The sequence below is a fragment of the Haliscomenobacter sp. genome, assembly GCF_041740695.1.
GTDB lineage: Bacteria > Bacteroidota > Bacteroidia > Chitinophagales > Saprospiraceae > Haliscomenobacter.
Genome location: NZ_JBGSLK010000036.1, coordinates 1 through 86,348, shown reverse-complemented (window position 1 = coordinate 86,348; position 86,348 = coordinate 1). Strand labels below are relative to the sequence as shown.

The window sequence follows — 86,348 nt, the reverse complement described above, 5'->3', positions numbered from 1 at the left end:
ATCATCACTACTTCTTGGAATGGTGAAGCGAAGCAAGGTGCATTGTTCACTTTGGTACTGCGTGCAAAAGCTGATGCTCAATTGAGCAATAGCTTGAGCCTGAACCGGGTAGTATCTGCTGAGGCATACAGCCAGAACAATGAGCAACTGAATGTTGCCCTGAAGTTCAACGGTGCTGCAGTAGCTGCTCAAGGTTTCGAACTGAAGCAAAACACGCCAAACCCATTCAATGCTGAAACAGTGATCAGCTTCAGTCTGCCAAAAGCTGCTGCTGCTACCCTGACCATCAGCGATGTGACTGGCCGTGTGTTGAAGAGCGTTCGTGCTGACTATGCTAAAGGTTTCAACCAAATCACTTTGAAAGCTGGCGATTTGAATGCTACTGGTGTGTTGTACTACACCCTGGAAGCTGACGAATTCACTGCTACCAAGAAGATGATTATTGTTGAATAATCGATCCATAACCCCTGAATTTATTCATGGAAAGACTATGAATTCATTCTTGGGCTGATCAAACGGAGAGGGCAGTGCTTTTGCACTGCCCTTTTCTGTTATAATTCTTATAATTTCTCTTTTTTTTTCAAATTTTCATTACCTTCGCAATGGTTTAAAGTTTCTCGTTTAGGAACTTATATAATCCCATGATATGAAACAAACTATTAAAGTACTCCTATGCTGGGCAGTGACATTCCTATGCTTAGCCCAGGGTAATGCTCAAACGCTTACCCGAATTTCTGCTAATAAAGATACCCTCCCAAGTGGCGCAAAAACCTATGTCGCCCACGTCAAAGTAGCGGGATTCAAAAAGATTATTGGCGCATCTTTTGCTGTGGCATGGGATTCGGCAGTGATCAGTTTTGACTCCATTGGCAATTTTGGTATTCCTTTAAGCAAAAACGACCATTTTGGTTACTTAAACACTGAAAATGGCGTGCTTCGTTTTTTGTGGCAGGAGGGAATTTCTGGCCTTACCTTAAAAGACAACACTACGCTGTTCTCAATTTATTTTAAAGTTATCGGGAAGCCTGGATCCAAAAGCCCAATCTCTTTTGTAAGTATTGCCGAATCCCCCACCTTGGAAAAAGAAATTATCGATACTACTTTTTCTACCGTAAATACAGAATATACAGATGGCGTTGTTGTTGTAAAATTGCAGACCAGTGCCACTGTCTTTGCTAGTGACCCAAATAAACTTCGCGTCAACAGGGCTTATCCTAACCCATTCAACACCAATCTTACTTTAGAATTTACCTTGCGTGATGCAGGTAAGATGAACATTGAAGTGGTAGACGTACTAGGAAAAATAGTCCACACCGAAAAACGCTCTTATTTAGCCGGTAAACAAGAGTTATTATTGCCAAAATCAGTCTTTCCATCCCCGGGCAATTACTTTGTCCGCATGTACCAGGGAACTTCATTTACTTTGCAACCAGTGATTTTTATGCAATAATCATTAACTCACTTTATCCCAAATTCCGACAAAGATGAAACCGATTATTACACACCTGCTCCGTGGGGTGAAGATAGGGTCAATAGCTTTTGTATTCCTGGCCATATTCACTCCATTTCAAGCATTTTCCAACAATTCGCCCGCTGTTACGGGTGATAAAAGTTTACCCATTGAGATCGTCCCCGCAGATGGATCACTCATGGGATTTTCCTTGTCTATTGCCAATGCGACAGTTCAAAAAGGAGGCGAGTTTTGCGCTCAAATTAAAGTCGCAGGTTTTGTGGACATCATTGGACTTGAGTTCTCACTCAAATTTGACTCTACCAAGCTCACTTTTAAAGAAGTTAAAAACTTCAACCTCGCGGGTTTATCCGCAGGCACAATGGGCTTGCCTGGTTCGGGCAATAACCCGACTGGAACATTAAAGGTATCCTGGCTTGACAACAACATTACTGGGGTAACCCTGGCCGATGGTACAGCTATTTTCGACATTTGTTTTACTGCGGTAAACCTGGACGCAACCACTAATCTTCGTTTTGTCTACAAAGAAGTCATCAACAAAGCCGAGCAAAATGTTGCTGTAGATAACACCGTAGCTCAGCCCGTGATCACCATTGGTGCCGGAGGTAGTGGTGGTGGAGGATCAGGTGGCATTCTGGCCTTAGACATTACCGATGCAACCGCTCCTGCTGTTAATCAGGAGGTTTGTTTAAAAGTCAATGCCGTTTCTGGGTTCACCAATTTGAAGAGTGCTCAATTATCTATTAACTACAATACAACCCAGCTCAGTTTCGCTTCCGTCAAGAACTTTAATTTGACCGGCCTGACTGCGGCTAATTTTAACTCGGCAACACCGGGTACGCTGGCCATGAACTGGACCAGTACAACCCCCGCTGCGGGAAATACTTTGACCAACGGTACCGCAGTTTTTGAGGTTTGTTTTACCACAAAATTAGCGGGCATTACTTCAACGGTTTCCTTCGCTGGTGGCTCACAAGTTCAAAACAAGGACAATCAAGCCGTAACGTTGAATGGTACCACGGGTACGATCACTGTTTCAGGAGGCACTGGTACAACTGGCCCTGCTACTTTTGACCTGACGGATGCAACTGGTACGGTGGGACAGGATGTATGCCAAAAGGTCAATGTTACCAACTTTACTAACCTGCTGAGTGTCGAATATACCATCACGTACAATTCAACTCAACTGGATTTTGTGTCTGTCAAAAACTTCAATTTGGCGGGTTTAGCTGATGCGAATTTTAGCAAGCCTGGCGTTGGTGGTACTCCATTGGGCTCAATTAAATTGTCCTGGAATGACCCCAATGTTAGTACAGGGGTAAGTGTACCCAATGGTACAGCTATTTTTGAAGTGTGCTTTAAGCCTAAAATAAACAACATCACTTCAACGGTTACTTTTGGCGGTACGTCTGAAGTTATCAATAAAGATCAACAACCAGTTACGTTTAGTGGCCAATCCGGCACCATCACAGTTGGTTCAGGGGGCGGCGGCTCAACAGGCTTTACTCTTGACCTCACCGATGCAACAGTTCCTGCAACCAATCAAGAGGTTTGTATTAAAGTGAATACAGCAGGTGGCTTCACCAACATGATTGGTTTGGAGTTTACCATCAACTACAATACAACCCAACTAGAGTTTTCCGCCATTAAGAATTTTAACCTCAATGGCCTGACCGAAGCATCTTTTGGCTTGCCAGGAGTAGGTACGAACCCTGCTGGTAGCATCAAGGTATCCTGGAGTGACCCAAACGTAACGGGGATTACCCTGGCTAACGGGGTTGCTATATTTGATGTCTGCTTTAAAGGTAAACTGACAAATGTTGCTTCAAACGTAACTTTTGCTACGACCCCTGCTCCTGAAGCCATCGATAAGGACAACACCCAATTGCCATTCACTGGCCAGCCAGGCACCATTACCATTGGCAGTGTCTCTAATCTACCCGATGTAAAGCTCAATGTGAGTAGCCAATCTGGAGTGTTGGCACAGGATGTATGTGTCAAAGTGAGTGTTGTAGACTTTACCAATATTTCAGCACTCGCAGGTACCATGACTTATGATGCTACCGCACTACAATTCAAAAGTGTTACCAACCTCAGCCTTGCTGGACTTACTCAAGCATCCTTTACTCCTCCGGGAACAGGTGGGGTAACCGCTGGATCCTTGAAGGTCAATTGGAGCACTGCAACGGTTGGAGGGGTTACCTTGGCCAGCACATCCAATATTTTTGATGTTTGTTTTACTCCACTAAAAACAGGTGCTTCACAAGTAAATTTTAGCACAACTGGCCTAACTGTTACCCGGTCAAACAACTTGCCTGCTGTTGTACAAACCGGCGCGGGTACGGTGACCATTGGTACGGTTACTACTTCGGATTTAACGCTAACAGTGGGTAGTGCTAGCGGTACTACGAATAGTGATGTATGCCTGGAGTTGACTACTACCAATTTCAAAAATGTGATTGGAATGCAGTATGCGATTAAATTTGATCCAGCATTCCTGACCCATAAATCTTTTGACAACCTGAATGCTGGCCTACGTGGATTTTCTACAGGCAGCATCAATGCCAATAATACGACTGGTTTTATCAACCTTTCTTGGGTCGATGACCAGATCGCCGGGGTGACCTTACCCGACAATGCAGTGATCATGCGGATGTGTTTCACCATCAAAGGAACTTCCGGATCTTCAACGGTAGGCATTGATAAAACCAAAACGGTTGAGTTAACGGATGTCAATGAAAAAGCCATTCCAACTCAAACCTTCAATGGTACCGTATCCATCGGAAATCCCAATGCACCTTCAATTGTTTCTCCAGCAGTGATTACAAACGTGCCCTGTTTTGGGGAAAGTAAAGGGGCCATCAACATCGAAGTAAGGAATGGGGTTGCTCCGTACACCTACAAATGGAGCAACAATGCGACGACTCAAGATTTGAGCAACCTCGCGGCTGGTTCCTATAGCGTGACGGTGACCGATGCCAGCAATGCAACCGCAGTTGGTACTTTCAATGTGACACAACCTACCGCTGCATTAGCAATAACTGGAATCACGAAAACTGATGCCAACTGTTTTGGACAGGCTAGCGGTTCACTTACCGCTGTGGTTACTGGTGGTACCACTCCCCTTACTTATGCCTGGGGTGGAAACGTGGCCGCTGTAGCCAATCCGACCAATGTACCTGTGGGTAATTATACCTTGACAGTAACCGATGCCAATGGCTGCCGGGCTGTATCTAGCCCTACTGCGGTAGGCCAACCTGCTGCTGCACTCAATGCAAGCACTGGCACTCAACCTGCTAAATGTGATGGAACACCAACTGGTTCCGCAACCATAACTGCTACAGGTGGCACTGCCCCTTACACGTATAAATGGGCAAATAATGCCACTACGAACCAATTGAGCAATGTTGCAGGAGGCAGTTATGCGTTTACAGTTACAGACGCTAAGAACTGTACCTTCACTGGTTCAGTAACTGTTCCTACGGAGCAGAGTGTACGCATCACTTCTATCGATCCGGTTAATTTTGATCAAAGTACTACCAATGGTGCGGTGAATATCGCCATTACTGGTGGTGTAGCTCCTTATAAGTTTAGCTGGGCAGGTCCTGGTAACTTTACTGCAACCACTGAAGACATCAGCAATCTGGGTACTGCCGGCCAATATTGTGTGACCGTAACCGACAATACCAACTGTACTGCAACCATGTGTGCTTCGATTGTACAACGTTTGAAAGTCAACCTAACGATTACTGAAGCTTGTTTTGGGCAAGCGAACGGAGGAGTAAATTTACTAGCCACGGGTGGTGTTGCTCCTTACACTTACAAATGGAGCAACAACAATGTGACAACTCAAAACATCAGCGCTATCGCAGCTGGCAATTATACGGTAACCGTAACTGACAGTCAGAACAATACCGTAACTGGAAGTGCATTGGTTCCGGCGCTGGCTGAAATCAAAATCGCCCGGACGATTACAGACGTTAATTTTCCTGGTGGTACAAATGGTGCAATTTCACTTACGGTAACAGGAGGAAAACCAGGTTATACCTACAAATGGAGCAACAACAGCACCGCCAGTAGTTTGTCGGCATTGGTTATCGGCGAATACTGTGTGACCATAACCGATTTGGTGGGTTGTACTGCAACGGGCTGTTTTAAAGTTGAACTGGTAACCATACCACTCTCCGTCACCAGCGACATTACGGGCAACAAATGTAATGGAGAAGCAACAGGCGCAGTTCGTTTACAAATATTGGGTGGGGTAGGGCCTTACGCTTTAGCCTTCAATAATGGGCAACCTGAAAATCTTTTGCTGGGCGCTTTTGAACGCAAAAACCTGGCTGCAGGTACTTATACTTACAAAGTAACCGATTCAAGAAACACTGTATTTGATGGTTCGCTTACAGTAGGCCAACCCGATCCTTTGGCAATTTCTTCCTTTGCTGTCCGTCACGATTCCGAAGATCCTGGCTGTACAGGGAGCATTGCCCTGTCGATTACCGGAGGTACTCCAGGCTACCAGGTTTCCTGGAATTCGCCAAACGTGGGTTTCCAAATCATCAACCTCTGCGAGGGCAATTTTGTGCCATCTGTTATTGATGCCAACGGTTGCCGGAGAACGTTTGAACCCATCGCTTTGACAACCTTCACCCTAAGTGCAGCGATTGTCAATACGAGCTGCCCTGATGATGACAATGGTGGCGTAAACATCACCGTTCTTGGAGGCTCGGCACCTTATCGTTATGCCTGGTTGAGTGCCAGAGGGGACACCCTTTCCAAAACGGAAGATTTGGGAGATGTTCCTGCGGGAGCATATCGATTTGTGATTAGAGAAAACTCGGGCTTGCGCCTTGAAAAACAATACACGGTTACGACTGCTTCGAAATTGACGGCTAACATTCAAATTCTGTCAAGCTTCAATGGTTTTGCAGTAAGTTGTGCCACTGCCAAAGATGGTTCAGCCCGTGCCACGGGTGCCAACGGTGGAGGTGCACCAACTTATGTGTATGAATGGTCCTTAGGCGGAAACCTGGTTGCCTCTGATCGACTGCTCAATAATGCAGGAGTAGGCATCTACAACGTACGGATTACCGATGGCTTGGGCTGTAGTGTAGAAGAAGAGGTAGAGTTTAAAGCCCCAGATACTTTGGATGTGAGTGCCTTTGTGACCGACGTTTCCTGCATTGGTAGCCGAGACGGTGAACTTGCCGCAGAAGTGGACGGTGGCTTGACTGGAAGCAAAACCTATGCCTGGAGCAATGGCCGCAGCACTCCTCGAATCACAGGATTGGCCAAGGGCGCATATGTTGTTACGATCACTGACCGCAATAATTGTAAAGTTACCAAGTCTTTTGAGATAAAAGAACCTGCCGCAATTACTGTACAGATACAGAGCATCAATGCAACGGAAGGTTGTAATGGTCAAGTGTTGGCTTTGGCAACAGGTGGGGTCAAGCCCTACACTTACCGCTGGAATGCACCTGTAACCAGTGGGGATTCGATTGTAAAAAGCCTTTGCCCTGGAGAGTACTTTGTACAGATTACCGATTCAAGAGGTTGTAAATCAACTCCTGATGTAAGCGCAATCGAAGTAAAAGACCGCCGTTTGCCCTGTATGGACATTCGTTCGATTATTTCTCCGGATGGAGATGGTTCGAACGAAACTTTCCTGATCAACTGCATTCAGGAGTTCCCTGGCAACAAAATTTTCATCTACAACCGTTGGGGCCAACTCGTCTACCAGGTTGAAAACTACAACAACGACTGGAACGGTACTACCCAAAGTGGTGAACCACTCCCAGAAGGTGCCTACTACTACATTCTGGACTATAAGAACGCCGATGGCAAAGATATACAGGCAAGAGGGTCAATTACGCTGCTAAGAGGAGAATAAGCAAGCTTTTTGTGTCGGGGCAGAACCCAATAACTGCCCCGACATCTCAACAATATTCCATGAACCATCAACCGATTTTGACCATGAAAAAATTGTTACATCTAATATTGTTGCTGTTGCCAACAGCTTTACTTTGGGCTCAGGATGAAGCCATTTTTACCCACTACAACCTGGCGCCAATTTTGATCAACCCGGCTGCTGCTGGTTTTGAAGAAACCCACCAAATTCAGTTCAACGCACGCGGCCAATGGATTGGATTCCCCGATGCACCTAAAAACGTGGGTGTGCAATACCACGGTCCAATGGGCAATACTTTTGGTTTTGGCCTTGCGGTCATGGGTGAAAGTGCTGCTCGCCTTTCCCGCGTACGCGCCCGCTTGAATTCAGGTTTCCGCTTCAAAGTCAATGAAAACGTCAAACTGGCCATCGGTTTTTCAACCGAGTTCAGCCAGGTATCAGTAGGCAATAATGTATTGGGAGAACCCGAACCAATTTATCAGCAAGGGGATAACATCATCGAAGAAGCGGTGAATGGCCGTCAACAATTCGATGCTTCATTGGGATTATTCGCCCGCTTTTATGAAAATACCTACGCCAGTTTGAGCTTTACCAACTTGATTGCAGAGCGACTGAACAATATTGGCACAGGTGAGGGATCGGGTAGCTTATTTCAGCACTATGTATTCCTGGTAGGACACAAGTTTGAATTGTCAAACAACCAACTTAGTCTGGAACCTTCAATAATGGTGCGCCAAATTAAAGACACCCCTTTCAATGTCGACATCAACCTCAAAGCTGGTATTCTGGACAACAAATTGATTGCGGGTTTGTCCTATCGCTCACTCAAAACCATCGGTGCCTTGATTGGTTCAGAAATTTCGGAGAGTTTCCGCTTTTTCTACACCTTTGATTTATCGATGCAAGATCTGCAACAATACTCTACTGGCTCTCATGAAGTAACTTTGGCCTTTGGATTCAAAGGACCTCAAAACAAGCCTGGTAGCCGTTACGGCAGAAGATAAATAAAAAAATTCCCGGATGAAACGCCTTATTAATCAAGGTTTAATTCATCCGGGAATCATTTTTTTTCAAAATACCAACAAGAGGGTATTGGGATTATCTAATAAAATTTTGATATTTGTTGCTCGTTAATATCTACTCAGCAGTTTGTTCCCTCCTCTAACTGTTTGAGTAACCTTAAAAGGCTACGTTCCTTTCCCACACACTTGTATTTTAATTTTCCAATTGAATCATACTGCTCATAGTGTACCTGTATGGTACCCTGAAAATGCATCAAGAATATACTTAAATCGGTTTTTGGGATGGCCTCCTTCAGTTGTGAAGGGGGCTTTTTTTTTGAAAAAAAATAAAAAAATACTTAGTAGTGGGGCAAAAATAAGTGTTCATTTTTCCTGAGCCAAAGGATTAGATAAGAAACTTAAAATGAACCGTTTACTCATCTAATCCTTTGGCAAAATGAAACACTTATTTTTTTATTGCCCCTAAAAAGGCACTTTGGCACGGTATTGGAATTGAATAATAAAAATTCTTAATTCGAAACCGTCAAAAACATAGTGCCATGAATGAGAGAACGCCGTACATTCCAATTTTAGAAGGATGGACGAGATGGATTCCGATCTTGATTCCGGTCCTGATGTTCTGGAGCCAAACGGTATCAGCCCAGTGTCAATTGGTGTGTAAAAGTATTTCTCCTACCGCCCCTGTTCGCATTAGTGTGGGGGCCTCTGGTGAAGTAAGCATCGGTAGTGACCTGATTGTTGATGCAACCTCTACCTGTGCAGGAGCGAAAACGATTACCGTAGTAGATGAAAATGGAGAGTTTATTGCCAATGGTCCAGATCCATTGACAATCAGTGTACGTGGAAGGATTGGAAAAGTTTTGACTATACTGGTACGTGAAAATGCCACGAGCTTCAATTGCTCTGGATACATACAAGTGTTTGATACGCAGGCACCCGAAATCTTTTGTCGCGATACTACCTTGTTTTGCGCAGCAGATACCAGTGCCAATGTACTTGGACGTCCGAGAGTGATTGACAACATCAACCGCACCGTACGCCTACGTTATGAGGATTTATTCCTACGGGGGCGTTGTGGCAGTGATACTGCTGTTTACATCCGTCGGAGTTGGATTGCCCGTGATTCTTCTGGAAATGCCGATACCTGTATTCAGAACATCCTCTTGAAAAAAATCGGAGTGGCGGACGTAAGCATCCCCGGTCTGGTGAACTTGCCTTGTGATCGACCCAGCGCGGATACGTCCATAACTGGGGTTCCAAGCTTTCAAGGCCGTAAACTCAAGAGCAATGGATTTTGCGATTTTGTGATTACGTTCCGCGATGATACCACTAAAATTTGTGAAGGATTGGGTCGACTGATTTCTCGCAAGTGGACAATATTGGATCGTTGTACTGGGGCTGTTCGGGAAGGAACCCAAGTCATCCAGGTAAGAGATGAGGTAGCCCCTACGGTGACTTGTCCGGCACCGATCCGCAAAGGCACCGATCCAGGTCAATGTACTGCTGTAGTTCAGTTGCCTAAACCAACTGCAAGTGACAACTGTGACCCAAATCCAGCTATTTCAGTTCGGGCTTCTTACGGAAGTTCTGGCTTTAACCCTCACTTTAATGTGCCACTAGGTACTCATACCCTTACGTATACTGCGATTGATTTGTGCGGAAACTCTTCAGTATGTACCACCACTCTTACCGTTGTGGATGAAGAAGTCCCTACTGTAGTTTGCCGCAAGAACAACATCATTTCACTACCCGAAGGTGGAGTCGCTTTCATTCAGGCCAAAAGTTTTGATGAAGGCAGCAACGACAATTGCAAAACGCGCTTGTACTACAAAGCCCGTCGTTGGGTAGCTGGTTCTTGCAACAAAATCAATGGGGACGACAGCCCTTCTACTCCTGATTACCAGGAATTCTTCGATGACTATGCAGTCTTCTGTTGCAATGACGTAGACAGCCAAAGTGTAAAAGTTACCCTCCGAGTGTATGAAGTTGATCCAGGCAATGGCCCGGTTGATCCAGCGCGTGAACGCCAGGGTGGCGACCTCTATGGCAAATTCAACGATTGTGACTTTACCGTAACCATCCGCGATGAATTGGGCCCACGCATCACTTGCCCCGCCAACAAAACGGTTGAATGTACGACGGATATTACCCAATTGCACAAATTTGGTAGCCCCATTGTACTCGAAAACTGTTCTTTCACCCTAGACTCTACCAGCAACTACGAGCGGGGCGAATGCAATCGGGGTAAAATCAACCGGACCTTCACCGCCAAAGATTGGAAAGGACGCACTTCTACTTGTAGCCAAACCATTACCATTGTCAACAACAACAAGTTGAGTGCGGAAATGATCAAATGGCCTAAGGACTATACCATCGTAGGATGTGGAGGGAAAACTGATCCTAAAGATTTGCCCCTTGAAAACCGCGAACCAGTAGTCACCTACCCAATTTGTGGAACCGTAGGCATTAGTTATGAAGACCGCAGGTTTGATTCCCAAAATGAAACTTGTTTCCAAATCTTCCGGAAATGGTCAGTCATCGACTGGTGCGGCCACGATCCTGCCGATCCACAAAAGTCGATCTTTTCCTTTACTCAAGTGATTAAAGTAGAAGACCGCACCGCACCAACCCTGGTGGTACCCAAGGACACGACTTTCTTTTTGACCGAACAGTGCAAAACGATTAAAGTAACTACGCTGGCAGCTACTGGTACCGATTGTGGTGGCAATGTGACCATCACCAATGATGGCAAGTACGCTGACCTCAAAGGTGCATTGGCCTCTGGTACTTATCCCGTAGGTAAGCACAAGATCAATTTCCGGGCCGTAGATCAGTGTGGCAACGCTACACTAGGCTCGATGACCATTACCGTGGTAGACAAAAAACCACCCGTACCACAGTGTCTCAATGGTTTGTCCACTACGCTGGACATCAAGGATGGCCAAACCGCAGCGATCATCGATGCAAAGTTGTTTGATGCCGGAAGTTATGACGATTGCGGGGGCAAACCCGCCCGTATTGCCATCCGTCGGGGTTCGGGGACCCTACTGACCAACCCCGCCGAACAGGTGACCTTTACTTGTGCCGACGTTGGCCGCCAACCCATCCAGCTTTGGGTGTACGATACACTGAACAATGGTGCTTTTTGTACCACATTTATTGACATCCAGGACAATGGAAAGTTGTGCGCGCCCGATGGCTCTAAAGTGGGTAAAATTTCAGGGATAATCAAAACAGAGGTAGGTGTCCAAATTGAATCGGTTGCCATCTCTGGTAGCAAGCAATTGGGCAAAACTTCAACCGGTGTGGATGGGAATTACCAGTTGCCAGAAGTACCCCTGGGTGGAGATTACACCATTGTACCACAAAAAAATGAAGACCCCATCAACGGGGTGACGACAATAGACCTGGTGATCATCCAAAAACATATCCTGGGCTTGAGCTTGCTCAAAACGCCTTATCAGCATATCGCTGCGGATGTTGACAAATCTGGGCATATTTCTACTGTAGACTTGATTCGCCTGCGTAAGTTGATCCTGAACATGGAAACCAGTTTCCCCAACGGGAACACTTCCTGGCGCTTTATTGATGCCAATTTCAAATTTCCCGAGGGTCAGGATCCACTCAAGGCACTTTACCCTGAAGCAAAAAGCCTCAATAACTTTTTGTCCAAGGAAGGCCGGGCCGACTTTGTGGGGATAAAAGTGGGCGACGTGAACATGAGCGCCAAACCCAACAGCCTGGCCAATACCGATGGCCGGACTACAAATGGCGAACTCATCGTTGAAACCAGCAATCAGGCTTTTGAAGCGGGAGAAGAAGTTACCGTAGAATTCAGCGCTGAAGCTGTGTCCAATGTACAAGGCTTCCAGTTTACCCTGGATTTTGACCACCACTTGCTGCAATTGCTGGATGCCAAAAATGGGGAACTACCCCAATGGAGTGAAGGCAACCTGGGCACCGCCGACCTGAAAGCAGGTTTGCTCAACACCAGCTGGGACAGCAAAGGTGAAAATGTACCCGATGGTCGCCGCCAATTGTTCTCCGTACGCTTCAAAGCCTTACGGGCAGCTGATTTGGCGACTGCACTGTCCATCAAAGAGGCACCCACTCCTTCCGAAGCCTACAACCAGGCGGGTGAACTGATGCAGGTATTGCTCAAAGTGAACGAATCTGCCGACCAGAAAGGAGAAGGGATTCATCTGTACCAAAACTACCCGAATCCATTCATCGGCGAAACAAACCTTGCTTTTTCCTTGCCAAAAGCGCAGGATGCACACATCCGCATCTTCGATGCAGCGGGCCGTTTGGTTTTCAAACATTCCGCGAAGTTTGAAAGGGGTTACAACGAACTGAAAGTACCGAAACAAACACTACCCGGCTTGGGTGTGTACTACTACCAGCTCTCGACCGATTCCTTTACGGCAAGCAAACGAATGATTTATACGGCTTATTGATAGTCTTAAGACCTATGTTTTTGAACGGTATTCTGAGGCAGGCTTCCAAAAGTCTGCCTCTTTTGTTTTTTAATAAAAAAAGTTTATATTGCGAAAAAAAACAACGAAGTAGTGAATTAAACAGGGTGCAATGACGGACAATATCATTTTGGGACAAAAAGGCGAGACCCTTGCTGAACAACACCTCGAAGCGCAAGGCCTGACCATTCGGTCCAAAAACTGGCGCACTGGCCGTGCCGAAGTAGACATCATTGCCCAGGAAGGCAACATTATTGTATTTGTAGAGGTCAAAACCCGCAGCTCCGATCGCTTCGGTCCACCCGAATTTTTCATTACCCCGCAGCAGAAACGTATGTTGGCCGGTGCTGCCTCGGTGTATTGCGAAAAGATAGAACACCCCGGCGAAATTCGGTTCGACGTCATCAGCATCATCCTGCGTGACGATGGCAAAACCAAGTTGGAGTATCTAAAAGATGCTTTTTGGCCGGGGCTGTAGTTAAGTGATGTTTCAGCACTTAGTTAAACAACCACTCCTCCCAACGCTTGTACATCACATTTTCTTTTTGTTGCGGCAACAAGGGCGCTAGCTGCCCCATGTACAAATTTCGCTTTTGGGTAAAACGATCGTTTTCCTGATCAAACCAGCGTTTCAAATCATTGTTGTTGTTGCTGGCAAAACCAAAAGTTTTGAGCAAGCTGTAAATCTGATCCAACTCATCTAGCCAGGTTTTCAGCGCCGCCAGTTGCGACATGATGAAATAGGTTTGAATATCCGCGCGGCCCGCAACCTCCAGTTTGGCATTGTCCAGGATGCTCAGCGCTTTTTCAATTTTTCCCGTTCCATTGCCATTGATGATGTCCGCTTCATATTGTTTGCGGATGTTGGCCATCAGGTTGAGCGCTTCTGAAGCATTGGGACTGGTACTGCGGGTTTGATTGTCCAGCTTGAATTTTTGCACTGCCACAAAAGCCTGATCCGCTTGGATGAGTCCTTCCAGAGCCGTCATCATCGCTGCTTCGCGGGGGAGCGGGACGTCAGAATCTTGCAGCGCGATTTTGGCCGCCAGGGCGCTTTCGGTAGCTTGAGTATACAGGCCCAGTTTCCAGGCACTCAATGCGCGTAGGGAGTGGGCATTGACCAACACGCCGTCGGCTTTGAGCTTACTGTCTTTGAGTAGCGCTTTATTGACCTGAGCGTAGGCCAGGCGGTAACACAAATCAGGTGTAGCCAAACTCATGGCCTGACTACCCGCTGCTGAAGGTTGCCCCAGCAAGGCAGGTTCGCCAAAACTGAGGTTGGTTTCCAAATTGGCACCCTGATTGAAGGCATTTTGCGCTTGATCCAGGTAATTGAGTTGGGCACAACTGCAACAGAACCAGAGAAGGAGTAGTAGGTTTAAATGGGTTTTCATGGTTTTAGGTTTTTATTTAGCTATCAGCTGTCAGCTATGAGCCATCAGCCGCCAGTGCTTATTTAATTCGTTTTACTGTTTCTACCGTTGCAGCAATGGTACCCAATGGCAATGCCACCAAAAATCCCACCACTGAGATCAACAACAACAAATATACTGCTCCATTTCCAATCGCCAGACCCCGATTTTGCCGCACAAAACGAATACTATCCCGCACCCGATAATGGCGCTCCAGCGCAAAATCAATGTTCCCAGCTCCGGCATAATAAGCCTGTACGATAAAAATCAGCGGCGTGGTAATTAGGGCCAAACCAGGAATCAAACCCAACAAAAACAAAAGGGTGGTGAAAAACAACTCCCGCACAATCAAGCGCAGGGCAATACGAATGCCTCTGGCCATATCACTCAAAAAAGCGCTCATTTTAAAGGCTGCGGAAGCCTGCCCGCGAAGCCGATTTTCCACCCGCTCCGAAAGTAAACTCATAAAAGGACCCGCGATAGCAAGGATCAGATTGCGGAAAATGATGAAGCCAAAAGCCCCCACGGCCAGGCCCCCGAACACCTGCGCGACATTGTCAACCCAGTTTTCCCCCCAATTGAAGGGCCAAAAACCAGCCATCCAATTGCCCAGGTCATCCGAAACGTTCCAGACGCCATAGATCATGCCCCCGCCCAAAAGGATACACAGCAAGGCGGGCACCAAAAAGTAGATCCACAAATTGTACTTGAGGCACAATTGAATCGCACGTCCATAAGCGCTAACCCCAGCTAGAAAGGATGCAAACATGTTTTTTTGTGATTAAAGATAAGGCTTGCCACTCGACTATGCTACCTTTCCTCTACCCATGCAGAAGATTTAACGCAATAAAGTAACAAATCCTCGATATTCGATCAACTGGTCTTTGGGATCAAGGTAGCTGGCCAAAACGGTGTATACGCCTACTGGCAATTCAGAACCTTGGTTAAATTTCAGCCCATTCCAGGTATCCTGCGGGTTGCTGGATTGGAACACCATTTCACCCCACCGATTCCACACGTTGATGCGGAAATTGCGCATGCCAGCAAAAATCCCTACCGCCCGCAGTTCATCGTTGACTGAATCACCATTGGGGGTGAAGGCATTGGGTAAAAAGTAGCGCACTTCCGGCAAAATGCGCAAGACTTGGGAAGTGCTGTCCTGGCAACCAAAATTGTTGTACGCAAACTGGGTGATGCGCAAAGCACCCAGCTCGCGGGCAGCAGCGCTGAGGTTGCGGTCGGTGTACTGACGACCATCACCAAACTGCCACAACCAGCGAACGGCATCGGTCGACTGATCCTGGAGCTGGAAATCGGGAAAAACATTGGTCACCTCCGGCGGTTCAATGGCAAAAGCGGCCTGGGGGGTAGGTTTGATGCGGATCAAATCGGGATAAATGGTGTCGGTTTCGCAGCCAATCGGCGAAATGACCTTGAGCGACACCGAATAAAGCCCGTCATGCTGATAGGTGTAGCTGGGGCTATGCTTGCGGGAAACGCCCCCGTCGCCAAATTTCCATTCAATCCGGTAAGTTGTATCCACCGGCGAAGATAGGTTTTGGAAATAAACCTGCCCCGGTTCACACAATTCTGCCGAACTTGGAGTGGTCAACAACAATTTAGGCACGGGGAAATAACGCACCTCTTTTTGGATGGTAGAAACACAGTTGTTGGCATCACGCACCGTCAAACGTGCTCTTTTTATTCCTGGGTATTCATATTGAAAGCTTGGGTTGGAGAGCGTACTCGTACCTCGTTCACCCGAAAACCAGCTCCATTCCTGGATGGATTTGGCATGGACAATGGAACGGTCGCGAAACTGTACAACACCAGCTTTACAGGTATCATAATCAAAACTAAAATCGGCCTGTAACAAGGGTAAAACGTGGACTATGACCTTTGCCGAGTCGGCGCATTCAAAGCCAGGATTGAGCAGCAACTTGCCCTGGTAACGCCCCGTATCGGGAAACTGAATCTGGGGATTCCATTGGTTGCTTTGGTAGGTCGGGCCTTTTTTGAGGTCAAAACTCCAGCTTATCAACTTAATGGCTTCGCGGGGTGTACTTTCATTGCTGATGTCCACCAGGGTTTTGCCACAGGAGCGGATCAAAAATTCCTTTTCGGCCAGCTTTACATCCTCCCGGACGTCGGCCAGCAGCTTGGGGTTACAACCATCCGTGACATTGAACTGGAAGTCGCGGGTAACTCGACTCAGCAGCAGCCCCTTGCGGTACTCGCGCACACAAACGCCCACGGCAAAACGCCCCAAGGCACTGGGACGCAGGGTGATGAGCCCGGTGTGAGGATCAATTTTTAGCAGCGGATCGCCCAGAATGGGTTCAGCGGCGGAATAGGGGTTGCGATAGAACAATTCGGTGTAAGGCGGCGGACAAGCTGGATTGGGAGTTGTACCATAACAAGTAAAAGTAAGTTGTTGCCCATTGGCATTGCCTGCGCCACCCAGCGGCGCACACAATTCATACACGAGGCTGTCGCCATCCATTTCTTCGGCGGAATGGTCGTACTTCAACAGTGCATTTGCACAAATCACCGTGGGTGGCACAATGGAAAACTGGGGGCTGTTGTTGCACAATTGCTGAGCTTCGGGCGTAACTTCTACGGTATAGGTGGCACCCGTCGATCCGGGTAGGGCAATGTTGCTCATGGTCTCATCCCGGCAGCAGCGCTGAAAGGAAATGTGGTAACTCATCGTGGACAAGGGCAGGGTGTAACGGAAGACATACACACCCTCTTCCACACACACATCGGGGGGTACCAAACAAGGGTATTCCGTGGGAGGAATGCTGCGCAAACTCTGCCGAAGTACATCCATACTGCCAAACGCATTGAACTGGTTGCCGCATTGAGCCGGAGTACTGCAACGGTAAATGCCAATGTGGGCCACCGCATCCAAAGGCGGGCACCCAAAGCAATAACAATCACGGTACAGACGCAGGGTAAACTCATATTCGTTGCGCCCCAGGCACTGATAGCTCATGGCCCCGCCAATGATGTGGCGGGCTTGCAGATGGGTCAACCCCATACAAAACAAGGCGATAAAAAGGAATTTTTGGGCCATAAGTTGCTGACTTGGTGACTGTAGGAGAGGACAATTTACGAAGTTTCGGGGATTTTTGGGAGGGAAGCAAAACTTGACGGGTGGAGGACAGAAAAGAGGCAATTGGAGGTTAATATGCTTGATTTTAAGTGAAAATGGCATTACAGTTGGAGTATAGTTTGATGAAAAGTCTTTGTATCAAGCGGGCGGAAACCAACTTAAAAACACACTTTCCGCTCAAAAGAAAAACACAAGTGAGCGGAATCGATCGTTTTTGTATGCTTACCGCTCACATGCGCTGTTTTTGTCTCAAACTCCGCCATTCCACCGCCAAAAACACCCCCAACACCCCATACTCCACTCCAATCAACCCATAATTTTCCGCAAAACCGCCCCCATCATAATGGCTATACGACAACACCACCAGCCCCGACCACAGCACCGGAAAACGCAGCGGCGTGAGCACGCACAGCGCAATCGGCACCGCCAGGTACCAGGGGTGAATAATCGTGGCCGAGAACAAATACAAACTAAAAGCCAGCAACATCAATCGCGGCAGTTTTTCCCAACGCAAATCCTGCTCCCGTTGCGCCATTTTGACGATGCTGTATACTACCAACAAACCCAAAACTGGCCCCAGGAAAAGGATCAAATTGTAGCCCGTCAGCACATAAAACACCCAACGCAGCAGGTAATAAACCCCGGCATTGAACTCAAAACGTTGGAAGTACAAGTCCAGGCTGGAGGCAAAACCCTGGATGAATGCCCAACTGAGCATCGGCGCAAAAAGCAACAATAACACCCCGCCCAGCAACGCAAAATACCGCATACTTCGCTGCGGCCAACCCCAACGCCGGATCAAAAAAGGCAGAAACATCAGCGGCAACAACTTACTCGCTATGGAGCCCGCCAGTGCTACACTTGCCCAGCCGTTTAGCTGTTTTTGCAGCAAGTACAAAGCCAGCAGCAGGAAAAAAATCATCAGCGCCTCCAGGTGGACATTGCCTACCAATTCCAGAATGATCAAGGGATTGAGGGCATAAATCAGGATGTGCTGTGGCGCGAGTTGATACCGTTGCAACAAAGCCCGCAAGAGCCACAAACTGCCCAGTTCCGCCAGCAGAATCCCCACTTTTATCGCCACAATACTCGCATAAAGATCCTCTGGAAACAAGGCACAACTCAACGTAAACAAACCTTGGGCAATGGGTGGATAAATGGTGTGGTAATCGGGTGAATTGAGTTCAGCGTAAAGCTCCATGCTAAGCCCTGCAGGCAGCATGCCTTGTTGCACATAGTGGGAGGGGGGATGCACAAAAGGGTTGATGCCATTGAGCCACAGTTTGCCGTCCCAGAGGTAGCGGTACACATCATCGGACAAGTTGGGCATGGAAAACAGGAGCAGCAGCCGCAGGCCAATCCCCAAAAGCAGATACCATTGAATGCTTACCTTTTGCATCGCCAGCTTGAGCACCAGGGCGTAGGCACCAAAAAATGCTGCGTAAGTCCCCAACAAGGGCCAAAAATCAGCTTGCTGGCAACGGTAGCCCAGTTGGTACATCGTGGCCACCATGATGCCAGACAGGAGCAGGTGCAAAGGAATTTTTGACATAATTAGGATTTTTGTTTTTATAACACACATCACACAGTTTTAAAACGCAGAGTTTCGCAGAGTGCACGCAGAGTTTCACGGAGTTTTTTTTAGTTTTAAGGAGTTTGCCACCTGCGGTGGCGAGCGGTCGGGCGCTACTGAAATTTGATTTTTTCATACCAACTGCTGTTCAGTGCGGCCTCTGAGTACTCTTTGCCATCGCAGATGGCCTAACTTAAAAACTCCGTGAAACTCTGCGTGCACTCTGCGAAACTCTGCGGTTAAACAACCTTAGGTTAAATAGAATAAAGCTATACACTTTAGCTGCACCTTTTCAGAACCAAACTTGCGTAATGTGAGTTACCAAGTAATGTGAGTTGTCAACAAGAAAATAGAGTAGGTGCCAAAATAAGCAAGGGGTTTTATATCTTCGTCAAATAAGTAATAAAACCAAATTCATGAAGTTCACTCAGCTCGCAATTTTGGCCTTTTTCTGCGCCGCCTGCAACAGCCGTCCCTCCGATCCTGGAGACGTCGACACCGCACTCTACAACGACCTGCAAACCCAATTGATCAACGCCAAACCGGGTGATGTGATCAACATTCCAGCGGGAATCCACCATTTTGACCGCCCCTTGTTGTTGGATGGCGTAAAGGGCGTGACCATCCAGGGCGCTGGCAAAGACAAAACCATTCTTTCTTTTTTGGGCCAAAAAGCTGGCGCTGAGGGCCTTAAAATCACCGCTGACTCGGTGACCATCCAGGACCTCACCGTAACCGATACCAAAGGGGACGCCATTCGGGTGCAAGACGCCAAAAACGTCACGATGCGCAACGTCAAAACTACCTGGAGCGGCGGTGCCAAAGCCAGCAACGGCGGTTATGGCCTTTATCCCGTGGGTTGCGACGGCGTGTTGATCGATCAGTGTGAAGCTTCCTTCGCCTCCGATGCGGGTATTTACGTCGGGCAATCTAAAAACGTAGTGGTTAAAAACTCCTACGCCCACGAAAATGTAGCGGGGATCGAGATTGAAAATTGCAGCAACGCCGAAGTGAAATACTGCCGTTCGGAAAAAAATACCGGCGGAATTCTGGTCTTTGACCTGCCTGGCTTACCCGCAGGCAATGGCAAAACCTGCAAAATCCACCACAACAAAATCATCAGCAACAACCACCGTAACTTTGCGCCCGAAGGCAACATCGTCGCTACCGTAGCGCCGGGCACGGGGATGATTTTCCTGGCCGCCAAAGACGTGGAAGCCCACCACAACGAAGTCATCGGCCACAAAACCATGGGCGCTGCCATTGCCAGCTATCACATCGTGCAACTAAAATGGGACGACAAAAACTACGACCCCTACACCTACGACATCAAGCTGCACAACAACCATTTTGAACGCAAAAAAGCCCTGCCCGACTTGAGCAAGGATTTTGGCAAAATGGTCAATGTGTACTTCAGCGGCAAACCCCAGGACATCCTCTACGATGGCATCCTGGACGACAAACGCCCCGGCAGCAGTAATCCGATGAACATCTGCATTGACCAGCCCCAGACTGGCCTGCGTTTTGCCAACATCGACGCCGCCAACGATTTTAAAAACATCAACCCTGACCTAAAACCGTACCAGTGCAAATGAAAAAGCAGTTCAGAAAAGGCCGGATTTTAGCCGCTGGTTTTTTGCTGGCATTAAGTTTTTGTTTCACTTGCCAGAGTCCTGCTGCCCAAAAAAAAGGCATGGAGGTGAGTAGCCCAGTGCGTTTTGACTCTGGCAAAGCGCCTTACCCCAAACTTTCGGACTACGGCTTTTTCACAGGAATCCAACGCGATTTGCAGCCCAATGCAGGTGTTTTGCCTTATGAATTGATCACGCCGCTGTTCACCGATTATGCCCACAAAGCCCGCTTTGTGTGGATGCCCCAAGGTACACAAGCTACTGTAGCTGCCGACGGTCGACTGGACTTCCCGGATCAGGCCGTTTTGATCAAAAACTTCTATTACCCGGCCGATTTTGCCAAACCAGAAGCGGATTGGGACGTGGTGGAAACGCGGCTTTTGATGAAAATAAAAGGCGAATGGCAGGCCTTCACCTACGTGTGGGATGAAGCCGAAAACGACGCCGAACTCAACATTGTTGGCGACATCAAACCGGTAAGCTGGCAGGATGAAAAAGGGCATAAACAAAACATTGAATACCTTGTTCCCAATAAGACGCAGTGCAAGAGCTGCCACAATCGGGATGCCATCATTCAGCCCATCGGCCCCAAAGTAGCGAACCTCAACAAGGACTTACGCTACCCCGATGGTAAAACCGAAAATCAGCTGAGCCGCTGGCAAAGGGCAGGGTATTTGGCGGCAGGAGATCATGGGCAAAAATTTGCCAAACTTGCCGCTTGGGACAAACCACAAAGCGGCTCCCTGCAAGATCGCGCCCTGGCCTACCTGGATGTGAATTGTGGGCATTGCCACCATCCGCAGGGGCCTGCGCACAGTTCGGGCCTGTACTTGCAGGCTGATGAGCAAGACCTTGCACACCTGGGCTTTTGCAAACCGCCAGTGGCGGCAGGGAAAGGTTCGGGCGGCCGTCAGTTCGGCATTGTACCGGGCCAACCTAAGGCATCGATTCTGCTCTACCGCATGGAAAATACCGACCCAGGGGTGATGATGCCGGAAATTGGCCGGGTGATGGTGCATACGGAGGCAGTGGAGTTGATCCGGGATTGGATCGCGGAGTTGAAGGGTGGGTGTAATTAATTTCTAGATGTAACGCTCTTGAATTGCCTCCAGCTTTAGCTGGTGGATGACAAGCAGTAGGTTTTATGGGCTTTAGCCCAAGAATTACCATGAAGGCTAAAGCCCATTATCAATCAATCTAACAATCCACCAGCTAAAGCTGGAGGCAATTCATCACATGATGGAACTAAAAGCACTCAAACTCTTCATCATCAATCAAGTCCTGCAAACCCAGGACTCGGTGGTACTGCAAACGGTGGCCAATGTACTGAGTGCAGCCCATACCCCCACGGCACCATCCGAGCATTTTACCCCCGAATGGGAAGTGGAAGAAGACTTCCGCTCCAACTACACCGAAGACCGAACCCGTGACTTACAAAAATCCATCGACGAATTGTTTAATCCTTGAACCATAACAAAACCATGTTTGAATACACATTTGTCAAATTGACCACAAACGTCTGGAACAACCTCCCCAAAGAGGATTACCAGACCATCATCGCCGAATACGCCGAAGAAGGCTGGCGGCTGGTGCAGATTTTTTCCAGCATGAGCTCAGCCATGCAAATGAATTATGAATTAATCTTTGAGCGGCCGAAGACAGACTACGTTTAGAGTGAAAAGTGAAAAGTGAAAAGTGAAAAGCGGGTACGGCATTCGATTTTCAGCGCGTAATTTTTTGTGATTGTTCATTTTGATATAGGATTTGGTATGAAAAAAATAGTATTGAGTTTGGTGTTGGGGGTGGTGTGTGCTGTGGTAAGTATGGCGCAGCAGGCAAAAGTATTGACCTTGAGGGAGCAGGCGGTAGTGCAGGATCGCTGGTTGAAGGAGCGTTGCCAGAGTTTGTTGCCGGAGTTGATGCGCAAGGAGGGGATCGACATGTGGTTGGTCATTGCGCGGGAGTACAACGAGGATCCAGTGCTGCGTACGATGTTGCCCGCTACCTGGCTATCGGCGCGGCGCACCACCATGTTGCTCATTTATGACCCTGGTAAGGACAAGCCACTGGAATTTCTGGCTTGTGCCCGCTACGACGTAGGTGAAGTATTCAAAAAAGCCTGGGACCCGGAAAAAGAACCCGATCAATGGAAACGCCTGGCGCAACTGGTCGCTGAACGAAACCCCCAGCGCATTGGCATCAACCTCAGTACCAACTTTGGGCATGCCGATGGCCTCTCCGCATTCCACCACCAAAAACTCCGCGAATCCCTCGACAACAAATATGAAAAACGGCTGGTCTCCGCCGAACGATTGGCGGTCAACTGGCTGGAAGTCCGTACCCCCGCAGAGCTGACCGTATACGAACAAATCTGCCGCATTGCCCATGACATCATCGCCGAAGGGCTTTCCGAAGTGGTCATTCAGCCGGGCATCACCACTACCGATGACGTTGTCTGGTTTTATCGGGAAAAAGTGCGGGGTTTGGGCCTCGAATCCTGGTTTCACCCCACCTGCGACGTGCAACGCGCTGACCCTAGTGGCAATGAGCAAAACCGCAGTTTTGCCCAACGCCCCGATGCCGCTGTCATTCAACCGGGGGACCTGGTACACATCGACTTTGGCATCAAATACCTGGGTTTGAACACCGATACCCAGCAAAATGCGTATGTATTGAAACCTGGTGAATCGGCTCCCCCGGCTTATTTGCTCCAGGCCTATCAAAAAGGACTTCGCTTGATGGACATCCTCACCAACGAATACAAAACCGGACGTACTGGCAATGACATCCTGGCCGCGACGATCAGCAAGGCCAAGGCCGAGGGTTTAAATCCCCAAATTTATTCCCATCCAATTGGGTACCACGGCCACGGGGCCGGACCCGCGATTGGCATGTGGGACATGCAGTCAGGAGTACCTGGCACTGGAGATTACCCCATTTTGCCCAATACAACTTATGCGATCGAACTGAACAACAAAGTCTTTTTACCCGAGTGGAACAAAGAAGTACGCATCATGTTGGAGCAAAACGCTGTGTTCGATGGTGAAAAAATACACTACGCAGACAATCGGCAGAAAATACTGTATTTGATCCCACGCCCCAAACCTAATGCCGGGCAGTGAGGTAATTTGCAAATGAGTGGGATTTCAAATGATCTTTTTCCCAAATTAGCAATTGTAATTAAGCCTTTTATCGCTTATTTTTCAGGAACTTATCTTTCAACCGGGCGGTTGTTGGGGTAGCCCTACGTGGCTACCCTTGGTTTGGGGCAGCGACGTAGGGCTGCCACGTAGGGCTGCCACGTAGGGCTGCGACGTAGGGCTGCGACGTAGGGCAGCCACATAGGGCAGCCACGTAGGGCAGCCCGTACGGGGTAGCCCCGTGGTTAGGGCAGCCACGTAGGGCAGCCCCAACGAAATTCAAACACCCATTCTCATGTTCACACGTGCACTCAACGCCTACCTCAGTTCTTTCGCTGGACTCAATCGCGATATCTGGATGCTTGGCCTGGTTTCGTTCATCAACCGCGCGGGTACCATGGTATTCCCGTTTTTGGCCGTTTACCTGACCCAGGAACTGGATTTTTCCAAGGGACAAGCGGCTTTGATTCTGACTTCTTTTGGCGCTGGTGCCGTAATTGGTACCATCATGGGCGGGCGTTTGAGTGACCTGATTGGTTCGTACAAGGTGATGTTTGGGTCTCTGTTTTTGACCGGATTGATGTTTTTTGCCCTTCAGCACATCCAGAGTTTATTGGGTTTGTGCATTACGGTATTCATTGTAGGTATCGTGGGCGATAGCTTCCGTCCGGCCAACATGGCCTCGATTTCAGCTTACAGCAAGCCGGAGGATTATACCCGTTCCTTGACTTTGGTGCGTTTGGCCATCAACCTGGGCTTTGGCATGGGGCCTGCCTTGGGTGGCATTTTGGCGCACAGTTTTGGCTACAAGTGGCTATTTTGGGTAGATGGGCTTACTTGTATTGCTGCGGCTTTTATTTTGCGTTATTTTTTAGTAGAAAAAAAATCGATGCGCAAGGAAAAGGCGGCGACCAAAGCCGAAGGGCGCGCTTTATCCCCTTACCGAGACAAGCAGTTTTTGCTCTTTTTTGTGCTGATTGCGATCAACGCTGTTGCCTTTTTGCAATTTTTCAGCATGGTTCCGGTCTTTTTGAAGGAGAGTTGGCACTGGGACGAAAATGTGATCGGCTTTTTGCTGGCGGGCAATGGCATCATTATCACCTTTATTGAGATGCCCCTCGTTTCTCGTCTCGAAGGGCGACATGCTAAGATGAGCCTGGTGATTTTAGGCGCAGCCATGATCGGGCTGGGTTTTATCCTGCTTAACGTTACGCCCCATCAAGCCACCGCCGCGATCCTGTGTTTGGTCGCCGTGACTTTTGGAGAGATTTTCCAATTGCCTTTTGCCAACAGCATCGTGGTGGATCGTGCCCCCGCGAATACCCAGGGGCAATACCTGGGCTTGTACTCCAGCGCCTGGGCCTTTGGGCACATCATTGCGCCAAATATTGGTATGAATGTGGCCGAGCAATGGGGTTTTAGGAGCCTGTGGTATGTGCTGAGTGGGTGTTGTTTGGTGGGGATGCTGGGGTTTTGGTGGTTGAAGGGGCAGGGCTTTGGGAGAAAAGTAGCCATATAATTGGTTAAATAGTATTAATCGACATTTTCAACTTGATCTTTTGAATTTCATCTTCCTTATTTTTTCATTACAATGCGCTGCATTGCGCTTCAAAAATAAGTTGCTGAAATCCAAAATCTCTGCGTCGAATTCTGTCGATTAATACTATTTAACCACTTAAAAAAGCCGAGGTGTTGCCCGCAATCAGCCGACAACACCTCTTCTCACAAAAACCTCTACTAGAATAAGCGTGAAAAATAGCTGGAGCAGTTTAACATTAGCAGTTAATTACAGCCCATTTCCTTTCTGGACAGGGGGTCATTATTCGGGAAGCAATTCCCCGACATGGTCCGACTTGGCGCGTAACGCTCCAATTTTGGATCGAACAAGCCATTTTCCAAAAACTCGGTTAGGTTATCTACTTCGTCTTTACTCAGGTTAAGTGGACGTAACAAGCTGGAGATTTGGGAAGCTGGTACTTCTGGATTTTCGGGAATCCCCGCATTGAAGTACTCTACTACCTCCCGCAGAGAGGTTTTGCTGGAACCGTGGAAATAGAAACCAACATCTTTCAAGTTGTACAACTGCGGTACTTTGTACTTGTGCATGTCTTCCGCTTTACCAGTGAAACCACCGCGGCCAATGTTGCGTTTGTCGCTGGGGCCAGTGGCAAATACGTTGTATTTACTTTGGTAGAGGTTGTTCACCCCCAGTGCAAAGAAGCGATGCGGAAAGGCGTTGAGCGAAGGTGTATTGTGGCAATTGAAACAACCCGCCTTGCCAAAGAACACTACGGCACCTTTTTTCTGTTGCGTGCTCATCGCATCTTTTTCTCCTTTCAGCCAGCGTTGGAATGGGGCCTGATTGGTCAGAATGGTGCGGAAATAGGCAGCGATGGCAAATGCTCCCGTTTTGCGGTTGTACCGGGAACCTTGTGGAATATCCGGGAAAGCCGCATCGAACATGGCCGTATACCCCAAAGAGTCAGTCACGGCTCTGTTGATTACCTGGCGGTGTACAACTAGGGCGCGAGCGTTATTGGCCTCCAAACCCATCAATTGCTCGTGGTTGATGGCGATCAAGGTGTCCTGATTCCAGACACTTTCGGTACCTTCATTCACGTTGAAGGAACCGAAAGTTCCCGCCCAAAGGGCATTGGTCACATAGGTGGTATTGATCGTTGGTAATGGACGAGCGCCTTGTGCGTCGACTTCATGCCCAAAATATACAGGATTCTTGGAGCGACCTTCGCCACTCTGCCCAAAACCAATGGCCCCATCGGCGATACCCTGAAAACGACCTGCCGTAAACCCCCGATTGGGAATGTGGCAACTCGCACAAGAATACGCCTGTTTAGAAGCGGGGTATTTGTTTTCGAGGCCTAGCCCAGTCTCAAAAAACAACATTCTCCCCAATTCAACCTTCGCCTCTGTGACGGGGTTTTTAGGGTCTTGATTGGGTAGGTTGGCATAATCCGTGCTTTCCGGCATGATGTAACCCGTATAAGATCCAGTCACCGATCTTTGATCCAAAATTGCTTCCAAAGGACTGTCGAGGTCCAAATCACTAGCGACCTCCCGCTCACAAGAAATCACGTAAGCAAGTGCAGCCAAAAAAAGAACAGCTACCAATAGCTTTTTCATTACAGTTTTTTTTGATCATGAGTTAAATAGAGTACCCCAGGGGCGATAAAAAAATAAATATTCATTTTGCCCCATTATCGATGTTGTTGAAAAGCAACAACCGAAATAGACAGTGCGACACACTGAAACCTCACCATAGCCCAAGTATGGTGTGATTCTAGAGTGATAAAACCAAGATAAAGCGGTATGAAGATGTAGACAGCAAAAATGAGGCGAGTATAATGGAGGGGAGGAATACTCAAACTCAACAAATGTTCCCAAAGATAGCCTTTAAATGTCGCAAAAGCGATAGTTCTACAAAAGTAATGCACATTTGTGAAAAAACCAATACAAATATCAATTTTTAATACTTCTAAATTTAAGAAGAGTCCAGCAAAATACGCTTTTATTTCGCCTTCGTTCCTACGGGATATGGGGTTTCACCTTTGCTGGCAAACCACAAAATCCGGTTCATCAAATCATCTTCACCTTTATCCACGCCCCCGCTCATTTGCTCCAGCGATTTTTGGGCATAAAACAAAGCTTGCCCCTGCAACATCGATAAGGACTTGTTCATTTCATTTAGCGGTATCCGATTGGGCAGGTATTGGTAGGGTACTTTTTGCACGGTATCGCTAAAACACTCAAACATTGGGCGGGCCGTAGCGTCCATCGTCGTCATGGGCGGCAGTCCCAGTATCTGCTCGATGGTGCGCAACATCGAAAGTTGGTTGTAGTTGGTATGGATCGTTTTGCCCAAACGGGAGTAAGGACTGATCACCAAAGCGCCAGTGCGGTAAGCGGAGATATGATCCCAGCCATTTTGGGAATCATCTTCAGTAACAAATACCACAGTTGAATCCCAAAACCGACTTTTGCTCAAAGCCTCAACCATGCGACCAAGTGCTAAATCATTGTCAGCAACCTGTGCGCGCGGAGTGGGAAAACCAGGACTGGTCCCGGCAGTGTGGTCATTGGGCAGTGCCATCACCATGAGTTGAGGCAACTGATCGCCGGGCATTTTTTCGTATTCCTCCAGCTCTTTGATGAAGGCTTCGGCCCGCATTTGGTCATTGATTTTGGGATCATCATAACCCGGAAAATTTTGGGACAAAATGGGACGTACCCGCGAAATGGTACTGGTATTTTTAAATTCGAAGGGTTCTTTATTCATATACTTTTGATAAATCGCGCTCCAGTCCAGCTCGTGGTCAAACTCCATGTCACAAGCCTCGCCATAAATTCGTACCGTTTTGCCATGATCCAGGGCATGGTTCCAGATGAACCCTTCCCTGGTGTACACCATCGCGTCGTATTGGCGGTGTGGATAACTGCGGAACCAGGCGCGAACACTTTTTTCCACGTAGTCCGACACGATCCCCGCGTCGGTCCATTGGTGGCCTTCAGCAGAAGATTTTCCGGCGACGTGGTAATTGTCGAGCAGAGAATATTCCAAGGCTAGTTTGTGCTGGTTCGGGGTGATGGAGTCGCCAAAGATGCATAGCGAAGGCATGCCACGACCCTGCTTTAAATCGCCATACACTTGGTCGTAAGTCCGGTTTTCTTTGATGATGTACAAGACGTGTTTGAATACTGAAGGCTCACCGATGCGCTCTGGCACTGGGCGTGGAGCTACATTGGGGCGTGGAGCCTGGCGGGTAGCTTTCACCCGGAAACTCATGTTCATTGCCCTGACCTGTTTGCTGTATTTTTTTAGCTGAGATGTTTTGGGTACGGGAATGATGGAGAGAGAAGCCAACTGCTCATGGGCATTATAAGCCCCAATAAAAGAAGCATCACTTTTGGGGAAGCGTCTTTTTTGCTCTGGGGTATTGTTGAGTACTCGGGCGCCACGTGCTTCCAGGTTGCATACGTACAAGGTGTTTTGGCTGCACAACAAACCCGCCGGATAGGCTTCGGTCGGAATGTACCCGATCACTTTGGGCTTTTCATCAAGGCTTATTACCGCCAGCGCATGGTCCAAACCGTTGGCCACGTACAGTGTTTTCCCCAGGCTATCCAAGGCTAATCCATTTGGGCTACTGCCGAGCAATGCACCACCAATCTGGAATAAACCGACGGGGATTCGCTGCTTCTCTACGTCCGCTATCACATCGATCACCGATACATCATCACTGTTGCCATTGGCCACAAAAAGGGTTTTTTGGTCAGGGCTGAGGACCATTGCATTGGGGTGTAGTCCTACTTCTATCTCTTTGAGTTGTTGGCCCGTTTGGGGATCAAAAATGCTCACACTGCCCTTCAAGGTGGCACCTGTGCGAGGGTCTACATAAGCTTCGCCATAAGGTACTCCGGCCGTTTCTACACTCGGATCGGTGGGCACAGGCCCGGCCCAGTTGCTGACATAGACTTTGTTTTGGGCCAGTTTTACGCCAAAAGGAGCGACTCCGGTATTGGCTGTCCAGACGATCTGGCGGGTGGCAAAATTGATTTTGAGCAATTGATTGTTGCCGTTTAATACGAGGTATAAAAAGGGCTGACCAGCCTCAAAAGACACTTCTACTTCGTTGGGTAGTGCACCAGGCGCTGGCGCTTTGGGGGGGATCGGCAAAAGCTCGACCTGGGTGATTTTGTTGCCATCCCAGGAGGCAATCATCAGTCCTCCTTTGTCATTCTCCTGCCCGGCGGCACCCCAGAGGATATAGGTTTGGTTTTGAAAAACGAGGGCCTTAATCCCGGAATAGGTGTTTTTTAAGTTTGAAAAACGAGGGTCTTTGTTGATTTCCCAACGGGTAATGATCGTTTTAGAACGGCGATCCAGAATGGCTATGCCAAAGCGGTCTTCGATGACCAGGTGTGTATTTCCGGGAAGTAGCGCCACATCCAGGGTATGGTTTTCCAGTCGGGGCTCGCCATAAGTCAATACTTTTCCGGCGGAGGCAATCATGCGGTTGTAAGGCATCAGTTGCGGAGTACTCTCGTCAAGCTTGAGCTGATCTGACTCATGCTGGTAATGGTCTTTTTTTTGACCAAAAAACAAGGTAGGGGTGGTGCAAATGAATGAAGCCAGCAGGATTGAAAGTACTCTCATGGATAAGCCTGTTTAAATTCTAGGGTAATTATAGGTGTATTCCACAAAAAAACATTGTAGACTGAGCTTTTCAACCAAATGTTTACCATTATTTAATGCAAAGATTACATTGTAAGGGTTACTGATATTTTACGGTTAATTCTGATTTCGGGCACTCAAGACCAGTTTTGATTCCAATAAGCGTCACAAATTCGTAAAGCACAACGTTCTCCGAACCATCGGGAATAAAAATAAAAAGAGCAGGAATCAGAGCTTCCTATTTGTGCTTTAGGATTCTTTCGTACTTTCCATTCTCAAAAACGATTTTATAGTCTGAAAGGAAAAGGTTTGATGGCACATAGTAGTCTGTCGTAATGACTTGTGCTCCCGATTTTTTTGCCTTTTCGAAGCGAGTATAATCGCCTGTTCTTGCTTCTTTCGTATCTGAATCAGCACGAGTTCGAACCATATATCCTTTGTCGACCAATTCTTTGATTCGTTCAAAATTGTCGATAGGGTCATTTAGTATTAAAAAAGCTGCTTCTGGATGTCCTTCTTCCTTATTGACAAACATAGCTGCATTTTTTAAACCAGGAAATTTTCCCAAGTACAGATCACTTCGGGTGTTGCCTTCATCGAGAATAAACAGGAATCTGCCTTTCACTTTTTTCAGGGTCGGCCATCCGTCATTCAGGATTGCTCCTTGCAAAGTACGGTGCTTTCTTCGCACTAAATCCGGTGTGATCAACCTATCCGCTCCTACATTTTTCTTTATTTCATCATCCAGCGATTCCAACGCTTCCGCATCGAATGGAAGTGGATCTCGGAGATTTGGAATTTTTCCATCTTTTGTATTTATGGTAATGAAAACAGGTGTGTGATCAGGGTTTTTTAAAGACCATGAAACCAATTCCTGGAGGGCGTCTTTAAAAAGTAATTGGCTGCTTCTAAAATCAATGTCCTGGACATGAAATACTTTCATGCCGGGTTGCTTCAACTTGCCGGCTGCATCAAAGGGGGCAGGTGTTTGACCAGCCATTCTTACAATATTCAGACCAGCCGGATTGGAATAATATCCCCCTTCCGGATCGTGAAAAACGTCAAGTTCTAAATTCCTAAGCCCAAGGTCAAGTTGTTGAGTCAAAGGAATGTGTTCGTATTGAAGGGAGTTGGCTGAAGCAGAATCCCGTTTGTGAAGAAATGCCAATAAAGCAGGTTCAATGGCGATTTTATAGCTGTTGTGGCTACCAATCACCTGCACCTCATTTACACGAATTTTTCTTAGTTCTTTTTGCTGGCTAAAGGAAGGAAAACAGATAAGGAAAAGCACAAAGAAAAAAGATGTACGTCTTATGCTCTGGCGAATTTTGTATTGCATTTTGTGCTATTTAAATTGTTTTACCGCAAGTATAAGTAGTGGGGCAAAAATAAATGTTCATTTTTCCATAGGAAAAATGAACATTTATTTTTTTATCCTCCCTAAGAAGAGAGCCTGCTATCATATTTAGTAACAGGCTCTCCGTATTATTTTAGTATCCTTGATTTTGAACTAAGAAACCTTTTTCGCTGGATGCTCCATCAACTGCTTTTTGTGGAATAGGAAACAGGCGCTTGCTGACGTTGACATCTGTTTTACCAGTCCAGGTACCCTCGTATTTACCAAATCGGATTTGATAATTTCTTCTAAGACCCTCCCAATAAAGCTCAAAGCCACTTTCACGAAAAAGTATATCAAGATTTATTGAGGCCAAAGGTTTTGGCGTCTGACTTGGACGTGCGTTTCTGGAAGTTCGTAGGGTATTAATATCTGCCAATGCACCTGCCGCATCTCCCTTGCGCAACTTCGCTTCTGCTCTCATTAAATAAATCTCCCCTAACCGGATCAACACAATATCCACACTGCTACCAGAACAACAGTTAGGCGCAGTGCGACTGAACTGATATTTCGAAAATCTGTACCCCGTGTTGTGCAAACTTCCTGCGTCAGTAAAATCCACTTTCAACGTATGATCTACGTAAGCAAGGTTCGCGCCGCTTGTTCTTGCATTGATCACAGGATATATTTTGATCGAGCCGTCACTGCATGTCAGGATTTTACCACTAGCATCTTTTCTGGGCCCCCAAATGTTGTTTCGAAGAATACCTCTGTTGATTTCAAAATCTTGCGCTTTAACACAAAAGAAATGGTTTGCGTCATTCGCAGGAGTCACACCCGTTAGATCTTTAAGATTCGAAGGCACTTTTGTGTTTTCCTGAAAAAAACGAGCATCTGCATCTGCCGGATCGGTGCTGCCATAGGCATCTACCCAGGTTTGATAAAAATCAGTCGTTACTGCTGCTGCGTCAGTACCTCTCGTACTGGGAAATTCCGGTCTTGGCACGAGGTCTCCGGAAATAGACCAATAAGCCCAACGTTGGTGCTCTGTTTCCAGAACGCCTCTTTGGTCTAGTGAAAAAATGATTTCAGGATTCTTGTTGTTGTTATCGTTAAATAGTTCAAAATACTCCGGGGATAAAGAGTATTTTCCCGCTATGATTTCATTGGTGTACTGGATCACTTTATCCATGTCAGCTGCCTTGAAATCTGGTTTACCATATGGATCCCGATATACGGCAGCATTTAAATAAAGCCGAGCCAACAAAGCCTTTACGGCATCTTTTGTAAACCTGCCCGGGCCTTTATTGCTGTTAATTACATTGACCACAGACAGTAATTCACTTTCTAAATAACTCACAGCCTCCTGGCCACGCAGAATTTCAGAGAGTGCAATAGCCTGGTCTTTCTTGAAAACCAATCCCCAGTTATCAAGTGCCAGCATATTTAAGTAGGCTTTCATTGCAACCATCTCGTATAGCGCATCCTGAGCTACGGCGTTGCCTTTATCTGCCTCTATTTTCAAGCGATCTTGGGCGATGACAGCTCTGGACAATGTCAGGGTGATGTCCGTCCAGGAGTCTCCTACCAGGCTATTACCTGGCGTCATTAAGTGTTGGTGAACAGCAATGAATTTACCACCATCAAACCAGTCCCGGCCTCCTCTGTATGGCAGGATGGCTTCATCGGATGCAATTTCCTGAAGACCAAAATTTCTGGTGTGCAACCATACGTTTCGAAGAAAGCCATACACAGGTGCAATAGATCCAGTGACCGTTTCGGCCTGTCCGGTACCGGTAAGCGTCTCATCCAGAATTTCTTCTTCCAGATCGGTACAACTGTGCACCACACATAAAAAAGCAATGGTAAATAGCGTTTGAATGATTCTTTTATGTAACATAGTATTGTTGTTTTGGTAGTGTTAGAAAAGGTACTTTTTTAAAAGGTCACGTTAACCCCAAACAAGAAAGTTCTTGCGCTGGGGTATGTGAAACGGTCAATGCCAAATGTTTGAATACCACTAGAACTTGATCCTGTGTTTACTTCAGGATCAAACCCTGAATAATCAGTCAAAAGCAATAAATTCTGACCGGTTATTGAAATACGGATATTCTGGAAAGTATTTCCTAAGCCGATTTTAGAAGGCTTTAGGTTATATCCCAGCGTAGCGTTATTTAAGCGCATAAATGAACCATCTTCCAGATAGCGCGTAGAAACAGTATTGGAGTTACTTAACGACTCTTTTGGAAACTCAATGGCGAAGTCAGTACTGTTATTGGATCTGGCAAGCTGTGCCTTGCTGAACAGCGTCATCGTCGTGTGATTGTAGATTTTATTGCCAGAAACTCCATTGAAATTTAAACCAAGATCGAAGCCCTTGTAATTCAAATTCAAAAAGTAGGCATAAGTGAAATCAGGAATCGCACTCCCCACCACATACCGGTCGTTGTCCAATACTGCTCCATCTCCGTTGATGTCTTTGAATTGGTTTAGACCTTGTTCGCCAATGCCATTGAACTCAAGCATATAAAATGCACCGATTGGTTCATTATTAACGTAACCGTTAATAGTTGCACCAGTTTGCCCAGAGCCTTGAGCTGCTCCGGTCGTTAAGACAGAGTACGGTGAATCTTTAACCTGGTTTTGAATGAAAGTGATATTCCCCCCAATTTTATAGCTGAAATTCCGATTCTCTTTGCTATTGTATTGCAATGCCAACTCTACTCCATTGTTTTGGATAATCATGTCTTTGATATTCGTCCAAAATAAAGACGTTGGCTGAACCGGGTCAGCAGGCACAACTTCAAGCAATATATTGGAAGATTGTTTGTTGAAGTAATCGATAGAGCCAGTCAATTGGTTGTTAAGAATTGCAAAATCAACCCCTAAATCTATCTGCGTAGAAACCTCCCATTGAAGATTTGGATTTGCCAAACGTGTAAAAACAATTCCAAAAGGATAACCATTGATGGAAGTGGCATTTGGGTCTATCGGGTAAGTATTCGAACTTTGTCCGCCTGTGATTAATCTGTTTTCAGCAAAACTACCCTTTGTGATTTTTGATGGAATTTCCTGGTTACCCGTTTGTCCCCAGCTGGTTCGCAGTTTTAGGTTGTTGAAAAACGAGTTAGCCATGAAATCTTCATTGCTGATATTCCAACCAAAGCCTACAGATGGGAAGAGGCCGTATTTGTTGTTTTCGCCAAATTTTGAAGATCCATCAGCACGTAAAGTAGCAGTCAATAGATACTTATTCTTGAAACCGTAGTTCAATCTTCCAAAGAACGACTGCAATTCGTTTTTCACAGCTGTTGAGCCTACAGAAGTTGGATATACTGTCGAGCTGGTCTGATCCTGATATTTTGGCTCAATGTCATTGTTGGCAAAACCTCTATTTGAAAAAGTTCTATTGGCATCATTGAACTGTTGGTAAGAATGGCCTGCTAACAAGATTACCTTATGGATGTCATTATTCCAATTGTAGGTTAGGGTATTTTCTACCAATTGATTTGTGCTGGTTAGAATAGAACTTTGTAGTGAACCATCAGAAATATTGGATTCATTAATTACTTGTGGAAAGGGCTTATACTGAATATCCCTGTTTGTCGCTGAATAGTCCACACCAAGATTTAGTTTGTATACCAAACCTTTAAATAATCTCAATGAGGGAGAAATGGAGGCAAGAATACGATTGTTAACAGCCAAGTCGCTGTATAAGTCATATCTTTGCAGCGGGTTTAAAGCGTTGGTAGTGAGCAATGTAGGTTTCCCGTTGGTAAGTGCCGGTATCGTAGGGTTAAGACCAATCATGTCACTAATGGTAGAACCAATATCCGGTCTCAGGTTTTCTGTGTGAGAGGCAGTAAGGTTATAATCCAGGTTCAATCTGCCGTTGAATGCTTTTTGGTTCATATTCAATTTTCCAGCATACCTCTTGAGGTTGCTGTTTTTTAGAATACCTTCCTGCCCCTGATAACCAGCTGATGCGTAGTAAGAAAATTTGTCGCTGGCAGCGCCCCCGATAGAGAAATTGAGCTCTTGAGAAACCCCGGTTTGTGTCAATTCATCTTGCCAGTTGGTATTCCCACCAAGATCTTCTAAATTCCCTCCAATCGCTACCACTTGTTTGCGGAATTCATCAGCACTAAACACATCTATTTTGTTAAGTACTGATGACAAGGCGGTAGATGCGGAAAAATTCATTTCCGTTTTTCCCAGTTTACCTTTTTTTGTAGTGATTACTACAACGCCATTCGATGCTCTTGAACCATAAACAGCTGTGGCGCTGGCGTCTTTTAAAACGTCTATGCTTTCTATGTCGCTGGGGTTGATAAAATTCAATGGGTTTGTGCTGAAACCTTGAGAAGAATTATCCAACAAGAATCCATCTACCACGTAGAGCGGGTCTGTCCCCGAACGCAAACTGCCTGCTCCCCGGATGATAATATTTTGAGCTGCTCCAGGTTCACCACTGGTAGCTGTAACGTTAACACCAGCCATTTTACCTTGCAATAACTGGCCTGGGTTTGTTAAAACCCCCTGGTTGAAGTCTTCCCTTTTCAAAGATGCAATGGCACCGGTTACATCCGATTTTTTTTGAGACCCGTAACCGATAACAACAACTTCATTCAGTTGTTTCGCGTTGGATTTCATCACCACTTTCAAATTGTTTAGATTTTCTAAAGTGATGTCTTGATCCTCCATGCCTAAATATCTAAATTCGAGAACATCGCCGATTTTTGCGCCAATTGTAAAGCGACCGTCAACGTCTGTAACCTGACCTGTAACCGTACCTTTGACCGCTACGGTTACTCCAGGAAGCGATACCTCCGTTTCATCGACCACAAGACCAGAAACCTGGACTTGAGACCATGCAACAGACGTAATACTTAGGATAAATAAAGCGATTGTAAGAAGTTTTGATCCATTCATAATGCCTAGCGTGTAATTGATTAACAATTCCGCAAAGCTATAGGAAGACTATCGAAAGCGTGTTTCGGGTAAAACAAGTAATTATTAATTTTAGCTGCCGGTTGTAAAGAAAGTGTTTAGTAATCGACGGTGCTTCGAATATCCCCGGGTATTTGAAGCAGAATCAGAGCTATTGATTTTTAGTGAGTGTTAAATGATAGAGCAGGCTGCCTTCAGGAATGGAGGTAGCCTGTTTTTTAAAAATATAGCGTTTGTTTTTAGAATTTTTTGTAGATTTAGACTCATCGTCGTCAATAGCTACTCAATTATGACAGAAAATAAAAAATCAGGAAATGGTATTGGCATCGGGGCTGCTCTTGGCGTCGCATTCGGAGCAGCCTATGGCGCTTCTTCGGGAAAGACGGCTTTAAGCATAGCCATGGGATTGGCTATAGGGGTTGCGGTTGGTGCGATTTTTGACTTGGTGAAAACCAAGGGCATAATTTGAGGTAGAAAGTAAATTTCAACATCATGCGCAATCTACTCCACACATGCTGGCTTATTGTCCTGCTTTGCTCCTGCAATCAAACCGCCAAAAACGAAAAGGACTCAACTAAAACTGGAGCCATCTCCAGTCAATATGGCGTGCTTTGTACACCTGAAGTAATCGATAAATCCTGGTATGCATCAGGGAAAAAAGCCCCCTTGTTCAGCGGGCTTGGCGGAATTCATTTTCCAGTTTCCACCAAAAGTAAGGAGGCACAGCAGTACTTTGACCAGGGGCTGATGTTGTCTTTTGGTTTTAATCATGCCGAAGCGGGGCGTTCATTTTTTGAAGCGACCCGGCAAGATCCAAAGTGTGCCATGTCCTGGTGGGGCTTTGCGTACGTGTTGGGACCGAATTACAACGCTGGCATGGAGAAGGACAATTTCCAACGGGCTTTTGAAGCTACACAAAAAGCCAAATCGCTTGCGGCTTCCTGTACGCCGAAAGAAAGAGATTTGATTGAAGCATTAACGCAGCGATACTCAGCCGATACCAGCATTGCCCGTTCCTTCCTGGATTCTGCTTATGCTGCGGCCATGCGAAAAGTGTATAAAAAATATCCAGCTGATGCTACCATTGGCTCCCTTTATGCAGAGGCGTTAATGGATTTGCACCCCTGGAATTTGTGGAACAAAGATGGCAGCATTCAACCCTGGACACCAGAGATTATGGCCGTGCTCGAAAAATGTTTACAACTGGAACCCCGCCATGCTGGCGCCAACCACTTTTACATTCATGCCGCAGAAATGTCCGAACATGCGGAAAAAGCTATAGCAAGTGCTGATCTGCTGCGGGAACTGGTTCCAGGTTCAGGGCATTTGGTGCACATGCCTTCTCATACGTACATCCGAATCGGCCGGTATCATGATGGTGCCATTGCCAATCAAAAAGCAGTCTTGGTGGATAGCTTGTACACGGAAGCCTGTCATGCCCAAGGGGTGTATCCACTTGCCTATTACCCCCACAACTACCATTTCCTGGCTGCCTGTGCAACCCTTTCTGGGGAAAGTAAAGTTGCCATGGAAGGCGCCATTGCCACAGCAGACCATGCGCATAAAAGCTTATTGCGTGACCCGGCATGGGGAACCTTGCAGCATTACTACGCGATTCCCTGGTACGTGGAAGTAAAACTTGGCTTGTGGAAAGACATCCTTAACGCTCGTGCCCCTGAAAAAGACCTGAAATATCCATTGGTCGTTTGGCATTATGCAAAAGGTATGGCCAGGCTTTCCCAAAACAAGGTTTCAGAAGCAAAGCAGCACCTCGCTGAAATGAAATCCATCATGGTTGATACAACCATCAAGGATTTGACCATTTGGGGAATCAACAGTGTATATGATTTATGTCTAATTGCGGCTAAAACATTGGACGGAGAAATTCAGGCCAAAGAAAAAAAGTTCCCCGCTGCCATTTCGCTATTGACAGAAGCGGTTGAACAAGAGGATGCCTTAAATTACAATGAACCACCCGATTGGTTTTTTTCGGTTCGCCATCATTTAGGCGCAGTTTTGATCGATGCCGGAAAATACCAGGAAGCGCTAAAAGTGTATGCGCAGGATTTAAAGATTTATCCTGAAAATGGATGGGCCTTGAGGGGTATGATGAATGTTTTTGAAAAAATGGGGGATAAAGGGAATTTTGATAAAACGAAGGTCCGCTTTGAGAAGGCGTGGAAATATGCGGATGTTGAAATTGGGACTTCAAGGATTTTGTAGGCGATGAATTTAGGGTGATAGTGACCCCTCCCCTGCAATGAAAAAAGCATTAACTTTACAAAAAATTTAGCATGGTGACATTAACAGAGTTGCTGCCCAATATACACGAGTTGAGCTATCTTGATAAGGTCAGGCTTATTCGCATCTTAGCTGAAGACCTTGACGTGTCAAAAAATCAAGAGCAAACCTATTTTGAACCTTACAAGACTTATTATTTGCATACACCTCAATTTGAAGCAGGTGCTGCTGCAATACTGATGCAAGCACTTGCTGAAGCATCACAAGAAAACTAAAAGTCAGGAATAACAATTGAAATTTTAATAGAATATGAAAATAATTGAAAGCGCAGGATTAATAAAAAAATATCAAATCAAGCTAAAAGATATGCTGTTCTTTAAAGCTGATAAAAGACCTGAACCCATACTCACTTGGAAATCTCCAAATGGGAAACTTAAATACGGAGTAAACTATATTAGCAAACTAAACTTGTGGGGTTGTTATATTTCTAATCCTCACCAGTCATTTAGACATTGGAATGGATATGGAATTGGAGAACCAATATCAGACAAACCTCTTTCAACAGATTTAACAATTTCATTTCCAGTCGATGAAAGAGATAGAAATCAAGGCGGAGCATTTGTAGAATCAAAAAACGGAGATATATTAATATGTCATTCAGGGAACATTTATGGTGGTCAAGATTTGTTTTGGGATAACTATAAAGGGGATGAATTAATCTGCGAATATAGTGATGGAACGAATAAAAGGTTCGCGTATGTTGCAAATCTAGAGTCTGCTAATTGTTTTAGGGAAATTGCATTATTTGTAAAACAAGTTAATATGATAAAAAGAAATAAGTAAGATTCTGTGCACAAAATCGGCTATTCGTCCATGCCAGCAGAGCTTTCCCACGGCAAATTCGCTCCAAGCCAACGCTCATGGCAAATTTACTGGTGTCACTTAACCAACCGTTCAACGAGAAAAATACCAGGAATAGGGCGATTTTCATTCATCCATTCCAAGGCAAGAGGAGGAATGGTAAGTCCATCATGCGTAATCAAAATTCGATTTTCAGTCACTGCCCATTTAAGTACTTCAGGGTCAGGTTTTCCAGAAAGGCCTACATCCTGAACACGTACAATATCCAATCTAGGTCTTTGCAACAACAAACTGCGATAGATGTGATTGTTGAGGTTTTCGTCAGCCAAGAAGCGCATTAAGCAGTGATTTTAGGCAGTTGTGCTTGCCGATTGAGCAAGCGCTGGCGAAGATCCGTTGCAGGAAATTGTTGCTGTACGGTCGACTGGATGCTCTCCACTGCTACTTTGGAACTAAGCAAATAGTTTTCAACAGCGGTTTGATGCTTCAGATAAAACCCAATCACAGCATAAACATCCGCCAAGTCCAACACAGGATATTGGAAGACAATTTCTTCAGCCGTTGATCCATTTTTAAACTGATAAATCAGCGTTTCAAGCGTAACCCGAGTATTTCCAACCCGAATGACCCCATTTGGCTCAGAAAACAATGGAACGATAGTGTTTATTGAATCCAGTAAATTCATAATTAATCTTCAAGATGAATCATTGTAACAAAGTTAAGCTATGTTCTGGCAAAAATCAAGTTGCTCAGAACATAGCTTGTCAATAATGCTCCAAACCCTGGAACCCTGGATACCTACTCCCAACTCGGCCATCTCCCCGGCGTAGCCGGCGCACCCTTCACATCCAACTGCTTGCCCAATTCCGTCACTTCCGCAGCAATGGATTTTAATTCACTCAAGGCTGGCTTAAACTGTTTCGCAGCGATGTTGTAATTGTCAATCGCCGTCTGCGTAGGTGCCGAAGTAGTGCCCCACATCACCCCCTGCGCATAACCCACGCGATCATTGATCGAAGAGGGCGTTTCAAATTCCCGGCGCCCGCGAGTAGCGTCGCCATTGAGTTGTAACGTCACTGCATTCAGGCGGCGCTGCAAGGCGTAGGCTTTTTGCAACAAGTCTTGCGGTGGGGCAGGCATTTCCTGGATGGCGGTCTGAATCGCGTTCAGTTGGCCACTCAAATCCCCCCGGATGTTGTTCGTCGCACTGAGTGCTTTGGCTAGGCTGGCCACTTTTGCAACAAAATCGGCATAGGCAGGCAAGTCCGTGGCGGGCAAGGTGACATTGTTCAGCGCTTTGCAGTTGAATTTGACGGGTCCGGCGATGGTCGTCAATACCCCATCTTCGTATTTGCTGAGGCTGACGCTGTAGGTACCCGGCAAGGCCAACTGCCCCGTTTCTTCAGCACCGAACAACTGATCGGGCGCAGGCTTGTACCGACCCAAAACCGGAGCAATGGTATTGTAGCGGAAATCCCAAACGATGCGCTTCAGGCCCTTGCTTGCCGATGTTTTGAGGTGGCGCACTACGTCCCCATCCGCATCTGCGACGGTGAAGAGGAGGTAAGGTTCGGGCTGCTCATCTTCTTTGCGCAGTGCCTCGATATCGGGATAATACACGGGTTCCTTTTTATCGAATTTCGCCTTTTCAGCTTCTTGCCGCTTGGCCTTTAAGGTTTTGATGTCCTCTTTAAGCCAATAGGTGAATACTGCGCCAAGGGGTGGGTTAGGGGTAGCGTAATAACTGCTGCCCATGTGGCCTTTGTCGCGTAAACCGAGCGGCTTATTCGGGACAAACATCAGGGCATCCTTCACAGGGAAGATGGTCGCCGCCTGATCGAAAGTTTCCGTTTTGAGGTTGCGCAGTGGCGAGTAGTCATCCAGAATGTAGAAACCCCGGCCAAAAGTAGCCAGAACCAGGTCGTTCTCCCGGCGCTGAATGTCGAGATCGCGCACGGCAATAGTCGGTAGGCCGGACTTGAGTTGAATCCAGGTTTCGCCACCATTTTGGGTGAAAAAGAGGCCAAACTCGGTGCCACAAAACAACAAATTGGGATCGACATGATCTTCGGCAACGCTGTACACACTGCCCCGCTCGGGCAAAGTCGCGCTGATGGACTTCCAGGTTTTGCCCCCATCGCTGGTTTTGAGCAGGTAGGGTTTAAATTCGCCGTAGCGGTGGTGATTGAAGCAGACGTAAGCGCCGTTTTTGTCGTAGCGTGAAGCGATGACCTGGTGTACGTAGCTGTTGTCGGGTACGCCGGGCAGTTTGTCCATTTTTTCCCAATTGCTGCCGCCGTCGCGGGTGATCCACAGCAAACCATCATCCGTCCCGACCCAAAGGATTTTTTCATCAACGGCACTTTCGGCGATGCTGGTCGTTTGGCCGTAGATGTCGGTAGAGCCATTTTTGGCAATGGCATCCACACTCCACACCTTACCCATAATTTCCATTTTGTTGCGGTCGAGGCCACGCGTGAGGTCGGGACTAATGACCTTCCAGCTGTTGCCCCGGTCATCGGTGCGGAACACTTTATTGGCCCCAAAATACAGGCGGGTAGGAGAGAAGTTGCTGATGCTCAGCGGTGCATCCCAGTTCCAGCGCAGGGCGGGTTCGTTTTCCCCTTCGAGCGGTTTGATGAAGACGGATTGGCCACTCTTGCGATCGAAGCGGGAAAGCCCGCCGTATTGGCTTTGGGCGTAGATGATGTCGGGATTGGTTTGGTCTACCTGGGTTTCAAAGCCATCGCCGGTGCTGGTCACGTACCAGTCGGCGTTGGTGATGCCGTTGTCGCTGGTGGTACGGCTGGGGCCGCCGAGACTGAGGTTGTCCTGGGTTCCACCGTGCACGTGGTAAAAGGGCAGGCCATTGTCGGTGGCTACTTTGTAAAACTGGGTGACTGGTAGGTTGTGTTTGAATTCCCAAGTTTTGGCAAAATCCCAAGTTTCGTAAATTCCCCCATCACAACCCACGCGCAGGTGGTTGGTGTTGCTGGGGTCAATCCAGATGCAGTGGTTGTCGATGTGTTTGTTGATTTCACCCAGGTTGCGCACGGTTTTGCCGCCGTCGTCGCTCACCTTGTAGTAGGTATCGGTGATAAAAATGCGGTCTACATCGCGCGGATCGCAGGTGAGTTCCTGGTAGTAGTTGCCGCTGGTAAATACGCCGCTCATTTTTTCCCAACTGGCGCCCCGGTCGGTGGAGCGGTACACGCCGCCTTTGCCTTCCTGAGCCTCCACGACGGCGTATACATAATCGGGGTTAGCTGGCGAGAGGTCGATGCCAATGCGCCCAACATCACCGCTGGGTAGGCCATCCAGTTTTTTCCAGGTCGCACCGCCGTCAGTGGTTTTGTACAAAGCCGACTCGGGGCCACCGCCGATGTAAGTGTACACCTTGCGCTGGCGCTGGTGGAAGGCGGCATACAAGACCTGCGGATTGCGTGGATCCATGATCAGGTTGCTGCAACCCGTATAGGCGCTGACCGATTTGACGTTGGTCCAGGTCTCGCCACCATCGGTGCTTTTGTACACGCCACGGTCGCCGCCGTCGCTCCAGACCGGGCCGTAAGCGGCTACGTAGACGGTATTGGAATTGCTGGGATCAACGACGACATTGGCAATGTGTTCGGAGTTTTTTAGGCCCATGTTGCGCCAGGTTTTGCCGCCGTTTTCACTTTTGTACACACCGTCGCCGTAGGAGACCGCCCGTTGGTTGTTGTTTTCGCCGCTGCCAACCCATACTGTGGCTGGATTACTTGGATCAAGCGCGACACAACCGATGGAATAGGAGCCTTGGCCATCAAAAATGGGCAGCCAGGTAGTACCCGCATTGTTTGTTTTCCAGACGCCACCGGAGGAGGTCGCCACATAATACTCCGCGGGATTGCGCGGATTGACCGCAAAATCGCTGACCCGCCCGGAAGTGACCGCCGGGCCAATGCTGCGCAGGGACAAGCCACTGTAGGTGGAGGATTGGTGTACGGTTGGTTTTTCCGCTTTGGCTGGAACCGCCGCGGGGGGAGGCACTTTTTTGTCTTTTTGCGCCCAGAGGGCGAAATTGGTCAGGGTAATGAGTGCCAGAATGGAGAGAAACATGCGCATAACCTTGGATTGATGTTTGAAATTGATTTAAATGTAAGAGATTAGTCGGAAAAGTGGAAAAAATAAAGTCGGGGAAGGGCTGGGGGAGAGGAAAATGACCCTGTTGGGGGGATGAAATGTAAATGAGCCATTATTAACTCATCATCTCCTTTATCGCGCGTATTGTTCCTGTTTTCTGAATTTATCCAAGTAATTATGCAACTGTAGTTTCATTTTTACTTAGATAAAATGTACATAACATAATAATTTTGTCACCAACAAATTCCTAATTCAAATATGAAAACAATTGTAGCCATTGGCGGTGGAGAAACCTTTGAAGACAATACCCTCATCAATAAAAGGATTGTGGAGCTGTCTAAAAAAAGCAAGCCCAATTTATTGTTTTTGCCCACGGCGAGTGGAGACTCAATTTCCTATTTTGATCAATTGGGTGCACATTTTTCCCAGTTTGGTTGTAATTGTGATGTGTTGTATTTGATTAGCGAGAAGCCCACCCAAGAAACGATTGCTGAAAAAATATCAAATTCAGACATCATTTACGTCGGTGGTGGGAATACTTTTAGAATGATGAAAGTGTGGAAAAAAACGGGTGTGGATGTATTGCTGAGAGAAGCCTATGAACAAGGAAAGGTCTTGTGTGGGATTAGTGCCGGATCAATTTGTTGGTTCAAATATGGCAATTCAGATTCGAGAAAATTCAACAACCCTGAAGCTGGTTTAATCAAAGTAACAGGATTGAATTTGATTCAGGCCTTACATTGTCCCCATTACGATAGCGAAGCCGATAGAAGACCCGATTTGAAAAAAATGATGAGAAAAACTTACGGCGTAGTTGCCATAGCACTGGAAGATTGTTGTGCCATCGAAATCCTGGATGATCAATACAGAATCATCAGTGCTAGGGAAAATGCTCGTGCATACAAGGTATTTTGGAGGGGAGGAGTTTTTTTTGAAGAAGTGATTGAACAGATAGAAACTTACCAACTATTGAATGAACTAATGTCAAAAAAATGAAAACACTGATGAGGCGATTCCAATTCAGGGTTTAACAAAAAAGCTGAATTGTACAAAATGGGTGTATTTTAAGTTTTTCTTGTAACTTATAGCGAAATTGCCACTGCCAATTTACTAAAAGCCACATGAATTGCACATCGACAAGGCTTGGCCAAAGCTGTGACGAATCCTTTGGCGGCATAGGCATGTAAACTGCTTCACAGCATTAAAATCAATGGAAAATGAAAAAACTAATCTTTGTATGCTTTTCAATGATTGTTCTTTTTTCTTGTCAAGAAAAAACCAAAAAAACACTCGACACAACTGATTCATCAGCTATTGCCAACGAGGAAGCAATGGTGAATCAATTGGCCGCGTTTTACAATGGCACTGTACCGTGCCCGGATTGTGACGAGATTGTAACAATGCTCACTTTGAATGCAGATGAAAAAAGAACATTTACCCTGGAGGAAGAATACAAAGGAAAAGAGAGCCGGACGGTTGAATCAACCGGAACCTGGACAGCTGACGGCGATGTAGTCACATTGAACCAAAAATCCGGCATCAGTAAATATCAGGTCACCGACGATGGCTTGGTCAGCCTGAATGCTGACGGGAGTAAGCGGGACTCGGAATCTGCAAAAAAATACCTGCTTAAAAAAGTACTGGGGGAATAGTTAAAAGTATGTCTCAATATTTTGTCATGCACTCAAAAAATTGAGACATGCTCTAAGTTTTTTGCAGCAAGTAAATCACTTAAATGGAAAAATTTCATCAATACTTAAATCAGATTACTCCACTTTCGGACAAAACCTGGGCTTTATTGATGGACGTTTTTGTCCAAAAAGAATTGAAAAAACACGAATATTTCTGTAAAATTGACAAGGTAGCCACCAAAATTGCATTTTTGCAAGATGGCGTTGTTCGTTCATTTTATACCAATAAAGAAGGCGAGGAATTCAACAAAAACTTTTTCATAGCACCTGCTTTTATTGGCGCTTACTCCTCACTTATCACAAAAACACCCAATAAATTGGCGCAACAAGCATTGACAAATTGCACAATTTGGGAAACAGATTATGCCAATATTGAACAACTTTATGATACCTGCCCAGACCTTGAAAGATTGGGGAGAATTATGGCAGAATATTATTTTGTAGAAAAAGAACTACGCGAAGTCAACTTGCTGACATTGGAAGCAAAAGAATATTACAAAATATTTCAACAGCAATACCCTACACTCGAACAACAAATTCCACAATACCATATTGCCTCATTCTTGGGTATTACGCCTACCCAACTATCGCGTATCAGAGCAGAGAAGCCCTGATTTTGTTTCTTTACATATGTAAACAGATTTGAAAAATAGTGCTCATACCTTTGCAAAACATTCTAAAAAAAGGAAAATGAGCAATATCAAATCAGTTTATTTTGTCATCGGGGTTGTAATTTCGATGCTACTTACCCAATCTTGTGGCATTAAGCCTTTGGCTTGGAAACCTGAACCCAAACCTTTATTTGAAGGAACTACTCAACTCAACAATGAACTAAGCAAGGTTGAAAAAATAGATTTGGGCACTTGGGTCGGTGCAGAAGACATCATTTTTGATAGTCTTGGTAATCTTTATTGCGGTGTTCATAAGGCAGAAAACGATTTTTCAGACGGAAAGATATTAAAAATTAATCCCGAAGGAAAAATCGAAATATTTTACAATGCGGGTTCCTGGGTGGCTGGTTTGCATTTTGACGAGCAAAATAACTTGATTGCTTTGAGCCACAAACAAGGACTGATTAGTATCAGCCCGCAAAAAGTAGTGACCGTTCTGGCCAATAAAGATGATCAAGGCAGAAGTTTTTTAATCCCCAATGGCTTGGACATTGATAGCAAGCAAAATATTTATTTTACGAATACTTCTTTTGAAAGCCCTTATAACATAAAATATGGTAGAAAGCTTATTTTGGAAATGAGGCCTAATGGCGGGCTATACCAATACAACCCATCAACCAAAGCAATTAAAACACTCATTGACGGTACTTTTTTTGGAAATGGAGTGGTCGTCTCAAAAGACGAGACCTATTTATTGATGGTAGAAACCACCAAGTATCGCCTACTAAAATATTGGCTTAAAGGCGAAAAGGCGGGTAAAACAGAAATTTTTATGGACAATTTACACGGCTTTCCCAATGGTATTTCTATTTCTGAAGATGGTACATTTTGGCTTGGTTTTACGACCAAACGAAATGATGCACTTGATAAAATACACCCAAAAATAGGAATGAAGAAATTTGTTTATGCTTTGCCCACCTGGTTGCAACCCAAGCAAGACAAATTTGGAATGGTCATGCATATTGCTGAAAATGGAACAATATTGAACACTTACTTCGATCCCACAGGAACCGCAATGCCCGAAGCGGGTTCTGTAAAGGAACGAAATGGTTTTTTGTATATGGGAGGGGATAATTTGCCTTATATTGGAAAGTATGAATTGAATCTTCATGGGAAATAGCAAAGCAAACAATTATTCCGCCTTCAACACCCGCTCATACATCACCTTCACCTGCACATCCCCAAACCCATACACCCCGGCTTTTTGCCCAAAAGCCGTGAAAACCGCATTAAAATCATCCGGGTTGCCCTGCAAAATCTCGGTGATTAATCGCTCGGGGCGACCCAATTGCCCTTGTGGTGCAAAACGATCGATGTGCGCCTGAACAACTTCCGGCAGCCGATTGAAACAGGCCGAAGGCTGACGAGATAAAACTTGCAATTGCTTCAGGTCTTTGCTGCGGAATGCCTCCCACAATGCCAAACCCAGTTCGAGGTCGGTTTGGTGAAATTGCACTCGTTGCGCATAAGCTTGCTCCAAACTGGCCGCATCCGCATCTCCAAAACCGCGCCAGTGATCTTGGGCGGGTTCCACCGGAAAAACCCGGTATATTTTAAGCTGCGGACTGGCATTCACCAGCAGCGCCAGTATGAACCACAGGTTGCTTTGGCAAAACAAGTCGTCTTCAAACCACAGGTTGATTTCGGCCTCTTCGGGAAGGCGCTGAATTTGATCCAGTTCTTTCACCACCACATCGTAATACTTCTCGCGGGCTTCGCCGTAACCCTGGGCGATAAAATTGGCGCGGATGGACCAAAAATTGTCCAAATCAGCAGCCTGAGCGGGGCCATCGATCAGGCATTCGCGGCAAATGATGCGGTGTCCAGGGATATTGCTTTGGGCAAAGGTTTGGGCCAGACTATCGCCATTGAGAATATGGAAGCTCATATTTTTGTTTGGATTTTTTTCAAAAATAAAATAAAAATGGGAACTTTGTATGAATAATTTTCCCTGAAAACATAAACAAGCTCTAAATCCATCACCGATGCTCCAATTCCTAAAAAAGCTCCTTCAAAAATTCAAGCCCACTCCAACGCCCGAATTCATTGCCCAACAATTGCGCAAACCCCATGGAGCATTCGCCAAAATCATTGGCGAACGTATGAACGAAAGCAATCGCAGTTTGTACAAGCTGGTTTTGCAACACTTGCAACTAAGTACAGGCGATCAGGTACTCGAAATAGGTTTTGGCAATGGGCATTTTTTTAAGGAGGTCTCACAAAAAGCAGAAGAACTCAAACTCTACGGGATCGACTATTCCGCTGCCATGGTCAAAACAGCCCGCAAAAACAATATCGACTTGATTCGACAAGGGCTGCTTGAGGTGCAAATGGGCAACAGTGATCAATTGCCTTATGCTGCCAGCCTTTTTGATGCGGTATTTTGTATCAATGTGATTTATTTTTGGGACAAACCCTTTGCCCATTTGCAGGAAATTGGACGGGTGATGAAACCCGGGGCCAGGTTTTATGTAGGCATTCGACCCAAGGAAATCATGGAAAAACTGCCTTTCACCACGCCACTTTTTAAGCTAAGGGGTAAAGAAGAAATCCAACGTATTTTTGCAGAATGTGGGTTTGAATTGATCCAAACCCATCAGGAGACTGAGCCGCCCGTCATTATGTATGGCGCTACTTATGACATGGCAGGCATGTGTATGATTTTTGAAAAAAAGGTATAATACAGGGGCATTTTGCTCGGAGGACATCAATTGCCTCCAGCTTCAGCTGGTGGATAGGAAGAAGTTCCTTGTGTTGGGCTTTAGCCCGGGCTCAAAAATTAAGATTTGGGCTGAAGCCCATCAAGAAGAGCAGTCCACGTCCACGCGCTAAAGCACGTGGCAATTGATGTCCTTCGTTTTTGGAATACAAAATGGCCTGGAATATGAACCTATTGTTGTCTATTTCTGCTTTTTCTTCGCTGCCAAGCCTTCATTCTCCACCACGCGTTGCTGAATGATGCGTGCCAAAAGCTCCGTTGGCAGGGGCTTCCCATAAGGCAATTGGATGGCTGATGGGGAAAACTTGTAGTCTTTCAAATCCACCCGAAATTGCTCCAAAGTTGAGGCATTCGCCGTGATGAAACTGTAATGCTTCGCAAAGCAGGCAAAGCCCACCAAGATGCCCTGGTACTTGTACATCGGTATTTGGTAGCTGATCACTTCCTGTGCCGTTGGGGGAATTTGGCTGCGGATGAATTGGCGCAATTCCTCCAGTGCGGCTTGTTTGTCGGCAGCTTGCAGCGCAATGTATTCGTCGACGGATTGGTAGTCAGTTTTAGCCATTTTGATCGGTTGAAAAAGTGAAACAATTATAACGCGAAGTGTAGACCATGTTCAGCTATTGCTGTCTTAATTTTGGTAAGGGCATTGGGGCCTACACCGTGTAATTTGGCGAGCTCCGTTTCCCGAAATTGGCAGCAATCTTCCAGGGTTTTAATGCCAGCGCTTGCCAGGGCGCGTTCAGCAGGTTGGCCGAGTTTAGCGGGTAGCGGAATGGGCTCAGTTTTCAATTTAACCAAACATTGCACATCTTTGCCTGCATATATTTCCAGGCAATACCCTTCTGGATCGAGATCGGGGGTTTGTAAAAGCTGATGAAAAGTCCGACCAATTTCGCCCAGGTCTTTCAGGTAATCCTGGATGGTAAGCCCAAGATAAGAACCTTTTTGAATGGTAAAACGATCCAACCCCAGTGCTTCCGCTTCGCCTGCATTCCGCTCGGTAGCCGCCGCCAGATAATGAATTCCACCATCAGCCTGACCATGCGAGATGCCAAAATGTTGACGCTCTTCTTTGCGGTCGAGTTTCCCATGTAAGGTTTGGAAGGCTGTCAGAACACCATCTGGAAATGAGCTGGCGGCCACACAACAAACGGCTATTTCTTTGTCAAAAACAATCGGATCCATTGATTTTTCATTTTATCGATACAGTAAAGCAAAGATAAATTGTTTTAAATAACGCCGTACGTGATGAACACGACAAGATAAGGGGGTGAATGCGCCAGTTTTTTTGTTTTAAGAATCCAGAAAAACTGTTTTATATAATCCACTTTTGATATTTTTACCAAAGAATCAATTCAAAATAAAACCCTTCCCAATGCGCACCTACATCATCATTGAACATTTCAGACCAGAAACCATCAAAGCCTTATACCAACGTTTTGATGAAAAAGGCCGGATGTTGCCCGCTGGGGTTAATTATTTGCACAGCTGGATCAACGAAGACGTCAGCATTTGTTACCAGGTGATGGAAAGTGAATCGCTGGAACTGTTGAAAAGCTGGGTTGCAAAATGGGAGGATTTGGCGGATTTTGAGATCGTGCCGGTGATTTCTTCAGGGGAGGCTAAAGCGAAGGTGTTGGGCTGAAATATTAGCGATTAAACATAAAAATGGGCACTAACCCTTGACAATTCTTGTTTATCCTATAAAGCTGTAATTGCTTTCATTCTTCACTAATTCTAGATTTTATGAATTTGATAGTCAGAGTATTATTGAGTTTTTGGTTGCTTTCACTCCTGGCATGTGCTAGCAGCACTGAATCAATCCTTCGAGAAGGGGTTATTCCCTCTCCTGAAAAAACCAAATCCATTGAATTTATTAACCCACCCTCAAGTGGAATCAATACCCAATTGCTGGTTAATTTTGAGAAGGGTTGGATTAAAGGTAGTGCTGGGGTTTTTGCTATAAATGCGCTCGAGGAAGAATTGGTCGTAAAATGGATTGATGAAGAACACTTATGGGTAGAATACCCCGCTCAAAAAGAATTTCACCAACAAAATGACACCTTACAGTCTTTTAAAGAGCGGCTATATGTCCAATACCAATCCTATGATTCTTGCCAAATCATCGAAGCAAAAACCATTGGCATTATGGATACAGTGACTGCCTTTGTAAATGTTGAATTGGTGAATGCTACTGGAAATCCCGTGATCTGGCTAGTTGATGAGCAAGAAAAAAAGATTTCAGCAAAGGTGGTAAACCCTAGTGGGATTTGGAGTGGTGTTCATGTGCCACATGGCAAGTACAAAATAATGGTTGAAGGGGAAAATGGAAAATGTTACTCAAGAAAGCTTTTATTTGAAAGTGGAGCAATCAAAAAAGTGAAAATCATGAGAAAATAATTCTCCCTCACGAACCTAAACATCACCATGAAAACCTACAGAAAATACTTCCTAAACACCCTCAAAGCCCACTTTCCACACACCTTCACCCAAATGATGGCCGAAGTAGAAACCCATTATCAGCACATTTCCCTTGATTCCAATTTTGCTGCTACCTCCACAAACCCCATCGATCGAAGGCTCGATTTTAGCGCCTATTTTTTAGCCTTGATTCAAACACTTGATGAACAAGGTGAACCTTTTGAACGCATTCGGCTCATTTGCCTGGAAGTGGTAACCGATTATATCAAACCAAAGAACCAACTGCAAACCCTGCTTAAAAAACTGCCTGTAAAACTCATGAATACCTGGTTTGGGCAGTATTTGATTAAATCGCTATAGCACAAAGCGAACAAACTGGGCCACCCCGACGGTTTTTTAGCCAACATTATTACCGACAAAGCCGAAACCTATGGCTTTGGCTATGGCGTTGACATCCTGGAGTGTGGCATCTGCAAATTGTTCAAAAAACACAACTACCAGAGATACGCCAGCATCCTGTGCGAAGTAGATGAAATCACCTCCAAGCTGGCCGGGCTGCAACTCATCCGTAGTGGGACGATTGCCAATGGTGCTAAAAAGTGTGATTTCAGGTATAAAAAAATTGAATAGGTCACTAATAAAAAGCCCCGCTCTGCATACACAAAGCGAGGCTTTTTTATTGGCTCAAGGCCTATTATTTACATTCGTTTGGGTAAAACCTAAGCAATCATCTCCGAATCCAGCACTTCCACTTTGGAACTAGACTCAGGTGTATTGTTACCACCACCCTTGTTTTTGCGGGTGAAAAACAAGCCAATCCGGTCCACGATGGAATAGATCGCTGGAATCACCACAAGGGTCAGCAACATGGAGCTGGTCAAACCACCCACCAAGGCCCAGGCCAGGGCATTTTTCCATTCCGCACCAGCACCTTTGGCAAGGGCAATCGGGAGCATACCCGCAACCATCGCAATGGTGGTCATCAGGATCGGACGCAAACGCGTGCGACCTGCCAAAACCAGTGCTTCTTTGTAATGGTGCCCTTCAGCCTTCATCTGGTTGGTAAAGTCGACCAGTAGGATGGCGTTTTTGGCCACCAAACCAATCAACATGATCAGCCCCAACATGGCAAAGATGTCCAGGGTTTGCATGGTCAGCGCCATGGCCAAAAATGCCCCAACCATCGCCACCGGGATAGAGAACATCACCACCATCGGGTATATCCAGTTGTCGTACAAGGCTACCATGATCAGGTACATGAACAACAAAGCCGCAGCCATCGCAATCAACAAACTACCGAATCCTTCGGACTGGTTTTTGAGGTCACCTTCGTACGAAATGGTAATGCCCGGAGGAGGAGGATCCTGAGCCATTTTGGCCTGAATCTCCGCTCCGATGGTACCCGAAGGACGACCCAATACGAAGGATTTGACCGTCACGGAAGCCGCACGGTCTTTGCGTTCCAACATCGAAGGGCCCGTGGTTTGGTAAATCCGGGCAAATTGCTCCAGGCGAATGAGTTCCCCGGCAGGGTTTACAAACCCAACCGCTGATACATCGTCGATGTTCTTGCGGTCGAATTCATCCATGGCGATGTTGATGTCGTATTCGTAAGCGCCGTCGCGGTACTTGGCATTGGTGTTGCCACTGAACGCTGTTTGCATGGTTGCCCCAATCGTTTGGATGTTGAGCCCGAGCTCAGCCATCCGTTGGCGATCGATGTCCACCTTGATTTCGGGGCTACCTTCCTCTACCGACACTTCTGGCGCCAATGTACCCGGAACTTCTTTGTAAAAGCCGAGCACCTTCTGTGCATATTTCATCGCGTCTTCCAGCTTGGTGGCACCTACAATGATTTGCAGCGGTGCTTCATCCGCTCCACCAAAGAAACTTACTTGTACCGTTTGTACTTTTACCCCCGGCAGTACCGCCTCCAACTCGTTGCGTACAAGCTGAGCGTATACGTCGGCTCGCAAGGCCCGTTCCTCTTTGGGGATCATTTTCACGTTGACCTCCGCCAAATAAGGCGTGGCTTGTCCGCTCAAAACCCCCGAAGTACGACCAATCGTGCTGAAAATATCGGTGATCTCCGGCTTTTTGGCCAGGTATTCTTCTACTTTATTTACGGCCAGGTTGGTCTCTTTCAAGGTGCCATCCTTGGGCAATTCCACTTTGATGATGAACTGGCCCGCGTCACTTTGGGATATAAAGGCTGCGCCGATGTATCCGCCACTAATCAGGCCAAAAGAAGCCATCAACATAATGAATGCTACAATAACAATCCCCACACTAGTGAGCCAGTGCCGGAGTACCCATTTTAGCAAACTGGCATATGCATCCGTCAACCAGGTCAAAAAACGCTCAAACCCAATGAGCAGCAAGTGCCCGGGGTTTTTGGGATTTAGTACGGTGACCTTGGCAACCCGTGAAGCCAACATCGGGGTAATCGTAAACGATACCAGCAGCGACATCAAGGTGGAGAACACGACCACCCAGGCAAACTGGCCCATGATGTTACCTACAATACCCCCAGCCAGGGTAATTGGGAAAAACACCACCACGTCGACCAAGGTGATCGCCAGGGCTGTAAACCCAATTTCATTCCGGCCATCGGCAGCCGCTTGTCGGCGGTTTTTGCCCATCTCGAGGTGGCGGTAAATGTTTTCCAAGACCACAATCGAGTCATCCACCAGGATACCAATCACCAAAGACATGGCCAAAAGGGTCATCAGGTTGAGGGTGAAACCCATCAGGTACATGCCGATGAAAGTGGAAACCAAAGAGGCAGGAATGGCCACCATGACGATCAGTGAGTTGCGCAAGCTGTGCAAGAACACCAGCATCACCAAGGCAACCAATAAAACCGCCAGGCCAATATCGTGCATTACCGCATCTACTGCGTCGCGGGTAAAGTCGGTCGAGTCATTCGCGATGTTGAACTTCAGGTTCTCCTTTTTGAAAGTCTCCTCCAAACTGGCCATTTTGGCCTTGATGCCATCCGACATGGTTACGGCGTTGGCATCTGGTTGTTTGAGGACAGTCATCCCAATCGCTGATTTGCTGTTGAGGCGCGAGAGGTCAACCATTTCTTTCAAGTTATCGGATACATCTGCTACATCGCGTACCTTGATTAAGGTTCCACTATTGGAAACCCCTACGGTTACGTCCTTGACGTCTTCAAGTGAGAGGAACTTACCGGCCAAACGGACCGTGATTTGTTCGTTTTCAGACTTTACTTTGCCCGTAGGGAATTCCAGGTTTGCGGATTGGATGGCCATTACCAGATTGAGCAGAGACAAACCCTGGCTTTCCAGTTTTTGGCGGTTGATCTGCACTTTGATCTCCCGTTCCTGCCCACCAATCAAGTTGAGCTGACCCACACCATCCACCTGCGAGAGGGCAGGTTTGATTCTTTGTTTGATCAAATCATACTGTTCGGCCTGCGGTAAATTGGTATTTACCGCAATACTCATGATTGGGAAATCATCCGAGCTGAATTTCCCCAGCGCGGGGTCTTTGGCATCGTCGGGCAAAGTAGATTTTACCGCATTGATTTTGCGCTGTACATCCTGGAGCGCAACGTCGGTATTGATTCCATCTTTGAATTCAACAATTACTGAGGACAAACCTTCAAAAGAGGTTGAACGGATGGAAACAATTTTTTCAACCCCGGAGATGGCATCTTCAATGGGTTTGGTCAGTGAGTTTTCAACCTCCGACGGTGAAGCACCTGGATAGATGGTATTTACCAATACAATCGGGGCGTTGAATTTGGGGATGAGCTCGTAGCTCAAATAGGAATAGGAAACTAACCCTAGGAAGGTCATCACCGCAAAAAATACGATGATGAGCGAGGGCCGTTTGATGGCGATTTCGGTTAGTGTCATTTTTTTTTGTTTTTTAGGGGTTGAGGGAGGTTGAGAAGGTTGAGGGAGGTTGAGGCTACCGCAGCAATTTTGACGCGTCATTGTCAAAATCGCTCGCGGTAGCCACAACCTTCCTCAACCTCACTCAACCTTCTCAACCTCTACTAGGTTTTTATTTTTCAACGCTCACCTTCATGTCGTTCTCCAGGTTGATCTGGCCGGAGCTTACCACCACTTCACCAGCCTTGAGGCCAGAAAGCACGGCAGCGTAGTCTCCGTAGATGTTGCCAAGCTGGATTGGGCGCAATTTGGCGACTCCATTTTCCACCACAAACACCTTGGCATCACGGGCACTACCTACGATACACTCGCGAGGCAGGGCTAAAATGGATACCGAGCGACCTGTGTTGAATTCTGCTACTCCGTCCATACCCGCTTTCAATGGTGTAGCACCTGGATTATCCAGTTCGATCTCCACCAAAAAGCGTTGGGCATTGTCTGCTTTTACATCAATCAGGTTGATGACACCAACGAAAGCTTTGTTCGGATACACATCCGTACGCAACTCCACACGTTGGCCTTTTTTCACCTGAAGTACTTCATCATCGGTCAGGTAAGCGGCCATTTTGAGGCGACGGACATCGATGATGTCCATGATTCTCATAGCCGGAGCCAGGAAAGCACCTTTTTCGATCGTCTTACCGGAAACTGTACCAGAGATTGGCGCTTTGACATAGGTCATGCTGATCTGCTTCTCCAGGTTTTTGATGTTGGCTTTGATGTTGTCAATGCCGTTTTGAACGTCATCTACCTGTTGTTGGGTAACCCCACCATCGCCGAGTAGATTTTTCAGGCGAGTTATATCGTTTTCAGCCTTTTTGAGGTTGACGCGAGCCAGTTCGAGTTGGTTTTCCAGCAGATCGTTGTCTACTGCCAAAATCACTGCACCTTCACCTACGAAGCTACCATCTTTGACATTCAACTGCGTGATCCGGCCCTGGGCCTCACTCATCACTGTCAGTTGTTTGATGGGTTGGAAAGTCCCATTGATTTCAAAGCCACCCTGGATATTCTGGCTACCCATGGTCACTACTTTCACCGGGATTTCGGTATTGCGCACCTGGGTCAGTTTACCGTCGGCTTCAATTTTTTCCTTATTCGCCCCCAATTTCCAGAAAGCGGCAATAATCAGGCCGCCAACTACAACCACGGTAATGAGGACACGGATGATATTTTTCATTGTATTGTATTTGATAAAAGGGTTATCAGGAATGAATCCCGCAGGCTGGAAAGCTCGCGTCGATTATTTGTACATTTCGCGGATTTTGCCATTGGCATAGTCCAGGTCTACTTTCGCCAATTGGTGTTGGAGCAGATTGCCGAGGAAGTTCGATTGTACTTCACGCATGGTTTTTTCAGCTACCAATACTTCGGTGATGTTGGCGATACCTTCTTTGTAGCGCTTTTGGGTTATGTTGTACACTTCTTCCGCCACTTTGCGGTTTTCGCGCAGGGCATTGAGGGTATTCCAGTAGCTGGCTACTTGTTGTTTGGCTTGGCTGTGTTGCAATTGGAGCGACTGCATGGTCTGTTTGCGGTCTTCGGCAATTTTCAACATGTCGATTTTGACTTGCTCCACCTTACTTTTGCGGTAAAAACCATCAAAGATGGGAATACTGGCGTTGAGCCCGACGGCGGAGAAACCAAACCAATTTTGGCTGCCAAACCCATTGCCTTGGCCTTGGAAGTTGTAGTTGCCAAAAGCCCGCAAGGTTGGCCAGGATGTGGCCCGCAATTGATCGGCGTTAAGTTGTTGCAAGGTGGTTTGTTGATCCAGCAAGGTGAGGTCCAACTTGTTTTGATAGGTAGGCTCCAAATAAGTGGGGTCTACGTTGGGCATCACACTCTCGCTGAGCGTATCGCTGAGGGTCAGTTGCGTTTCCTGCGGCATACTCATGGCAAACTTGAGGGACTGTAGACCTTGCTCGTAGTTCAGATCGAGGTTTTGCAATTGCGTTTGCAGGGTGATTTGGTTGACCCGCAATTGGTCGACGTCCAGTTTTTTGGCCAAGCCATTTTTGTATTGCAGGTCGGTCGCTTTCAGCAAGCCGTTGATTTGCTCCAGATTGGCTACAATCAGATCGCGCTGCTTGTAAATGGTCTGAACCTGGTAATACAATTTCACCACATTGTAGGCCACTTCTTCTTCCGTTTTTAACTCTACGGTTTGGTTGAAATTACCTACAGCTTTAACGGCTTTGATACCGACCCAATATTGCTGGCTGTACAACAATTGGTTGACTTCGGCACCGGCAGTGGTATTCACATCAGTACCAAATTGAACGGCCAACAGTTCGTCAGGTTTGCCTTGAAAAATGTTGGGAATCAATTGAGTTGGCAACTTCAAATTGTACGTAAGGCCAAGGTTAACAGTAACCTGGGGCAATCCGCTGCTTTTGTATTCGCGTATCTGCTCCAGTGATTTGCGGGTATCCAGTTTGGCTTTTTGCAGCGTCGGGCTGTTTTTTAAAGCAAACTGAACACTTTCTTTCACTGAAAGGGTGCTCTGAGCCGAGAGGGTGCCCAGCAACAAAGTGCCCAGCAGCATCCCTTTCAGGCGCAGTACATTTAGGAATCCGTCATAATAACTCATAACAATCAGTTTAAATATCATGGATCAACCCCACGGTGTGGTGGGTGTTTGGGTTATTCAAAAGACTTGATTAAAAGTTGACACTTCCGGTACTTTGTTTCTCCCGGAGGTATTCATTGATCTTATTCAGTCCTTGCTCGGAGGCTACGCCCCGTACAAAGTGATAGATGTATTCCTTAAAAACCTGATCGGGTTGAAACTCCCGAATTGGGAAAAGTGACTGATCAATCGGCAAATACAGGCTGCCTACGTGCAGGCGGGCCATAATTTCGGGATTGAGGTCGCTGCGATAATCTCCTTCGGCTACACCACGTTTTAGGTTGTCCAGGATGGACTTGTACACGTGGTCGCGTTGCATGTGGTCGATCAAGTTCCAGGCCTCGGGGTAGTATTTTTTGAGGTCGTACACCACACTTGGGGTGAGTTCTTGAAATTGACCAATGACGTGCCGGGCCAGCAGCATGATTTCCTGCAAGGCATTGTTGGCGTGACTAATGATCAAATCCATATCGCACACCTCATCGTGAAGGTGACTTTCAATCGTTTTGAGGATCAGGTCTTCTTTGTTTTCAAAAAACTGGTACAAGGTTTTTTTAGATATGCCGAGCTCCCGAGCAATGTCATCCATGCTCACACTTTTGATGCCGTAACGCATAAAGAGTGACTCAGCCCTACGCATGATCTGTTTCCTCGTGTCCTTATTTTCTTTTGGTTCCATATCGCGGCAAAGGTACGCTTAAAAAACTTTGGAAACTTAGAATGATTATAAAGTTTCCAAAGTTTTCCAAGTTTCTGGACAAAAGACAAGAAATGGTCGATGAAAGTTTCCAAAAAGCCGACATTTTTTTATTTTTTTTTCGGCTTTAAAGGAGCTTGAAACCACGGGCTAAATGCTTGAAAATGTTTGGGATGTAAAAAATGCTTTCGTGACTTCGTTCGCCAAATTAAATTTAGTTTTTGTAGCTCCTGGGGTTATAATTATGGGGAAATACAGCGATGGGGCAATATCTGAACTGTATTCTTTTTTTGTTGATTTATGATTGATTGTGCAAAAATATAGTATAAATTGTTAGAATGTGCTGTGCGAACGCGACGGATTGAGGGGGTGAAAACGACAAACGATTCGTCGGACTAGATTTTTTATGGAAAGAACTAAAGCGACATTTTTATTAGCACAAAGGGAAAAAAAGAGGACACCGAGGACACAAAGCGAAGCGCTGTCAACGTCTAACTTTGTGTCCTCGGTGTCCTCTTTTTTTCCCTTTGTGCTAATTTTCTTCGCTTTGGTTCTATTTTGAAAATTAGCGATGACAAACAGTTCTACAGGAAATTATTTTGGGTCAAAATTTACGCGCTGGGTTTTAATAAAAGCGTCTTCGTAACCTTTATGAGTATACAGATTAATTTGAAAGCGACGTATGCTTCCAGGAGGAATCGCGTTTTTGTAGAGCTTGCTTACAAAAAACATAGAGAAGTCACTGGACTTAAAGTTCTTCACAACTGCATTTGCTACCTTTTTTCCATCGATCCAGACACCATAAACTTCAGTACTAGACCAAAGTTTCAACTGCTCGTTCGTGGGGGATTTTCTCGCTGGTGGTGGCGGTTTAGGAACAAAATTAGCAATGGTTTTGACTTCGGCTCGCTGGGCTTCGCTCATCATTTTGTAAATTTCATTGAGGCGATCTATTTTAAAATTATTGAGGTTAACCCAACGATTTTTTTTGCCTGTGATGGCCGCAATGGTGTCCCAATACCTTTTGACTTCGGCATTGTATTCGTCCAGCAAGGCCTGAGACGCGCCAGATTGCTCCTTTTGAGCGAGCACCTTGGGCTGGTCGCTGGACTGGTTTTGCGATTGCACTTTGTCGCTCAACAACAAAATCAAACCTGCGAGTAAGGGAATTAAGGCCAGTCCTTTCCAAAAAGACCGTTGCCGTTTGGCTTCTTTAGTCATCATGAACAGTCGTTTTTTAGTGATGAAATAATCAAATTGCTGCACCAGCTTGAGTTGCTGGGCCTGGGCAATTTTATCCAAAAGCAAATATTGGTAAGTTGGAATATCGATGCTGGCCTGCTGGATCACGGCTTCGTCGGCGAGGAATTCGTGGTTGAGCTGGATGGCACGTTTGTAGGCGTGCAAGGCCGGGTTGAACCAAAACAGTACCCGCAATAGTTCGACAAAAAGGATATCCCAGCTATGTCCTTGGCGGATATGAGCCAGCTCGTGCTCGAGAATCGCAGTGGCACCTTCCTCCGTGTAGTCTTTTGGGTTGATGTAAATGGTCTTGAAAAAAGAATGAGTTGGGACGTTTTCGGGTAAAAAGACCAAGGGCACTCCGGCATGCTGTGATTTTTCCCCTTTTGTTTGTACCACCAATGCCCGATACAGGTTATGGATTAATCTAAGTAGCAGGATGGCTGCAATTATGGTGTAGATCACCCATAACGTGGACTCGATGGGGAAGCTGGGAGCTATTTGGGGCACTACCTGAGGTAAAATTGGGCTGTCTTGTATTGGTTCATAACCCATTGCAAACAAGGGAGTCACTTCATTGGCAAACCAAGGGAGCGGTATCAATGGCACCAGCAAAGCAAACCCAAGACTGAACAACAAGTAAAAACGCTTGAAACGATGCATTTTTTCTTCTTCCAGACCAAAATGGTAAACTACCCAAAGCAGGGTGGAGCCGCCGATGAATTTGAGGAGGTAGAGCATCATGGCTTTTTCTTTTTGATTTCCTGATCCACCATGCGGCGCAAATCCTCCAATTCCTCTTTACTCATCTCGGTAGCCGAGGTGAAGAAGGAAGCGAACTGGGTAGTAGAGCCACCAAAAAAATTGTTGATCATGCCTTTGACCTGCTGGGAGAAATAATCGTTTTTGCTCACTAAGGGATAGTACGCCCGCGAATTGCCGTGGGTGTGGTAAGCGACTGCTTTTTTTTTCTGCATTCGCATGAGGAGCGTGGCCACGGTAGTCGCCTTAGGTTTGGGGTCGGGGAATGCCTCGATGATGTCTTTCATGTAGGCTTGTTCAAGTTGCCAGAGGTATTCCATGATTTGTTCTTCTCCTTTGCTAAGCTGCATATTCTACGACTTTAGAGTTGTTTCTACAAAAGTAGAATATTGTTTTGAAAAAAGCAAGGCTGGGTGGGATAAAAATTTTGATGGACAGTTAGAACACTTGATCGCTTTGTAACCAAAAGACTACATACTTTAGCCGCAGCGTTAATCAAAAAACAAGCCTATGCTCCAACGTATCCTCTACTCCGCCCTGTTTTTGGTCATTGCCATCATCCTGTACCTCAACATTCGGTTTTACTACCAACCACGTTGGAGCAGTACCGCGCCCCAAATCAACCTGAGTGTAGAGGCCCAACTCAACTACCTGCAAAAACGCATGCACGCCGGAGCGGCTGGAGACATGCAAAAAAGGTATCCCGAGGGTTACCTCTTTTTGAATGCGCTGTATGGTTTGAGTTGGTGCAACCTGCTGGCGAAAACTCCGGCTCAATCGCCACTGTACAAGCAGGGCATCGAAGAAGTACGTTGGGCCTTGCGCGCAATAGACAATCCGACAGCACGGGCGCCTTTTTCGCCCAATTTACCCTTGCGCTATGGCGCTTTTTACCAGGGCTGGAGCAATTATTTGCGGGGAAAATACTTGGGACTGTTGCCCGAGATGATGGAGGATACTGCCCAAGCGCAAATTTTTCAAGCCAATTGTGCACAAATTGCCAAGGTGGTAACGGAGAGCAAAACCCCATTTTTGGAATCCTACGTTTACGCTACCTGGCCTGCGGACATGGTGGTACTGATGGCCAGTTTGGCGCAACACGATCGGCTGTTTAGGCCGCAATATGGTTTAGTGATGAAAAATTGGCTGAAGCAGGTGGACAAAAGAACCGATAAACTGGGTTTGATTCCCCATTCAGTCCACCCTTATACGGGCAAAGCCCTGGAAGCAGCACGGGGTTCTTCACAAAGTTTGATACTCAATTTTTTGATCGAAATAGATTCCTCTTATGCTCGTCGACACTTTGAGCAGTACAAAAAATCCTTCTTGGGTAGGCGCACTGGTTTACCGGGGATTCGAGAATACCCCAAAGGCACTTGGGGCTTTGGCGATGTGGATTCCGGGCCGGTTATTTTTGGCATTGGCGGCGCGGCATCGATTGTAGGCCAACGTACCATGGCTTTGTACGGCGAAGCGGATTTGGCCATCGGGCTGCGCAACTGCATTGAGGCATTTGGACTGGGCTGGCACTGGGGCAAAGAAAAACGCTACCTTTTTGGGGCCTTGCCGATTGCGGATGCGTTCATCGCCTGGGCAAATTCGGTGGAGGCGAGTAAGGTGGAGCGCTTGGTGGGGAAGCGGAATTGGAGATGGAGTTTTCAGTTGGCATTGGTGGTGGTGCTGGCGAGTGTGGGAATGATGTGGGGGACGCGGCCGAGGCGGTGATTAGAACCAATAAAAGGCCCGCTCTAGTTTTTATTTTCATCTTTTCGGGAAATGATTTAAATTGGATCATTAAATGGATTGTTATGGGCGAGTCGATTTTAAAAAAATTTGATCTTTTAGATGCAGAAGGGCAAAAACAGCTTTTGAACTTCCTAGATTTTTTATTGCTTAAACAAAAAGAAAAACATAGCATGGAGTTTAACTACCAGGTATACCGAGATCAAATCCTTTCCATTGGCAATTGGACTGATCAGGATATTGAACTTATTGAAAAGGCGTCGTACTTCTTAAACAACTCTAATTATTGCGCATCATTGAATGATTAACTTTGCTAATGAAGAAAGGTAAATTTTTCGAGCTCCTAGTCTCGTTAATTGAGGAGACCATAAAAGAAAAGGAATACATAAAAGTAAAATCCAATGAGTTTCTCATAGACAAAGATGGAAATAAAAGGCAAATTGATGTTTTAATTGAAGTTGATCTAGGTGAAAGATTTGGAATACATAGAACAATTATTGAATGTAAGGAAGAGTCCAAGAAGATAGGAGTAGGAACCATTGGTAGTTTTAGTGATCTATTGAATAGCTTAAATTGCAACAAAGGCGTAATTGTTTCAAAATCAGGGTTTTCTATGCCGGGAGTGGCGAAAGCAAATGGAACAAATGGAAAAATAATACTTTATACCCTTTCAGAAGCAGCGAATTTAGAATTGAACGATTGGCTTCCTTTTTCAATCTACACTATCAAGCATCAGCTTGATTTTTTCAAAATAAAGGTAGAAATGAAAATTCACTTAGAAGAAAAAATAGAGATTGATGCTGAAACATTAATTAGCCTCCCTCTTTATAGTAGTGCGTATGAATACATTTCTACTGATTTGTTGAGTTATTGTTTAACACTTCTAGAGCAGGACGGGAATAAATTGAGTAGAGCCATTTCAAAAGAAGCTCTTTTGTTTTTTAAAGAGAGTAATTTTGAAAAAATTGGTGCCCTAAAAATAGAACCAAATCTTAAAGGCATCCATTTCTTGAATTACAAGGGTTTCTGTTGGGTGCCATTCTCAAGCTTCTCTTTTGAAATAGACTTGAAGTTTATTAAAAAAGAACATAAATCCTTGAATTTCATGGAATATATTGATAATCTAGGAAAAAAGGCTTTGGCGAAAACTAGAAATTATGAATTTGACGACCACTATTTAACAATTATTGAGGGAGCAGAAAATGGAAGTTCAAACCGAATGTTTATCACCACAAAAGAGGCTAATCCAAAAGTAATAGAAATTTACAACTTAGGTACAATTGAAGAAAATATTAAAAAATTAGAAAACTAAAACGCTGTTTAATTTTGAGTAAATATTTAGACTAAAACCTCAAGGCGTCCTAGCCACCCGAAACCCAAGATTCTGATTTGACAAATTCGGAAAATTCTTTTCTCGAGCCACCAGATGTATACTTTCTTCAAACATCCCGAACGACCCTCCACGCATCACCCGCTCCCTTCCGGAAACCGGCCCTCCCGGGTTGGTTTGATTACTCGCCGTATAAGAGCCGTACCAATCCTGACACCATTCATATACATTGCCACTCATGTCGTAAATATCCAGCTGGTTGGGGCTTTTTTGCCCCACCGGATAAGTTCTTTTAGCATTGTCAAGATACCAGGCTACTTCCCCGATTTGATCACTACCAGCATATAAATAACGATTTTTAGCAGAAGCCTGCCCACCTCTGGCGGCATACTCCCACTCTGCCTCACTTGGCAAATGGTATTTCTCGCCCGTTTGCCTACTCAGCCATTTGCAATAAGCATCAGCCCAACTCCAACTCACATTAATCACCGGATATTTGTCATAGCCTTTGGCTGGTGCCCAGCGGGTTTTACCATTTTCAGTACTTTTTTGCAGTCCCCATTGGTGTTCTTCCACTTGTTCATTGGGATAATTAAAACGGGTTGGATTGTCATTGATGTCATTTAAAAATATGGCAAACTCAGCATTGGTGACCTCGTATTTCCCCATGAAATAAGTGCTCAAAGTGACTTCGTGTGCAGGTTTTACAGTAGCGTTACAATCCTTGTCCCGGCCATCAATACAACCCATTGTAAACGTCCCTCCATTGACGCGCACCACCTCAGGTCGGATGGGGGGGTAGCTGTTTCGGCCGCTATTGTTGGCTTGCTCCTGCTGCCGTGTATCGATACTTTGCTGATCCAATGGCTGCATCCGTACCTCTGGCAGTTTTTCATTCATCCGCTGTAACTGGGCTTGGGTAAAACTTTGCTCGTAAGGCCGATACCCTTCCGCACTGACCCTGAGCGTCAAAGTGGCCACCCTGGACAAGGCTTGGCGAATGGTGATGTTGCCATTGCTCGAATTCAAACGCCCCGGAATTTTTCGGTTATCACGGTACAGCCATTCCCAAGTCACATTTGCTTCTGCACGAAGTGGGCCGCCTGTACCTACGTCTACAATCCGGCCATTGAAATTAGCCACTTCTTCTTCAGGTGCTTGGGCTGCTTTACCCCAGGTTTTGGGGTAAGGAATCGTCAATTTGGCGACCACCGCAATGTCCCGTGGATTGGGGTTGATGCGTACCAATTCCGCCCGCAAACTATCGGTGCGCCGCTGATCACCCACTCGACTCAGGTTCGCCTGAAGGGTAAAACGTTCATTGCCATCCCGGGCTTGGGCTTGTCGATCTTGCCGAGGCACATACGTGGAAACAACGCTACTGTTTCCACCTTTGCGTTCCAGGGCCACCAAACGCAAACGCAGGCTTTTGTCGCGGTTGGGATTGGTGTAATAATTGACTTGCACCAGTAAGCTGGTCTCGGTAGCGGTGCTTGGGAAAATATCGTAAATCCGGGAAGGTTCTTTTTGCAAAAGGGTAGCCAAATTGGGCCGAATGCTGGTGGTATCAAAAAAGCCTTGAGTCTGTAATTCAGATTGAATGCCTTCAGCCAAGGATGGATCATTGGTCGTATTGATCAAATAAAAAATGACTCCTAGAGCGTGCTTACTGGCCGCGTGTAAGGCATTAAAAGTATTGACGTCTTTACTGTTGGTTTGTTTTTGGGTAAAATAATCCACTAAAGAACCATTTTGCTGGAACTGGAGCAGTGCCAGTGAATCAGGAGCCTGTAAGCTGCTGCCATTTCGGGCAGCCCGGTAAAAAGCCACACCTATATTGTAGTTCAAACGCGCCAAATTGAGTGCAGCGGAGCTATGTGTCTGGTCTACCTTGAGCGCTTGCTCCAGCAAATTGCGCACCTGTGGCGGATAGGCATAAGTCTGGGGAGAATTACTAGGCCCACTCGCCGTTTTTTGCAATTCTGCAAAGGCTTGTTCTCGATACAATTGTACTGCCTGGTTGTTTAAAATAGCCGCACTGTCTATAAATACGGCTTCTTTGACCAAGGGATTGCCGCGCAACTTCACCTTAGGGTCATAGATCCGCTGCTGAGGATCGGTGCCAAACGCCCAGCGGTACAATCTAGTCGTGCTATCAAGACTCATCATCACAAAAACCAGCATTAGTACACCTGCTGCACAAGCAATCATCTGCCAAAATTCCCGATTGATGGTTTTAGGTTTGGGGGGCTTTTCGACTTCGGGTGTCTCTTTTTGCACCTGCTCGCCGTACTCCTCCAAAAAGCGCCGCAGCGTCGGTTCATCGGCAGCGAGTGGGGGACTAGGGCGATTAAAATTGCCCATGTTGCTCTGCTGCGCAATACTTTCCTCAGTGTATTCTGCTGCTTGTTCATACATTTGTTGGGCAAAGCCGCCCTTGGTTGCTCTCCTTGGCCGTTGCATGGGTGCCAATTCGCGTACGGCCACTCCGCCCATGTCTTCAATCTGGAGCCGATTGAACCAGCCTTGTGCCAGCAGTGATTGAACCTGATTTTTTGATTCCTCACTGAAAGGGCTCAAGGCAAAACGTTGTACGGCCAAATTGCTCTGCAAAGCCCGCTTGGCAAAACCAGAAGTTGCTTCGCCTAACGAGGCTTCCAATTCATTGGCAATCGCCGTCCGAGCCAGCTCTTCATCGTACAACTGCAAATCAGCCAGCATTTCCTTGCGCAAGCGAGGATTGATTTTGCCTTCCTGTAAACTCGGAATCCGTGCCAACAGCAACAAGTTATCCGCATTCAGTGGAATGTCCATTGCTGCTCCAATCGCCAGGGTAATTTCCCAGGTGGGAGTAGGGTAGAGGGCCAGAGCACAAAACCAGCGGTACAAATCCGAACCATAACCCAGGTACTCCGCATGATCACTGGCGCTGCGCCAGCGGCGGTTGATGTCCGGCTCAGTTCTACTTGCTGCCAGTTGTTCCCGCCAGGTAGCAAAGCTACTAGGCAGGTCTTCGGGCGCCATACCGTTGTCAATGAAGTTGGCAGCGGCCATTTGTCCCTCCAGGTCGGCAGGGAAAATGGGTAAGAGGTTGTGGATGTTTGCCTCGCGAAAATCCCAACTTTGGGGCGGGCGTGGGCTGAGCAAGAGCCTTTGTTTCCAGCGCTGAAAATCAGCAGCAGCTTCCGGGCGCAGCGCTTTGTCAGTCTGTCCATAAGGATCAAGTAGAGCATGAGCATCGCCAAAAACGACCAAACGATGCTCCGGGCACAACCGACTAATTTGTTCCAAGGTGATGCCTTGGGGATATTGGTTGTTCCAAAAATGGAAAAACTCGGAACGGTAATAAAACACCTCAGCGTGTACATCCTGATCGTGCAACACTTTGACTAGGTGCCGCAACAAACGCCCTTGGTGGCTGGTCTCGTTTTGTTCATCCACCAAAAACAGGTAGTCGGCTGGTTTGGTAGTATTGCGGAATTGCAAGCGAGGAAACCCACCACTAGCAATGGTTACATCTACAGTTTTGGGTACATCTACCTCCTGGCGCAGTCCTTCCTGACGGCGGCGCAAGGCATCGGCAAGGCGAAATTGACCTGCTAAATTGCGGATCAATCCATTGAGCGGACGGAATGGAATTTCATAAGGTGGCCGATCTACCCCTTGTTGGGGCAAGCCTTGCGCTTGCCCATCCTCTGGTGGTGGTGGCATCGCCCGTTGCGTTTTCGCCCAACGAAAAATACAATAAAACGTTCCTACCCCCAGCAAAAACAACACCGCCCAAGGCAACCAACCAAAGGTAGCCCGCGTCCGAATCGGATCGTATTGTAAATCGTACCAGGACAAAAAGGCCTGATCTTCACCTACCCGCATGGTGGCGGAGGTGCTGGTGGTGCAAAAGCCAGTTTGGCCCGTTCGGGTCACTTTGAGCTCAACGGAATAGGAACCTTCTTCGAGGTAACGGTGGGTAGGGGCTCGTTCGGTGCTCGTTTGATTGTCCCCAAAATCCCAGAGAAATTGCAAGTCTTTGGTTTCATCCACTACGTTGGGCGCAAAGGTAAAGGCTTCCCCAGGCGGCAAATTGCCCGGTAAATCCAAACCCTCCAACTGTGGGGGATGGGGGCACTCGATGGTCAAATTTCCCTTGTACTGGAAAGTGGTATCGCGGCGTTTTTCATAAACAGTCACGGCTACCGCTTTTTCAGGATTCCCTTGCAAAGTATTAAATGGTACCTGCCAGCTTTTTACGCCTTCAATTTCAGCTTCTGTTTGGCCACTTTTTTTATCCAATAAACGCCAGCTGATTTTTGTGCCAGCGGTATCAATGTTGCGAGTTGTCAAGGTGAAAGTTGCTGTATCACCTACTCGGACAGGAGTGGAGGATATGCTGTAACCAATCGAAATCCCTTGCGAGGGAGGAGGCTTTGGTAGGTTTTGGCTGATCCAGTAGACCAAAATCACTGCACCAAATAAAATGGGTAAAATCCACCAATATTTGCGCAGCCCGGCACGTAGTTTTTTTAACCAAATTCCACTGGCTTCCGCTTGATCAGCCTCCGTAGCCGCCGCCAGTAATTCGGCGTAATATTGATCAAAAATGGCATAAAAACGCTCCTGTTCCGCCTTGCTATGGGCAATAATTGGAGCGAGTAAGAACTTTAATTTTGCTTGCTCTCGCCAATGTACGCTCGCTGGACCGCTGATGACTTGCAAGAGTCGGACTTGTTCGGCTGGGCTGAGTTGAAAGCCGGCGAGTTCCAGGCGTGTGAGCAAGCCTGCTAAGGGTAGGTCAATATGTGGGATTTGGGTGTCGATGCTGTTGCGTGTTGTTGAATAAACATGGTTTTGGAGCTTCCAAATTTAAGGAAATATTGAGACAACACAAGATTTATTGAGAAGAGTGGCTGATGGGGCACTTTTAACCCCAAAGCAGGTGGGGGACACCATGGGTTTTCCAAAGCGACTTATTTTCACAAAGGACACCAAGGCGGCACAAAGATCACAAAGCGAAGCGTCGTCAACGTCTAACTTTGTGCTCTTTGTGCCCCTTTGTGTTTTCTTTGTGAAAAAAAAATGCCGCTTTTGTGGTGCTTAGGAACGGTTTCAAAATAAAGTAACAATTTGAACGGACTCTTTTTTGATTTTGCTGCGTTCCTCCTCAGTTGCGTAGTTCACTATGCGCCTTCCTCGCGCCTGGCCAAATCAAAAAATAGTCGACTCAATTTTGTTACTTTATTCTGAACCCGTTCCTTAAAATTCGTGAAGAGGTCTAATCACTCCACAATCACCGCCTGCGCCTTCCCCTTCCCAAAACTCATCCAATACAAGCCTGGGTTGACTTCAGTACAATCAACTTCTTGCACAGGCCCGAACAACAACTCCATTTTCACCAATCGCCCCGCCGCATCAAAAAGGCGCAACTGCACTGGGAAACCCAAATCTTCCGGGCTACTCACCGTAAATTTCCCCCGACTTGGATTGGGATACACCTTCACTCCCGGGCTCTGCACCTTCGCCAATTCGGCCTGAATCAAAGACCCACTACTCTCCTGATATACCCGAAAAGCCGCATCGTACAAGCTGTACGCAAATCCATTGTACCACAAATGCCCCCCACTGTAAGCATTGGACAAAGCATACCCAAAGGAGGAACCCGTGAGCACGAAGGTATACTGCTGGTTGGCGGTTAAGTTTAAGGTACTACTCAAGATAATACTTTGCCAACCCGAGCCGACGCTAATCCCCGTTTGTTGGTACAAAGCAGTACCACTTACCGTATTTCCACTGTAAATGCGCAGCGTAGAATTGCTGACCGCCTGGCGCAAATTGACGTCAATTTTACTCAAAACACCAGTGACAGTTGCCGTGAAGGATTGGCCGGAATTGAAAAAATTGTTGATCGAGATATAGGCCTGTTGCGTATTTTGTTGAATGATGGTCGTTGTACTGGTAGGGAGCGTGCTGGTACTCAGTTCGTTGCTGTACGCGCTGGCTCCATTGGTATTGGTAGAGCGCACCCGATAGAAGTAGGCGGTGTTGGCGCTCAATCCATTGTCGGTATAGCTGCTGGTATTCGCTGGCAGTGTGGCAATGGTAGCGAATCCGGTTCCGGCAGAAAGGGAGCGTTGCAGTTCAAAATTGTCCTCATTGCTGGCGTTGTCAATCCAACTCAGGGCAATGGAACTACTGGTGCGACTTTGTAAAGCCAAACCCGTAGGGGCGTTGGGCGCAGTGCCTGCCCCCGCGGAAGTGGTCGCATTGGCTGTATTGGAATAGGCTGAGGTGGTACTGACATTAGTGGCTTGCACCCGGTAATAATAAGTCGTACTGGCATTGAGCCCATTGTCGGTATAACTGATGCTGTTTGCACCCAAGGTTGCGATCACACTAAAGCCGCTAATACTGTTGGTCGAGCGCTCCACCTTATAATTTTGTTCGTTGCTGGCATTGTCAGCCCAGTTCAGCGCGATGCTGCTGGAAGATTGCGTTGTGGCACTTAGCCCGCTCGGTGCGGCAATACTTGGCGGAGGCGTGCTGCCGAATAAATTCCAGAATTCACCCGCCCAATAGCAGGAGTAAAAATTGACATCAGAGCTGTAACTGCCCGTAGTGCCGCCTTGGGTGGTACCAGTTCCTGGGTCGATGGCAACTACGTGGCCCATACTCGTGATGTCGTAGGTAACCACTACCGGAGTGCCGCTGCTGTTGTGGTAGTTTTTGCGGGTGATGTTGCTGTTGCCGTTGAAGCTGCTTTGGGTCAGATCTACCGTGGCATCGGTGCCATGTACATTGGTCCATTGCTCCATAACTTCGGTGAGGTTCATGTTTTTGACCGTAAAATCACTGGTGCCGTGAAACACAGCCACGCTGGGCCAGGGGCCCGTGTAAGAAGCGTTTTGGCTGCGCACCAAATTGCCCCATTCTTGTGGTGTTTTATTGACTCCGGGCGACATGGCGCTGAAGGCTGCAGTAGTGCCAATGCCAGCTTTATAAGGTAAACCCGCCATGACTGCCCCACCTTTAAATACTTCGGGATAGGTGGCCAACATGACCGTGGTCATCCCTCCACCAGCCGAAAAACCACTGACAAAAACCCGACTGGCGTCGATACTGTAATTGGCAGCGACGTATTCGAGCATGGATTTGATGGATCGACATTCACCCTGGCCACGAGTAATGTCGCCGGATTCAAACCAGTTGAAACAGCGGGAAGAATTGTTGCTGCTGAGCTGTTCAGGGTAAATGACGTAGAATTTGTGCTGGTTGGCCAGGGTATTCCAGCCAGTTCCAGTGGCAAATTGGGTGGCGGTTTGGGTACAACCGTGCATGGCTACCACCACTGGTGCCGAAGCAGGCATATTGCTGGGTGCGTACAAATACATGTTCAAATTGCCTGGATTGGTACCAAAACCGCTGATTTGCTGCAATTGGGCATAACTGTGCTGAAAAAACAAAAGCAGGAGAAAAAGGAAGAGAATCCGCATGATTACGAGTTTTTTAGACTGAATAATTGTAGGTGAAAACCACTCCGCTCCAGCACAGTATTGGTTGTGTGCGATAAAAGCGGAATAAAATTCTGAATTCAAAACTATTTACTTCTTGCTTGTTTGGTGGCGGGGAGTAAAAACAGAAAGGGTTGACAATTTGGGTCAACCAATAGCTTTCAAAGGCTAAAAATCTGATTGATAATTACTTATAAAAATGCTGCCGCAAAACGCCCGGTTTGCGCTTTTCCTGACTGGGTTTTGCTAAAACCATGATATTGAGGCCATTTTTTTCCATAATTTACGAAGCCCGCCCCGTCATTCCGCCCAAATCAGCCCACCATGGGTAAAGTGACAAAAATCAGCGAAAATGCAGGTTTTACAAGGCTTTTAGCCAAATGTGGGGGTGAACTCATGAAAAACAAAATGCCCAGTTTTTCCAGCATCCATTTTTTTATTCCTTTTTCTGCTAGGCGGTTTATTCTGCCAAAACTTCATAATTTTGCTGACCATTTTGTGAAATTTTTAAAATCCTCAAAAATTGGCTGGTAAAACCTTATTCGATAAGATCTGGGACGCCCACGTAGTTGAACAGATCGAAGATGGCCCAAGTGTGGTGTACATCGACCAACACTTGATCCATGAAGTGACTAGTCCGCAAGCTTTTGCCGGACTTGATGCACGCGGACTCAAAGTGCTCCGCACCAACCGTACCGTGGCAACTCCTGACCACAACGTGCCTACCATTGATCAGGACAAGCCAATTCGCGATGACCTTTCCCGCTTTCAGGTGGACAAGCTGACCGAAAACTGCGAAAGACATGGAGTTACCCTTTATGGCCTCAATCACCCATACCAGGGGATCGTGCACGTAGTTGGTCCTCAATTGGGCATTACCCAACCTGGGATGACCATTGTATGCGGCGACAGCCATACCTCAACCCACGGCGCTTTTGGCAGCGTAGCTTTTGGGATCGGAACCTCGGAAGTTGAAATGGTACTGGCTACCCAGTGCCTGATGCAAAGCAAAGCCAAGCGCATGCGCATCACCGTAGACGGTGAGCTGGGGCCTGGCGTAGGTGCCAAAGACATTATCCTGTACATCATTGCCCAAATCACCGCCAGTGGTGGTACCGGGTATTTTGTAGAATACGCAGGTTCGGCTTTCCGCAACCTGAGCATGGAAGGCCGCATGACCGTCTGCAACATGAGCATCGAGATGGGTGCCCGCGGCGGTTTGATTGCCCCCGACGAAACCACTTTTGAATACATTCGTGGCCGCGAATTTGCCCCTAAAGGAGCTGATTTCGATGCCGCAGTAGCCCAATGGCGTGAGTTGTATACCGATGCAGATGCAGTATTTGATGCTGAACTGCACTTCGACGCTGCGGATATTGAACCCATGATAACCTACGGTACAAACCCGGGCATGGGCATCAAGATCACTGCCAACGTGCCCAACCTGAGCGATATTGAAGAATCTGGTCGCACCAGCTTTTCCAAATCTCTCGAATACATGGGGCTTGTACCTGGCGAACTGCTTTTGGGCAAACAAGTTGACTATGTATTCGTAGGCAGTTGCACCAATGGCCGGATTGAAGACTTGCGCGCAGTGGCCCAGTTTGTAAAAGGCAAAAGAAAGGCGGACAACATCACCGCCTGGATCGTACCCGGCTCCAAGCAGGTAGAAAAGCAAGCGCAGGAAGAAGGGCTGGTCGCCATTTTGGAAGAAGCGGGCTTCATGCTGCGTCAACCGGGCTGCTCGGCTTGTTTGGCGATGAACGAAGACAAAATTCCAAAGGGCAAGTACGCTGTTTCGACCTCCAACCGCAACTTTGAAGGTCGTCAGGGCCCCGGTGCACGTACCATGTTGGCTAGCCCAATTACTGCTGCAGCCGTAGCGGTAACGGGTAAAATTGTTGATCCACGCAACCTGTAGGGTCAACCCTCTGTGGTTGACCCAGCCAGAGGGCAACCCTCTGTGGTTGACCCAGCCAGAGGGCAACCCTTGCGGTTGACCCAGCCAGAGGGCAACCCTTGCGGTTGACCCAGCCAGAGGGCAACCACGAAGGGTTGCCCTTACGATCGTCATTCATTTCATAATATTTTGTCATTATGGCACGCGAAAAATTCCAAAAGGTACACTCATCAGCCGTACCAGTTCATATAGAAAACGTGGACACAGACCAGATCATCCCGGCCCGCTTTTTGAAAGCGACCACCCGTGATGGTTTTGGCGAAAACCTATTCCGCGATTGGCGTTACGATGGCAACAACCAGCCCATCGCTGATTTTGCCCTCAACAATCCCCTGTACAGTGGGGATATTCTGGTGAGTGGTAAAAACTTTGGTTGTGGTTCTAGCCGGGAGCACGCTGCCTGGGCCATTACCGATTTTGGTTTCAAGGTAGTCGTCAGCAGCTTTTTTGCCGACATCTTCAAAAACAACGCACTCAACAACGGTCTCTTGCCCGTTCAGGTTAGTGACGCATTCCTGGCACAAATTTTTGAGGCCATCGAAGCGGATTCTAAAGCAACGTTTACCGTTGACTTAGAAGCACAAACCTTTATCATCGACGCTACTGGCGCATCCGCTTCTTTTGAGATCAATACTTACAAAAAAGAGTGCATGCTGAACGGATACGATGACATCGATTATCTGTTGAGTTTGAAAGATAAGATCGAGGAATTCGAGAAAAAGAGAGCATAAATAAAGATGAAAGATGAAAGATGAGAGATGAATCAGTCCAAAATCATCGGGCAGAATTCATCTTTCATCTTTCATCTTTCATCTTTCATCTTTGAATTTGTTATGGGACGGAAGATCGAAATCATGGACACCACCCTCCGGGATGGTGAACAAACCTCCGGCGTATCGTTTACCGATCAGGAGAAGCTCAAAATAGCTCGATTGTTGTTGGAGGAGCTGAAGGTCGACCGCATTGAAATTGCTTCTGCCCACGTATCGGAGGGAGAGTTCACGGCGGTCAAGAAGATCATGGATTGGGCCAAAGAAAAAGGCTTCATCGATCGAATTGAAATCCTGGGCTTTGTGGATGGAGATCGTTCCCTGAACTGGATGCGGGATTCTGGTGCCAAGGTGCTGAACTTGTTGACCAAGGGATCAGAGCGCCATTGTACCCAACAATTGCGCAAAACCAAAGAAGAACACCTCAGCGACATCCTGGATGTGCTCGCTCGCGCCGAAAAAATCGGCATTCGTTCCAACGTTTATTTAGAAGACTGGTCGAACGGGATGCGCACCTCGCCCGAGTATGTGTATTACCTGCTGACGGGTTTGAGCAAAGCCCCCGTGCACCGTATTTTGTTGCCCGATACCCTCGGCATTCTCAATCCCGATGAGTCATTTACTTTTTGCAGCGACGTCATCCAGCGTTTCCCTAGTTTGAGCTTTGATTTTCACGCCCACAACGACTACGATTTGGCTACTGCCAACGTCATGTCTGCGGTGAAAGCAGGGGTTACAGGAGTACACGTGACGCTCAATGGCTTGGGCGAACGGGCGGGTAATGTTTCCCTTTCCAGTGTAGTGGGGGTTTTGAAAGACCATTTGCACTGCGAGATTTCCGTAGATGAAAAGAAATTGTACTCCGTGAGTAAACTCGTTGAGTCTTATTCCGGCGTACGTATTCCTACCAATAAGCCGATTGTTGGAGAGTTTGTGTTTACCCAAACCAGCGGTATCCATGCCGACGGTGATCAGAAAGGCAACCTCTACCACAACGACCTCAACCCCGAGCGCTTCAACCGCAAACATTCCTATGCCCTGGGCAAAATGGCGGGTAAATCCAGCATTCGCAAGAACCTGGAGGAACTGGGCATCGAACTCGATCAGGAATCCATGCGCCTCGTCACCAAAGCGGTGAACGAATTGGGCGACCGCAAAGAAGTGGTAACCCAGGAGGATTTGCCGTACATCATCGCCGATGTATTGGAAAAACAAACCCTGGAGCAACGCGTACGCATCAAAAACTATGCCCTTTCGGTTGCTGCAGGCCTTCGGTCGGTAGCTACCCTGAGCATTGAAATTGATGGAAAAACCTACGAGCGCACCGCTGATGGCGATGGCCAGTACGACGCTTTCATGAGTGCATTGCGCCAGATCTATCTGAGTTTGGGCAAAAATCTGCCCCGTTTGATCGACTACGTGGTCACCATTCCACCGGGAGGTAAAACGGATGCGCTTTGCCACACGGCGATTACCTGGCAAGAAGGCGAGAGCCGCCCTTTCAAAACCAGTGGTTTGGACTCAGACCAGGCTATTGCCGCCATCAAGGCGACTACTAAAATGTTGAATCTTAAGTGATAGGACAGTATTAATTGATACCATCACTTATCGAAAACCAATAAACAATGAAATTCACTATCGCAAAACTTCCCGGCGACGGCATTGGTCCGGAAGTGGTGGCTCAGGCCGTAAAAGTTCTGGAAGCCGTTGGCACTAAGTTTGGCCATGAATTTGATTTTCAATTTGGCATCACCGGAGCCCACGCCATCGATGAAGTAGGGGAGCCTTACCCCGAAGCAACCCACCAGATTTGTATGAACTCCGATGCGGTACTTTTTGGTGCCATCGGTGATCCTAAATACGACAACGACCCCAAAGCGAAGGTACGCCCTGAGCAGGGTTTGTTGGCCATGCGTAAAAAATTGGGCTTGTATGCCAATATTCGCCCGATCAATACTTTTCCATCCCTGATCCACAAATCTCCATTGCGCCCCGACCTGGTGGAAGGTGCGGATTTTGTAGTGATTCGGGAATTGACGGGTGGTATCTATTTTGGTGAACCACGTGGCCGCAGCGAAAATGGCGAAAAAGCCTACGACACCTGCGTGTACAGCAAGGAAGAAGTGACCCGGATCACCAAATTGGGTTTCGAGTATGCTCGCCTGCGCAACAAACGCATGACCGTAGTCGACAAAGCCAACGTATTGGCAACCTCTCGCCTGTGGAGAGAAACCGTACAAGGGATGGTCGCGGATTACCCCGATGTAGAGGTGGATTACATGTTTGTGGACAACGCCGCCATGCAAATTATCCAGTGGCCCAAGAAGTTTGACGTGATGCTCACCGAAAACATGTTTGGCGACATCCTGTCTGACGAAGCGAGTGTCATCACTGGTTCTTTGGGCTTGTTGCCTTCGGCATCGGTGGGTATTCATACTTCGGTGTTTGAACCCATCCACGGTTCGTATCCTCAGGCTGCTGGCAAAGACATTGCGAACCCGATTGGTACCGTACTTTCTGCTGCCTTATTGCTGGAGCTGGGCCTAAAACTGCCCGCCGAAGCCAAAGCGGTACGCGATGCCGTAGATGCTTCGCTGGTGGCAGATGCCGTAACGGAAGACATCGCGACAGATAAATCAAAAGCCTTCAAAACTTCACAGGTGGGAGATTGGTTGGCGGAATATATTTTGAAGTAAATAAACATTGATGGCAACCTACGTAGGGACGGACATGAAACTTTATTTCATATCCGTCCCTACGTAGGTTGCCATCAATATTTTGGATTTAAAACTTCAGCGGAGGCCCAAGTACTTTCATTTCATGGTCTGCAAAAAGTTTTGCTCCTTGTTCAGGGCTGGGAGGCCCGCTCAAGGCCGCATTCGCTCTGAAAAAATCTTCCATTTTTCCTGCTGGTTGAAACAAGAAGAACATTTTTCCCTTTTCCGTAAGTTGGGCAAATGTATGGGGCACATTGCGTGGCAGGAAAATGGTGTCGCCAGCTTTCAAATTGAATTGTTCATCGCCCACCTGGAAAAGATATTCCCCTTCCACGATGTAAAAAACCTCGTCCTGCTTTAAATGAACATGCAGTGGAGGCCCACCTTTTTCGTTGCCAACATACTCAAAGATGGCCAGGTTCTGATTGGTGTCTTTTGCGGAAACCTTAATGTCGTTGGGACTTTTTCCCCCGAGCTTGGTTGTTTCATTGAAGCGGCTTGCATTGGCTTTTACCACAAACCCTTTTTTGCTGCGCTCTTGAGCTTCGGGCAAGGCTTGGGCAAAACCAATGGTAGGTAGGGTGATTGCAGTGGCTAGTAAAAACTTTCTTCTTTTCATGGCCTATTAGGTTTTGCCTGCAAGATGAAAGCTTTACAGATGCTGTAAGTGGTAAAAATGCGACAAAGTTGGAGCCGACCCTAATACGTATCCGCTACTCCAAACGCCCGCTCGGGAGCGCCCAAATCCAGTTGATGGAAGTCATTTGGAGTTTGTTGCGTTAAAGCCTTATAGTCTTTCACCAAATGCTGATAATCGTAATAGCCACAATCAAAGGCAATGGACAACCAATCCAGTTGAGGGGATTGATTTTTCATGCGGTAGGCGTTTTCAAATCGAGCCACTTTGATGAAAAACTTTGGTGAAACCCCCATTCTTTCTTTAAAAACGCGCTCAAATTGCCGAACCGACATACAGGACGCTTTAGCTAGTGCATCTACCGAATAAGAACCTGAATTTTTGATGGGAAGCATACTAACCAGATCCAGGCGATGGTGTTCAAGTGCCTTTTTTTGAATTTGCCCCAGCAAGAATTTTTCCACTACAGCCACCATTTGGGGATAGGATTGGCAATGATTCAGTTGTTCATTGACCCATTTGATTTCATCTTTGAACAACAGCGCTGCATCCAGATAAGCATTGGTGAGTTCCGTAGAGGGAACCCCCGTGATGCGATACAAGGCACCTGGCTTGAACACGATTTGGAAAAGCAGAAAGTCAGTCCCAACCTGGCGGTGGCTTACTTCGGTATGCTGTCCGAACAAAACGGCGGATAAGTTCCCGGCTTTTTGACCATTTACGGCAAAGTCAACCTTCTCGTAGTCTTTGGGATAAAAACTTAAACAATGCTCAGGTCGCGGCGGATACGCTTTAATTGGTAGGCTTGTATTGGATGTAAATTGGAAGTGTACAATCCGATACGTGCGAACATACTCCACTAGTGTTTTACTGGGGACAAATTCATAAAGTGCCATCTTGTGGACAAAGTTTAGTGTAATGTCTTCTCTTTCAAATGTAATAAATCAGTTTTGGAATTGCAAATTGGGCTTTCAAGTACCTCATTTTTCAACTGGGGTGGGAGTGTAAAAGTCATAAAAACGTCATTTATTAGATTTAGTCTAAATAAAGATTGCTATAAAAAAATCAACCTCTATTTTTGTGAAAAAAAATCAAGTCATGAAAAACCTATTGGTATTTTTTGCCCTTGTCAGCTTCCTGTTCCTGAGTTCATGTGAAAAAGAGGATGAAATTCAGGCTTACAGCGTTCCCGCAACCTATACTTTTGACAATGTTGAGTACAAAGAATCCGCTGCACGCATCAGCATGTGGCTGGGTTATACCACCTACCTGGGCCGCTCTACCCGCAAGGTACTGAGCCAGGACACGGTGAACTACCTGTGGAACAACAGCAACGCTGCTTATACCGCAGATGTGGCGAACAACATTCCTTATCCGCATACCGAAATCAACAAAGTGACCTTCAATCTGGCCAGCAAAAGCGCGGATGTCAACACCTTCAAAGCCTATGCTGATTCAATGGTGGCGGTGAGCAAGTTCTACAATCGGCCAGGCGCCAAAGGGGTTGCAGGCAAAATTGGCAGCCGCTTGTTCAATTACACCGGCCTTGAGTTCAACCAGGCCGTGGCCAAAGGGCTGATGGGTGGCTTAAGTTTGTACAACATCAATGCCATTCTTGATAAAATCCCTTTCGACGACAACAACACTGTAGTCGCTGGCCAGGGCACCGCCATGCAACACAACTGGGATTTGGCCTTTGGCTACGTCGGAATTCCTGCCAATTATGATACCACCACGGCCTACACTTCGGCCATGGTAGATCGGCCATTGGCATTGGGGGGCTACTTCGCAGAGCGGGGCAAGTACATTAAGTCGGGTGGTATTGTGTTTGAAGCTTTCCGCAAAGGTAGAGCCGCTATTGTGGCCAAAGACTACAAAACCCGTGATGCCGCCATTGCGACCATCCAGGAGTATTTGGAAAAAACCCTGGCTGCTGCAGCCTATTACTACATCACTACCCCTCAAACCCAGGCTGCACTTGACGCAAAATTCCACAGCCTTTCCGAAGGTTATGGCTTCATCATTGCCCTTAAATACCGCGATGCCAGCAGCAAATTGACCGCCGCAAACTACCAGACCTTGCTGGACATCATCAAAACCAATTTTTATACCCTTGCTGAAGATCCCAGCAACACCAAACTAAAACAAGCACAAACGATCTTGACCAATGCTTATGGCAAATTGCAGCCTTAAGCAGCTGTAAATAGCAATTAGTGCTTAGCACATAAGTACCAGAACACCTTATTGGGTTCTGGTACTTATGGTTAAACCAAACTAACCGATGAACATTTTTTAACCCAATCCAATTTCACACTGATGAATAAAGGTTTTCAACTCAAACTTGCCGGACTTCTGCTCATGACCGCTCTGCTCGCATTTACCTGCGGCAAGGAAGGGAATGACGACGGAGACAATCCAGGAAGCACGGATGCTTTTAAATCGGCGATGCTGGTCAATTATGCCGACAATCTGATTGTTCCGGCTTATACCGACTTGAACAACAAATTGGGGGCATTGAACAGCAGCGTCAATGCATTTTTGGCTGCCCCTTCCGAACTAACGCTGGCGGCTACCCGCGAGCCTTTTAAAGCCGCTTATCTCAGTTTTCAAGGGGTTTCAGTCCTTTATTTTGGCCCAGCATCGGCACAATTGCTAAACAATTACATCAATACTTTCCCTACCGTGCCTACCCGAATTGAAAAGGGCATCGAAACGGGTACCTATAATTTTAATATTCCCCAAAACTCGGATAGCATTCAGGGCTTCCCGGCTTTGGATTACCTCTTGTATGCACCGGATGCGGTAAACAAGTTTTCCGGCGCAAATGCAGCCAAGCGCAAAAAATACGTCCAGGATGTATTGGGGCGCATGAAAACCCTGGTCGAAAACACCCTGAGTCAGTGGAATGGCCCATACCACCACACCTTTAGTGCTTCCTTAAAAACCGATGTGGGTAGCTCCATTGGCAGCCTCGTCAATCAGTTTGCTTACGAGATGGATGCGCTAAAAGGGCCACGCATTGGTTGGCCTTTTGGCAAACAGTCCAACGGAATTGTGTTTGCCGACAAATGTGAAGGCTATTACTCCGGCATTTCTGCAGAATTGGCTATCGCCAACCTGAGCAGCTTGAAAAATTATTACACGGGGGCAAGTGGCGATGGCATTGCCGACTACCTGGTGTTACTGAAAAAACAGGATTTGAACAATGCCGTATTGGCTCAATTTGACGTAGCCTTAGCAGCATTGAATGCCATCCCCAAGCCTTTATCTGCCGCTTTTGTCAACAATCCTGCGCTGGTGGAAGACGCCTACAAGCAAGTGCAAAAATTACTGACCCTGATCAAAACAGACCTAGCCTCAGCAACTGCGGTACAAATAACTTACCAAGACAATGACGGTGATTGATCAACGGAGGCTTTACCGCCCGGTTTCCATTGCGCCTTTAATTACCTTCAGGATCACTTTTGGGGTCTTGATGCTGTTTAGTCTGCTTCGTTTTTGGTGGCGGGGTTGGATCACTAGCCTTTATGTTGAACCCCCATTTCACTTTACTTACCCGGGGTTGGAGTGGGTACAGCCACTGGGCAATGTGGGCATGCACCTCTTATTCGCCTTGCTCATCACCAGCACGGTACTGATCATACTGGGCTGTTTTTACCGCATGGCCATTCTTTTCTTTTTTCTGGCCTTCACTTATGTCGAATTGATTGATGCCTCTGCCTACCTCAACCACTATTATTTCATCAGCCTCGTGGCGTTTATCATGGTGTTTTTGCCCGCCAATGGGGCTTATGCGCTGGATATTTATTGGCGAATCACTAAACAAAAGCCTCTGGTTCCTGCCTGGACCATCGATATCCTGCGCTTTCAACTGGCGATTGTGTATGTATTTGCGGGGTTGGCCAAACTCAATCCCGATTGGTTGATCCACGCCGAGCCCATGAAAACTTGGCTTCCGGCCAAAAGCCACCTGCCTATTGTCGGGCCATGGATGTACGAAACCTGGGTAGCTTATCTCTTTTCTTGGTTTGGGGCGGTGTACGATCTATTTATCGTTTTTTTTCTATTGAACAAAAAAACCAGGCCCATCGCGTATGGCTTTGTGCTGATTTTTCATCTGGCTACGGCACTTTTTTTTCCCGGCATTGGGATGTTTCCTTATGTGATGATTACGTCTAGTCTACTTTTTTTCTCCGCAGTATTTCATGCCAAGCTGCTGTCCTTTTTGCCTGGAGTTAAACTTCAAGCTAGGGTGTCTCAGGACGGAACAGCCCCAATTTTTGCCCCTAAAAAAATCCTTTCCTTGGGCATTGCCCTGTATGTAACCCTACAATTGTTGATTCCCATGCGGTTTTTGCTGTACCCCGGGCATTTGTTCTGGACGGAGCAAGGGTATCGGTTTTCCTGGCGGGTGATGTTGATGGAGAAATCGGGAGCGGCCTATTTTACGGTGAAGGATAAGAGCGGTTCACAGGTTTATGAAGTGGACAACAAAAAATTCCTGACACCATTACAGGAAAAAATGATGAGCACCCAGCCGGATATGATTTTACAATATGCCCATCATTTGGCCAAGAGTTATCAACAAACCGGATTGGAAGCTCCTCAAGTATACGCCGAAGTGTATGTGTCCCTGAATGGCGACCGCTCCAAACCCTTTGTTGATTCATCCGTCAACCTGGCCGCACAAAAGTCGAGTTGGAAACCTATTCCCTGGATTTTGCCCTACAAAAAATAAAAATGATGCTGTTAAAAACCACATTGCTGGGTTTATGCTCCTGTATAGCACTGACCTTATTTGCCCAAAATCAGCCGATGATCAGTGGCACCGTCCGCTCAGGTACAGATGCTGTGGCCGATGCCTCCGTGGTGCTTTTTCCACTCAATAAAGTAGAAATCAGCAACGACAACGGTTTTTTTCGCTTCGCAAAAATGGCGCCTGGTACTTATGAAATGGTCGTAAGCTCGATAGGTTTCAAAGCATACCGCCAAAACATTGTGCTCCAGGATCAAAGCATCAGCAACCTCGACATCAACCTTGAACCTGAGGTTGTCGACATCCAGGAAATTGTGATTTCAGATCAAAAAGACGAAAACATTTCGGGTAAACTATACGATGTATCCGGCACCGCCATTTACGCCAGCAAAAAAACCGAGTTGATCAATGTCAAAAGCCTCAATGCGAACCTGGCCACCAACAATACCCGCCAGATTTACGCACGGGTTCCGGGTTTGAACATTTGGGAATACGATCGGGGTGGTTTGCAGCTCGGTATTGGTGGTCGGGGATTGAGCCCCAACCGTTCTTCCAACTTCAATATCCGGCAAAACGGCTACGACATCAGCGCCGATGCCCTGGGCTACCCCGAGAGTTATTATACCCCATCTGCCGAGGCATTGAGCAAAATTGAAATCATTCGTGGTGCGGCAAGTTTGCAATACGGCCCTCAATTTGGAGGCCTGGTCAATTTTGTGATGAAAGAAGGCCCCAAGGGCAAACCCATCGAAATCACTTCCCGGCAAACCCTTGGTTCCTACGGCTTTTTCAATTCGTTCAACAGCATCGGCGGCACCGTAGCCAAAAACAAACTCAATTATTACAGCTTTTACCAGTACAAACGAGGCGATGATTGGCGGCCCAACAGCCATTACGACCAGCACAATGCCTACATCCACGTGGCGTACGAGCTCAATGAAAAACTAAAAATAAGCGGCGAATACACCTTGATGAAATACCTGGCCCAACAACCCGGCGGGCTTACCGATGCGCAGTTTGAGGAAGATGCCGCGGTGTCGCTTCGGTCGCGAAACTGGTTTCAGGTGGACTGGAATTTGTTCAACCTCACTTTGGACTACGTACTTAGCCCCCGCACCAAACTGAATTGGCGCACTTACACACTCCAAGGATCACGTGAAGCACTCGGTGTATTGACCTACATCAACCGCCCCGACGTAGGAGGTGTGCGTGATTACATGGCGGATCAATACAATAATTTGGGCTCCGAGCTCCGCTTGATCCACCAGTACCCTTTATGGACTCAACAATCCAGCACTTTTTTGATTGGTACCCGGGTGTACAAAGGGCTGACCGATCGGAGACAAGGTGACGGAAATACTGGCTCCGGCCCTGACTTTGTGTTTACTGGGCCAGAACCCAACAAGTCCAACTTTCGTTTTCCAGGCAGCAACCTTGCGGTTTTTGCTGAAAACATTTTCCGCATCAACCAACACTGGAGCATTACCCCAGGCGCCCGTTTTGAACACATCAACACCAAAGCTGAAGGTTACTACTACAAACAAAACATCTTTATCGCCGACGATAAAATAGTCGAAACCAAAGAAAATCCGCGCTCATTCATACTCTTGGGCATCGGGAGCTCCTGGAAATTTGGCAATGGAACCGAATTGTACGCCAACATCTCGCAAAATTACCGCTCGATCAATTTCAACGACCTCCGCATCGTCAACACCAATGCTCGGGTAGACCCCAACCTGAAAGATGAAACGGGCTACAACCTCGATTTTGGTTTTCGGGGTACCTACCAGAATTGGCTCTATGCCGATGTGAGTTTTTTCTACCTAAAATACAATGACCGGATTGGTTCCATCTTTGTGCGGGATACCAGTTTTATGACTTACCGCTTGCGCACCAATGTATCGGACAGCAGAAACCTGGGCCTGGAATTCCTGCTGGATGGAGATGTGTTGAAAGCGATTAGTAAAGGAATGGCCAAATACAAACTGAATCTTTACACCAGCTTGTCGCTGATCGATGCGCGCTACGTGAACACCAGAAATACTGCCATTGCTGGTAAATTGGTGGAAAATGTACCACCGGTCTTATTTCGAACCGGCCTTTCTTTTGGCAATCCAAAGTTCAATTTCACCTATCAGTTCGCCTACCAAACCAAGCAGTACTCTGATGCCACCAATACTGAAGAAACACCTACGGCAGTAGATGGGGCTATTCCGGCTTTTGCGGTAATGGATCTTAGTCTGAGCTACAATTGGCGGGTGTTCACGCTTTATACCGGGGTGAACAATCTGGCTGATGCAAAATATTTTACCCGCCGCGCTGATGGTTACCCCGGCCCAGGCATTATACCTGCGGATAAGCGGAATGTCTATGTGACTTTGCAGTTTAAATTGTAGATTTTCGGCGGGTTTAGGCAAAAATTGGAGCCAAATACTGATCTTTACTGGGGAAAAAAAGGGAGACAAAGGTGTCTCCCTCCATAGCAGGCCTCCCAAAAGAGGCTGATAACTCCAAAAAACCTGCTACCTCATTAAAACGCTAAATGTCTCTTCGAATAAGTCGGGTTTGGGGCTGGTAGTTTTTGGTATATTCATGGGTTATGTAGGGGCAACCCAACGTGGTTGCCCTCAATAGGTGATTTAGGTGTTGGGGCAACCCTTGGGGCTGCCCCTTTGTCGGGTGTTTTTAGGTGTTGGGGCAACCCTACGTGATTGCCCACGTTGGCTACCCCTTATGGGTGTTTTTTTTAGGTGTTTAATCATCAACAATCGTGACCATAAGACCGCAGAAATTTGCAAAAGGTCGCAAAAAAAGTCGCATTTATCTGCCGATTTGCAATTTTTACTGACCAATTCCATATTTTAGCGGATAAAAAAATTGATTTTGCGCATTTCAAATGAACAAGTATCCGCTATTTGTACTGCAGCGGCTCAAGTATTACAGGAATCTCGCTTTGCCGATCAGGCCATCGAGCGGCAATTTAAGGATCACCAGCATTGGGCCATTGCCGAACAAGGCTTTGTAGCCGAGCAAGTCTATGCCTTAATTCGTTATTACCGCCTCCTTTGTATCGTAAGTGGTAAAACCCCGCTTACAATCGAAGATTGGGAGTTTCTACTGGGAGCTTCTTTGATTTTACAAAAACACCCAGCAGGAGCACAATTCCAATTCCTTTCTAAGGAGCAAATCCTCGCAGCCTACCATAATATAGGTGATCAACGCGCGCTGCGTGAATCCATCCCCGATTGGTTGGATGCATTGGGGCAAACAGAGTTGGGAGACAAATGGGCGACCACAATTCATGCCCTGAATGAACTGCCCCATTTGGTGCTGCGGGTCAATCGCCTTAAAACCGATGCCGCGACCTTATTGAAAGATTTAGCCAAACAGCAGATCTATGGTCGGGCCATCCAGGATGATGCCGTTTTGATTGAACAGCGGGGCAAAATGTTCAGCACAACGGCTTTTCGCAATGGCTGGTTCGAACTCCAGGACTTCTCCTCTCAGCAGGTAGCACCCTTTTTGGAAGTTAAGCCTGGTATGCGGGTCATCGATGCCTGTGCAGGCAATGGGGGTAAAACACTACACCTCGCTGCCTTAATGCAAAACAAAGGTCAGATCATTGCTTTGGATACCGACGCCAGAAAACTGGAGCAGCTCCGCCTGCGTGCCCGTCGGGCGGGTGTGAGCATCATCGAAACGCGTCAGATTGAATCCAGCAAAACCATCAAACGCCTGGCGCAATCCGCTGATCGGGTGCTCTTGGATGTTCCTTGTAGCGGCCTGGGCGTGTTGCGCCGCAACCCCGATACCCGCTGGCGATTGTCGCCCGAACACCTTAATAATATATATGGTGTACAAAGAGAGATTTTGGAGCGCTATGGCAAACTGTGTAAGCCCGACGGTAAACTCGTTTACGCGACCTGTAGCATCCTGCCTTCCGAAAACCAAGACCAAGTGGATGCCTACATCAATAAGGTAGAGGGGAAATACACACTGGAAGCCAGCAGAACCATTCTACCCCAGGACGAAGGCTTTGACGGCTTTTATATGGCTCGCTTAATTGGCCATTGATGTACCCCATCTTTATGGGGTTGACAAAAATGATCCTGTATCCTACCTTTGAGATCGTTTTACAACTAATTGGTACATCAAGGTAGTTAAATTATAGAGGGGCCGCTTTTCGGCCCCTTTTCTTTGGGGCGATAAAAAAATAAATGTTCATTTTGCCAAAGGATTAGCTAAGAAAACGGTTCATTTAAAGTGCCTTAGCTAATCCTTTGGCCTGAAAAAAATGAACATTTATTTTTGCCCCACTATTTTTGCATGAATTAGGCTTTTGAAAAAAACCACACTTTTTTGGCAGCCCCTCTTGCGCTTCATTTGAGAAAACCTTAACTTTATACTCCTTGTAAAAATCACCATACTTTAACATTCAACCTTTTAGAACTTGATGGAGAAAAATCTTGAGATTTTTTTCCAATAAAGCTTGTATGAATTAAAAGTAGGGATTACTTTTGCATCCGCTTTGGAAGCAAGGCGGTTTGGGAGTTTGGGGGAAGGGATTGATTTCGGGGTTTGAAAAGGCTTCGAAAAAAACTTTCAAAAAAAGCTCTTAAAGATTTGGAATAAAGGTTGTGAATGTTGTACATTTGCATCCGCTTTGAAAAGCAGGGCGAAAAAGGAAGTTGAAAGGAGTTGAGTGGAAGCGAAAAA

At 46.8% G+C, this 86,348-nt stretch carries 63 protein-coding genes; 37 read left to right on the top strand and 26 right to left on the bottom strand.

Going from position 1 to position 86,348, the window contains the following annotated elements; all coding sequences use genetic code 11:
• From ACEW9O_RS07715 to ACEW9O_RS07690, 6 genes are all read left to right on the top strand, one after another.
• Nucleotides 1-453, top strand: a 453-nt coding sequence (locus ACEW9O_RS07715; protein ID WP_373549565.1) for a T9SS type A sorting domain-containing protein, incomplete at its 5' end; no start/stop codon positions are given.
• A 193-nt stretch (nucleotides 454-646) separates the two neighbouring features.
• Nucleotides 647-1,450, top strand: coding sequence for a T9SS type A sorting domain-containing protein (locus ACEW9O_RS07710; protein WP_373549564.1), 804 nt, complete (start codon nucleotides 647-649; stop codon nucleotides 1,448-1,450).
• Nucleotides 1,451-1,484: 34 nt separating this feature from the next.
• On the top strand, nucleotides 1,485-7,364 hold the full coding sequence (locus ACEW9O_RS07705) for a cohesin domain-containing protein (protein ID WP_373549563.1): 5,880 nt from the start codon (nucleotides 1,485-1,487) through the stop codon (nucleotides 7,362-7,364).
• A gap of 83 nt (nucleotides 7,365-7,447) precedes the next feature.
• Nucleotides 7,448-8,386, top strand: coding sequence for a PorP/SprF family type IX secretion system membrane protein (locus tag ACEW9O_RS07700; protein WP_373549562.1), 939 nt, complete (start codon nucleotides 7,448-7,450; stop codon nucleotides 8,384-8,386).
• Nucleotides 8,387-8,943: 557 nt separating this feature from the next.
• Nucleotides 8,944-12,861 (top strand): HYR domain-containing protein, encoded by a 3,918-nt coding sequence (locus ACEW9O_RS07695; protein ID WP_373549561.1) that lies wholly within the window; start codon nucleotides 8,944-8,946, stop codon nucleotides 12,859-12,861.
• 130 nt (nucleotides 12,862-12,991) lie between these two features.
• Nucleotides 12,992-13,357: a YraN family protein gene (locus ACEW9O_RS07690; protein WP_373549560.1), complete on the top strand. Its 366-nt coding sequence runs from the start codon at nucleotides 12,992-12,994 to the stop codon at nucleotides 13,355-13,357.
• Between the two features lie 19 nt (nucleotides 13,358-13,376).
• Here the strand turns inward: ACEW9O_RS07690 and ACEW9O_RS07685 are convergent, their stop codons facing one another.
• The 4 genes from ACEW9O_RS07685 to ACEW9O_RS07670 form a co-directional block, all read right to left on the bottom strand.
• A complete protein-coding gene (locus ACEW9O_RS07685) occupies nucleotides 13,377-14,273 on the bottom strand; it encodes a hypothetical protein (RefSeq protein ID WP_373549559.1) in 897 nt (298 codons plus the stop codon).
• 58 nt (nucleotides 14,274-14,331) lie between these two features.
• Entirely contained in the window at nucleotides 14,332-15,060 is a 729-nt protein-coding gene (locus ACEW9O_RS07680) for an EI24 domain-containing protein (protein WP_373549558.1), read from the bottom strand.
• A gap of 69 nt (nucleotides 15,061-15,129) precedes the next feature.
• Nucleotides 15,130-17,370, bottom strand: a complete 2,241-nt coding sequence (locus tag ACEW9O_RS07675; protein WP_373549557.1) for a PKD domain-containing protein — start codon at nucleotides 17,368-17,370, stop codon at nucleotides 15,130-15,132.
• A gap of 268 nt (nucleotides 17,371-17,638) precedes the next feature.
• The gene (locus ACEW9O_RS07670; protein WP_373549556.1) at nucleotides 17,639-18,961 is read right to left on the bottom strand and encodes a hypothetical protein; all 1,323 of its coding nucleotides are present in this window, start codon (nucleotides 18,959-18,961) and stop codon (nucleotides 17,639-17,641) included.
• 437 nt (nucleotides 18,962-19,398) lie between these two features.
• On the opposite strand from ACEW9O_RS07670, the gene ACEW9O_RS07665 reads away from it, so the two are divergent.
• From ACEW9O_RS07665 to ACEW9O_RS07645, 5 genes are all read left to right on the top strand, one after another.
• Nucleotides 19,399-20,577, top strand: a complete 1,179-nt coding sequence (locus ACEW9O_RS07665; protein WP_373549555.1) for a parallel beta-helix domain-containing protein — start codon at nucleotides 19,399-19,401, stop codon at nucleotides 20,575-20,577.
• Nucleotides 20,574-21,692: an SO2930 family diheme c-type cytochrome gene (locus ACEW9O_RS07660; RefSeq protein ID WP_373549554.1), complete on the top strand. Its 1,119-nt coding sequence runs from the start codon at nucleotides 20,574-20,576 to the stop codon at nucleotides 21,690-21,692. The genes ACEW9O_RS07665 and ACEW9O_RS07660 overlap by 4 nt, the downstream gene beginning before the upstream one ends.
• Nucleotides 21,693-21,849: 157 nt before the next feature.
• Entirely contained in the window at nucleotides 21,850-22,080 is a 231-nt protein-coding gene (locus ACEW9O_RS07655) for a hypothetical protein (protein WP_373549553.1), read from the top strand.
• Nucleotides 22,081-22,094: 14 nt separating this feature from the next.
• Nucleotides 22,095-22,286 carry a DUF4177 domain-containing protein gene (locus ACEW9O_RS07650; RefSeq protein WP_373549552.1) on the top strand — a complete coding sequence of 64 codons (192 nt, stop codon included), beginning with the start codon at nucleotides 22,095-22,097 and terminating at the stop codon, nucleotides 22,284-22,286.
• 96 nt (nucleotides 22,287-22,382) lie between these two features.
• Nucleotides 22,383-23,735 carry a M24 family metallopeptidase gene (locus ACEW9O_RS07645; RefSeq protein WP_373549551.1) on the top strand — a complete coding sequence of 451 codons (1,353 nt, stop codon included), beginning with the start codon at nucleotides 22,383-22,385 and terminating at the stop codon, nucleotides 23,733-23,735.
• Between the two features lie 96 nt (nucleotides 23,736-23,831).
• Here the strand turns inward: ACEW9O_RS07645 and ACEW9O_RS07640 are convergent, their stop codons facing one another.
• The gene (locus tag ACEW9O_RS07640) at nucleotides 23,832-24,011 is read right to left on the bottom strand and encodes a hypothetical protein (protein ID WP_373549550.1); all 180 of its coding nucleotides are present in this window, start codon (nucleotides 24,009-24,011) and stop codon (nucleotides 23,832-23,834) included.
• 37 nt (nucleotides 24,012-24,048) lie between these two features.
• On the opposite strand from ACEW9O_RS07640, the gene ACEW9O_RS07635 reads away from it, so the two are divergent.
• Nucleotides 24,049-25,272 (top strand): MFS transporter, encoded by a 1,224-nt coding sequence (locus ACEW9O_RS07635; protein ID WP_373549549.1) that lies wholly within the window; start codon nucleotides 24,049-24,051, stop codon nucleotides 25,270-25,272.
• A gap of 263 nt (nucleotides 25,273-25,535) precedes the next feature.
• Here ACEW9O_RS07635 and ACEW9O_RS07630 read toward each other — a convergent pair whose 3' ends face one another.
• From ACEW9O_RS07630 to ACEW9O_RS07610, 5 genes are all read right to left on the bottom strand, one after another.
• Nucleotides 25,536-26,894, bottom strand: a complete 1,359-nt coding sequence (locus ACEW9O_RS07630) for a cytochrome-c peroxidase (protein ID WP_373549548.1) — start codon at nucleotides 26,892-26,894, stop codon at nucleotides 25,536-25,538.
• 385 nt (nucleotides 26,895-27,279) lie between these two features.
• Entirely contained in the window at nucleotides 27,280-29,925 is a 2,646-nt protein-coding gene (locus ACEW9O_RS07625; protein ID WP_373549547.1) for an alkaline phosphatase family protein, read from the bottom strand.
• Between the two features lie 256 nt (nucleotides 29,926-30,181).
• Nucleotides 30,182-31,282, bottom strand: coding sequence for a phosphatidylinositol-specific phospholipase C1-like protein (locus ACEW9O_RS07620; protein ID WP_373549546.1), 1,101 nt, complete (start codon nucleotides 31,280-31,282; stop codon nucleotides 30,182-30,184).
• Between the two features lie 151 nt (nucleotides 31,283-31,433).
• Complete coding sequence (locus tag ACEW9O_RS07615; protein ID WP_373549545.1) at nucleotides 31,434-33,179, bottom strand: RagB/SusD family nutrient uptake outer membrane protein; 1,746 nt, start codon at nucleotides 33,177-33,179, stop codon at nucleotides 31,434-31,436.
• A gap of 38 nt (nucleotides 33,180-33,217) precedes the next feature.
• Entirely contained in the window at nucleotides 33,218-36,211 is a 2,994-nt protein-coding gene (locus ACEW9O_RS07610) for a SusC/RagA family TonB-linked outer membrane protein (protein ID WP_373549544.1), read from the bottom strand.
• Nucleotides 36,212-36,404: 193 nt separating this feature from the next.
• Between ACEW9O_RS07610 and ACEW9O_RS07605 the strand changes: the two genes are divergently transcribed.
• From ACEW9O_RS07605 to ACEW9O_RS07590, 4 genes are all read left to right on the top strand, one after another.
• Nucleotides 36,405-36,698, top strand: coding sequence for a hypothetical protein (locus ACEW9O_RS07605; protein WP_373549543.1), 294 nt, complete (start codon nucleotides 36,405-36,407; stop codon nucleotides 36,696-36,698).
• Nucleotides 36,699-36,721: 23 nt separating this feature from the next.
• Complete coding sequence (locus ACEW9O_RS07600) at nucleotides 36,722-38,452, top strand: hypothetical protein (RefSeq protein WP_373549542.1); 1,731 nt, start codon at nucleotides 36,722-36,724, stop codon at nucleotides 38,450-38,452.
• A 71-nt stretch (nucleotides 38,453-38,523) separates the two neighbouring features.
• The gene (locus ACEW9O_RS07595; RefSeq protein ID WP_373549541.1) at nucleotides 38,524-38,745 is read left to right on the top strand and encodes a hypothetical protein; all 222 of its coding nucleotides are present in this window, start codon (nucleotides 38,524-38,526) and stop codon (nucleotides 38,743-38,745) included.
• Between the two features lie 34 nt (nucleotides 38,746-38,779).
• Nucleotides 38,780-39,313: a hypothetical protein gene (locus tag ACEW9O_RS07590; RefSeq protein ID WP_373549540.1), complete on the top strand. Its 534-nt coding sequence runs from the start codon at nucleotides 38,780-38,782 to the stop codon at nucleotides 39,311-39,313.
• A gap of 95 nt (nucleotides 39,314-39,408) precedes the next feature.
• On the opposite strand, the gene ACEW9O_RS07585 is transcribed toward ACEW9O_RS07590, so the two are convergent.
• From ACEW9O_RS07585 to ACEW9O_RS07575, 3 genes are all read right to left on the bottom strand, one after another.
• Entirely contained in the window at nucleotides 39,409-39,669 is a 261-nt protein-coding gene (locus ACEW9O_RS07585; protein ID WP_373549539.1) for a DUF5615 family PIN-like protein, read from the bottom strand.
• Nucleotides 39,669-40,016 (bottom strand): DUF433 domain-containing protein, encoded by a 348-nt coding sequence (locus ACEW9O_RS07580; protein ID WP_373549538.1) that lies wholly within the window; start codon nucleotides 40,014-40,016, stop codon nucleotides 39,669-39,671. The genes ACEW9O_RS07585 and ACEW9O_RS07580 overlap by 1 nt, the downstream gene beginning before the upstream one ends.
• Nucleotides 40,017-40,129: 113 nt before the next feature.
• Nucleotides 40,130-43,435 (bottom strand): glycosyl hydrolase, encoded by a 3,306-nt coding sequence (locus tag ACEW9O_RS07575; RefSeq protein ID WP_373549537.1) that lies wholly within the window; start codon nucleotides 43,433-43,435, stop codon nucleotides 40,130-40,132.
• 276 nt (nucleotides 43,436-43,711) lie between these two features.
• On the opposite strand from ACEW9O_RS07575, the gene ACEW9O_RS07570 reads away from it, so the two are divergent.
• From ACEW9O_RS07570 to ACEW9O_RS07555, 4 genes are all read left to right on the top strand, one after another.
• Nucleotides 43,712-44,449: a Type 1 glutamine amidotransferase-like domain-containing protein gene (locus ACEW9O_RS07570; RefSeq protein ID WP_373549536.1), complete on the top strand. Its 738-nt coding sequence runs from the start codon at nucleotides 43,712-43,714 to the stop codon at nucleotides 44,447-44,449.
• 221 nt (nucleotides 44,450-44,670) lie between these two features.
• Nucleotides 44,671-45,105, top strand: a complete 435-nt coding sequence (locus ACEW9O_RS07565; RefSeq protein WP_373549535.1) for a copper resistance protein NlpE — start codon at nucleotides 44,671-44,673, stop codon at nucleotides 45,103-45,105.
• Between the two features lie 83 nt (nucleotides 45,106-45,188).
• A complete protein-coding gene (locus ACEW9O_RS07560) occupies nucleotides 45,189-45,758 on the top strand; it encodes a Crp/Fnr family transcriptional regulator (RefSeq protein ID WP_373549534.1) in 570 nt (189 codons plus the stop codon).
• A 76-nt stretch (nucleotides 45,759-45,834) separates the two neighbouring features.
• The gene (locus tag ACEW9O_RS07555; protein ID WP_373549533.1) at nucleotides 45,835-46,935 is read left to right on the top strand and encodes an SMP-30/gluconolactonase/LRE family protein; all 1,101 of its coding nucleotides are present in this window, start codon (nucleotides 45,835-45,837) and stop codon (nucleotides 46,933-46,935) included.
• 12 nt (nucleotides 46,936-46,947) lie between these two features.
• Here ACEW9O_RS07555 and ACEW9O_RS07550 read toward each other — a convergent pair whose 3' ends face one another.
• The gene (locus ACEW9O_RS07550) at nucleotides 46,948-47,703 is read right to left on the bottom strand and encodes a DUF1835 domain-containing protein (protein ID WP_373549532.1); all 756 of its coding nucleotides are present in this window, start codon (nucleotides 47,701-47,703) and stop codon (nucleotides 46,948-46,950) included.
• A gap of 97 nt (nucleotides 47,704-47,800) precedes the next feature.
• Between ACEW9O_RS07550 and ACEW9O_RS07545 the strand changes: the two genes are divergently transcribed.
• Complete coding sequence (locus tag ACEW9O_RS07545) at nucleotides 47,801-48,496, top strand: class I SAM-dependent methyltransferase (RefSeq protein WP_373549531.1); 696 nt, start codon at nucleotides 47,801-47,803, stop codon at nucleotides 48,494-48,496.
• A gap of 219 nt (nucleotides 48,497-48,715) precedes the next feature.
• Here the strand turns inward: ACEW9O_RS07545 and ACEW9O_RS07540 are convergent, their stop codons facing one another.
• Together ACEW9O_RS07540 and ACEW9O_RS07535 are read right to left on the bottom strand one after the other, a co-directional pair.
• Entirely contained in the window at nucleotides 48,716-49,099 is a 384-nt protein-coding gene (locus tag ACEW9O_RS07540; RefSeq protein WP_373549530.1) for an iron chaperone, read from the bottom strand.
• A 26-nt stretch (nucleotides 49,100-49,125) separates the two neighbouring features.
• Complete coding sequence (locus ACEW9O_RS07535) at nucleotides 49,126-49,722, bottom strand: hypothetical protein (protein ID WP_373549529.1); 597 nt, start codon at nucleotides 49,720-49,722, stop codon at nucleotides 49,126-49,128.
• Between the two features lie 190 nt (nucleotides 49,723-49,912).
• Here ACEW9O_RS07535 and ACEW9O_RS07530 point away from each other — a divergent pair, with 190 nt between their 5' ends.
• The 4 genes from ACEW9O_RS07530 (at nucleotide 49,913) to ACEW9O_RS07515 (ending at nucleotide 51,588) form a co-directional block, all read left to right on the top strand.
• Nucleotides 49,913-50,182, top strand: coding sequence for a DUF3303 domain-containing protein (locus ACEW9O_RS07530; protein ID WP_373549528.1), 270 nt, complete (start codon nucleotides 49,913-49,915; stop codon nucleotides 50,180-50,182).
• Nucleotides 50,183-50,283: 101 nt separating this feature from the next.
• A complete protein-coding gene (locus ACEW9O_RS07525; RefSeq protein ID WP_373549527.1) occupies nucleotides 50,284-50,937 on the top strand; it encodes a hypothetical protein in 654 nt (217 codons plus the stop codon).
• 27 nt (nucleotides 50,938-50,964) lie between these two features.
• Nucleotides 50,965-51,318, top strand: coding sequence for a hypothetical protein (locus ACEW9O_RS07520; protein WP_373549526.1), 354 nt, complete (start codon nucleotides 50,965-50,967; stop codon nucleotides 51,316-51,318).
• A gap of 15 nt (nucleotides 51,319-51,333) precedes the next feature.
• Nucleotides 51,334-51,588: an L-2-amino-thiazoline-4-carboxylic acid hydrolase gene (locus tag ACEW9O_RS07515; protein ID WP_373549566.1), complete on the top strand. Its 255-nt coding sequence runs from the start codon at nucleotides 51,334-51,336 to the stop codon at nucleotides 51,586-51,588.
• An 89-nt stretch (nucleotides 51,589-51,677) separates the two neighbouring features.
• Here ACEW9O_RS07515 and ACEW9O_RS07510 read toward each other — a convergent pair whose 3' ends face one another.
• The 6 genes from ACEW9O_RS07510 to ACEW9O_RS07485 all read right to left on the bottom strand — a co-directional run bounded on the left by ACEW9O_RS07510 (nucleotide 51,678) and on the right by ACEW9O_RS07485 (nucleotide 60,567).
• Nucleotides 51,678-54,845 (bottom strand): efflux RND transporter permease subunit, encoded by a 3,168-nt coding sequence (locus ACEW9O_RS07510; RefSeq protein WP_373549525.1) that lies wholly within the window; start codon nucleotides 54,843-54,845, stop codon nucleotides 51,678-51,680.
• Between the two features lie 151 nt (nucleotides 54,846-54,996).
• Nucleotides 54,997-56,064 (bottom strand): efflux RND transporter periplasmic adaptor subunit, encoded by a 1,068-nt coding sequence (locus ACEW9O_RS07505; protein ID WP_373549524.1) that lies wholly within the window; start codon nucleotides 56,062-56,064, stop codon nucleotides 54,997-54,999.
• 63 nt (nucleotides 56,065-56,127) lie between these two features.
• Nucleotides 56,128-57,477 (bottom strand): TolC family protein, encoded by a 1,350-nt coding sequence (locus tag ACEW9O_RS07500; protein WP_373549523.1) that lies wholly within the window; start codon nucleotides 57,475-57,477, stop codon nucleotides 56,128-56,130.
• Between the two features lie 70 nt (nucleotides 57,478-57,547).
• On the bottom strand, nucleotides 57,548-58,156 hold the full coding sequence (locus ACEW9O_RS07495; protein WP_373549522.1) for a TetR/AcrR family transcriptional regulator: 609 nt from the start codon (nucleotides 58,154-58,156) through the stop codon (nucleotides 57,548-57,550).
• Nucleotides 58,157-58,807: 651 nt separating this feature from the next.
• Nucleotides 58,808-60,199 carry a M56 family metallopeptidase gene (locus tag ACEW9O_RS07490; protein ID WP_373549521.1) on the bottom strand — a complete coding sequence of 464 codons (1,392 nt, stop codon included), beginning with the start codon at nucleotides 60,197-60,199 and terminating at the stop codon, nucleotides 58,808-58,810.
• The gene (locus ACEW9O_RS07485; protein WP_373549520.1) at nucleotides 60,196-60,567 is read right to left on the bottom strand and encodes a BlaI/MecI/CopY family transcriptional regulator; all 372 of its coding nucleotides are present in this window, start codon (nucleotides 60,565-60,567) and stop codon (nucleotides 60,196-60,198) included. Before ACEW9O_RS07485 ends, ACEW9O_RS07490 begins: the two co-directional genes overlap by 4 nt.
• A 160-nt stretch (nucleotides 60,568-60,727) precedes the next feature.
• Here ACEW9O_RS07485 and ACEW9O_RS07480 point away from each other — a divergent pair, with 160 nt between their 5' ends.
• The 3 genes from ACEW9O_RS07480 to ACEW9O_RS07470 are packed head-to-tail and all read left to right on the top strand — an operon-like array spanning nucleotide 60,728 to nucleotide 63,272.
• A complete protein-coding gene (locus ACEW9O_RS07480) occupies nucleotides 60,728-61,942 on the top strand; it encodes a hypothetical protein (protein ID WP_373549519.1) in 1,215 nt (404 codons plus the stop codon).
• Complete coding sequence (locus tag ACEW9O_RS07475; protein WP_373549518.1) at nucleotides 61,867-62,268, top strand: hypothetical protein; 402 nt, start codon at nucleotides 61,867-61,869, stop codon at nucleotides 62,266-62,268. Before ACEW9O_RS07480 ends, ACEW9O_RS07475 begins: the two co-directional genes overlap by 76 nt.
• A gap of 8 nt (nucleotides 62,269-62,276) precedes the next feature.
• Nucleotides 62,277-63,272, top strand: a complete 996-nt coding sequence (locus tag ACEW9O_RS07470) for a restriction endonuclease (protein WP_373549517.1) — start codon at nucleotides 62,277-62,279, stop codon at nucleotides 63,270-63,272.
• A 39-nt stretch (nucleotides 63,273-63,311) separates the two neighbouring features.
• Here ACEW9O_RS07470 and ACEW9O_RS07465 read toward each other — a convergent pair whose 3' ends face one another.
• Together ACEW9O_RS07465 and ACEW9O_RS07460 are read right to left on the bottom strand one after the other, a co-directional pair.
• Nucleotides 63,312-68,063 carry an SUMF1/EgtB/PvdO family nonheme iron enzyme gene (locus tag ACEW9O_RS07465; RefSeq protein ID WP_373549516.1) on the bottom strand — a complete coding sequence of 1,584 codons (4,752 nt, stop codon included), beginning with the start codon at nucleotides 68,061-68,063 and terminating at the stop codon, nucleotides 63,312-63,314.
• A gap of 500 nt (nucleotides 68,064-68,563) precedes the next feature.
• A complete protein-coding gene (locus ACEW9O_RS07460) occupies nucleotides 68,564-70,774 on the bottom strand; it encodes a PHB depolymerase family esterase (protein ID WP_373549515.1) in 2,211 nt (736 codons plus the stop codon).
• A 541-nt stretch (nucleotides 70,775-71,315) separates the two neighbouring features.
• Here ACEW9O_RS07460 and leuC point away from each other — a divergent pair.
• The 4 genes from leuC (at nucleotide 71,316) to leuB (ending at nucleotide 76,218) form a co-directional block, all read left to right on the top strand.
• Nucleotides 71,316-72,713 (top strand): 3-isopropylmalate dehydratase large subunit, encoded by a 1,398-nt coding sequence (gene leuC / locus ACEW9O_RS07455; protein ID WP_373549514.1) that lies wholly within the window; start codon nucleotides 71,316-71,318, stop codon nucleotides 72,711-72,713.
• Between the two features lie 176 nt (nucleotides 72,714-72,889).
• Nucleotides 72,890-73,483, top strand: a complete 594-nt coding sequence (leuD, locus tag ACEW9O_RS07450) for a 3-isopropylmalate dehydratase small subunit (RefSeq protein WP_373549513.1) — start codon at nucleotides 72,890-72,892, stop codon at nucleotides 73,481-73,483.
• A gap of 102 nt (nucleotides 73,484-73,585) precedes the next feature.
• Nucleotides 73,586-75,100 carry an alpha-isopropylmalate synthase regulatory domain-containing protein gene (locus ACEW9O_RS07445; RefSeq protein ID WP_373549512.1) on the top strand — a complete coding sequence of 505 codons (1,515 nt, stop codon included), beginning with the start codon at nucleotides 73,586-73,588 and terminating at the stop codon, nucleotides 75,098-75,100.
• Between the two features lie 47 nt (nucleotides 75,101-75,147).
• Nucleotides 75,148-76,218, top strand: coding sequence for a 3-isopropylmalate dehydrogenase (gene leuB / locus ACEW9O_RS07440; RefSeq protein ID WP_373549511.1), 1,071 nt, complete (start codon nucleotides 75,148-75,150; stop codon nucleotides 76,216-76,218).
• An 88-nt stretch (nucleotides 76,219-76,306) separates the two neighbouring features.
• Here leuB and ACEW9O_RS07435 read toward each other — a convergent pair whose 3' ends face one another.
• Both ACEW9O_RS07435 and ACEW9O_RS07430 read right to left on the bottom strand, forming a co-directional pair.
• Nucleotides 76,307-76,858: a cupin domain-containing protein gene (locus ACEW9O_RS07435; RefSeq protein ID WP_373549510.1), complete on the bottom strand. Its 552-nt coding sequence runs from the start codon at nucleotides 76,856-76,858 to the stop codon at nucleotides 76,307-76,309.
• 80 nt (nucleotides 76,859-76,938) lie between these two features.
• Complete coding sequence (locus ACEW9O_RS07430) at nucleotides 76,939-77,772, bottom strand: helix-turn-helix domain-containing protein (RefSeq protein ID WP_373549509.1); 834 nt, start codon at nucleotides 77,770-77,772, stop codon at nucleotides 76,939-76,941.
• 202 nt (nucleotides 77,773-77,974) lie between these two features.
• Between ACEW9O_RS07430 and ACEW9O_RS07425 the strand changes: the two genes are divergently transcribed.
• The 5 genes from ACEW9O_RS07425 (at nucleotide 77,975) to ACEW9O_RS07405 (ending at nucleotide 85,706) form a co-directional block, all read left to right on the top strand.
• A complete protein-coding gene (locus ACEW9O_RS07425; protein ID WP_373549508.1) occupies nucleotides 77,975-79,069 on the top strand; it encodes a DUF4856 domain-containing protein in 1,095 nt (364 codons plus the stop codon).
• A 123-nt stretch (nucleotides 79,070-79,192) separates the two neighbouring features.
• Nucleotides 79,193-80,281, top strand: a complete 1,089-nt coding sequence (locus ACEW9O_RS07420; RefSeq protein ID WP_373549507.1) for an imelysin family protein — start codon at nucleotides 79,193-79,195, stop codon at nucleotides 80,279-80,281.
• Nucleotides 80,268-81,614, top strand: coding sequence for an HTTM domain-containing protein (locus tag ACEW9O_RS07415; protein ID WP_373549506.1), 1,347 nt, complete (start codon nucleotides 80,268-80,270; stop codon nucleotides 81,612-81,614). The genes ACEW9O_RS07420 and ACEW9O_RS07415 overlap by 14 nt, the downstream gene beginning before the upstream one ends.
• 2 nt (nucleotides 81,615-81,616) lie before the next feature.
• Nucleotides 81,617-84,028: a TonB-dependent receptor domain-containing protein gene (locus ACEW9O_RS07410; protein WP_373549505.1), complete on the top strand. Its 2,412-nt coding sequence runs from the start codon at nucleotides 81,617-81,619 to the stop codon at nucleotides 84,026-84,028.
• A gap of 487 nt (nucleotides 84,029-84,515) precedes the next feature.
• Complete coding sequence (locus tag ACEW9O_RS07405; RefSeq protein ID WP_373549504.1) at nucleotides 84,516-85,706, top strand: RsmB/NOP family class I SAM-dependent RNA methyltransferase; 1,191 nt, start codon at nucleotides 84,516-84,518, stop codon at nucleotides 85,704-85,706.
• Nucleotides 85,707-86,348 lie beyond the last annotated feature (642 nt).

Excerpts from the sequence above, each read along its gene's own strand:
- ACEW9O_RS07710 (WP_373549564.1), top strand. The coding sequence starts at position 647 with ATGAAACAAACTATTAAAGTACTCCTATGCTGGGCAGTGACATTCCTA.
- ACEW9O_RS07705 (WP_373549563.1), top strand. The coding sequence starts at position 1,485 with ATGAAACCGATTATTACACACCTGCTCCGTGGGGTGAAGATAGGGTCA.
- ACEW9O_RS07700 (WP_373549562.1), top strand. The coding sequence starts at position 7,448 with ATGAAAAAATTGTTACATCTAATATTGTTGCTGTTGCCAACAGCTTTA.
- ACEW9O_RS07695 (WP_373549561.1), top strand. The coding sequence starts at position 8,944 with ATGAATGAGAGAACGCCGTACATTCCAATTTTAGAAGGATGGACGAGA.
- ACEW9O_RS07690 (WP_373549560.1), top strand. The coding sequence starts at position 12,992 with ATGACGGACAATATCATTTTGGGACAAAAAGGCGAGACCCTTGCTGAA.
- ACEW9O_RS07685 (WP_373549559.1), bottom strand. The coding sequence starts at position 14,273 with ATGAAAACCCATTTAAACCTACTACTCCTTCTCTGGTTCTGTTGCAGT.
- ACEW9O_RS07680 (WP_373549558.1), bottom strand. The coding sequence starts at position 15,060 with ATGTTTGCATCCTTTCTAGCTGGGGTTAGCGCTTATGGACGTGCGATT.
- ACEW9O_RS07675 (WP_373549557.1), bottom strand. The coding sequence starts at position 17,370 with ATGGCCCAAAAATTCCTTTTTATCGCCTTGTTTTGTATGGGGTTGACC.
- ACEW9O_RS07670 (WP_373549556.1), bottom strand. The coding sequence starts at position 18,961 with ATGTCAAAAATTCCTTTGCACCTGCTCCTGTCTGGCATCATGGTGGCC.
- ACEW9O_RS07665 (WP_373549555.1), top strand. The coding sequence starts at position 19,399 with ATGAAGTTCACTCAGCTCGCAATTTTGGCCTTTTTCTGCGCCGCCTGC.
- ACEW9O_RS07660 (WP_373549554.1), top strand. The coding sequence starts at position 20,574 with ATGAAAAAGCAGTTCAGAAAAGGCCGGATTTTAGCCGCTGGTTTTTTG.
- ACEW9O_RS07655 (WP_373549553.1), top strand. The coding sequence starts at position 21,850 with ATGATGGAACTAAAAGCACTCAAACTCTTCATCATCAATCAAGTCCTG.
- ACEW9O_RS07650 (WP_373549552.1), top strand. The coding sequence starts at position 22,095 with ATGTTTGAATACACATTTGTCAAATTGACCACAAACGTCTGGAACAAC.
- ACEW9O_RS07645 (WP_373549551.1), top strand. The coding sequence starts at position 22,383 with ATGAAAAAAATAGTATTGAGTTTGGTGTTGGGGGTGGTGTGTGCTGTG.
- ACEW9O_RS07635 (WP_373549549.1), top strand. The coding sequence starts at position 24,049 with ATGTTCACACGTGCACTCAACGCCTACCTCAGTTCTTTCGCTGGACTC.
- ACEW9O_RS07630 (WP_373549548.1), bottom strand. The coding sequence starts at position 26,894 with ATGAAAAAGCTATTGGTAGCTGTTCTTTTTTTGGCTGCACTTGCTTAC.
- ACEW9O_RS07625 (WP_373549547.1), bottom strand. The coding sequence starts at position 29,925 with ATGAGAGTACTTTCAATCCTGCTGGCTTCATTCATTTGCACCACCCCT.
- ACEW9O_RS07620 (WP_373549546.1), bottom strand. The coding sequence starts at position 31,282 with ATGCAATACAAAATTCGCCAGAGCATAAGACGTACATCTTTTTTCTTT.
- ACEW9O_RS07615 (WP_373549545.1), bottom strand. The coding sequence starts at position 33,179 with ATGTTACATAAAAGAATCATTCAAACGCTATTTACCATTGCTTTTTTA.
- ACEW9O_RS07610 (WP_373549544.1), bottom strand. The coding sequence starts at position 36,211 with ATGAATGGATCAAAACTTCTTACAATCGCTTTATTTATCCTAAGTATT.
- ACEW9O_RS07605 (WP_373549543.1), top strand. The coding sequence starts at position 36,405 with ATGATAGAGCAGGCTGCCTTCAGGAATGGAGGTAGCCTGTTTTTTAAA.
- ACEW9O_RS07600 (WP_373549542.1), top strand. The coding sequence starts at position 36,722 with ATGCGCAATCTACTCCACACATGCTGGCTTATTGTCCTGCTTTGCTCC.
- ACEW9O_RS07595 (WP_373549541.1), top strand. The coding sequence starts at position 38,524 with ATGGTGACATTAACAGAGTTGCTGCCCAATATACACGAGTTGAGCTAT.
- ACEW9O_RS07590 (WP_373549540.1), top strand. The coding sequence starts at position 38,780 with ATGAAAATAATTGAAAGCGCAGGATTAATAAAAAAATATCAAATCAAG.
- ACEW9O_RS07585 (WP_373549539.1), bottom strand. The coding sequence starts at position 39,669 with ATGCGCTTCTTGGCTGACGAAAACCTCAACAATCACATCTATCGCAGT.
- ACEW9O_RS07580 (WP_373549538.1), bottom strand. The coding sequence starts at position 40,016 with ATGAATTTACTGGATTCAATAAACACTATCGTTCCATTGTTTTCTGAG.
- ACEW9O_RS07575 (WP_373549537.1), bottom strand. The coding sequence starts at position 43,435 with ATGCGCATGTTTCTCTCCATTCTGGCACTCATTACCCTGACCAATTTC.
- ACEW9O_RS07570 (WP_373549536.1), top strand. The coding sequence starts at position 43,712 with ATGAAAACAATTGTAGCCATTGGCGGTGGAGAAACCTTTGAAGACAAT.
- ACEW9O_RS07565 (WP_373549535.1), top strand. The coding sequence starts at position 44,671 with ATGAAAAAACTAATCTTTGTATGCTTTTCAATGATTGTTCTTTTTTCT.
- ACEW9O_RS07560 (WP_373549534.1), top strand. The coding sequence starts at position 45,189 with ATGGAAAAATTTCATCAATACTTAAATCAGATTACTCCACTTTCGGAC.
- ACEW9O_RS07555 (WP_373549533.1), top strand. The coding sequence starts at position 45,835 with ATGAGCAATATCAAATCAGTTTATTTTGTCATCGGGGTTGTAATTTCG.
- ACEW9O_RS07550 (WP_373549532.1), bottom strand. The coding sequence starts at position 47,703 with ATGAGCTTCCATATTCTCAATGGCGATAGTCTGGCCCAAACCTTTGCC.
- ACEW9O_RS07545 (WP_373549531.1), top strand. The coding sequence starts at position 47,801 with ATGCTCCAATTCCTAAAAAAGCTCCTTCAAAAATTCAAGCCCACTCCA.
- ACEW9O_RS07540 (WP_373549530.1), bottom strand. The coding sequence starts at position 49,099 with ATGGCTAAAACTGACTACCAATCCGTCGACGAATACATTGCGCTGCAA.
- ACEW9O_RS07535 (WP_373549529.1), bottom strand. The coding sequence starts at position 49,722 with ATGGATCCGATTGTTTTTGACAAAGAAATAGCCGTTTGTTGTGTGGCC.
- ACEW9O_RS07530 (WP_373549528.1), top strand. The coding sequence starts at position 49,913 with ATGCGCACCTACATCATCATTGAACATTTCAGACCAGAAACCATCAAA.
- ACEW9O_RS07525 (WP_373549527.1), top strand. The coding sequence starts at position 50,284 with ATGAATTTGATAGTCAGAGTATTATTGAGTTTTTGGTTGCTTTCACTC.
- ACEW9O_RS07520 (WP_373549526.1), top strand. The coding sequence starts at position 50,965 with ATGAAAACCTACAGAAAATACTTCCTAAACACCCTCAAAGCCCACTTT.
- ACEW9O_RS07510 (WP_373549525.1), bottom strand. The coding sequence starts at position 54,845 with ATGACACTAACCGAAATCGCCATCAAACGGCCCTCGCTCATCATCGTA.
- ACEW9O_RS07505 (WP_373549524.1), bottom strand. The coding sequence starts at position 56,064 with ATGAAAAATATCATCCGTGTCCTCATTACCGTGGTTGTAGTTGGCGGC.
- ACEW9O_RS07500 (WP_373549523.1), bottom strand. The coding sequence starts at position 57,477 with ATGAGTTATTATGACGGATTCCTAAATGTACTGCGCCTGAAAGGGATG.
- ACEW9O_RS07495 (WP_373549522.1), bottom strand. The coding sequence starts at position 58,156 with ATGCGTAGGGCTGAGTCACTCTTTATGCGTTACGGCATCAAAAGTGTG.
- ACEW9O_RS07490 (WP_373549521.1), bottom strand. The coding sequence starts at position 60,199 with ATGATGCTCTACCTCCTCAAATTCATCGGCGGCTCCACCCTGCTTTGG.
- ACEW9O_RS07485 (WP_373549520.1), bottom strand. The coding sequence starts at position 60,567 with ATGCAGCTTAGCAAAGGAGAAGAACAAATCATGGAATACCTCTGGCAA.
- ACEW9O_RS07480 (WP_373549519.1), top strand. The coding sequence starts at position 60,728 with ATGCTCCAACGTATCCTCTACTCCGCCCTGTTTTTGGTCATTGCCATC.
- ACEW9O_RS07475 (WP_373549518.1), top strand. The coding sequence starts at position 61,867 with ATGGAGTTTTCAGTTGGCATTGGTGGTGGTGCTGGCGAGTGTGGGAAT.
- ACEW9O_RS07470 (WP_373549517.1), top strand. The coding sequence starts at position 62,277 with ATGAAGAAAGGTAAATTTTTCGAGCTCCTAGTCTCGTTAATTGAGGAG.
- ACEW9O_RS07460 (WP_373549515.1), bottom strand. The coding sequence starts at position 70,774 with ATGCGGATTCTCTTCCTTTTTCTCCTGCTTTTGTTTTTTCAGCACAGT.
- leuD (WP_373549513.1), top strand. The coding sequence starts at position 72,890 with ATGGCACGCGAAAAATTCCAAAAGGTACACTCATCAGCCGTACCAGTT.
- ACEW9O_RS07445 (WP_373549512.1), top strand. The coding sequence starts at position 73,586 with ATGGGACGGAAGATCGAAATCATGGACACCACCCTCCGGGATGGTGAA.
- leuB (WP_373549511.1), top strand. The coding sequence starts at position 75,148 with ATGAAATTCACTATCGCAAAACTTCCCGGCGACGGCATTGGTCCGGAA.
- ACEW9O_RS07435 (WP_373549510.1), bottom strand. The coding sequence starts at position 76,858 with ATGAAAAGAAGAAAGTTTTTACTAGCCACTGCAATCACCCTACCTACC.
- ACEW9O_RS07430 (WP_373549509.1), bottom strand. The coding sequence starts at position 77,772 with ATGGCACTTTATGAATTTGTCCCCAGTAAAACACTAGTGGAGTATGTT.
- ACEW9O_RS07425 (WP_373549508.1), top strand. The coding sequence starts at position 77,975 with ATGAAAAACCTATTGGTATTTTTTGCCCTTGTCAGCTTCCTGTTCCTG.
- ACEW9O_RS07420 (WP_373549507.1), top strand. The coding sequence starts at position 79,193 with ATGAATAAAGGTTTTCAACTCAAACTTGCCGGACTTCTGCTCATGACC.
- ACEW9O_RS07415 (WP_373549506.1), top strand. The coding sequence starts at position 80,268 with ATGACGGTGATTGATCAACGGAGGCTTTACCGCCCGGTTTCCATTGCG.
- ACEW9O_RS07410 (WP_373549505.1), top strand. The coding sequence starts at position 81,617 with ATGATGCTGTTAAAAACCACATTGCTGGGTTTATGCTCCTGTATAGCA.